This is a genomic window from Paenibacillus sp. F4, assembly GCF_002894905.1.
In the GTDB taxonomy this organism is placed as follows: domain Bacteria; phylum Bacillota; class Bacilli; order Paenibacillales; family Paenibacillaceae; genus Paenibacillus; species Paenibacillus polymyxa_B.
Window position 1 is genome coordinate 403,701 of record NZ_POVS01000006.1, and the last position, 115,343, is coordinate 519,043.

Sequence of the window (115,343 nt, forward strand, 5' to 3'; positions counted from 1 at the left end):
GAAGAAAGCTATAGAGAAGCGCTCGTATATTTATGCGATATTTTAAAGAAGGGCTTTACCAAGGAATATCGGATGAAGTTCAAAAGCAAGGTGAAAAACTACCTGCCTGTACCCAAGTTGGCTAAATCTACGTTACATCGTTTCTTCGCCAATGCACTTGAGTATCCGTCGCTGCATCCGTTGCTGGCTGAATATGCTGAGGTCGTGATGGAAGAATTCAAATGGTATAACGATGTAGAGCCCGGTGAAAAGTCGGCGATGCCGGGAACCTATGCGGTAATGGGATTAGGACTGAAAGGAACGAACTATTTCCCATTAGTGAATCGTTATATGAAGCTGGTGGACAGTGAGCATCAGTCTGTACAGGATGGTTACGCGGCTGCTTTTGCCGAAGCACATGGGCTAACACCTGACACGATCCCCGTTTGGACGAGGATTCTACTGGCAAGCAACGAGTCTGCTAAACCACTGAATTCATCCGGAATCGAAACTGTAGAGCAGGCACAGGTACTGGTGGAGGAGCTTGAGAAGCTGGAGGACTATGAACAAGAGGTGCTTGTTTATCGTATATGGGGTGGCGCGAAGAAACTAAAAAACAGCCTGAAGCAGGCTGTCCCTAAGGTAAAAGAGTTGCTGGAGACGCTTATTCCATAAAAGCATCATATTCATGGTAATATCGCAGTCCCTGCGCAATGCGTTCAATATCCGGCTCGCTTCCGCTGTGGCGTAACACTTCAATGACATCCTGTACAGTCGCCACCTCCAGCCAAGATTGCACGTGATGGTCTGGCAGAGATGCAGGTATACTTTCATCACGATGATTGGTGACGGTGAGACCGGCATCCTCCAGCTCCCACAATTCTTCCTCGGGAATGATGTAGTAGGTAGAATTGAGCGGATTACTTTGGACATGTTTCAGATTGGCAAATACCCATTCATTGATTTCTGTTTGGTCAACGGCATGGACCAGTGCTTCAAGGCTGTCAAAAGTTTGTATGCTCATGTATGGGGGCTCCTCTCTTAGCCGCTGGCTTATGCTGTAGCTTTTGTAATATCTTTAAGATGGCCTGGCGATTCTTCGCATCCTTAATGTACTTGGGAATGGAATGGGAAGCCGTACGCATCATACCGGATGTAGGCTTTTCCCGCAACTCGGCAGAGATATAGGAGAGCAGGTAATTCAGGTGTATCCGGTTAAGAGCCCAGACAGGTTTACCCCGATAGTAATCAATGAAGTACAGCTGAAGCTGGAAAATAGGGTCTTTTCCGTTTTGGATCACGTCCGTATGCCATTCGCGTGATTGAACACGATGCACCGGAACCTGATTACGTGTCTCACAGTGCGGACAGTTTATATTCGTATTTTTATGGAGTTTCGTTCGGTCATCATGGATTTCGATATTAAAATACCGCTCGCAATGGTTGCATACGCCGCGTGCATAGAATGTATAAGATTCTGGTTGCTGATACGTGTAGTAACAATGAGAGCATCGAACGACGTAATAACAGTCTTTTTTGGATCTGGAAATAAAAGCTTGGCCCTGACAACGGGGGCAGTGAACAGCTACCTGTTCTCCTCTCCGGATCACAGCGCTAAAGTCATATTTATATCCATGTTCATCTTTGAAGCGCTTTTGCTCCATATTCGTTCCTCCTTTTCGGAAAGAGCGTAAAAACGTACATTTTATGATTCATATGTTATAATATTCCTCAACAACAGAATGGCTTAGATGGGCGGTCGGCTAGTCTCCTGTAAAGGAGGTGAGGCCTGTGGAGGTTAAAGACACCTTAATGTTGATGATTCAATTCGCAACGTTGGTGATCCTAATTCTTTCCTTCCATAAAAAGAAATAGACCGCCCTCGACAAAGGCAAGCGGTCTAATTCAATGATCATCCTTTGACACGGCTACCGCCCTTAAAAGCGGCTGTTGCCAAAGAGTGAGGATGTTGACGCATCTTCACTCTTTTTTTAGAATATACATCTTATTCCCATTTTAACACTTGAAAATGGCCTTTTCAATGCGCCGAAGGGTGAAAAGGTGAATAGGACGTACAAAAGGAGAGGGTGAACATGAGCATTTTTACAGGGCTGCAACGTCCGCAGTTTCAGGCTTATTATGATGAGGCTTTTCTAATAGAGCATCGTTTTGAAAATGGCATGGGTTTTCCGCCTTCTTATATAGATTATGTCAAAACTCTTGGTTACGGGCGACTATGCGGCTTATGGAACATTCATATTCCTCTTGGCGATCACCCGAATTCATGGTTTCATCGTTATCATAACTGGCGGGCCTGGTTTGATGATTTACTAGAATCAGAAGAGGTTCTACAAGAAGCGGCGCTGGAGCCAGATGGTTTTCCGGAGCTTTTGGACCATGCGGTTCCCTTCGCTTCTAGTGAAGGGAATGATCTGCTGATTTGGGATATTCAATCGCCTGATGAACGGGGAGAATTCCCAATCTATGCTTTGAACTTGCGCACATGGGGCAATTTTCGGTATGCAGCCCCGGATTTGTATAGCTTCGTCGAAGCGTTGGTGGATGAAGAGCGTGTGAAGTCGATATTGGACACAGATCGTACACCATTCCCTTATACATTCGAGCCCTTTTAGCAGCAAAAATAACCACCTTGGCATTCAAACTTCAAGGTGGTTATTTGCGCTGCTATTCTTCTGCTAGTGGTCTTCATATTGGGCTAAATATTGCTGTACCAACTCATATCCAGCCACGCCCATTACAGTATATTGATTATATTCTTCCAGTTCCAGATTACGTATATATTCATCACCACAGTACAGATGGCCCCCACAATTAAAATATTTTAGCTGCTGTTGTTCCTCGGATAGAGGGCGCTGATCGATAATAGGCCATACTCCCTTCGTCAGATTTTGGGTGGCGGTGAATATAACTTCAAATCGGCAGTCATGCAGGGGGATAACAAAAATATCGCCTTCCCGATGCTTGATTCTTTTGAACACCATCGTCAGGCCAGCTCTTCCTGAATGATCTCTGTTTTTAGACCTTTAGCGCTGGTAATCGTAATGCTGATCGCATCATAGCCGTTCCGCTTCGCATCTTCAAAATCGCATCGTTCGCCGTTGATCAGCTCTAACTGTCCATTCTCATCCACATCGTCTGCAAACTCGTCATCCCAATCCACATTATAAAAAGCGGTCAAGCTTACCTCGAAAGTATCTTCACCATCTTCGTCCAGATAGGGCAGCAGGGGAGTGCGATTGTTCTGCTGTTCCTTGGTATAAACTTCGCATAGTAGAGCATCGTAACCATGGCGGGTTCCGTCAAAAATTACGATCTGTTCACCTGTGACTGCATCTTCTGCAATAATGAGCTGGGGTGCAAATTCAGTTCCAGTGATCAGCTCGTCCATAAGTTCTCCATAATAAAAAATGTGGAATTTCGTATGTCCTGCCTGTGAACGAAGCGTACCTGTCCACTCCTGCTCGACCCATGCCTCCGGGTTTTCGGGTACAACCCAACCTTCCCAATAAGCCGGTCCCCATTTAGGATTATGTATTTCTGTCATCAGTAGGCCTTCCTTTCTGCTCGTTGAGTTGTTCAATTACCTGATTAAAAAACGTTGTAAAGTCTGTTGCCACCAGATACAAATGTCCACATTCGTCCTGCTCTGCGATATCATAGTTCAGTTTGTCATCATAAGCATGAAGATGTGTGCGGTCCCAGTAGTACACATACGGGGTGTATTCATTACATATCAGAACGTAGAAATTGTCGCCCGCATCTGCACCAATCAACAAAGCATTCTCGACATGATTGATTTCATCCAGAAATTCATTATTAATCGCTAGTGGGGCATCGTTTGTGAGATCATGTCATGGATAAGGTGACGATTTTGTTGTCCTCATCCACATCTACCTTCACATTCACTCCCAGCTTGTCCTTAAACAGCTTACTGATATTGATATAGTCATCCTTTACCGCACGGCTTGATCTACCGGTTGTGCGAGTCATCCCAGCGGTGATGATGGAACGGACGTATGTTTTATCGAGCTTGGCTTCGGGATTATAGGTATAAATGATCTGTTCCTGCTGATTGTAATAATGGGTTAATTCCGTGTAGTCGTTAGCATTCTCATACTGCTTTTCCTCACGCACATACTCAGGATGGTCCATGGTGTAGTGGACTCCCCCGTCCAGAAAAGGATTTTCCTTGGAGGGTCGGAGTTCATAGTGTCCGTAGGCTAGTTGAAACAGATACTCTATGCCTGAGCCCTCCGCCTGATAGTAGAGCTGACGATTGTCCCCTTTTTTATCTATAGCGGTATAGCTGCTGATTAAAGGCCAGGCATCATACTTTTTATCCTTTACCTCAACGGCAAGCTTGTAATGTACAAGCACCTTTTCATTTTGAAATAATCCAAAGCTGCTCATAATAAAATAGGCAGGCACACATATAATCCCGATAATCAATATGAATATAAATATTCTTACACGCATAAGTAGAATGATTCTCCTTTGGTTGTCGATGATGTGGACAGCTCCCGTTTGGCAGATGCACCGAATTCCTCATGCTCTACTAATTGCTTCAGAGCATGTTGTGCGAAAGGCATGCTTTTATGTGTGCGAAGCAGTGCAAAAGCGGCCCCCTTGACTAAGATATATGTATCACTGTGGATTAACTCTCATGTCTGTAGTTCGATAAAGCTTCTTCTGGTCCGCCACCCTCCAGCAGCACCATAACCGCATAGGAGATCGTATCCATCCAATCGTCGAGGGTGTTGATCTGCTCTACGGTCAGCAGGTTGTTTCGCTGCAGCATACTATCAGGATACAATGCCCATGCCCGTGTATATTGGCAAATCCCCCACAGAGCGGCAATCAGCTCCCGTTCTACGGATGGTTTCTCCAACTCATCTGCCAGAACTTCAATGATGGTCATCAGCTCATGGAAATTATCCTCAATCAGTTCTCCCTGGAAGGGGCGGAGCATCCCTAGAAATCCGTTTTGCATTTTGGGATGATCCAGATCATCGTGAATAAAAGAATGACAACGTAACAGCTCGCGAGCATCCTGTTTATTCATTCAGTTCCTTAATCTCTGCGCGGATACCTCTGCACAGAAAGCTACCTGACAGTCCCGACAAGGCATCGATATCAACGACCATGTCTGCTTCTTCATAGCGGAAATCAAGCTGCAAGATGATGTTTTCTGTTTCTACAGGAGTTAATACATGCTCTTTGGTTTCCAGAAATGTAAAAGTCACTGCATAGCGTGGGACGTCTTTTGCTGGAGCTTCAGGGATTACAGGTGCCTCAGCCGAAGGCTCCAGATCCGGTGATTTAGGGACAAGCACGCTAGCGTAGGATAGCTCAATCGTCAGTGTAATCTGGTCTTTCGTCATATTAGCAGCCGTAATTCGGTCATAATGAAAGGGAGGAAAATAGCCGAGCTTTTCAACAATGCTGTCTGCACCTTGAATAGAAACAGTTGGAGAGAAAGCCAGTTCCAGTCCGATGGACCCTGCCAGTTGGTCTTCATATTCTGGATTGATACGTACAAGGGCTTGTTCCGGCTCTACTTTCAAAATCGTGCCTATAAAATACTGTTTGCCATGGATCAGAACAATATCATGCGGAACGAACGGCAACGCTCCCCCGGCTTGATAATGAATGAGATATTCGTTCTCTTTTTTTTCAACCTTTTGAACTTGAATTTGCATAAATTGCAGCCTCCTGGGGTTAATGGTATGGCGGATTGGTTTAAGTGTGTGGTAAAGGGAACGGAGTCCACGATTGAAAAATATACTTCATATCCGGGGTATCCTGTTCAAGCATAAATGGAAGAATATCCATAATAGCGCGTGCTTTACTGCCAGCATAAAAGTTACGCGGGCTGTGTAGCAGCTTGTGTGCCTTTAACCACTGGCTCAGCTTCATCATAACGTCTTCGACGATTGCTTGGTCGATATTTTCATAAACGTCCTGACGGATTGAAACGAGCATGCCGCAATGATTAGAAGATTGGCACATGGGGTCATTGGACAAAAGAATGTACACTTCCGGCGTTGTCCCTTTGTTATAGGATGATTTGATACTGGGAGCCTCGATAGCTAGCATCAGCGGAATCAATTCATCATCGGTTACAATGCGGAGCAGCTCTTGCTTGTCCCAGCGAATTTTACCGTGTTTGGCTTTTTTCGCACCAGCTTGATAGACAGACACACGGGTATTGCGAATTCCTGATATATTCAGGAGCGTTTCAAAACAATCGAACAGGTTAGTAAAGCACTCTTCGGCAAACAAAGTGTGCTTCTCCGACAAGGAACCGGTCATTATGAAATTATAATGCAGGTTGTTAACCACAAGCATCCATCCTTTATTCATGAATTACCAATTCTTATACCATAATATATGACATGAAGATTGAATTCACCTTTTACATTGACTGTGGTACTGTTCATTAAAATCGTTTGGAAACCAGTTCAACTTCGCGTATACTAGGAAAGTCATACATGGAACGGGCCTGAGCCGCATGGCGGCCGTATGTTGGTTACATGAACAGATTCAACGATAACGGATAAGCTCCCTTCCTGAAAAGGGTAGAATGAGAACCGATACAAAAATGGGAATTCTGAACTATGGAACGATAGATGTCATATGGCACATGAACCTATTTTACGTGACACATATTGAATACAGATAAGGGAAGTGAATACCACTTGAAGAATTTTGCAGCATTAGGCGTAGAGCAGCATTGGGTAGAAGCCTTGAAAGAACAGGGAATTTCATCCCCAACTCCTGTACAGCAGGAGTCGATTCCACTGTTGATGGAAGGTCAGGATGTTATCGCCGAGGCACATACGGGGACAGGGAAGACGCTTGCGTTTTTACTGCCGATTCTACAAAAGCTGAATTTGGACAAGCGATACCCACAGGCGCTCGTGATTGCACCTACGCGTGAACTGGCGCTCCAGATTACGGAGGAAGCAAAATGCTTGGCTGCTACGGAGCCGAACCTGTCACTACTGGCTGTATATGGAGGACAGGATGTGGAGCGTCAGCTCCGTAAACTAAAAGGCGGCGCGCAACTGATTATTGGAACACCTGGGCGACTGCTGGATCACCTGAGACGTGGCACGCTGGATCTGGGTGGCATTAAAATGCTGGTCCTGGATGAAGCCGATCAAATGTTACACATGGGCTTTTTGAACGATGTGGAGACGATTCTTCAGGAGGTTCCTTACCGGAGACAGACGATGCTGTTCTCGGCTACGATGCCAGCCGGTATTCGCAAGCTGGCTCGTGTATATATGAACGAACCCGTAGATGTCAAAGTGAAATCCGCTTCTTCCGTTCCGGTGAGCCAAATCCGTCAGGTCGTTGTGCAAACAACAGACCGTGGTAAGCAACAGGCATTGGTGGATATGCTGAATACGGATCGTCCGTACTTGGCTGTTATTTTCTGCCGTACGAAGCGCCGGGCTGCCAAACTGAACGAAGAACTGCAAGAGATGGGCTTTGAGAGCGGTGAGCTTCACGGAGATTTGTCCCAGAACAAGCGGGAGCAAGTGATGAAGGCGTTCCGGGAAGCGAAACTCCAATTGCTCGTAGCGACTGATGTAGCTGCGCGCGGCCTGGATGTAGAAGGCGTCACGCATGTCTTTAACTATGACATGCCGCAGGATGCCGAAAGCTACATCCACCGCATCGGGCGTACCGGCCGTGCCGGAGGCAAAGGCGTGGCGGTGACGCTCGCTACGCCAAGGGATGTTCCAGAGCTTCGGAACATCCAAAGAGTTGCTGGTGTCACATTCACCAGCAGTGAGGGCGGCGGACAGCGTAGACCTGCTTCCGATACGGCTGATCGGCAGGGTCGAGAACGCCGCTCGGGCAGAAACGACCGCCGTTCCTACGGCGGCAACGACTCCGGCGGTGGACGCCGAGGCGGCGGCCGCGAACAGGCGGGCCGTCGTGACAGTGCAGGTGCAGGCGGCGAACGTCGCTCTAGCCGTGGCAGTAGCGAGCGCGGCGGATATGACCGCAGCAGCGGCGGTTCCGCACGCGGAGGTCAAGGCCGCTCGGCAGGACAAAGCAGCGAGCGTGGCGGATATGACCGCAGTAGCGGTAGTTCCGCACGCGGAGGTCAAGGCCGCTCGGCAGGACAAAGCAGCGAGCGCAGTGGATATGACCGGAGCAGCGGCGGTTCCGCACGCGGAGGTCAAGGCCGCTCGGCAGGACAAAGCAGCGAGCGTGGCGGATATGACCGCAGTAGCAGCGGTTCCGCGCGCGGAGGCCAAGGTCGCTCCGCGGGACAAAGTAGCGAGCGCGGCGGATATGACCGCAGTAGCAGCGGTTCCGCGCGCGGAGGCCAAGGTGGCCGCGGTGGACAAGCCAAAGGCGGCCCGCGTGGTGGTCAAGGACAAGGAGGCCGTCGCGGTCGGTCCAGATAGATAAAACAGGAGTATTCTCATAGAATACTCTACTATGGTTATCATAATAGCCCCGGGGAGGCTCATCTTCCGGGGCTATTGTAATCTCCATCCATACCGCTGAAGGAGCAGCACCATAAGATGCCATGAGCAGCGGAGCTACCTTGAAATAAACGATTAGCGTTTAGGTAACATTTTTCAAAAGATAAATTTGGAGGGGTTATACATCATGCAGGAACAGGATATGGGCAAGCGCGCCATGGTCTCAGCATGGATCAGCCTGATTAGCAACATCCTATTAACCGGCATTAAGATTATTACAGGACTTATGTTCAACAGCAAGGTGCTGGTGGCCGATGGTGTGCATAATGCCGGAGACGTGATTGCCTCTGCAACGGCACTGGGAGCGATGCGCATATCCAGCCAGCCGCCGGATGAGGATCATCCTTATGGTCACGGCAAAGCAGAAGTGATCGGTGCAAGCGTGGTGGCGGTCATATTGTTCGGAGCGGGCATATTTATCGGCTATCATTCGATTGCAGCACTGTTCGAACCGATGCCACAGGAGCATATACTGGCATTGGTGGCCGCCATTATTTCCTTGCTCTGGAAACAGTGGTTGTATATCTACACGATTCGTATCGGGAGAGCGGCCAATAGTCAGGGTCTTATTGCAACGGCAAAAGATCATCTCGCTGATGTGTACGCCTCTGGAGCTGCTGTACTGGGTATCGGCTTAGGGCTGATTGGGGAGCACTGGAGCATTTCAATCTTATCCTACGGCGACCCTATTGCGGGATTCGTAGTGGCATTGCTAGTTCTGAAATTGGCGTGGGAAATGGGCCGTGAATCCATAGATGTGCTTATGGAAAAAGCGATTGCAACGGAGGAAATTGAAAGCTACGCCGCAGCCGCACTGAGTGTAGCCGAGGTTCAACGTATTGACCGTATCCGTGCCCGTGAGCACGGCCATTATATCATCGTGGATATCCGCGCTTCAGTGGATGCCTCTTTGACGATTCAGCAGGGACACGATATTATCCGACTGATTAAGGGGGCTGTTATGAAGCGGGAACCGCGGGTTTATGAGGTGCTTGTCCATTTGAATCCATGGTATGCGGACGACCACTAGAACAGACGACGTGAATTGACAGATAACTTGCAGGGAGGGTATGCTTTTAAAAGCCGAACGATGATGAATAAAAGCGAGGTTACCCGAAAATATGCGAAAGCTTTTAAAATGGTTAGGCATTTCTGTGACTGCGGCGGTTCTTTTAGTGGGCGGATATTATACGTATTCTATATATCATTTTACGAATCAAATTTCGGTTGCTTCCGGACAGGATTCGAAATACAAACCGCAGGCACAAACTCAAACCAATGTACAACCTGTAGAGGTATCGCTCCCACCGGAATGGGATGGGACAGAAAGAGTGAATATTCTGCTGCTAGGCGGCGACTCCCGTGGAGAGGATTCAGGGCGTTCTGACTCCGTTATGGTTGCTTCTATTGATCCGGTTACGAAAAAGGCTACACTTATGTCGATTCTTCGTGATACGTACGTCAATATCCCAGGTCATGGGCAAAGTAGATTGAATGCTGCTTTTTCCTACGGTGGACCGGATTTGACCAGACAGACCGTGAGCGACCTGTTGGGGATACCGATTCAATATTATGTATATACTGATTTTAATGGCTTTATTGCGCTGGTTGATTCTGTAGGTGGTATTGACCTGGATGTCGAAAAAGATATGCACTATACCTCCAAGGCAGATAAACACCAGTTTGATATTGATTTGAAAAAGGGAATGCAGCACATGGACGGTAAAACAGCCTTGCAATATGTACGCTTCCGTCATGATGCGACTTCCGATTTTACGCGTACGGAGCGGCAGCGCAAATTCATTACCGAGCTTGGCGGTAAAATTCAGTCAACCTCATCTCTAATTAAACTCCCGAGTATTTTAAATAGCATTTCTCCTTATATTGAAACGAATCTCAGTACTACGGAAATGCTGCAATTGGCTTCATTGGGCTTTAATATCGATGCAACAACAGTAGCGAAGCAGCAAATCCCGCCGAATGAATTGGTGCGCGGGGAAACCATTAAGGGTGCGCAGGTGTTGGGTGTGGACGAAAGAAAGCTCAAGCGCTTTATACAGAATCTTTTTGAACAGGAGAACAAACCTGTGACCACGACGGTGAATGCTGCAACCACGATAAATGATACTCCATAACCATCAAAGCAAGCGAAGTTCGTACGATGACGTACAACTTTGTTTGCTTTGATGGTTATTTGGGTATAACCTTGTATATTTTGTTCCAAAAATATATCGTAACTATGAAGAATGTATACTCAATTGTGTAAAGAGAAGGGGAATGTGGTGTGGAAATAACTCCGGCATGGAAAGACCGATTCAAGAAGTTTTTTCTGAACAACAAGTTTGTGTTATTCCTGCTGGTACTGCTGCTGATCGGCTTGAATATCTTGGTGCTTACCAAAATTTCATACATATTTACACCTGTCATGGTGCTGCTGAAAACGATAATTCTCCCTGTCATTTTATCCGGCGTGTTGTACTATCTGCTCAATCCATTGGTTGATGTACTGGAGCGCAATAAGGTGAAACGAATATACTCCATTATTGTACTGTTTTTGCTCATTATAGGGGTTATTGCGATTGTGGCTACATCGGTGGTACCTGTAATCCGCGATCAAATACAGGGGCTTATCCAGAATTTCCCTGCCTATAGCGAGCAAGTACAACGACAATTCGAGAAACTGATCGGCAGCGATTTTGTAAACCAGTTCCAGAACACCATTCAAATTAATCCATCTGAGCTGGCCTCCAAAGCTTCTGAAAAGTTATCTAGCTTTATTAATAATGCATGGACGGGTGTGGGCAGCTTTTTGGGCGTGGTTACAGAAACGGTACTTGCGATTGCCACGGTTCCATTTATTCTGTTCTACTTGCTAAAAGATGGACACAAGCTACCACAGTTTATCCTGAAAATGCTCCCGCCTATGTTTCGTAAAGAAACAGATCGCATTATGACCGAGATGAACCATCAGGTCAGTTCCTATATTCGTGGGCAGATTATTGTCAGCTTCTGTATTGGGGCGCTGTTGTATATTGGTTACCTAATCATTGGATTAGACTACTCTCTGACGCTTGCAGTCATTGCATCCTTTACGAGCGTTGTCCCCTACTTAGGTCCCGTCATTGCCATTACACCTGCGTTAATTGTAGCCTTGGTCACCTCACCGATCATGCTGCTCAAGATGGTTATCGTATGGACAGTCGTACAGCTCATTGAGGGTAAATTTATTTCTCCACAAATTATGGGCAAATCTCTTCGAGTACATCCGATCACGATTATCTTTGTTATTCTGACGGCAGGCAATTTGTTTGGTGTGGTGGGAATCGTACTGGCGGTTCCAGGTTACGCTGTCTTGAAAGTAATCGTTACACATCTGTACAGTTTCTTTAAAAAGCGTTCGCATCTCTATGAGGCGGATAAAGTGAACACAAGTCTTTACGAAAAATAAACTTTTCCACTATAAAATCGATATGGACCCCTCTTGGGTAACTGTGGCTTTGCGTGCTATAATTAATGTCTATCCTTATTCCAAAATAGAAAGGTCAGACTTTTATGATAAAACTCAGCATTCTTGACCAATCTCCGGTATCGGAAGGTATGACGCATGCGCAGGCATTACAAAAGACCGCTGAGCTTGCTATAGAGGCGGAACGCTTGGGTTATCATCGTTTTTGGGTATCAGAGCATCATTCTGCCGCAAATCTTGCAGGCTCCAGCCCGGAGGTACTGATTTCACATCTGGCCGCCCGGACCTCAACCATTCGAGTGGGGTCGGGTGGTGTGATGCTGCCTCATTACAGCGCTTATAAAGTAGCGGAAAACTTCCGTGTGCTGGAGGGGTTGTATCCGGGACGCATTGATGTGGGTCTGGGACGAGCGCCTGGAGGAATGCCCATTGCTACCAGAGCGCTGCAAGAAGGCAAAATGCGAGGTGGCGTAGATCTATACCCTGAGCAGTTGGATGACCTGTTAGCTTATTTACATGACAGCACAGGTAATGATCACCGTTTCGGTTCGCTACAGGCGATGCCGCTCATAGAAACTGTACCGGAAATGTGGTTGCTCGGCTCCAGCGGTGATAGCGCAGGTCTGGCAGCCGAGCGTGGCGTGGGCTTTGCGTTTGCGCAGTTCATTAATGGTGAAGGCGGCACAGGTGCTATGAAGGAATACCAGGAAAGCTTCCAGCCTTCCCAGCATAGTGTCCGACCGCGTTCGCTTGTTGCCGTATTTGCGATCTGTGCGGATACCGAAGAGGAGGCGAATCGGTTGGCTTCCAGTATGGACTTGTCTCTTGTTCTATTAGAGCAGGGAATGCGCTCCGTTGGAACACCTTCCGTCGAAAAGGCACTGGCGTATCCGTATACGCCGTTCGACCGGATGCGTATTCGTGAGAATCGCAAACGTATGGTGGTCGGTTCGCCCGAACAGGTGAAGCGTCAGATTGAGCAATTAAGTAAGGACTATAATGCACAGGAGATCATGGTTGCGAGCATTATTCATGACTTTGATGCCAAAATAAAATCCATACGTCTCATGGCTGAAGCATTTGGACTGTCTTCTGTACAGTCATAATGCGATTCGCCGGATTTAAAAGATCACAGCTTCGAGGAGCTGTGATCTTTTTTTGAATTTTTTGAGGGAATATTGGATGATATGCACTGTATGATATAGGAAATAAACCAGTTAACACTTGATAATGATTATCAATATCTTTATTATATAAAGATAGAATGAAGTTTTGATGAAAGTCGTGCGTTAAGCCCGTGACTATATATATTGGATAAGGGAAAGGGATGATTCCAAATGTTTCGTCTGAAAACGGCAAATCTGGATATTGCTTATGAAGATCGATTGATTGTAGAAGATCTGAACGTAGAAATACCGCAAGGGAAAATCACAGCCTTGGTGGGCGCAAATGGTTCTGGCAAGTCCACCATTCTGAAGACGATGGCTCGCATCATGAATCCTAAGGGCGGCAGTGTTCTGCTTGACGGTAAATCCATTCATAAGCAATCCACCCGGGAAGTAGCTAAGCAGTTGGCTATTTTGCCACAAAATCCGACTGCACCGGAAGGATTAACCGTGACGGAACTGGTATCTTACGGACGTTTTCCCTATCAAAAAGGTTTTGGTTCCATGAAAGCGGAAGATCGCAAAATGGTGGAGTGGGCCATTCAAGTAACGGGAATGAGCGAGTTCCACGATCGTCCGATTGATCAGCTTTCTGGCGGCCAGCGTCAGCGTGCCTGGATTGCTATGGCGCTTGCGCAGGATACGGATATTTTGTTTCTGGATGAGCCGACGACATTTTTAGATATGGCGCATCAACTGGAAGTGCTGCATTTGCTAGAGTATCTGAATACTTCGGAGGAGCGCACCATTGTTATGGTCGTGCATGATTTGAACCATGCCGCCCGGTATGCTCAGCATATGATTGCGATCAAAAAAGGGAAGGCCGAGGCGGTAGGAACTCCAACTGAGGTTATGTCCCCTGATGTGCTGCGTGAGGTGTTCGGGATCGAAGCGGATATTGTAACAGATCCTCGTACGGGTGTACCGCTCTGTCTTCCGTATGCTTTGGCTGGACAGCCTGCGGTAAGCCAAGCAGTAAAAGAAATGAATATGGAAGATAAGCAACCTGTGGGTTCTGTTGCTGAGCGACGTGATGCTAGAGCACAAGTAGCGGCAAGAGGTTAAAGAGGACATACCATGAGACCACTGGATCACGATCAACTTGAGCAACTAGCGAAAATAGTGAGAGTCACGCCGGAGGATGCAGTATATTCCGGGCCAGTGGCCGAATGGCTTGAACCAGAGAAAATCCGCTCTGTGATGGAGTATTACGGCGATCTTCTGCGTGCTGAAGACGATTTAACCGCAGCCGTTTATTTTGTGAACCAGTTGCGTGGTCTCGTGTTTGCACAGCATTTTATGGTGTCACTGTGTGAACGCCGTTTGGATCTGTCCGTTTCTAATCTCAGATTTCATATTTGTTATGAAGGTCAATATCCCTCTATTAGCCTCCAGGTCATCGACCTCACAGAGCTGGACAATACGCGGAACAATGGGGATGACCCTTCTTCCGAACAAGCTCAGCAAGTGTTACGTGACTTTTACAGTTTGCAGATGCGGCCCATATTGGAGGCAATAGCTGCAGTGGGAAGCGCATCTATTGGGCAAATGTGGGGACAGTTTCCGTTGACATTGCTGTATTTTAAGGATAGAGTACAGCCATCGTTGACTGATCCTCAGGATGTGGAGCGCTTTGAACAAGATTATATGTATGTGACACGTGAGCTGAAGGGAGAGGTATTCGGGCGTAAAAGAAATCCGTTTACGGTTCGTCTCATTGAATTGGACAATCCTTACCGTCCCGGTGAAAATACCTACATGAAACCGTCCTGTTGCCAATATTACAAGACAGGTGGAGGCCAGCGGTATTGTTATGCTTGCCCAAAAATGTCCGCTTCCGAACGCGAAGAACGCAGACTCGAAGTGATGGCATCACGGTAAAGTATCTGCGGATGTTGGCATGTCCGTCACGTTTTGGTTAAAATAGGTTATGTAACCTAAACCAAGCGACACGAAGGAGGATGCTGTATGTCTGTCTATTCACATAATGCCGTAACACCAGCGAATCAGGAGGTTTCTCTGGATACTTACACCGGTAAGGTGCTGGTTATTGCGAATACCGCCAGTAAATGTGGACTTACTCCGCAATATGGGGATTTGCAAAAGCTTTATGACGAATATAAGGATCGGGGATTAGTTGTATTAGGCTTTCCTTGCAACCAATTTGGCGGTCAGGAGCCGGGCAGCAGCGAGGAAGCGGCTGAATTTTGCCAACTGAATTACGGGGTTAGTTTCCCGGTATTCGCCAAAGTGGACGTCAACGGACCAGATACAGCGCCTCTGTTTGAATATTTGAAAAAGCAACAGCCTGGAGAACAGGAAGATGGAACAATTCAGTGGAATTTCACGAAATTCATTGTGAATCGTGAAGGTGTACCTGTGGGTCGTTTTGAACCGAAGGAGTCACCAGAAGCGATGAAAGCAGCCATTGAGCAATTGCTATAGTAGCTTTGCCTTAACTCCAAAGTATATGTTTAAAAAGGTCTGATTTCCTGCGTGTCTCCGGGAAACGGACCTTTTTTTGTTCTCTACATGTGCATTTGTTTAAGGGGGGGCGCATCATGTGAAAGTCGATTCCAAGGGCATAATCAGGGGGCTTACAGGGAAAACTGAATGGAGCAAAAAAATATTTCAGCAAACCGTTGATTTTGTATATCCTTTTTTTTTTTTAATGTGGACAAATTGTGAATATCACGAAAAGCTATTGTAATGTGAAAAATATCACACTATAATAAGCGCATGAAGTGAAATAAATCACAAACGCAAACGAGCTGTTTACGTGAAACTATTCACAATTATTATACATTTTATGCCCACACACCAAGGAGGAATTTAACATGAAAGTAGCAGTTATCGGATGTACACACGCAGGCACGGCAGCTATCGTCAACACAGCTAAATGTTATCCAGATGCAGAAATTACCGTTTACGAGCGTAATGATAATATTTCATTTTTATCTTGTGGTATTGCGCTGTATGTAGGTGGTGTCGTCAAAGATCCACACGGCCTGTTTTATTCGTCTCCAGATCAACTGTCTGACTTGGGTGTAGTGACCAAGATGCTTCATGAGGTAACGAGTGTGGATACGGCAGGCAAGACGCTGCATGCACGTAATCTCCAAACAGGTGAAGAATTTACAGACACATTTGATAAATTAATTGTGACCACAGGATCATGGCCCATTATTCCAAAGCTGGAGGGCATTGAACTTGATCATATTTTGCTCTGTAAAAACTATAATCATTCCAATGATATCATTGAGAAAGCCCAGCACGTACAGAACATTACAGTCGTCGGGGCTGGATACATTGGTGTTGAACTGGTAGAAGCTTTCCAAATGAACGGTAAAAACGTAACGCTGATCGACAGTGCTGATCGTATATTGAATAAGTATTTGGACCATGAGTATACAGACCGGATTGAAAGTTCCCTGAAGGAACATGGCATTAAGCTGGTACTTGGCGAGACGGTGAGTCGTTTTGAGGGTACGAACGGTAAGGTGAGTAAAGTCGTGACCTCTAAAGGAGAATATGAGACAGAGCTTGTTATTCTCTGCATTGGTTTCCGACCTCAAACGGATCTGCTCAAAGGTCAGGTAGATATGTTGCCTAACGGTGCGATCATTGTGGATAACTATATGCAAAGTAGCTGCCCGGACGTGTTTGCAGCAGGTGATAGTTGTGCAATCCGCTATAATCCGACAGGTAAAACGGCTTATATCCCTTTGGCAACCAACGCAGTTCGTATGGGTACGCTGGTAGCACGTAATCTGGTACAACCAACGATTGCCTACATGGGAACCCAAGGAACTTCGGGTATCAAAATTTACGAAGACAATATCGCAGGAACAGGCTTGACGGAAGCGGCGGCAACGGACGAAGGCATGACTGTAGAAGCTGTAACCATTGAGGACAGCTACCGGCCTGAATTTATGCCAACCTCCGAAAAGGTATTACTGAAAGTGGTATATGAGCAGGAGACACGAAGAATTTTGGGGGCTCAAATTATGTCGAAGGTGGATTTGACGCAATCCATTAACACGCTATCCGTAGCCATTCAAAATCATATGACCATTGACCAGTTGGCCTTTGTCGATTTCTTCTTCCAGCCGCATTATAACAAGCCTTGGAATTTCCTGAACGCGGCAGGTTTACAAGCATTGCCTACAATATCCGAACGAAACCCAGTTACTGTATAATTCGGTTTGTCTGTGACATTGTTCATAAGTTTGTCAACAATCTGAGGCGTACGGACGAATCCTTATAGTACAATATAGAGTAGCATAAGGATCAGGGGGGAAGTAGCTTATGGGTTTGTTTTATATCCTTTTTCTTGTAGTCGTGGCGCTGGTAGGCCTCGGTGGAGTTATTTGGTTCTTGAGAGCAATTGAAAAGGAAGAATACAATTAAATGTAAAGCGCGTAGTAGCGCAGTAGATGTAATAATACAGAAAGACAGTCCTTTTTCCAAGGGCTGTTTTTTTTATAGTTAAGAAAGTGATTTTTTTCACAAACATAATCACTGATTTTAAATAAAATATGAAAGAAGAATATTTTAGTGAAAAGATATTAAAGGAGCGGGGACATATGGCGAGCTATAAACCGGGGCAAATTGCCGAAAAGACGGTGGAAACAGGAGTGGCCAAGGCGAACAACCCGTGGACTGTGGCGGTGGTACTGGGATTTTTGGCAGGTGCATTTATTGCACTCGGGTTTTTGCTGGATATACGTGTTATTGCAAGTGCGCCTAAAGAATGGGGAAGCATTGCCACCTTTATTGGAGCAGCGGTGTTCCCTGTAGGTCTGGTATTAGTTTTGATCGCCGGCGGAGAATTGCTGACCGGCAATATGATGGCGGTCCCTTTGGCGAGATGGGCAGGACGGATTAAGACAGGAGCCATGCTTCGTAATTTGGCGATTATTACGCTCAGTAATTTTGCAGGTGCGTTATTCGTTGCATTTTTCTTTGGGCATGTGCTGGGTTTGACAGAAACGGGCCCTTACCTGGACAAAGTGGTGGATATGGCAGGACATAAGCTACATGAAAGCTTTTTGCAGTCTTTTATATCGGGTATAGGATGTAACTGGCTCGTAGCACTGGCTGTATGGCTGGCATATAGCACAGACTCTATCGGTGGCAAAATCATGGGGATTTGGTTCCCGACAATGGCCTTTGTCGCTATTGGATTTCAGCACGTTGTTGCCAATATGTTTCTCATTCCGGCGGCTATTTTTGCAGGCCACTTTTCATGGGCTGATTATGTTATGAACTTCATTCCGGTCTGGCTGGGGAATTTGGTAGGAGGTAGCCTGTTTGTGGCTGGAGCCTACTGGTTGGCCTATTTGAAAAAGCCTCAAACCAACGCACTTCCAGTGAATGAATCTCCAACTACTTCTTCGGTTGTATCAAAACCGTTAAGTGATCATGCTTAATGACGTTACTTTGAGCAGAAATGAACAAAGCAAATCCGCCATGACAGGCCCGGGGGAACGAAATCTGTCATGGCGGATTCTTTTGGGAGTGGTCCATGATTTGGCATGGAGGATGAGTGTGCTCTCGTCCCATAATGCCTTGATCTCTTTTACCCTCGGTAAGATATGATGAAACAGGATGTCGAAAAAAATTATGATTCTAAAAAAAATCCGTTTTGCTCTATGCAGCAGACGGATTTTTTTAATATTTTGGAGAGCGGCTGTGTGGGAAAATCCTTCTCTTGCCATAGGCCAAAGCTGTGGATATGATAAGATCAGTGTAATTTTTGGAAACGGTAACGGAAAGGAGCATCAACACTATGGATCATCGTAATAGCGCGCCTCCTGAGGCCACGCTTCAACAAGACTTACAAATGGGGCAGCGGATGACGGAGCAGCAGGACGGTATTTTTCCAGCTGTATGCCCGTTAGATTGCCCGGATACGTGTGGGCTCCTGCTTCACAAGGAAAATGGAAAGATAGTCAAGGTGACTGGGAACCCGGACCATCCTATTACCAAAGGGGCTATTTGTAACAAAGTTCGCAATATGACGGAGCGGGTATATGATCCTGATCGGGTGCTCTATCCGTTGAAACGTATAGGCCCCAAAGGAGAAGGAAAATTTGAACGTATTAGCTGGGAGGAGGCAGTCGATACCATTACAGGTCGGTTCAAGGAGCTGATACGTATGGACGGACCGGAATCTATTCTCCCCTACAGCTTTTATGGCAATATGGGCGTATTGAGTGTGGATGGAATGGACCGCCGATTTTTTAATGCGCTGGGTTCAAGCCAACTGGATCAGACGATATGTAGCGTGGCAGGGAATGAAGGCTGGGCGTCCGTTATGGGTTTTAAGGGCGGCACCAGCCCGGAGGACACGGAGGATGCAGACCTCATTATTGTGTGGGGTGGAAATGTCATTAGCACCAACATGCATCAGGTCGTTTTGGCTGAGAAAGCACGTAAAAAAGGTGCTAAGGTGGTCGTTATTGACGTTCATCGCAACCGGACGGCGCAATGGGCGGATTGGTTCATTCCGTTATATCCGGGGACGGATACGGCGCTCGCGCTGGGTGTTATGAATGTGCTGTTCGCTCAGGGACTGACGGACGACGAATTTTTACATCGCTACACGGTAGGCCATGAGGAACTGCGCGAGCATGTTAAGACATATACACCAGAGCGAGTTTCACGGATTACCGGCGTACCGGAAGCGGATATCATCCGTTTGGCGGAAATGTACGGAACTGCGCGAGCAGCGTATATCAATATCGGCAATGGGCTTCAGCATCATGATAATGGCGGTATGAACGTACGTGCGGTTACATGCTTGCCTGCGCTCACTGGACAATGGCTGAAGCACGGCGGGGGAGCGTCACGCTCCAATGGCGCTTACGCCAAAATTAACGGTGCCCATCTGGCGCGTCCTGATCTGCGACAGAACCCGGATGCCCGGGTGATCAACATGAACCGGATCGGAGAAGCGCTGCTACAGAAGGAACAGCCGATTAAGGCTTTATTCGTATACTGCAGTAACCCGGTAGTTGTAGCTCCCGATTCGGAACGGGTGACTAAAGGATTTGAACGAGAGGATTTGTTCACAGTCGTTCATGACCTGTTTCTTACGGATACGGCCCGTTATGCCGATATTGTGCTGCCTGCAGCGTCTTCCTTTGAAGGTACAGACCTATATAAATCCTACTGGCATCACTATGTCCAGATGCAGGAACCCGTCATTGCTCCACTCGGGGAAAGCAAAAGCAATTATGAGCTGTTTAGCCTGCTCGGACGGGCTATGGGCTTTGACGAAGCTGCCTTTACGGAAAGTGAAGAGGACATGATTGTGGGCGCGCTTGATAATTCAACGAACCCTTATCTCAACGGTGTAACTTTGGAAGCCTTAAAGAAGTCACCTTTTGTAAAGCTCGATATGACGCCAAAGGCTACTTATTTGGATCGTTTAACCACGCCTTCAGGCAAGATTGAGTTGTATTCGGAAAAAATGAAACAAGCAGGTCTGCCCGCGATGCCTTCTTATGTGCCGCTGATTGAAGGGTACGACGGAGAGCATCGACCGCAAGCGGACGAGCGGTATCCATTAATGTTTATTTCACCGCCAAACCATAATTTTCTGAATTCTACTTTCGCTAACTTGCCCAAGCATCAGCGACTGGAGCGGGAGCCCTTGCTACAAATTCACCCGGAGGATGCTCAGACAAGGGACATCGCGGATGGGGACCCGGTTACCGTATGGAATGATCGGGGGATGTATGAGCTGAAAGCCAAAGTCACCGATCTGATGCTGCCCGGTACTGTGATTAGCCAGGGATTATGGTGGGAAGGCAAAGGACGCAGACAGCGTGTCAATGTGTTAACCTCTGATCGGCTGTCGGATATGGGACAGGGGGCTACTTTCTTCTCAACGGTGGTGAATGTGAAGCGCCAATGAGATTATGCCTTCTATGGCGTCAGATGCAAAAGGAGAAACAAAAGATATGAAATGGTTGGAGTCTTATCCGAAAGAAGTGAAAGTGTTTCTCGTTGCTAGCCTGATTAATTCCGCTGGAAGTTCCCTGATGTGGCCGTTAGTTAGCATGTATGTGTTTGACGAGCTAAACCGTAGTATGGGAGATGCAGGGATTGCGATTTTAGTGCAGTCTCTGGGCGGAATTTTTGGTCAAGTGCTGGGTGGCGCCCTCTATCACCGTATTGGAGCCAAGAAACTGATTGTTGGCTCACTCGCGATGAACGCGCTGGGACTTCTTACGCTTCCATTTACCAGTGGCCATTGGGTAGCGTTTGTCATCATGATGGGCTTTATCGGCTTTTTTAATGTCGTATCTGTGCCTGCGATTCAGGCCTTTGTAGGTTTTCGTTTTGCTGACCGTCGTGGTGAGCTGTTTAATATTATTTATGTCGCTAACAATATTGGTGTTGCCGTGGGTACGGGATTGAGTGGCGTTCTGGCTGACCTTTCCTATCAGCTCAGCTTTGTGATGAATGGGGTGACTTCTGCGGTATTTGCCGGATTCTTCTGGTCTTATCTAAGTAGGGTGGATCGGGAAGAGGGAGAAGTACAGCTCAGCAAGTCCGTGAAGAAAAGAGAGGAAATACCAGCTCGATTGCTGTTTCGTGATACCAGATTATATCTCTTTGTGGGGTTAGGCTCGCTTTTTTTATGGTTTGGCAATTCAATCTGGAATACAGGAGTATCTCCCCATATTATTGAGCAGGGCTTGCCTAAAACAATGTATGGGTTACTGTGGACGCTGAATGGTATTCTTATTTTTGCTGCACAGCCGATTATTTTCTGGATAAAACGTCTGTATGCCCGGCATGCTTCAGCCCAAATGACATGGGCCGGCGGATTTTACTTATCTGCTTATATCGTCATGCTGGGTACACAGAACTATACGGGGATGATATTCGCTATGGTCCTGGCGACCCTGGGAGAAATGCTGATTGCACCTGCGGTTCCTGCGTTCCTATCTGATCATGGAGGTCGGGGTGCACCCTTTTACATTGGGCTTGTGGGGGGCATTGGCGCAGCCGGACGGGTAATGGGGCCTTATATTATGGGGAAGTTGTATGATGGCGGTGGGTTACCGCCTACACTTTGGCTGGCAGCGGGCGTAGCGGTGTTGTCGATCCTGTTTTTCGTCCTGCATAGCTGGTTGAACCGTTACCGACATGATTTGGATACTTTTAATAATAATTCCAAGTCTGATGTTCCCAGTTCTTAAGTCCTAATAAAAGTTCAGTAATGAGCTGTGATTATGGTACAATAAGTGACGAATGATTGCAGTTATTGCTTCAGGAAAGCCTTCACAGGAAGGATTGAAAGGAATTGTTTACAAGTCAACCCTTGACGATACGTCATTCGGAGATGAAGGATGCTCCTGATCTGATTGCGCTGGATGAATTGGTATGGAATGAACGCACGGCTCCCGCTTCGCTGTCCTGGAAGTCTCGCGGAGAGTTTTTGCGCAATACGCCTCCAGGCTCTCAACTGGTCGCCATCGAACAGGAAGTGCTCTGCGGGTATATTGGATTTCGTCCTCCAACGCTGTTGGCTAGTAATTGTCATGTACTCGAAATAAATATAGCTGTACATCCAGCCTATCATCGCAAAGGTATTGGGACGGCGCTCATGAACTCCATGAAGGACATTGCAGCTGCCGAGGGCATACGCAAATTAAGTTTGCGGGTACTCTCGTGTAACATGGAAGCCCTTATGTTTTATGAAAAATGCGGTTTCGCGATTGAAGGACGTTTGCATGAGGAGTTTTACATAGCAGGCCAATTCGTGGATGATGTGTTAATGGCCTATTTCTTAAAATAGGCGGGAGGCTACAGACAGCAATATTCGGTTTTATGTCCGGCCTAAACCAACAACGCCGCAGACCTGATCAGGTCTGCGGCGTTGTTGTACAATACAATATTACCGAAGTTGCTTCCATTCATTTTGGAGCATACCATACACTGCGTGGTTCATGTAGCCGTCGGGCAGCAATTCCGCTTCGCGTACAATGCCTTCGAGCACAAAGCCCAAACGTTCCGGAATACCGCGGCTGCGGCGGTTCGTCGTTGCGCAACGGATTTCGACCCGATGCAAGTCCAGCTCCATCAAAGCATATTCAACGAATACGCGGCAGGCGCTGGTCATAAGACCTTGTCCTTCGTACCCGTGTCCAAGCCAGTATCCGATGCTAACGGAGCGGTGAGTCCAATTGATCTCATGGTAGCTGATGATGCCAGCAAGCTCGTTGTCTATCCAAATTCCGGCGGTCAGACTACCGTTCTCTGCGGCTTGTTTCAAGGCGCCCTGCACGAACTGCTCTGTGTGGCTGATTTCCGTGGTGGAGTCTACCCATGGAAGCCATTGACGCAGGCGGTCACGGGACATTTCGATCAGCTCAAACAGAGGCTGCACATGCTCCTTGGTGAGCGGCCGAAGGACTGTGCGTTCGTCCAACGCATATGTAAACATGATTGATCCCCTCTTTCACTCGGAAAATCGCTAAACCAGCCAGTCTAGCATTTAATCCCATGCTACCTTATTCTGCGAGAGTCGTCAAAAGGGAGAGGAAGCTTCAAATTCTATAGGTCCCACCCGGAACCGTTCATGCTCGTATACATATTTCAGATCCAAATCCCCTACAAATTCGGTTGGGGATACACTGCCAGATACAGTGGCTTGCAGAGGAAGCTGTTCAGCATCATACATTACGACAGAACTAAAATCGAGATGCTTTGTAAATTGGGCTGGATCATCGTAAAATACTGACGCTTTAGGGTCTATCGTGTGCGCAACACCGTCAATCGTGACAGCAATATGAACCTGGCGGTTGTGGTCACGTAGCTCCACTGAGCTATGTACGCGCTGGGACACAGCATCTACTGCCGATTCGACCGCATATTCTTCCATCGTGCGTGCGTTAACAATATGCAATTCCTGCAATTCGACACCCGTTCCCGAGGCACGCGTGAGGATCACGACGGCTTCACGGACACCATCCCCGTTCACATCCCTGTAAAATAATTGTGGTGCGGTGGAGATATCCGCCGAGCCTGACCATCGGAATGTGCGGCGTTGCTGGCCGATTTCCAGTACAGCTGATTGGAATAATCCCTGTGACGGATTAACGGCATATAAGCGGACGGATGAGTCTTCTGGAGCGCTGGCTAGCGGACGAGATTGTACGGTTTCGTTCACTGGGTCCGATGAAGGATGGCCGGAAGTCATGACGGAAGAGGACAAAAGCATAGACAGCAGGATCACAATGAGCAGCTTAAACACGGGTGGGTCTCCTTTTCCGGGCAAAATAAAAGATATATACACTATAACGAATTTATTTGCCGAAAATGTTAACTCTTTTTCATAACTTGTCACTTTTTTTGCTGAAGAGAGCATAAGGATTTTCATTTTATTGAGTTATGCGGTGTGAAAGGGTATATTTAAGGGAACAGGTTTTACACAGATTATACGGAAGAAAGGTTGATTAGCGTGGAGAAGCCGATCACTCCCCCCAATTTTATTAAAAATGTTATTGAAGAGGATCTACGTACGGGTAAGGTAAAGGAGGTTGTTACACGATTTCCGCCTGAACCTAACGGATATTTGCATATTGGACATGCCAAAGCTATCTGGATCAATTTCTCGTTGGGAGATGAATTCGGAGGACGCACCAATCTGCGTTTCGACGACACCAATCCGGCGAAGGAAGACACGGAATACGTGAACTCCATTCAGGAGGACGTGAAGTGGCTTGGTTATGAATGGGAGGAAAAACATTTTGCCTCCAATTATTTCGAAGAAATGTACAAGCGTGCCATCCTGCTGATTCAAAAGGGTAAAGCCTACGTGGATGATCAAAGCGCGGACCAAATCCGTGAAACTCGTGGCACACTGACCGAACCGGGGCAAAATAGCCCTTATCGGGATCGCAGTGTGGAAGACAATCTGAAACTGTTTGAAGAGATGCGTACAGGCAAATACCAAAATGGTGAAAAGGTGCTGCGTGCCAAAATTGATATGGCTTCAGGAAATATTAATTTACGTGATCCGGTTATTTACCGCATTTCACACACAGCACATCATAATACAGGCGACACATGGTGTATCTATCCAATGTACTCCTATGCTCATCCGCTGGAAGATGCGATTGAGGGAGTAACGCACTCACTCTGTTCGCTGGAATTCGAAGATCAGCGCCCGCTGTATGATTGGGTTGTAGCTGAATGTGAGATGGAAAAGGTACCGCACCAATACGAATTTGGACGGCTGAACCTGGCTCAAACCGTAACCAGCAAGCGTAAGCTCAAGCTTCTGGTCGATGAAAAGCACGTAGATGGTTGGGATGATCCGCGTATGCCGACGATTTCCGGTTTACGTCGTCGCGGCTACACGCCGGAGGCCATCCGCAACTTCGTATATGAGACAGGCATTTCCAAAGCCTACGGAGTCATCGATTTGCAGGTACTGGAGCATTTTGTACGTGAGGATTTGAAGCTTAAGGCACCTCGCACCATGGCAGTCATAGATCCGTTGAAGGTGGTTATCACAAACTATCCTGAAGGACAAGTTGAAATGCTGGAGGCGGAAAACAATACTGAAAATCCGGAACTCGGTACACGTCAAATTCCGTTTTCCCGTGAGATTTATATCGAGCGTGAGGACTTCATGGAAAATCCGCCGAGCAAATACTTCCGTTTGTTCCCTGGTAATGAAGTACGTCTCAAACATGCTTACTTCATTAAATGTAACGATGTGATTAAGGATGCAGACGGAAATGTAACGGAAATCCACTGTACCTATGATGTAGAAACTAAGAGCGGATCAGGCTTTACTGGACGTAAAGTGAAAGGCACGATCCACTGGGTAGAGGCTACTCAGGCTGTACCTGCCGAATTCCGTTTGTATGAGCCTTTGATTAACGCAGAGGACACGGAAGAGATTGAAGAGGATGCATCGGAAAAAACATTTCTTGACCAATTGAACCCGAACTCTTTGGAAATTGCTCATGGCTATGTCGAGCCGAACATGAAAGAAGCTCAATCGCAGGACAAGTTCCAATTTTTCCGTCATGGTTATTTCAGTGTCGATCCGAAGCTTTCCAAACCGGGTCAGCCTGTATTTAACCGTGTTGTATCGTTGAAAAGCTCTTTCCAATTGCCTAAGCAATAGGCTGTTGGGAACTGTGGGAGAGATGGGAGCTTCGTGCGACCAAGTTGAAAAGGAGTCTGCCGTCGGCAGACTCCTTTATTTCACGCATGCACACTCTTTATACATGATCATTGACTTGACGATACTCTATTGTCTTTGCCAACAAGCCAGAAGGGAAGAGGGAACAGCTCATTCCTCTAGTGTTGTTAAGGGGCTTCTTCTATTCGTTTGTGCCCGCTGGCAGTCCTGGCTGATAACCGTTCTTGTACAGCATATACCACATGATAGCGAATCCTACAGAGCCAAGTAGGGCGAAAAAGACCCCTGCATGGTACATCATTTCTCCGCCAAAGTTCTGGAATAGCCAACCTCCCGCAAAACCTGCTACGATACCGGATATGCCACTCCAGGTCAAGGTATATACGGCCTGTCCGGATGATCGGTATGCTGCAGGGGTAAATAGGACGGTCAACTGGGTGCCTACATAGAAGTATCCACCGAAGGTGACGCAATGAAGCGCCTGAATGAACACGATCTGAATCGGGTCTGTGGCCAGAGCCATCAGTTCCCACCGTAAGGCAAACAGCAAACTGACGAGTGCCAAACAACCGACCATCACGGTCATTCTTTTCTTCAAGAAGCGATCAAACAGCAAAAATACAATAATTTCGAATACCGATGACATAAAAACAGCAAAACCAAGCATCTGTTTGGACCCACCCAGTTCGGTGATATACAGGGACATAAAGGCGCTGTTGATCGAATTCGGGATGGATACAAGGATGCCCAATAAAATAAAGGATATAAAGTATCCGTTCATTAAAACACTGCCAAAGCCACGCAAATGAATGGTTGCTGTCTCCACAGTGCTTTTCAGTGGTGGAATTGACAAGGTGCAGATCAATGCAGCTAGAAGAAGTACCGTAAAGATGGTGGATATGCTGGATATCCCCGTTTGGTCAATAACTATGCCGGCAACTGCTGCTGTCACAGCCCAGCCGAAGGAGCCCCATATACGGAATGAACCAAATTTCCGGTCTGTGCCCTCAATATAGCTGAGAATTAGGCTGTTGCTTTGGGCAAATAAAGGGCTTTGAAAAAAATAAAAACCAATCATCGACACATAAATCATGATATACGTATGGACATGAAATAAAGCTTGTAGCAATAACAAGGTACCTATAATCATAAATAGCAGAATACGTCGGAGGTTACGGCTCCGGTCGCTTGTATAGCCCCAAAAAGGGTTCGCGAATACGGATACAAAAGGTCCGATAGCCATCAGACTCCCGATCTCCAGCTTGTCCATGCCGATATCTTGCAGATACAACGGGAAGAAGCTGGAGAAAATGACCATAGCCCCATATAGAAAAAAATTATACAGTTTTAAGGAATATAGAGGAGTCTCTTGAATTTCTCTCTTTTGCAAGACAAGCCATTCCTTTCTTAGCCCGATAGAGAACTGCGCATCGATGCCGATCTGTGGGAGGTTCTTTATTCCAATGTATCATGTGTTGAAAGGGTTAACAAACCAATAAATTAACAATTATGTAATAATTAAATTTTGTTCAAGAATTCATATGCATATTTGCAATTGTTTTCAGAAAAAAAAGGAGGATTTATTTGTGAAAGTGACTGGTATTATCGTCGCAGGAGGACGTTCCAGCCGAATGGGACAGGATAAGGCTCTGCTTGAGATTGATGGAGCTACTATGCTTGAACGGACGTATACTACATTGCAGCAGGCGGCCCAGCGGGTTGTAGTAGTCACTCGTGACAACCAAGGATATGGTCTGAGTGGTATGGAAACAGTGCCTGATGTTTTTCCGGGTATGGGGCCCTTGAGCGGTATCCATGCAGGATTATCTGCTTCTACTACGGAGTGGGGGATGGTTGTCGCTTGTGATATGCCCTTTGTACAGCCAGAGGTGCTGCATGACCTGCTCGCTGTAACTAAGAAATGGACGGAGTTGCAAGGGACGACGGAACCAGCATTGCAAGCAGTGATCTCTTCTATGGATGGACGTATACACCCGTTGCTGGCTGTGTACCATCGGAGCGTGCTGCCGTCTGCCGAGGAATGTTTGCGCAGTAGACGGCTTCGTCTCACCGATTGGTTGGACAAGCTGAACGTTCGTTATGCGACGGTAGAAGATCTGCCGGGAGTGAGTGAAGACATGTGGCATAAGGCCGCGTTTAACATGAACAATCCGCAGGACTACCAGCTTGCTAAAGAGCAGTTGAAGCATAGCGTACAACAGCACACGCAGAACGTGAAGAATTTAAAGGAAATACGAGAGGATTAGAAACGTACAAGCTTCCTGCGCGAGGACTATTTAGGAGAGCAAATACTAGAGAAATATGATGGACTAAATTTGGGGGAATATAATTATGCTGGAAGCTATTATCCATGCCGTTTTATTGGCATTGGGATTGATTTTGCCTTTGGGGGTACAAAATGTATTTGTGTTTAATCAAGGGGCGTCCCAGTCGCGGTTTCGCAATGCACTGCCTGCTGTCATTACAGCGGGTGTCTGTGATACAATCCTGATCACGCTTGCGGTTGGGGGCGTATCTCTTATTTTGCAGCAATTTCTATGGCTCACAAACGTACTCTATGCAGCGGGCTGTTTGTTTCTGCTGTATATGGCCTGGACTCTATGGAGGTCGAAGGCAGCTTCCTCAGGAGAAAGTCAGGCGATGCGCCCGAAACGACAGATGATTTTTGCCGCTTCGGTATCGCTATTGAATCCACATGCCATACTCGACACTATTGGGGTAATTGGAACCAGCTCCCTTCAATATGACGGCGGGGAACGCTGGGCCTTTGGTCTGGCTGCCGTGTCCGTATCTTGGATATGGTTTATCGGCCTGGCAACGGCGGGGCGTCTCGTGGGACGTATGGATTCAGAAGGGAAGTTTGGGACTGTGCTCAACAAAATATCGGCACTGATTATTTTAGGCCTGGCTATGTATATGGCGATAAATTTTATTACCAGTATGTGATCCAAGCCTGGTTAGAGGAAAAACTTCAAAACAGCGAATACCCCGCTCAAAGCAAAGGGAACTCCGATCAAAAACAGCATAAAGGCCAGACAGCCAGCACCATTTACACCGCCTGCAATTCGGGCGTCCCGAGGGTTGGATGGATTGTATAATACCTTAATCTTGCTGCCAACCCGGTTGAGGCTTAGGTTGGTGCTATAAGGATTCCAGAATTCTACGGCTTCACCTGAAGCTGTATAGAAGCGCACCTTTAATCGGCGGGTGTAGCTAGTATCTACCTGATCATCTCGGTCAAAGGGAACGACATCAATATCTACTTCGATATGCGCATCAACGATTTGCCCCTTGGTACGGACCCAGTGGCGTTTACGATAACGATGACGACGGATCGTTCTGAATCCCAAATAGATGAGTAGCAGTCCAATCAAGCTGAACAATGGCATCAGCAGATCGGAGCTAAAATGAAACCAATACACATTGAAATCAATTGAGATGATAATCTACTCCTTTAAATAAGCGATAATCAATATATCGGACGTTTTTTAGGAACAGCTTAATTCTTCCATAGAGACAACGGCAGAGCTGTATGGAATATAAAAAGATCCTACTTCACCGGGAAGTGGATCTTTTTAATAGCTGCGAGGATTACTTTTTGCTCGATAGGGACATATCAAAATCAACATCCTTGATAAATTCGATAACCTCACCATTAGGGCTGTGGACTAATGCATTTGTTACAACCAGAGGAGGTTCGCCAAGTGTAAGCTGATTGGGTTCCACAAAGGTTCTTGCTCCGTGGGCAAGGGCTTTTTGATATATTTCATCTACATTGTCTACGTAAAATGCCAAGTGTAATAAAGCCCCGTGAGCAATCTCTTGCTCGGATGAAGCCTTTTTTCCTTGGGCAGGAATGACAGCATCATTATCAAAAATTTCGAGACAAGTTCTCTGATCGGGTGAGATCAGCATGGAAGCCTCTTGAATTCGAAAAGACGGAAGACTCCAGTGATGTCCTCTTTTAAACCCCAATACCTTGGTATAAAATGCAATGGTTGCTTGATAGTCACGAGCTTGTATGGCAACATGCGCTAGTCCCTTTACGCTCATTTCAGATCCTCCTTATATGTAAGTAAACCTTATTATATGAATAATGATGTGGTGCTTATATATTTAAAGTAAGGTTTTTATACTATATTAATTATTGAAAAAAGTTAATTTGGGTGAAAAACGTTATTTTTTAAATTCAGGTTAGGAGGGGCTCGATATGCAGCATCACATTGACGATATAGATTACAAAATCATGAAATTGCTACAGCATGACGCTCGGATAACTATTTCCCAAATCAGTAAAGAAATCTCGATGTCACAGCCGTCTGTTAAAGAAAGGATAACCAAGCTTGAAGAACGAGGGATTATTTCTGGATATAGTACCGTATTTAATTTACGGGAAATGAATCGAGGGACGACTACATTTATTCTAATAAAGACAGAACATTGTCAAGAGCTGGTTGAATTTTGTAGAGAGGCGAAGGAAGTCACCGATTTATTTCGCATTAGTGGAGAATTTAATTATCTCATTAAGGTACAAACCGCGTCGGTAGAGGAAATTGCAGAGCTTCAGGATTCCCTAGTCAAGCTGGGACCTTCGAAGTCGCATATTTGTATGAAAAATATACTGGAGAACAGGCTTCTGCTGTAAGCCAATCGGAGAACCGAACATTTGGAATATAGAGCATTCGGAATAACTGTATTTGTGAAATAAAGATAAGCGAATGCTTGGATGAAATAAAAAAAGTGACGCTGAATTACAACAGCGTCACCGTAATGCCCTGCTCCAGACGCTTCACGTCCTGGAGCTCGATCTTCCCGGCCATGGCGTGCAGAGCTGCCGCTGTGCCGCAGGCCGCTCCCTGCCGTAGCATGGCAGGGAGATCCAGCCCCGTAGCTGCGCCGGTGACCAGCCCGGCGACCATGGCGTCACCGCTGCCGAGTGCGCTGACAATGTCCGCGTCTGGCAGGCTCACGCGGTAGCGCGCATCGTGCGTTACCGCCAGCGCCCCGCGCGCGCCGAGCGAGATGACGGCCAGCTGCGCTCCGGCTTCCAGCAGCTTTGCTGCCGCCGCTTCAGCGGCATCCGGGCGCGCTGCGTCGATTCCCGCGAAGCGAGCAGCCTCGTCCTCGTTAGGCTTCACGAGGTCGGGCTTTCCGCGCAGCCCCAAGCGCAGCGCCTCACCGCTCGCGTCCAGCGCTACCCGCGCACCGCGCGCCTTCGCCAGCGTGCACAGCTCGGCGTACAGATCGGGCGGGCAGCCGGGTGGCAGGCTGCCGGAGAATACGACCCAAGCCGAATCCTCGGCAAGGGTCTCGATTTTGCGCCGCAGTGCGGCTAATTCAAGCGGCCCAACGGTCGGTCCGCTCTCAATCAGCTCGGTCTGCGTGCGCGCGGACGGGTCGAGCACGGTAATGGCGAGACGGGTCTCCCCATGTGCCGTTTCAATGAAATCGGCGCTTACGCCTTCTGCGCTCAACCCGTCAATGAGCAGCCGTCCCGTGTGTCCGGCAGCAAACCCGGTCGCTCGTACAGGCTCGCCTAGCGTGCGGATGACGCGGGCGGCATTCACGCCCTTGCCGCCCGGTACCGTCAGGCCGCCTTCAATGCGGTGGACGGCATTCAAACCGAAGCCTGCAACCGTGTAGATTTTATCCACAGCCGCGTTAAGCGTTACGGTGGTAATCACAAGGCGTCACTCCTTTAAGATCAGCAATTCGCAATATTTGATGCCATTCGCTCATGCTAAGATATTAGCTTTAATCCCAATGCTGCGGCAAGAATCATGGCGATGAATAAAACGCGCAGTACGCTTTTTTGTTCACCGTACAAGAACATGCCTGTAATTGTGCTGCCAACCGTTCCGATGCCTGTCCATACCGCATAGGAGGTGCCCATAGGCAAACTTTTCATGGCATAGCTGAGTAGAGAGAAGCTAAGAACAAAGGATAAGACCATAAGCACTAAGGACTTCCAGCCTTTGCCCACCGTAACTCCCTTCATACCGATGACTCCTAACACTTCCGAGCACCCCGCGATAACCAATGCAATCCAAGCCATTATGCGCCACTCCCTTCCTGAAAATCACGGTCGGTAACTAACTTCAAGCCGACCACACCTGCCAGCAAAAGGGTAATTAACAGCGTTTTGGACCATTGAAACGGTTCCCCAAATAGCAGCATTTCGCCTACGACTGTTCCCCCTGTCCCTAGTCCGGTGAATACAGCATACACTGTGCCTACAGGCAGTCGGTTCGCAGCCTTCATGATTAAATAAAAGCTGGCCACCACGGCCAGCACCGTTACAATCCAGGCGAGTATAGAGTCCGCATGCTTCAAACCCGATACCCATACAACCTCAATCAGACCTCCAACAAAAACGTAAATCCAACTGCGATTCATGATGAATGTTCTCCTTAAAAATAAATTTTATAAGTTCGACGGCTTCACGCTTCATGAGGTGAGGTTAACGTAATCCCACGCCAAAAAATAGGCCATGCAGCGTTCAGTCTTCGGTGGTAGTTGATGCTTCCACTGTACAGTAGCTCCACCATGATTCCGTCCACCAGTGTTATGAAGGCTAAAGCCACATCCACTGGCTCCATATGCCCAAAGGGTTCCCGATCCCGTGTATTCCGGAGGTGGCGAGTTAATTTTCGCTCCATATTTTCCAGAAAAGGATTAACAATATCCAGAACCTCGTTATACAAAGATACAGGCGGAAAGAAGGAAAAACGAAGCATAAACTTGGCTGTATTGTTGTTCTTATATTCCTGTCCCATCCAAAACAGGAAGTCATGCAGTGTATGCTCCAACGACTGATCTCTGCGTTCCGAAAAGTATTCAAAAATACGTAAATTCTGCTCTTGAAAAGCGTACCTCGCCACCTGTAGAAACAGATCCTCCTTGCCTTGATAATGCGCATATATAGACGGTTTGCGAATCCCGACCTCAAAGGCAATACTGCTCAAGGATGCTCCCTCATACCCATTGGTGGCAAATTGGGAAAGAGCGGCCTTTCGAATCTCTTTTATCCCCATTATTTTCACCTACCTAACGTTCGTTAGTTTATTCTTGCATGAAAAAAAGTAAGTGTCAACCCAGCAGCATTGCGTTTTGTATAAAGCTTTTCTTTGGATTTTTTTTATCAACATTTTAATAAAAAAGTGGGAAGAAATAAGGGGCTCATGTACAATATAATGAAGAATACCTGTCAAATGCAGTCCACTGGAAGTGAGGTTAGTTATGAGGCGAAGCTTACTGGCCGTATTGATTGCGGCTATGGTGTTTATTATTTATTATTTTGGCTTGTTTAATTACATCGGCAAAAATGAAGGAACTGTCATCAGTATTTTTTCCACCCTGACAGTGATCTCCATCAGTCTGATTATTTTTACGGAGAATCGTAATCCCTCCACCACGATGTCCTGGATTTTGCTGCTGGCATTGCTGCCAGTCGTTGGACTTCCTCTTTATTTTCTGTTTGGGCAAAATGTATTCAAGCGTCGCAAGTATGATAAAAAGGCATTGCGTGACCAACAGGCTTACGACCGCATAGAAAAGGATGCTTTGCAAGTCAAACGAGATCTGACCTGCTTTACAGATGAGCAGCAGCAGCTGATGCGTTTGGCACGCAGACTGGCCCGCTCCCCGATTTATTTTGCGACAGAAACTCAAATTCTGAACAATGGAGATGAAACCTTCTCTACTTTGCTGGAAGAACTGCGCAAGGCGCAGCATCATATCCATATGGAATATTACATTTTCCGGTCGGATGATATTGGTACCAGCATTCAGAAAATTCTGATCGAAAAGGCTAAAGAGGGTGTTAAGGTTCGGTTTATGTACGATGCGGTGGGCAGTATTCAGTTGTCGAAGTCATTTTTAAAGGAAATGAGAGATGCAGGAGTAGAGGTCGTTGCATACGGCGGCGCTCGAATCTTGTTTTTCTCCAGCCGGGTAAACTATCGTAATCACCGTAAAATTGTAGTCATCGACGGTAATATCGGATTAATTGGTGGTCTAAATGTGGGAGATGAGTATCTCAGCCGCAACAAAGCCTACGGCTTTTGGCGTGATACGCATATGATTGTGAAGGGCGAAGCTGTGCGTACGTTGCAGCTTATATTTTTACAGGATTGGCTTCACATGACGGGTGAGTCGGTGCTCGATAGCGAATATCTGTCTCCCAATATTGAACCAATTACGGACGGAGGCGTGCAGATTATTGCCAGCGGCCCGGATAATGAGCGAAGAGTGCTCAAAAATCTGTTTTTCTCCATGATCACGTCCGCCCGAAAATCAGTCTGGATTGCCACTCCTTATTTTATCCCGGATGAAGATATCCTGACTGCCTTACGGATGGCTGCCCTGTCCGGGTTGGACGTGCGTATTCTGTTTCCCGCAAAACCGGATAAATGGCTACCGTTTCTCGCGTCTCATTCGTACTTCCAGTCGTTATTGGAGGTTGGAGTCAAGGTATATGAATATGAAAAAGGGTTCCTCCACTCCAAGCTCCTCATCATTGACGGGGAAGTTGCGACCATCGGGACAGCCAATATGGATATGCGTAGCTTTCATTTGAATTTTGAAGTTAACGCTCTGTTAATTCAAACGCACAGTGTGCAGCAGATGGTAACAGACTACGAACGAGATTTGCACTCTGCCAGTCTGATCGTACGCGAAGAATTCATGAAAAAACGTCTGTTCAAACGTTTGATGGAATCGCTCGCGCGGCTGCTTTCACCGCTGCTGTAAGCATAAACGAATTCGCTGCAGCAGTATCCCGTAGTTAAAATGTAGTAAAGCCTAAAATATCCTGTAGACGGTATATAATATCTTTCCAAAATGTTGAATGATCCTCGTAAGCTGCTAGATCCAAACTGTATTCAGCCCCCTGATTATTCCATAGCTTATCAAAATAGGCCGCAACCTGTCGGGTCAGCTTGCTGTCCGCCGGAGCGGCCACCCACAATTCATTTTCCAGATTCAAATCATCCAGATTACGGGGGGTCAGATTGGTAGAGCCACCCCAAATGATATGCTCTCCTTGCGCCTTGGCGATATAAATCAGTTTGGTATGGAACTGCTCATGAGTAGTATGATACCAGCGAATTTGAATGTTCCCGCCCGATTTATCGGACAACTCCTGGGCAACCGGACGATTGGGGATGCCGATTTTTTCCTGACCAAACGCGTTTTCATTGGGGTCCAGCAGCAATTGGATGTTTACACCGCGCGCAGAGGCATCCAGCAGGCTATTCAATACTTTGCGGTCAGCCAAATAAAACATGCCCATATGAATGCTGTCACCTTTCTTCGTCTGCCCGATGCCATCCAGAACCGAGGTGTACACCTTGCCCTCAGTTAGATATTTGATCCGATAGCTGTCCTTACTCGATGGAACTTTGGGTTCGGCCTGTGGTGTATAGGCAGGAAGCTGCCCACCGCCCGAAAAGTCCAACACCGCCTGCTCCGTTTGTAAAATGTCTCCGATGATAGGCCCCTTCACCTCCAGCGCTACATTGGAGTGATAAGCGCTCGCGTCGTGCACGTTGCCTGTAGAAATGAGCGCTGTCTGTTCGTTGGCAACCAATTTTCGGTGATTGGCCTTGACGTTTAACAGCTTAAGATAGGAGCGGGCCGTAACATCAGGTCCGTTACTGGCCATCAGGTTGGGAATCCAGCCTGTGCCCTGCTGCCCGAACCATTGGAAAAAGGTACGCCACACCGCCGAATAGATGGGTGTGGAGTCCCGCAACGGGTCTACATCGGTCTGCACGACTTGAATCCCTGCTCGCTTCATATTCTCCAACAAAGGATTGGGGGCAGAATTGTAGTTGGTATTGACTTCATCTGTAATGAAAAAGATAGGCATATCCGGATGAGCTTTCTTTTTGGCAATAAGATGATCGGCCATTTGTGCGCTGACTTGGGGGAAGCGTTGACCTTTATGCTTATAGTCATTGAACAGAAACAGGTCGATGACAATAAATTGTTGGGCTTCATCAATGATCCCGAGCATACGATTCAAAATTTGTCCTTCATGCTGTGCAGTGCTTCCATCCCCGGTGGGATAGGTCAAATCCGTCCAGAAGTTTACCTCATGGGTTGAATATTCCTGACTTTCATAGGAGACGAATGGCGGCAATGGTTTATGGGTCTGATACAGCATGACGGTAATCAGCCAGAGAATAAGTACCAGAATAGCGATTTTAAAAGCCCGACTCTTTTTCTCGGTTCTTCTTTGATATTCCGGCACAGAATGCAGCGGATCACGTGTAATCATATGACGATCAACTCCTCAATTGAATGCTGCATTCCATTTTATCGTGCCGGAACATGCAGTTTTATGATGGGATACTGTCAAGTTATTAACGCAAGTGTGCAGGATTGACGCGGATACTGAATGGAATGAAATGGAGGATGTTTTACTATTCATTGAGGACATATGTCCTTTATAGACAGTCTGCCCTATACTTTAATATATAGAAAAGTCATTTACATGGGGAGAATAACGATTTATGAGAGGAATCTTGTTTGCTTTTCTGGGAGGAGCGTGTATTACGCTACAGGGGGTAGCGAATACACGGATTAGTCAGGATATCGGTACATGGCAGGCGGCCACTGTTACTCAGCTAATAGGCTTTATTTTGGCAGCATTCGTCTGGATGTTTACAAGGGATGGAAATGTAGCTGAAATGAAACAGGTAAAGCCAATGTATCTTTGGGGCGGTGCCTTTGCAGCTATTATTATATTTAGTGAAGTCACGGCAATCCAACATATTGGGGTTACGTTCACGATCTCGGCGTTGTTGATTGCGCAGTTGTGTTTAACCTTCCTGGTAGATATCAAGGGATGGTTCGGTATAGTGAAGCAAAAGATGAAGCTGCCACAATTTATAGGTATTGGTATGATGATTGCGGGTGTAATTATTCTGAAACTTTAAAATAGAAATTTAACTTGTAAAGAAAGCTTAGAATGTAGAAATTGAAGGTGAGCTTAGGAATGAGAGAAATTCAGGATCAAGAGCAGCTAAAGTATTTTTTGCAGCTGCATGAGTTGGAATCCATACTCTACGAGCCACTACATCCTTATTTGTCGTTGCATCGTTTGGAGCAAGGGGAAAAGCTCTGTTCACAGGGGGACCCCATCGAGCATCTATATTTACTGGTGCAGGGCAAGGTCAAGATTTATACCAGTTCTACAGAAGGGAAAACCCTGATCCTTTGCTTCAAAACACCGATCGAGGTCATAGGAGATGTTGAATATATTCGGAGTAGTCACGTTATCAACACAGTAGAGGCAGTGTCTCCGATCTATGTGATCGGTATTCACCACCAATGGATGAACAAATACGGCAGAGACTATGCTCCTTTACTGCAATTTCTATTGGATATTGTCACGCGAAAGTTTTGCCTGGACTCCGACTTTTCCAGTTTCAATCTCATGTATCCGGTGGAAGTCAGGCTGGCGAGCTACCTGCTATCGGTTTCTTTTGACGAATCGAATACGGCTTTTCATGAGGAATTACGTGCATCCAGTCTGGTAGATGTGGCGAATTTGATCGGAACCAGCTATAGACATCTCAACCGTGTCATTCGCAAAATGATTGAAGATGGATGGGTTGAACGGACAAAAGGCTACATTGTCATTCGGGACAGAAAAGGTTTGAGTGAACTGGCAGGACATAATATTTATGAATCATTGTAATATGGGCATTTATAAAAGCAGAAGAATATCAAGGATCATCAAGGGAGAGTTAACATATGTTATTAGGAATTGTATTGGCGATTATCGCAGGTGCCTTGGTCAGTCTGCAAACGATATTCAATAATAAGGTGAATGAACGGACAGGATCGTGGGCTACAACAACATTGGTGCTGGGAACAGGGTTCGTGGCTTCCTTACTCGGAAGTCTTATTTTTGAAGGGAAAAATACATTTACTTTACAGCATATGCAGCCGTGGTACTGGTTCAGTGGCATGATTGGTGTCGGTGTTGTGTTCTGTCTGGTGCAAGGAATGAAGCGACTTGGCCCGACCTATGCGATCTCCATTGTACTGACGGCGCAACTAGGTACGGCCCTGTTGTGGGATTCGTTAGGATGGCTGGGATTAGAAAAGATTCCGTTTACCTTTAACAAGTTGATCGGAGTATTGGTCATTATCGGTGGTATTCTGGTATTCAAATTTGGACATGGGCGTACGAAGGAGCAAGCGGAAAGCATTTCATCTGTACCTGATTCGATGAAGGGATGAAGGAGATTGTAATGACCTTTATCTTGCTGGGATAGGGATCGTCCTTTCGAGTAGGCATTTTGCAGAAAAGCGGCAGCTCCATTAGGAGCAGCTTTTCTGTAGAGTTTCCGAAATAACTGGTTTATTGCGAATTTTGAACATGCCTATGGGTAAGGAAAAATGTTCACGATCGTGTATATATTTTTCCATCCATGATACAATGAAAGTATCTTAAAATAGCCACTTTAAGGGCTACGATATTGATATAAGCGACGATAAATAGATCGGTTACCGTGTTCGGGAACGGTCTTATTTGTGCTTCTTGAACTTGATGCAATAAACAGAGTTACTTTGGATGAGGTGGGACATAGATGAGTAGTACAGAGAATAGAAAAGGAGCATCTGACGGTTTTAACAGATCCGGCTCTTTGTTGCCTGCCGCGCGGACAGGCGAACGGAAGATTGAGCACGTCCGCCTTTGTTTGCAAGAAGATGTGGCCGGACAAGGCATCACCAGCGGGCTGGAGCGATATGCCTTTAAGCACTGCGCTTTGCCGGAGTTGCATTTTGACGAGGTTCGTCTGGATACTACTTTTTTAGGGCAGGCTGTACGAACACCGCTGCTTATTAGCTCGATGACAGGCGGCAGCGCCGAGACAGGAGCGATTAATGAGCGATTAGCAGAGACAGCGGAGAGACGCGGCTGGGCATTGGGCGTCGGTTCGGTACGGGCTGCTGTGGAAAGGGGAGAATTGGCTTCAACCTTTGCGGTTCGCCGTCTGGCACCCAGTATCCCGATCCTTGCCAATCTGGGTGCGGTGCAGCTGAACTACGGATTTGGCGTGGACGATTGTCGCCGTGCAGTGGAAATTGCCGGAGCAGATATGTTGGTGCTGCATTTGAACGGATTGCAGGAGATTTTTCAACCCGAAGGGAATTTGGATTTTAGCGGCCTGCTTAAGCGCATTGAGGAGTTGTGTCGTCAGCTTTCAGTGCCTGTAGGAGTGAAGGAAGTAGGTTGGGGCATAGATGGTGAGACGGCATCGAGACTGTATGATACGGGTGTTGCCTTTATTGATGTCGCTGGCGCAGGTGGGACAAGCTGGAGCCAAGTGGAGAAATTTCGTAATCCTGATCCTGTGCGTCGCGCGGCGGCGGAGGCGTTTGCGGATTGGGGCAATTCGACCTCTGATTGTATCGTGGAAGTTAGAGCTGCTCAGCCACATGGTGCTCTGATCGGTAGCGGTGGACTGAGAGACGGTGTCGATGCAGCTAAGGCGCTCGCTCTGGGGGCTGACATGGCAGGCTTTGGGCGTTCTTTGCTCGGTTCTGCGGTTGCCTCTAGTGAAGCGCTGGAGGCACGTTTGGAGCAGGTCGAACTGGAACTCCGCACGGTCATGTTTGGTATTGGGGTAGATGGAATAGAAGGGCTCAAAGATACGACTCGACTAAGAAAGAAGGTAAACGGATGAGTGGACTTATTACAATGGTTCCGATGAATGCAGAGCAATATGATCGATTTGAACAACGCTCGCTTGCCGACTATGCGGATGAGAAAATCCAAGCAGGTACATGGACGGTAGAAGAAGCACCAGAACGTGCGGCAGAAAGTTTTGCTCGATACCTGCCACAGAGACTAGACACACCTCATGCTCACCTGTATATGTTGATGTTTTCCGATGCCGGGGGGCAGAGTCAGGAGGAAGTTGGCTACATCTGGTTCAATATTACGGACGGCGTGCAAGGAAAAGAAGCTTTTCTACTGGATATTCTTGTATACGATTCATACCAGGGGAGGGGTCTAGGTACGATGGCGATGGAGGCTTTGGAACAGGAGGCTCGCAGGCTGGGAGCTGTCCGCATCGGTTTGCATGTATTTGGGCATAATGAGCGAGCTTTGCATGTATATCGCAAGTCGGGCTATCGGATTACGGATATCCAGATGAGCAAAGAAATCTAAATAGGGATATAGCAATATCCTGAATTTCATAACCGTATGCTTGCCGCGTGTATAGGTTCTCATATATAATGTGGGTTGGTAAACTAACGGATGGCATAACGCATATTTTATATAAACGGGAGTTGTTCTGATTATGGCTTTAAAAGCGGGGATTGTGGGCTTGCCGAACGTGGGCAAATCAACACTTTTTAACGCAATAACGCAGGCGGGTGCGGAATCCGCAAACTATCCATTTTGTACGATTGACCCCAATGTAGGCGTCGTTGAAGTACCAGACGAGCGGCTGGATAAGCTGACCGAACTGGTTGTGCCGAATAAAACGGTACCAACGGCATTTGAATTTGTTGATATTGCAGGACTTGTGCGCGGTGCGAGCAAGGGCGAGGGTCTGGGTAACAAATTTCTGGCTCATATTCGTGAAGTGGATGCGATTGTACATGTGGTACGTTGCTTTGAAGATGAGAACATTACCCATGTGGACGGCAAAATTGACCCGATCAGCGACATTCAGACCATTAATTTGGAACTGATTCTGGCGGATATCGAAAGTGTAGACAAGCGTATTGAACGTTCCCGCAAAAACATGAAGGGTGGCAACAAGCAGTACACCCAAGAGGTAGAAGTGTTGGAGCGGATCAAGGAATCGCTGTATGCTGATAAACCGGCGCGTAGCTTAGAATTGTCGGATGAAGAACGGTTGATTGTACGCGATCTTCATTTGCTTACGATGAAGCCTGTACTCTACGCAGCTAATGTTAGCGAAGATGGCGTAACGGAAGCGGACAGCAATCCATATGTGCAAAAGGTACGCGATTTTGCCGTGGCGGAAAATGCAGAAGTGGTGCCGATCAGCGCCAAGGTAGAATCTGAAATCGCTGAACTGGAAGGCGAAGACAAAGCGATGTTCCTCGAGGAGCTGGGATTAGCTGAATCTGGATTGAACCGTCTGATTAAAGCAGCTTATCGCTTGCTGGGCCTGTATACGTATTTCACAGCAGGTGTGCAGGAAGTACGCGCTTGGACGATTCACAAAGGAACGAAAGCACCGGGTGCTGCGGGCGTAATTCATACGGATTTTGAACGCGGATTTATTCGTGCCGAGGTTGTATCCTACAACGATTTGGTCGCTGCTGGTTCGATGAACGGGGCTAAGGAACGTGGTCAGCTTCGTCTGGAAGGTAAGGAATATGTAGTGCAGGACGGAGACGTTATGCATTTCCGTTTTAATGTTTAATATATAATTTCCAGAATACAATACCTGATTCGGATATATAAAAGACGATGACTTAATGTATGTGTGTTCTGAAAGGTGCTAGATTACGTGGTCGCTGCCTATATTAGGGCGGCGACTTTTTTATTGTATTGCTGTTGTGTGGATTTTTGCAAAATCCTAAATTAGTCAGTATTTCTTGTAGCTAATTCATGAATTAGTTGGTATAATAAAGAGCTGTAGCCAGTGAAATTGAAGCTGGTTTCATATTAATTTAACTGAAGAGGTGAATCGCTTGTTGGACCGATTGCAATCATTGGCGGACCGCTACGATAAACTGAGCGAACTGCTCTGCGATCCGGATGTAGCGAACGATAGCAAAAAACTTAGAGATTATTCCAAAGAACAGTCTGATTTACAGCCTGCTTATGAAGCATATACCGAATATAAAAATGTTGTTGAAGAGCTGGAAGCTGCAAAAACCATGCAGGGTGAAAAGCTGGACGACGAGATGCGTGAAATGGTCAAAATGGAGATTGAAGAACTGAGTGTTCGTAAGCGGGAGCTGGATGAAAAAATCCGTATTTTGCTGTTGCCGAAGGACCCGAATGATGATAAGAACGTTATTATTGAGATTCGTGGTGCAGCAGGTGGCGACGAAGCGGCACTGTTCGCAGCTGACTTGTATCGGATGTATACTCGTTATGCCGATACCCAAGGCTGGCGTGTAGAGCTGATGGATGCGAACATGAATGATCTCGGGGGCTTTAAAGAGGTTATTTTCATGATTAACGGCCGTGGTGCATACAGCAAAATGAAATTCGAAAGCGGCGCACACCGCGTACAGCGGATTCCGACGACGGAATCAGGTGGACGTATTCATACGTCGACATCTACAGTATCCGTTATGCCTGAAGCAGAAGAAGTGGATATTGAAATCTCCGACAAGGATATTCGCGTGGATACGTTCTGTTCCAGCGGTGCGGGCGGGCAGTCCGTTAATACGACCAAGTCGGCGGTGCGTGTAACGCATATGCCAACAGGTATTATGGCAACCTGTCAGGACGGAAAATCCCAGAACTCCAATAAGGAGAAGGCACTGCAAGTTTTGCGTGCCCGTATTTCGGATATGCTGCGTCAGGAAGAGGAAGCCAAATATGCAGGCGAGCGTAAGAGCAAAGTAGGTACCGGAGACCGCAGTGAGCGTATACGTACCTACAATTTCCCGCAAAGCCGTGTAACGGATCATCGTATTGGCCTAACTATGCATAAGCTGGACCAGGTGATGAACGGAGAGATCGAAGAAATCGTATCGGCGCTCACGATTGCAGAGCAGGCTGATTTGATGGAACAAGAGGTTTAAGTTTTGGGGAACGAACGCGATTGTGTGTATCGGATGTCGCCGGAACGGAACATGAGTGTCAGAGAAGCCTTAGTTGAGGCTTCTTCTTTTTTAGGAAGCTGTGGCGTTCTGGAGCCGCAGCACAATGCCCGTTTGCTGCTGGAGCATGTGCTGGGGTTGGAAGGTACGGCGTTTTACGCCGCACTGGGTGATCCGTTCCCTTCCTCCGCCAAGGAGGCGTGGGAACGGATCATAGCCCGCAAAGCTGCGGGTGAACCGGCGCAGTATATTATCGGACGGCAGGAATTTTATGGCCGCCCGTTCGCGGTTTCGCCGTCGGTGCTGATTCCGCGCCCCGAGACAGAACTGCTCGTCGAGGCGATACTCCAGCACGGCGATCGGCTGTGGCCAAGCGGCGCTCTGCAGGCGCTCGACATCGGCGCGGGCAGCGGTGCGATTGCCGTGACGCTGGCGGCTGAGCGACCGAGCTGGCGCGTGGCGGCGGGGGATATTTCCGCCGCTGCGTTAAAAGTAGCGGCTCATAACGCTGCTGCGAACGGCGCAGCCGTAGAATTCCGCGAGGGCGATCTACTGGCGCCGTTCGCGGGAACGGCGGTGGACATTCTCGTGTCCAACCCGCCGTACATCCCGGCTGCTGACATCGCTGGCTTACAGCCAGAGGTACGCGATCATGAGCCGCGGATGGCGTTGGATGGTGGTCCTGACGGGCTCGGCCCGTATCGGGCAATGCTGGAGCAGCTCGGACTCCTTCAGGCTCCGCCCCGGCTAATCGGGTTTGAATTGGGGATGGGACAGGCCAGAGACGTGGCTGGCCTGTTGGAACAGGCAGGTCATTGGAAGAACATTATAATCGTTCCTGACCTTGCTGGGATCGAACGACATGTCCTAGGCGTCTCGGAGTAGTGCTGCATTTTCTTTTTGCGAGTCTTTCCTTTAGAATAAGAGGGGTATGACCGAGAAACGGCTCAGGGGGAAATCATGCTTCAGAAATTGAAAAAAATTGACGGTCCGGTTATCTTTATTCTGGTTTTGCTCATGGCGATTAGTATCATAACGGTATACAGCGCAGGTAGGGGCCCTACGAACTTGGCAGAGCACGGCAATGACTATCAAAAGATGATCGGGTATTATATATTGGGTTTTGTGGCGATCTTGGGTTTAGCGATAGTCGATTTTCGGATATTCATTAAAAAAGCCCTGTACGTATATGGGGGCGGAATATTCCTGTTGGGTCTCGGATTTTTTGGCGGGACGGTTAACAACTCTCAGGGCTTTTTGAAAATTGGTGGCTTGAATCTTCAGCCTGCTGAAGTATTCAAGCTGGTCCTTATCATTTTTCTGACTTATATGCTGATCAAAAAGCGCAAGAGCAAGCTGTATTTTATTCAGGATGTTCTTCCAGTCGCTCTGGTGAGCTTTGTCCCGTTTGCCATGGTTATGGCACAAAATGACTTGGGTAATGCGCTCGGTTACATTGTCATCGTCATTGGTATGCTATGGATTGGTAATGTGAAGGCATCCCATGCGTTAATCGGATTCATCGTATTTGCAGTCGCTGTTGGCGGCGGGATCAAGGCTTATATTTCGTTTCACGATGAGATTGATTCCTTTATGAAGGGGATTGGCCGTAGTCACTGGGTTGAGCGTTTGGACCCTTGGTTGGTACCGGAAGAGGCAACCGCGAAGGCGTCTTATCATACCAAAAATGCCAAGCTGGCGATAGCCTCTGGCGGGATGATGGGCAAGGGCTTTTTGCAAGGAACCTCGGTACAGTCCGGGCGTGTTCCTTATACGTACGCGGATTCTATTTTTGTGGTCGTAGCGGAGGAATTTGGCTTTGTAGGCTCTTCAGTGCTGCTATTGTTATATTTTATTTTGATTCACCGAATGATCCTGATTTCGCTGGAATGCCGGGATCGCGCCGGACCGTATATTATTGTCGGGATTGTGTCCATGTTGCTGTACCAGATTTTTGAGAATATTGGTGCGTTTCTGGGCATTATGCCGCTTACGGGGATTACGCTCCCGTTCATAAGTTATGGTGGTACCTCGTTGCTTATTAACATGGCTAGTATCGGCTTGGTTATGAGTATTAAGGTGCACGGCCAAGAACTGGAGGACGATCTGCCGCAGCCTTCCAGAGTAAGCTTGACGAAGGCGAAAAAAGCCTAGTGCAGGTGGATTTGGCTTGAAACTGATTGGTATTTGTGTGAGTTAAAACGGTGCAACGAGAGAGTCCAGATTGTGAAATCTGGGCTTTTTCATATTCCTCGGTGAGGGTCAGAAGCTTGGTGTAGCATGATTTGAGGGTGTATTGAAGAAAATCTGTAAAGTGTTCCTGAATCTTTTACAAGATTCATAGGTTTAGACTCTCCCAAACCGGACAGACTGATAGACATGATAGAGTTTGGGTTTGGGGGGACGAAGATGAGAAGTTGGATCAAGCAAGCTGCAATGATACTATTTTGTATTTCGATATTAATGATGTCTTGGGAAGGTCAAAAGACGGATGCTGCTATGACCACTGGAACGAGAGGAACCTTAGCATCAGGAGTAGCTACAACAGAGCTGAATGTGATTCCGCATGACTCCATTCGACTGCGTATTTTGGCCAACTCGGATCGTCCGGAGGATCAGCTGGTTAAACGCGAAATACGGGACGCTATTGTGCAGCAGATGAATGCATGGGTAGGTGAGCTGGAAAACCCGCAAAGCTTAGATCAAGCTAGATCATTGATTGATGCTCATTTACCTGAAATTGACCGTTTGGTAGGTACAGAACTGGCTCGTCGCGGCATTGCATATGATCATCAGGTGGAACTGGCGAGCGTACCTTTCCCAACGAAAATGTACGGTGGTCTGGTCTACCCGGCAGGGAATTATGAAGCGCTTCGAGTTACGCTGGGGCAAGGAAAAGGTCAAAATTGGTGGTGCGTGCTGTTTCCTCCGCTGTGCTTTATTGATGCAGGCAGTGGGGAAGCAGCGGCACAAACTGTATCAGCAAAAACGGATCACGGAGAAAGTCGGACGAATGTCGCTGACAAGGAGCCGGAAGTACGTTTTTTTCTGTGGGATGCACTTGCGGGACTGTGTAGCTGGGTGAGTGGCTTGTTTGCCTAAACGTTGAGGAGTATAAGTTTCCCCATATGCTATAATGGAGCTTACGATAGATATACACATGGCAGAGCCAAATAAACTGATCTTTCAAAGTAGCCTTATGGGATCAAGCAAAATCACTGGCCTGTATATGACAATAAGATATGGGATGATCTGATATGAGCGATAAATCGAATCAATTGCAAGACTTGCGCGGAGATTTTGTGCAAAAGGAAAAACCTGAGCAAAAGCTGGACGAACAGGAAAATTGCGAGCTGAAGCAGGCATTGAAGTCTTCCCATACCCAATGGTGGGATGTAAGATGTTTGGTTCCTGTGAGCAACATTGACGGGGATGTTTCTGACGAAGTTTGGGCTGAACAGACTCGGCTCGCGGCGGAAAAGGGCATACAGGAGGCCGGCGTACTCCTCCAAGCTGGAGAGACGGTAGCTTTTCCTACGGAGACTGTGTACGGCCTGGGGGCCGATGCTCGTAGTACAAAAGCGGTGGAGGCGGTATTCGCTGCCAAAGGACGTCCCTCCGATAACCCGCTCATTGTACATATTTCTGATGCTGATCAATTAGAGGGGTTGGTAGCAGTAATAAACGATACGGCCCGAGCGCTGATGAATATGTTCTGGCCGGGACCGCTGACTCTCGTATTGCCAGTAGTGCCGCAGGCACTGTCATCACGTGTGACAGCCGGGTTGGATACAGTCGGTGTGCGCATGCCGGATCATCCGATAGCGCTTCGTTTGATCGCTGAAGCGGGTTGTCCACTGGCTGCGCCAAGCGCCAACCGGTCGGGAAGACCCAGTCCCACCCTTGCACAGCATGTGCGAGAGGATCTGGAGGGCCGCATCGGCGGCATTTTGGACGGAGGTCCCACGGGGGTGGGGCTGGAGTCCACGGTGGTGCAGGCGGGTGACGACGGAACCGTCACCATCCTGCGCCCCGGCGGCGTGACGGCTGAGCAGCTCGCTGCGGTTGCTCGCGCCGTCGTGCTGGACCCGGCGTTGACTGTTACGCCCGGGGAAGACGCAGACAGCCCCGCGCCGCGCTCGCCGGGCATGAAGTACACGCACTACGCGCCGCGAGGCCGCTTGAGCGTGGTACAAGGCCCGTCGTCCGTTGAGGTGACGGGCTGGATTCGCGCCGCGCTGGCGGAGGCTTCCGCGCGCGGGGAGCGCACGGCAGTGCTCGCGTTCGACGAGCATGCCGCCGGCTACGCCGGAGAACGCGTCTACACGCTAGGCAAGCTGGACGCGCTCCATGAGGCAGCGCAGCGCCTGTACGGCGTGCTGCGCCGCTGCGACGAGGACGGCGTCACCTACATTTTGGCGGAATCCTGTCCGCCGAAAGGATTGGGAGACGCCGTCATGAACCGCCTGCTTAAAGCGGCAGGTCACCGAATCGTCCGCTTGTAGCTTCTGTCGAATCAGAGCCTCTTATATTAAATTTTCCTCCCTCCTCGTCTCGGTATTGGGTACTTTCAGTGTATGCTTGTACTGATTTGCCCCTTGTCCGCATAACGTGTACAAGAACAGACGGATAATGGAGGGATGGAGTATGCTGGCAGCCTCTGCCCATGCCGGGCAGGTTGTAACGATTCTAATCATGGCGGTAGCGCTAGGAATGGATGCGTTATCGCTGGGTGTAGGGATCGGCATGAAGGGGATACGCCTGCGAGACGTGCTGCGCATCAGTACTGTTATTGGTTTTTTTCACATTCTGATGCCATTGCTGGGAATGTTCACAGGCCATTATATGAGTTCTTTATTAGGTCATGTGACGGCCTACTTCGCAGGGGGTCTACTCATCCTTTTGGGCGGGCATATGGTGTATAATTCCTTTAAAGGGGACGGCGTACAGGTTTTGGATCATCGTTCGCCTTTAGGCCTTTTGCTGTTTGCACTTGGGGTGAGCGTTGACTCATTTTCTGTAGGAGTGTCACTGGGTATGTTCCAGAGTGATCTGGTGCTGTCCGTTCTGGCGTTTGGTTTTTGCGGGGGAGCAATGGCGATGTTGGGCCTGCTATTGGGTCGCAAGGTCAGCCGCAATCTGGGGGATTATGGAGAAGCGGTGGGTGGTGCCATTTTGTTGGCATTCGGCTTTATGTTTATGTTTTGATTTTAGCGTAGACAGTGTAAAATAAATGCAGGATTATACTAAAGAATTAGGATTATAGTAATCCTCTGTTTTTATATATTTTTAACATACGGGGGGTGAAAACGTTGAAGAATATCTTATTCGTATGCACAGGGAATACCTGTCGCAGTCCAATGGCTGAAGGGATGCTACGTAAGTTGGCTGCTGAGCATGGGCTAGAACTGGAAGTGCGTTCTGCGGGAGTAGCCGCGATGGAAGGCACGCCGATATCCCGACATGCAGAGGAGGTTCTACGTGATCACGGTATATCCGATCAGATCACTTCAACCCCTTTGAGCGACGGGCTTGCCGGGTGGGCGCATCTGATCTTAACCTTGACGCAAGGACATAAACAGCACGTAATTCAGCGCTTTCCCCAAACGGCGGGAAAAGTATTTACGCTTAAGGAATATGTGGAGAACCGGGATGCGGTGTTGAATGATGTACAGGAGTTGGATGGTTTATATGCTTCACAGCAGTTGATGGCTTCACTCGGACAAGAGCTATCGGCACAAGAGCGTGAACGAATGATTGAATTACACCAACGGATTCCGGGCTTTGATATTTCAGATCCGTTTGGCGGTTCGCGAGAGGACTACGATGTCACAGCTGCGGAAATCCGTACGGCGCTGCATAAGCTGCTGGACAAGCTAAAGGCTTCTTCCGAATAAAATTGGTATTACTCATCTGTTTTGTACGGAATCTGTTGATTTTCGGCGGTTAATCCGTTAAGATAAGGTGGAAAAATGAGAATCCGATGTAACTGGCGACAAAAGTGGGATTAACCACGATGGAGCATCGGATATACGGCCGGTCGCCTGGGCAAAAGAGCAATTCCACATAGGTGTGGACTGCTCTTTTTTTCATATACAAGTTATGCCAGATTTTTAGCTGAGAGTTGATTCCTTTAAAGGTTCTTCCATTTTTTCTGCTCGAAATCTGAAACATCGGCTATAATATAGTCAGATTGTGATCAGGAGAGAGTGTGTTGAACTTGGGGCATGAGACCGTGCCTAGTCTCTGAGAGGCTGTTCAACCAAAGGAGGTTCCAATGGTGGGACAATTGGATCATGAGATTTCGCTGGAAGCACAGACCACTTCTGTCGTGCGGGAAATCGCAGAAGCAGCCAGTCTCAAGGCTGGCCGCCTGCTAGTTATTGGCGCTAGCACAAGTGAAGTGGCTGGAAGTCGGATTGGTACGGCGGGAGCGCTCGATGTGGCTCAGCAACTGTTGTCTGGAGTAGAGTCCGTTCGCAGGGAGTATGGCTTTGATGTGGCGTTTCAATGCTGTGAGCATTTGAACCGAGCGCTGGTCGTTGAACGTGCTGTGCTGGAGCGACTGGGACTGATGGAGGTTGCAGCTGTTCCTGTTCGTACAGCAGGAGGCTCTATGGGCACCGTCGCCTATCGTTCTATGAGTGACGCGTGTTTGGCGGCGAACGTGCAGGCTCATGCCGGGATAGATATCGGCGAAACGCTGATTGGCATGCATCTGCGACCCATTGCTGTTCCATTTCGCCCAAGTTTTCGCTGGATTGGCGAAGCACGTGTGACAGCGGCGTTCACCCGTCCTCCACTTATTGGTGGACAACGGGCAGTGTATAGTCTGGAGCAAGAAGTCGGTGGAAACTGCGATTAGCATTTGGCATGGCGGCATGTTTGTACTAATCTTTTTTGCATTGATGATGAGGTACCCAACAGAGGAGCAGGCGTTTGCTTGTATACCCAACAATTGACTATGGAGAGGGAGTAATCAATCATGATGGAACACCTGCGTAAAAGTGACCCAGCAGTGATGGAAGCAATGGGACTTGAACTGAAACGACAACGCCACAATATCGAGCTAATCGCATCCGAGAACATTGTCAGTGAAGCAGTAATGGAAGCGATGGGCTCCGTGCTGACGAATAAATATGCTGAAGGTTATCCAAATAAACGCTACTATGGTGGCTGTGAGCATGTAGATATCGTTGAAGACATCGCACGTGACCGCGCAAAAGAACTGTTCGGCGCCGAGCATGCTAACGTGCAGCCTCACTCTGGAGCACAAGCCAACATGGCGGTGTATCTGGCAGCTCTCAAACCTGGAGATACTGTACTGGGTATGAATCTGGCGCATGGTGGCCATTTAACACACGGAAGTCCGGTTAACGCTTCCGGCTTGTTGTATAACTTTGCTGCTTACGGTGTACGCGAAGACAACTTCCGCATCGACTACGATGAAGTGCGCAAGGCAGCCTTTAAGCACCGCCCTCGTCTGATTGTAGCTGGCGCGAGTGCATATCCGCGTACTATAGATTTTGAAGCTTTTGCTTCCATTGCCAATGATGTAGGTGCTCTGTTCATGGTGGATATGGCACATATCGCAGGTCTCGTGGCAGCGGGAATTCACCCGAGTCCAGTTCCGCATGCCCAATTTGTAACAACAACGACACACAAAACGCTGCGTGGTCCGCGTGGGGGTCTGATTCTGACTCGCAAAGCATGGGCGCAAGCGATTGATAAAGCTATTTTCCCTGGTACTCAAGGGGGGCCACTGATGCATGTGATCGCGTCCAAAGCGGTTGCTTTGGGTGAAGCGCTCCAGCCATCGTTCAAAACCTATGCGCAAAACGTAGTTCGCAACGCACAGGTGCTGGCTGAAACACTGCTGGCTGAGGGGATTAACATTGTATCCGGTGGTACGGATAACCATCTGATGCTGTTGGATACGCGCAATTTGAATATCACAGGTAAAGAAGCGGAGCATGTATTGGATTCCGTGGGCATCACGGTCAATAAAAACGCAATTCCTTTTGACCCGACCAGCCCATTCGTAACAAGCGGAATTCGTATTGGTACACCTGCTGCAACATCTCGTGGTATGGATGAAGAGGCTATGGTCAAAATCGGTAAAATCATTGCCGAAACCCTCAAAAACCCGAAAGATGATACTGTATTGTCCAAAGCAAGCCAAGCGGTTGGCGAGTTGACAGACAAGTTCCCGATTTATCCAGGAACTCAATACTAATTCATCGACATTCATAATCTTTATGTTATAGGCTGTTTTCCTTCCGTAAGCCGGAGGAGAACAGTCTTTTTTTGCTTCCGAACGACTCGAAACTTACATTTTTGGGTAATAAGCGATTACAGTAAGGGTTTATGCGCGCGCTATTCTTCATGATCTACGACAAAGGAGTGATTGCATTGAGTCAAAGAAAATCCGCGCAATTATTGCAGCAAATCGTATTTGTAGGACCGATGGCGTTGTTTTTCGTCTTGATTATGGTCATTCCGTTCCTGCTGGGGTTGTATTATTCCATGACGAACTGGGATGGAGTATCTGAAAATATTCGATGGCTCGGGCTAGGGAATTACGTTCATATTTTTAGGGATGATCCAGATTTCCGTAATGCATTCTGGTTTACGGTCCGGTTTACCGTATGTGGTGTCATTCTGACAAACCTGATTGGCTTTTTCCTAGCCTATGCACTTACCAAACCGTTGCGTACCCGTAATGCACTGCGAACTGTATTTTTTATGCCCAATATGATTGGCGGCTTGCTGCTCGGCTTTATCTGGCAATTTATATTTGTACGCGGCTTTTCTGCAGTAGGTGAGGCAACAGGGCTTTCTTTTTTTAAACTGCCGTGGCTGGGTGATGGGCCAACTGCTTTTTGGGGAACTGTCATTGTGTTTGTGTGGCAATATGCAGGTTATCTTATGGTTATTTACATATCCTCGTTAAATAATGTCCCGCATGCCCTTATTGAATCGGCCCAAATCGACGGTGCAAGCCGAAGACAGATTTTGCGTCATATCGTAGTGCCACTTATTATGCCAGCGGTGACCGTCTGCTTGTTCTTGGCGATATCCTGGTCCTTTAAAGTATTTGAGTTGAATTTGGCTCTCACGAAGGGGGGACCTTTCAAGTCGACAGAGTCTGTAGCGTTGGACATATATAATGAAGCGTTTACAAATAATCGACTTGGATTGGGGACTGCCAAAGCTATGATTTTCTTTGTGGTCGTTGCAATCATTACCAGCATTCAGGTGCGTCTCACGAAGAAAAAGGAGGTCGAAATGTAATGGGAAAAACGTCAAACTATCGTTTGGGCACATGGGCTGCTGAAATATTGCTAATTGTGATCGGGTTAATCTTTCTGGTTCCGTTTTATTTTTTGCTCGTAAACTCCGTTAAATCCTTTGGCGACATTTTGGCCCATTCCGCTTCGTGGCCGACAACCTTCCGTTTTGAAAACTATGCTAACGCCTGGAATAAAATAAACTTTCCCACAGCACTGGGGAATTCACTGATTGTCACGATCGTCAGTAATGCGCTTTTGCTGCTAATCAGCTCGATGGCTGCTTACCAGATGGTTCGGCATGACACTCGTTTTAATCGGTTCCTATTCGGTTTGCTTGTGGCTGCGATGGTAGTTCCCTTTCAATCGATTATGTTGCCGCTTATGGAAGTGTCTAACGTATTGAGCTTGAACAACAGTATACCGGGACTGATCTTATGTTATCTGGGTTTTGGAGCGCCTTTATCCGTTTTTCTATTTCATGGCTTTATTAAAACGGTACCTATTGAGATCGAGCAGGCGGCAAGGGTGGACGGTTCATCCCGGTACGGGGTGTTCTTTCGCATCGTTTGTCCACTGCTGCTGCCTATGTTCGTAACCGTGCTTATCTTGAATACCTTATGGATCTGGAATGACTATCTGTTGCCTTCACTCATTTTGAATGATCCTGAGCTTCGCACCATTCCGATTGCAACCTATATGTTGTTTGGTCAGTACACCAAGCAATGGGACTTGGCGCTGCCAGCACTGGTGTTGGGGATCACGCCAATTGTTGTGTTTTTTCTGGTGATGCAAAAATACATCGTTTCTGGCATTGCAGCCGGTGCGGTCAAAGGCTGATGGGAGGGATAGTCGATGAAAAAAACAGCGTTACTTGTCATCTCCTTGATGGTGCTGCTCGCATGTACACTTGCAGGTTGTGGAAATACGAAGGCTCAACAGAGTGAGACGAAAACGATACACATTTATCAATTCAAAGTAGAGATATCGGAACCGTTAAACAAGCTGAAGGCTGAATATGAAAAGACCCACCCTGGCATCAAGCTGGATATCCAATCTGTCGGTGGTGGTACGGACTATGGTGCTTCGTTGAAGGCTAAATTCGCATCAGGCGATCAGCCGGACATTTTTACAAATGAGGGCTACCAGGATCGCGATACGTGGTTGGAGTACTTGGAGGATTTGTCGGATCAGCCATGGGTGAAAGATCTGGACGATTTCGCTCGTAAGCCGATGACGGTTAACGGTAAAATTTATGGACAGCCTATGAACCTAGAAGGATTTGGATTTGTTTATAACAAGGATTTGTTTAAAAAAGCGGGCATAACCAAACTGCCTCAGACGATAGATGAACTGGAGGAAGCAGCCAAGCGACTGAAAGCGGCAGGGATTATACCTTTTGCTAACGGGTATGCGGAATGGTGGGTTCTGGGGAACCATTTTATCAATATCCCGTTTGCCAGACAGCCGAACCCGGAAAGTTATGTTGAGGATTTAAACAAAGGAACGGCTCGCATCCCCGGTAACCCCGTGTTCGATCAGTGGGTGAAGTTGCTTGACCTGACTATAAAGTATGGGAACCGCAATCCGCTCACGACGGACTACAATACACAAGTGACACTGTTTTCGACAGGTAAGGCTGCTATGATGCACCAGGGGAACTGGACGCAACCGCAAATGGATGGAATTAATCCTAACTTGAATTTGGGTATTCTGCCTGCGCCTATAGACAATGATCCCTCCACAGGAGGTAGACTCGCGGTGGGAGTGGCCTCGAACTGGGTGGTCAATAAAAATTCGCCTGTGAAGCGGGAGGCAAAAGAATTCCTCAATTGGTTGGTCACATCAGAAACAGGCAAGCATTATATCACCAAGGAATTTAAGTTTGTTCCTGCCTTCAAAAGTATCACGTCCAGTGACGAGACGACCGGTGCTCTAGGTGCAGAAATATCTCGGCATGTGAGGGAAGGCAAGATATGGAGTTGGAACTTTCAACGCTTCCCGAAAGGGCTAAATCAGGATTTAAGCAGTAGTATGCAAGCCTATATTGCAGGAGTTATAACGAAGGACGAAATGCTTCAGCAATTTCAGGGAGCATGGGACAATTTGAAGTATAGATAAAAGAATACCGCTGCATGAGGAAGCAAAGGCTATAGCATGGACAGGAAGTTTAAAGCCAGCAGGCTTTGACGGTCAAGTGCCGTCAGGGCCTTTTTGATGTGGTTTTATGTGACGAAAGTCACACGTAAAGCGGTCCTATTAAGTATTTTACATGTCATATCTTTCCCTTGACAAAAGGTTACGGTGGCAGGTGTTAAATCAATCAAGGGAATGTTATAATAAACAGGATTTACAGGCACGCATTGCATCTGTGCTTATTTGGTTTGTGCAAATAGGTTACATAGATCCTTTCGACTCAGGATAGTTCGATATGCTGGCGCGAAAGAACGTGACGATAATACCGGAGGGAATATATTATGGCGAAACTGGTGGTTTGCGATCACCCTTTGATCCAACACAAACTTACATTTATCCGCGATGTGCGGACCAACACCAAGGATTTCCGCGAGCTGGTGGATGAAGTAGCAACATTGATGGCTTATGAAATTACACGGGATATCCCGCTGGAAAGCATTACGGTGCAGACACCGGTTGCTGAGACAGAAGGTAAAGTGATTTCAGGACGTATGCTGGGTCTTATTCCGATTCTGCGTGCAGGCTTGGGTATGCTGGATGGCGTAGTAAAGCTGCTGCCTGCAGCAAAGGTAGGCCATGTGGGACTGTTCCGCGATCCTGAGACGCTGCAACCCGTAGAATACTATACGAAGCTGCCTACAGATGTAACTGAGCGCGAATTGATCGTGATTGATCCGATGCTTGCAACGGGTGGCTCGGCAATTGCGGCAATTGATGTGTTGAAAAAGAGAGGCTGTACTCAAATTAAAATGATGAATCTGATTGCTGCTCCTGAAGGAGTCAAAGCTGTGCAGGATGCGCATCCTGATGTAGACATCTATGTCGCTGCACTGGACGAGCGTCTGGATGATCATGGGTACATCATTCCGGGTCTTGGCGACGCGGGAGACCGCTTGTACGGAACCAAGTAGACTGCCCTTGGCGGTTCGGAAAAATCTATGGACGTTATGACAGGTCGTTTTTCTGAATAATGGAAGATCTGTGAAGCGGACATTTATTATGAAAAGGGGTTCAACAGAAAATGTCTAAAATCAAAGTGATGACAATTTTTGGTGTGCGTCCGGAAGCGATTAAGATGGCTCCTCTTATTTTGGAGCTTCAGCGTCACCCGGAGCATATCGAGTCCGTGGTATGCGTTACGGCTCAACATCGCCAGATGCTTGATCAGGTTCTGGAAGTTTTCAATATTCACCCTGACTATGATCTGGATGTAATGAAGGATCGCCAGACACTAAATGAAATCTCGATGCGGGTACTTCAAGGTCTTGAACCTGTATTGCGTGAGGCCAAGCCCGATATCGTGTTGGTTCACGGCGATACGCTGACCACTTTCCTCGCCAGCTATGCAGCCTTTATGCAGCAGATTGAAGTAGGGCATGTGGAAGCGGGTTTGCGGACGTGGAACAAGCTTTCTCCATATCCTGAAGAAATGAACCGTCAGCTCACAGGCGTGCTGTCTGATCTGCATTTCTCGCCTACTTCTTTATCGGCTGGAAATTTGCGGAAGGAAAACAAGCCTGAATCGCGAATATATGTTACAGGCAATACAGTAACTGATGTATTTCAGTATACGGTTCGCCAGGATTACGAGCACCCTGTACTGGATTGGGCTCAGGGCAAACGCCTGATTCTTATGACAGCACATCGCCGGGAATCTCAAGGGGAACCGCATCGTCAGATTTTTAATGCGGTTAAGCGAATTGCGGATGAGTTTGAGGATATCGCTATTGTTTATCCGGTTCATCCAAGTCCGGCAGTGAAGGAACCTGCATTTGAGATTTTAGGCAACCATCCGCGTATTAAGCTGATTGATCCGCTGGATGTCGTGGATCTGCACAATTTTTATCCACATACACATCTGATCCTTACGGATTCCGGTGGGCTTCAGGAAGAAGCACCTTCGTTCGGAGTACCTGTTCTGGTGCTGCGTGATACGACTGAAAGACCGGAAGGAATTGAAGCGGGCACCTTGGAACTGGTGGGTACGAGTGAAGAGAACGTGTACAATCGGACTAAGGCACTTTTGACAGATTCCGCGTTGTACGAATCTATGAGTCAGGCAGCGAATCCTTACGGCGATGGACAAGCGTCAGTAAGAATTGTCAATGCGATTTTGCACCATTATGGTGTTCAAACTGAACGTCCTGAGGAATTTCACACAATGTTCACAAAAGGTGTTCGTCCGATATAATTATTCTTTACAAGGCAAGCATACAGTTAAACTGTACGGTTACCAAGGGATACAGCAATTTAAGATGCTTTGTCGTTTGATTTTATACTTTAGGGCACTAAAATATCTCAATTGACAAAGCATCTTATATTTAAGTAAAATGGACTGGAATTGCAGGGGTGACATGGAAAAGTGGTCAAACCTTCCAAGCAAAACAACAACCGAAATAACACCGGAAATGCCTTTAAGGCTATAGGACTGGTGAGCGCGATCGGCATTGATTTGGCGATATGCACACTGGGTGGTTTCTATGTCGGAAAATGGATTGATGCCAAACTTGGTGGCTCCGGAATTTGGATTGGCGTAAGCGTTCTCGCAGGCTTGGTTGTAGGCGCATTAAGTATTGCCCTTGTGATCGGAAAGGTACTGAGGGATAACCATGAATGAGATGACCCGTATGCAAAAAATGTTATGGATCGTAGCGCTTGGTATTATGGCTCTGTGTTTCCTGGTCTCCGCCTTCATGCCCCAACATCGTGACATTGCTCACGGAATCATTCTGGGAACGGGAGTAAGCTGTCTTAATGTGCTGTATATGGCCTACAAAATTCGACAGGTTGCGAGTGCAGCCGCCGGTGAAGGCAAGAAGAAAAAGGTGGGCATTGGCTTTGGCGTTCGAGTAGGGACCTCTATTTTGGCAGTAGTGCTGGCGCTAGAATTTCCGGCCTATTTCCATGAGATCGCTGTAATGGCAAGCCTGGTGACTGGACAATTTCTTCTTTTAATTATAGGCATCATATTCGCGCTACAGGAAAAATGATGGCTCAACTGAGAAAGGGGTGAGAAAACATGTTGCATGAATCACCGATTATCGAATTGGGCGGGTTTAACATTGACTTGTCCGTCATTATTATGCTTATTGTGACTTGTGCGATTGTATTTGGACTGGCATTTGCTGCAACGCGCAATTTGTCTGTGGACAATCCAAGCAAGCTGCAAAATTTTATGGAATGGGTCGTAGAATTCGTTCAAGGACTGATTACCAGCACGATGGATTTGAAAAAAGGGAAGCCATTCCTCTCCTTGGGGATGACGCTGATCATGTTCATTTTCGTAGGGAATATGCTGGGCTTACCGTTCGGGATTGTGACCGAATTCGATAATGCGCAAAGTGCCCAAGTATTTGGACATGAAATCATTCCAGTCAAAGAAGCATTAGAACAAGCACAGGCGTCTCACCCGGGCGAAGTTGCCCATGTAGGCATCAGCTGGTGGAAATCACCTACCGCAGATGCAGGGGTATCCATTGGATTGGCTTTGATGATCTTTGTCCTGGTTCATTTCCTGGGGATCTTCCGTAATACCAAAGCTTACTTCAAGCATTACGTTCAGCCATTTCCATTCTTTTTGCCAATTAACTTGATTGAGCAGTTCTCAAAACTGTTGACACATGGTATGCGTCTATTCGGTAATATTTTTGCCGGCGAAGTTTTGATCAGTGTTCTGCTGAAATTGACAGCACTTGGTGTAGGAGGCTGGATTGCTTCCGTATTGGGACTCGTTGTCTGGCAAGGGTTTAGTATTTTTGTCGGCAGTATTCAGGCGTTCGTCTTCACCATTTTGACGTTCGTATATATTTCACAGGCAATTGACACGCATGAAGAAGAGCATTAGGTAAATTTAGTTTCGGGTTTTTAGTTAAGTTCAGGAGTACGCTTCGCTCTTAACTGCAAATACATGTACAACACAAATACACATCTCTAAGGAGGATTTTTAAATGGGAGCTTGGGCATTAATAGCAGCAGCTATCGCAGTAGGTTTGGGTGCGCTCGGCGCAGGTATTGGTAACGGTCTGATCGTAAGTAAAACAGTTGAAGGTATCGCTCGTCAGCCTGAGGCTAAATCAACTTTGCAAACGGTAATGTTTATCGGTGTAGGTCTGGTTGAAGCCTTGCCTATTATCGGGGTCGTTCTGGCGTTTATTTTCTACGCTAAGGCATAATAATTTGAAACTTGCAAGGTTTGGCGGGGAAGGCCACAGCCATCCGCGCCTTCTTTGTTGCTTGGCTTAAGAGAATACTAGGACCGACGTTCACCGGAAAGGAGTGACTTCAATTGAGTTTAAATTGGACAAGTATCGTTTTCACAATCATTGCATTTTTGATCTTGTACTGGTTACTGACGCGTTATGCATTCGGCCCTCTCTTTTCCGTTATGGAGAAGCGCCGTCAGCTTGTATTACAGCAAATGAATGAAGCGGCACAGACGCGTGAACAGGCTGCTGCTTATGTTGAGGAGCAAAAGCAGGCTCTCCAGCAGGCACGTAAGGAAGCGTACGACATTATTGAGCAGTCAAAACAAACAGGTAACAAACAAGCGGAGCAAATTATTGTTCAGGCTAAAGACGAAGCTGTCCGCCTGAAAGACGAAGCTGTTCGTGAAATCACAAGCGAGCGTAATAAGGCGGTTGCCGAACTGCGCAGCGAAGTGGGTAAAGCTTCGGTACAAATTGCTTCCAAGCTGATTCAAAAGGAAATCAAGGAAGACCAAGTCCAGGGAGAGCTTGTCGACCAATACCTTAAAGAGGTAGGAGGCAAAGCATGAGCCGGGATACGGTAGTTGCCAAACGGTATGCGAAAGCTTTGTTTGAAGTGGCAGAGCAAGAACAGACCATTATGGAAACCGAGCAGGAGCTACGTGCTTTTGTAGAGGCTGTATCGGGGGATGCTGAAATCCGTAAATTCATTAATTCTCCTAACATTACGGAAGCGGTCAAGCTTCAAGTTCTAGCTAACAGTTTTGAAGGCAAGTTGTCTGCCTCGCTAATTAACACGATCAAGCTGTTGATTCAGCGTAGTAGAGCAGATTTGTTCGAATCTCTCCTTGCCGGATACCTCGATATTCAGGAATACAAGCTGGGACTTGCTCATGCAAAGGTGTATTCGACTTATGCTTTAAGTGATCAGGAAAAAACAGCGGTAGCCGAGCAATTCGGAGCCCGTGAACATAAAACAATCCGTGTGGAAAATATAGTGGACCCGAGTCTGCTGGGCGGATTGAAAGTGGTTATCGGCGATACACTGTACGACGGCAGTCTGGCCGGCAAGCTGGATCGTCTCGAGAAATCCTTTAACAGACGAGTATAGAAGATAGGGGTGAACACACTTGAGTATCAAACCTGAGGAAATCAGTTCATTGATTAAAAGTCAGATTGAACAATATAAAAATGATATCGAGGTCGTTGAAGTCGGCACCGTTGTTGAAGTCGGCGACGGTATTGCCCGCGTCTACGGACTGGAAAAAGTTATGGCCGGTGAATTGGTTGAATTCGACACTGGCGTATTGGGCTTGGCGCTCAACGTGGAAGAAAGCAATGTCGGTGTTGTTATTTTGGGTCAATTCTCTGACATTCGTGAAGGCGGTCAAGTAAAACGTACAGGTCAGATCATGCAGGTCCCTGTAGGGGAAGCACTGATCGGACGTGTAGTTAACCCACTGGGACAACCAGTAGACGGTAAAGGACCGATTGCTACAACAGAATTCCGTCCGGTTGAAAGTCAGGCTCCAGGTGTTATGGCCCGTAAATCGGTACATGAGCCTATGCAGACGGGGATTAAAGCTATTGATGCGATGGTTCCGATTGGTCGTGGTCAACGTGAGTTGATCATCGGTGACCGTCAAACAGGTAAAACTTCTATTGCAATTGATGCAATTTTGAACCAAAAAGGTAACGGCATGAAATGTATTTATGTCGCTATTGGTCAAAAACAATCCACGGTAGCTCAAGTTGTTGAAACATTGCGTCGTCACGGTGCGCTGGAATACACGATTGTCGTTACGGCATCTGCTTCCGAACCATCACCATTGCTGTACATTGCTCCTTACTCTGGTTGTGCCATGGGTGAGTATTTCATGTACAAAGGCGAGCATGTCCTTGTTGTTTATGATGACTTGACTAAACAAGCGTCTGCTTACCGGGAACTGTCCCTGTTGCTGCGTCGTCCACCGGGTCGTGAAGCTTATCCGGGTGACGTTTTCTATCTTCACTCTCGCTTGCTGGAACGTGCAGCGAAGCTGAATGATGAGTTGGGCGGCGGATCACTTACCGCATTGCCGTTCATCGAGACACAGGCTTCCGACGTTTCTGCATATATCCCAACTAACGTTATTTCCATCACGGATGGACAGATCTTCCTGGAAGCTGACTTGTTCTATGCAGGGCAACGTCCAGCGATCAACGTAGGTATTTCCGTATCTCGTGTAGGTGGTTCTGCTCAGATTAAAGCAATGAAAAAGGTAGCAGGTTCTCTGCGTCTGGATCTTGCTCAATATCGTGAGCTTCAAGCGTTCTCCCAATTCGGGTCAGACTTGGATAAATCCACTAAAGCCCGTCTGGATCGCGGCGCACGCATGATGGAAATTCTGAAACAGGGCGTTAACCAACCGCTTGCTGTAGAGCAACAAGTAGTAAGCTTGTATACTGCTGTAAAAGGCTTCCTTGATGATATCCCTGTAGCGGATGTAAAACGTTTTGAAAAAGACTTCCTGTCTTTCATGGTGTCTGACCATCAGGATGTGCTTCAATCTATCCGCGACACGAAAGACTTGGTTGCTGATAACGAAGCGGCTTTGAAGGCGGCTATCGAGAAATTCAAAAAATCATTCGCCACGTCGGTTTAATACATTGGAATTTGCCTGTTTATGATGAAAGATGTCCTAAGGAAGCGTGCCCTCCGGGTTTTGGCTTCCTTGGCATGTTTTACCCTCAATAACAGGCCCTTTAACATATGTCCGGCTGGATTTGAATCTTACGAAGTGCTTAGACTTGGTCCAAGCTAAGGGATTGCTTACGAAGTTAGCTTTGGCTTTGCTAGAGCTTAAAGGTGGTGAAATCATGGCAAAAGGTATGCGCGAGATTAAACGTCAGATTAAAAGTGTGCAGAGTACGAAGCAGATCACGAAAGCGATGGAAATGGTCGCTGCATCCAAGCTGAGAAAAGCTCAGGAGAAAGCGGAGTCGGCTCGTCCTTACTCGGAAAAGCTTAAGGAAGTTGTGAGTAGCATTGCTTCTGGAGCGAATAACATCAAGCATCCAATGCTGGAAACGCGTCCGGTTAAAAAGACTGCTTATCTCATCATTACATCTGATCGTGGTCTGGCTGGTGGTTATAACGCCAATATTTTACGACAGGTTACGCAGACAATTTCTGAACGTCACCGTTCACAGGATGAATTTGTGATTTTCATCATTGGGCGAAAAGGACGGGATTATTTCAGACGTCGTGAATTCCCTATCGCTGAATCGGTAACAGACCTGTCAGATACACCTGCTTTTGCAGATATCAAAACGATTGCAAGCAAGGCTGTACAAGGCTTTGAACTTAAAGAATTTGATGAGCTTTATCTATGCTATAACCGCTTTGTCAACGCATTGACTCAAATTCCAACAGTTGATCGTCTGTTACCAATGGCAACACCGGATTCAACAACAGCTTCATCCTCAATTAACTATGAGTATGAGCCTTCACCAGAAGGAGTGCTGGAAGTATTGCTGCCGCGTTACGCGGAAACGCTCATTTACGGCGCTTTGCTGGATGGTAAAGCTAGTGAACTGGGAGCGAAGATGACGGCGATGGGATCTGCTACGAAGAATGCTTCCAAGTTAATTGGTGAGCTTTCCTTGACCTATAACCGTGCTCGTCAAGCGGCTATTACCCAGGAAATTACGGAAATCGTTGCAGGGGCAAGCGCTCAGTCTTAATCCGGCTTGTTGCGACTGTTTTATAGCATGTCTACACTATTATGATAAATTGCGGGCGCAAAACAAATCAGAGTGGTTCGGATTTGCGGCTGTGCAAGCTTGTAGGAGGGAAACCAAAAGATGAACAAAGGACGCGTAGTGAGCATCATGGGTCCGGTTGTCGACGTTGAGTTCGAACGTGGACAGCTCCCGGAAATCCTGAATGCCATTCATATTGGGACTGTGCTGGAGAGCGGAGTCAAAATTGACCTGACGCTCGAAGCTTCAAAACATCTAGGTGACAACCGTGTGCGTTGTATTGCCATGTCTTCCACAGATGGTCTGGTTCGTGGAGCTGAAGCCATAGATCTGGGAGCACCTATTTCAGTACCTGTCGGTGAAGCTACTCTTGGACGCGTATTTAACGTACTTGGAACGCCAATTGATAATGGTGCTGATATGAGTGAAACGGCTAGAAATCCGATTCACCGTCAAGCTCCTTCTTTCGATGAACTGACAACTCAAGCAGAGATGCTCGAAACAGGTATTAAAGTTATCGACTTGCTGGCTCCTTATGCCAAAGGTGGTAAAGTCGGATTGTTTGGTGGTGCTGGTGTAGGTAAAACCGTAACCATTCAAGAATTGATTAACAATATCGCTCAGGAGCATGGTGGTATTTCTGTATTTGCGGGTGTAGGTGAACGCACACGTGAAGGAAATGACTTGTATCATGAAATGAGAGATTCCGGCGTTATCAACAAAACAGCGATGGTGTTCGGACAAATGAACGAGCCTCCGGGTGCACGTTTGCGCGTAGCCCTCACAGGTCTGACGATGGCGGAATACTTCCGTGACCAAGAAGGCCGTGACGTGTTGCTCTTTATTGATAACATTTTCCGCTTTACTCAAGCAGGTTCTGAGGTTTCGGCCCTGTTGGGACGTATGCCTTCAGCAGTAGGTTACCAGCCTACGCTGGCTACTGAGATGGGTCAATTGCAAGAACGGATTACTTCTACTAAAAAAGGTTCTGTTACTTCCATTCAGGCGATCTATGTGCCTGCGGATGACTACACTGACCCGGCTCCTGCTACGACGTTTGCCCATTTGGATGCTACAACGAATCTGGAACGTAAAATTTCCGAAATGGGTATTTACCCGGCGGTTGATCCACTCGCATCAAGCTCCCGTATTTTGGCTCCAGACGTTGTGGGTGAGGAGCATTACAATGTAGCGCAGGGGGTAAAACAAATTTTGGCCCGCTACAATGAGCTTCAGGATATCATTGCCATCCTGGGTATGGACGAGCTGAGTGAAGAAGATAAAATGTTGGTAGCACGTGCACGTAAAATCCAGCGTTTTCTTTCTCAACCTTTCCACGTTGCCGAAGCATTTAACGGCTTCCCAGGTAAATATGTGCCGGTTAAAGAAACTGTACGAAGCTTCAAAGAAATTCTGGAAGGCAAGTATGACCATCTTCCAGAAGCGGCTTTCCTTTTTGTAGGAGCCATCGAAGAAGCAGTTGAAAAAGCTAAAACGTTGTAAACAACAGGCAAAGAATAGCCGAGCCTTACGAAGTGAGCTGTCTGCGAACAGCTTCCAGGAGGGATTCAAGTGAGCACGTATTTACTAGAGATTGTGACGCCGGAGCGCCTGGTCTATACAGAACAGGTAAACAGCATCAGTGTTCGCGGCTCGGAAGGCGATCTTGGGATTTTACCCGGACACCTTCCCTTGGTCACTCCCTTGAAGATTGCACCGATACGCATTAAAATCGGTGGTCAAACCGAAGTGATCGCGGTCAATGGGGGCTTTCTTGAAGTCCGCAAGGATAAAGTGGTCATTTTGGCTGAGAGTGCGGAACGTTCCGAAGAAATTGATGTGGAGCGTGCCCGTGCGGCAAGGGAGCGGGCAGAACTGCGGCTCCAGAGCAAACAGGAACAGATAGATCACCATCGGGCAGAAGTAGCTCTGCAACGGGCGCTTAACCGTTTAAATGCTACAAGCATCAGAACCAATAAGAATTAATATTGGATTTTAAGTGGAATTTTAAAAGGGTTCGGCATAGTATACGGATGGAACGATAAGGAGACCACTTCATAACTTCTGCCAAAGAATGTCCGGTAGAAGGTGAGGGAGAGCCTTGCTTCCTTCGATCACTGTGAGCGGGCCCTTTTTTAGCTGTTATTACCAAATGTATAGTCCTATTTCTTGCCCGGCTGCTAGGTATTTAGTACCTTTTAAATTCACGAAACAGAAGTGATTAATCACATTTTGTCGAAATAAATGTCCTAAAAACAGAAATAGCACTGGCATATTAGGCGTTCGCCGAGTATTATAAAGAAGTCTGTGACGCAGATGGGAGGAATTATGGTTGAACGGGAAACAGCAATTGGCTGAACAGCTAAGTCAATCGGCGAGTATGACCGCGCTGATCTCCATGATCGTGTCGCTTATCTGTATAGCGTTAGCTTGGTGGGCTTTACAGAGCTTAAAGCTGGATTTGTTAATTCGGCAACCCAAAGGACCGCAGGGCAGATTGCTGCACTTGTTCCTTGCTATAATTTTGGGACAGTTGGTTTCTGGGTTCCTGTTGAGTTACATCTCTTGGAGCCAGATGCTCTAGAATTTGTTTTAACATGAAGTAGGCGGGTTATATGACCTTATGACTGTGTCTCTGCGGGAATTGTCGAATAACATCGCGTCATATTGTTAACAATGGTAAACAAAAGAACCATACATGTATAGCTGGCTGAATCAGTTAGAGTACAATGGTCGTCAAGTACAAAAAACGCTTGTATACTTGTTTTAATCAGTGGTATGATGGCAGTTAGGGTATTAGTAAAATCTTGTTTTTTTATGTAATGAAAAAGCAAGGCATGAAAATAGCGGAATATGTTCTTTTTTTCCAGAATGGAAAAGGGAAATGACGCGCGGAGGGAACCATAGATGAGCAAATTTATCGTCCGCGGTGGCAACAGATTGACCGGGAGTGTCAAAGTCAGCGGAGCCAAAAACTCAGTTCTGCCGATCATCGCCGCTTCTCTGCTAGGAGAAGAAGGAGAAAGTGTTATTATTGATGCACCTCCTCTAGACGATGTGATGACCATTAACAAAGTGTTGGAGTCCTTAGGAGCAGGCGTTACATACCAAGATGAGGTCATTCGTGTTGACGCGCGGAAGATAATTTCCTGTGAAGCCCCTTACGAGTGGGTTAGGAAAATGCGCGCGTCATTCTTGGTTATGGGGCCGCTGCTTACACGTTTGGGACGTACAAGAATCTCGCTTCCAGGCGGATGCGCAATCGGAACGCGACCAATTGATCAGCATTTAAAGGGTTTTGAGGCATTGGGCGCGGAGATTAGCCTAGGCCAAGGTTTTATTGAAGCTAAAAGTAACGGGCGTCTGCGTGGAGCTAAAGTTTATTTGGATGTAGCCAGCGTAGGAGCAACCGAGAATATTATGATGGCTGCTACTCTTGCTGAGGGTGTAACTACCATCGAGAATGCTGCTAAGGAACCTGAGATTGTTGATCTCGCGAATTTCCTGAATGGAATGGGTGCCAAAGTACGCGGTGCGGGCACGGGCGTTATTCGTATTGAAGGCGTTGAGAAGCTGCATGGTGTAAAACATACTGTCATTCCCGACCGGGTAGAAGCAGGTACTTATATGGTTGCTGCTGCGATCACAGGCGGGAACGTATATGTAGAAGGCGCAATATCCGATCATTTGGGACCGGTTATTTCCAAGATGGAAGAAATGGGTGTAACCATTCAACCTGATGAGAACGGAATTCGTGTCATTGCAGATAAGCCGTTAAAGGCCGTTGATGTTAAAACATTGCCTTATCCTGGTTTTCCTACCGATATGCAGTCTCAGATGATGGCACTTCAACTTGCCGCTGAAGGAACGAGCATTATTACGGAAACCGTGTTTGAAAATCGTTTCATGCATGTGGATGAATTTCATCTCATGAATGCGGAAATTAAGGTCGAAGGTCGTTCCGCCATTGTAACTGGTAATGCTAAGCTGACAGGTGCGAAAGTAACCTCTACAGATTTGCGTGCAGGTGCTGCGTTAATTCTGACCGGACTCATTGCGGAAGGTACAACGGAGGTATCCGGCGTACATCACATCGATCGTGGTTATGTTCATTTGGCTGAGAAGCTGACTGGATTGGGAGCGGACATTTACAGAGTGACCGTGGAAGAGTCCAAACTGGATCATTCACCCAGTACAGAGCGCGTGATGCCAGAAGAGACGTCAGGGAATCTGTTTAAGAAGATCCAGCCTTCCCTCGCCTAAGCTTTAACGTATGTAGCTTCAAGTTGCATAAGTATATTCTTGAACAACGAAGAACCAAGTCCGAAAGGGCTTGGTTTTTTGTTGTTTACAGTCAGTCTTTTTTCATTCTTTCAGTTCTCTTAAAATGGTTCTATCAAAGTGGACGACTTCATATGATTGAAAATATCTGCTGGAGTATATCTGTACTTCCAGCCGGACACTTAGCCCTTTGATGGAGGTTTCAGCCTATGAAAGATTCACAGGTTCGCATCCGTATACCCATTCATCATCCTAAGGAACATCGCCAGGCTTCACTTGCGGAGGAAGGCTCTGGCTCTATAGCTACTTCGTTACAGAAAAATAAGCTTAGGCAACAGCAGCCGGACACAAGAGGTACATTGCCGACTGGCGTCAAGCCCAATCGGCGTACAACAGCGGTCCCTTCCGCTGTGCACTCCGTTGATACGGCTCTGCCTATCGCTGGAGCAACGGTCCATGACACACGCGCTGCAAGCCCGCTGCAGGTGCCGCTGCCGCATCTGCGTCCTTCCGCCGGGCGTGCCCCGCGCTGGGGCAGCCCCCGCACGTGGCTGCCATTCGCCGCCATGGCAGGGGTTCTGGTGCTTGCCATGGCTGTGCCCGCGCTAATGGCGTGGCCTCGCCAGACGGCGCAGCCGGTGCCGCCTAGCAGTCGCACGGCAGCACCGGCTGCACCTAGCGTAACCGCAAAGGGCGAGACACCCGTAACGCGCTTGCCAGGCGTCCCGCCCATACCGGCGGTGCCCGCTGCTCCAGCGCGCACCGTGCCGGTGGCGGCAGAGCCGGACGTGCGCGTGTACGTCACGTCTACCGGTCGCACGGAGACGTTACCGCTGGAGCAATACATTGTCGGCGTAGTAGCCGCCGAAATGCCGCCTAGCTTCGAGGGCGAGGCACTAAAAGCACAGGCTATTGCTGCGCGTACCTTCATTGCCCGGCGTTTGCTAGCTGATGACACTAGCGGTGCCCCGGCGGGAGCAGATGTGACGGATACCGTTAAACATCAGGCTTATATCTCCAAAGCTAAACTTACTAGAGAGTGGGGTCATTCTGGTAAATCTGCAGAGCTGGCTAAAATTCAGCAGGCTGTACGAGACACCAAGGATACGATCATGGTATATGAGGGGAAGCCCATTACCGCTTCTTTTTTTTCTACTAGCAACGGCTATACCGAAAATTCAGAGGATGTATGGGCGAAGGCAGTACCCTATTTACGAAGCGTGTCAAGTCCATGGGACAAGCAGTTGGCCCCACGTTATACAGATACCGTCACACTGAGTCGTCAGAGTGTGTTCGATAGATTGGGGTTGAGTCGTACTTCGATAGCTGCTTCTACTGGAGGAGGGAGTATGCCAGAGATTCGTATACTCTCCAAGACAGAAGGACATCGCATTAAGAAGATTGAGGTTGGTGGCTCAATCTTTACAGGGCCGGAAATCCGTAACAAACTGGGGTTGCGTTCGGCTGAGTTTACGTGGAAGGCTGAAGGGGACCGAATTGCTATAACAACCTATGGTTATGGTCATGGTGTTGGTATGAGTCAGTGGGGAGCCAATGGAATGGCCAAGGAAGGTCATACTGCCACTCAAATTCTCCTTCACTATTATACTGGCATTTCTTTTGCGCAAGCCTCTCGTATTCTAAGTTAGTAAATATTTCGAAACTTTGAAGTATAAAAGAGTTGCACCCGGTAACACTGGTTACTGAGGTGATGAGCAAATGAATGAACAAAATAAAAACCAGAACCAAAACCATGAAGAAACACCCAAAACCTTTCAGGGTGGAAGAGCTTCACGGCCGTCTTCGTGGAAAAAGCTGTTGTCCAAAAGGTGGGCATACCCGGCAGCCTACATTGCCGCAGCAGCCATTATACTAACCTTAGTGTGGGTCTATCAGGATGCCAGCCAGAAGTCTTTCAAACCTGACCCAGCTAGTCCATCGGTACAAAGCACAAGTGCAGTGAATACCGATGTTAACGGACAACAGCCAGAAAGCGTGGAAGTAGTTGCCCAGTCGGAAAATATCGCATGGCCAGTGGCAGATGCTGGCGCAGTACAGGTCGTAAAGCCGTTCTTTGATGAGAACGCGACCGCTGATGAGCAGGCGGCAGCTATGGTAGAGTACGATAAAACATTTACCGCTAACACTGGAATTGATCTTTCCCGGGCCGACGATCAGGCGTTTGAAGTGAGAGCCGCCCTTAGTGGCAAAGTATCTCGTGTGGAACAACATCCGCTGGTAGGTAATGTCGTAGAAATCACGCATGATAATAATCTCAAAACTGTGTACCAAAGCTTGAGTGATCTGAAAGTAAAAGAAGGCGATCAAGTGAAACAAAATGATGTGATTGGTTCAGCGGGTCGTAACGAGCTTGAAAAGGATTTGAAAACACATCTGCATTTTGAAGTGTATCAGGATGACAAGCCGGTGAATCCAGCAGGTCTGCTTCCTAAGAAATAAATTTGGTCATGGCTTTGCATGCAAAGCGGGGAATCCATATTCCCTGCTTTTTTCTTGTGTAGTTTTTGTGCATAAGGTAAACATAAGCTGCTTTTGCCAAATAAATAGGCCTTCCGAAGCATGTCTTCCCGCCAAACCGCGAATATATAGGCACGCTCCTCATATAATGTACCAAACTATCCACAGTAGGGAGGCGGGAGCGTGCACGATTACATCAAGGAACGGACCATCAAAATCGGTCGCTGTATCGTGGAAACAAGGAATACGGTCCGTACGATTGCCAAGGAATTTGGTGTCTCCAAGAGCACGGTGCATAAAGATCTGACCGAACGGCTGCCTGAAATCAACCCGGATCTTGCCGATCAGGTGAAGCACATTCTCGAATACCATAAATCCATCCGCCATCTGCGGGGAGGAGAAGCAACGAAAATTAAGTACAAAAAAACGAGTGGCAAACGAAGGGAGATTCTTGTTTCCGGCAAGTCCTAAAAATATATAGTGAATTGGCTGGCAAAGCCATTGAATCAACCCCCTGAAGTATGATATGTTAAAAGATGGTACAAGACGAAAAATGACATGTAACCGTAGGTTTATACATATATTTGCCGCTTCTTGTCGAATCTTAGCTTTTTAAAATATCACTTTGGGGGCCTTTTTAATATGTTCAGTAATGATATCGGTATCGACCTCGGTACGGCCAACGTGCTTATCCACGTCAAAGGGAAGGGGGTTGTTCTTGACGAACCTTCCGTTGTCGCGATAGAAAGCGATACAAAAAGAGTTCTGGCTGTCGGAGAGGAAGCGCGCCGTATGGTGGGACGTACTCCTGGTAATATCATAGCCATCCGTCCATTACGTGATGGTGTCATCGCCGATTTTGAAGTAACAGAAGCGATGTTAAAATATTTTATCAATCGGGTAGGGGGAAAAAGCTGGTACAGCCACCCTCGTATTCTAATTTGTGCGCCGACGAACATTACCTCAGTGGAGCAAAAAGCGATTCGTGAAGCGGCGGAGCGTAGCGGGGCCAAGGAAGTATTTTTGGAGGAAGAACCAAAAGCGGCTGCCATCGGGGCAGGAATGGATATTTTTGAGCCTAGCGGCAACATGGTAGTGGATATTGGTGGCGGAACGACTGACGTTGCAGTCCTCTCTATGGGGGATGTCGTAACAGCTTCTTCCATTAAAATGGCAGGGGACAAATTTGATACAGCCATCATGAAATATGTAAAAACGAAGTACAAGCTTCTGATCGGGGAACGTACGGCTGAGGATATCAAGATTGCTATCGGAACCGTGCATCCGAGCGGACGTCGTGCAGAAATGGACATCCGTGGACGGGATATGGTATCCGGATTGCCTAAAACGTTAAGTATTTCTGCGGATGAAGTGCAGGATGCGCTTAGAGATCCTGTGTCGGCGATTGTTGCTGCGGCCAAGTTTGTATTGGAGCAGACCCCACCGGAACTGTCAGCTGATATTATTGACCGTGGTGTTATTTTGACTGGTGGCGGTGCCTTGCTTAGCGGATTGGACGAGCTGCTTGCTGAAGAACTGCGTGTTCCGGTACTGGTTGCTGAAGATCCGATGCATTGTGTTGTTAAAGGTACAGGAATTATGCTGGATAATTTGGATCATGTGGTTAAGAAAAAGTTCTAATCTGCCGATAGTGACTATAAGAGACTCGTGTGCGGTCAGTCAGGTTGCCTAGCATTTTGGTTTTCATGCCTCCGCGCGAGCATATGATTTTAGCAGAGTATAGGATTGGGGTGCACGATACATGTTGAGAGGTTTATATACTGCGGCCGCCGGATTGATGACACAACAACGACGCCATGACACCGTGACGCAAAATATTGCTAATATGAATACGACGGGATACAAACAGGAGAACAGTGTTCAGCGTTCTTTCCCCGAAATGCTTATTTCCATGACGGGTGGTAACCCTGATAACCCGGACCGTACGGTCGGCAAGCTCAATACTGGCGTTTTTGCTGAGGAAAGCCTCTCCCCTTACATTCAGGGAGCATTAAAGGATAGTGGACAAGCGACGGATTTTGCGATACAGTCCAATATTAATGTGAACGACCCAGCTACTGGTCAACCTATGGCTTTTGATCAGGCAGGGAAATTCGTCAATGCTAACGGTGAAGTCACCTACCGTCCAGAAGCGTTTTTTTCGGTGCGGGACAGTAATGGTAACGTTCGTTATACACGTGATGGACATTTTCAAGTAAATGGAGCGGGAGCATTGCTTTCATCGACTGGCTCAGCGGTGCTGGATACGAATGGAAAGCCAATTCAATTGACGGGGGCTGTCTCAGCGCTTAAAGTAAATGAGCGAGGCGAATTGGTAGATAGCCAGTCGAACCAGACATTAGGGACGACGCTCGGTATTAGTGTCATTGATCGTCCGTACCAGCTCGTTCGTGAGGGCAATGGGAATTTCCGCCTGAATGATACTGATGGTGCTACAGCTAGAATGATGACCGCTAATGATGCTGTGTCCGTTCGTCAAGGTTATCTGGAGGTATCTAATGTAGATGCTTCACAGTCGATGGTGGATATGATGGCTGCGTTAAGAGCGTATGAGGCGAATCAGAAGGTAATTCAATTTTACGATAAAAGCTTGGACAAGGCCGTTAATGAAGTAGGCCGTGTATAACAGGGGGTAAGTGATGAACAACTCCATGATTGGCGCAATGGTATCTATGGCCAGTGTGCAGCAGCGTTTGGATTTAATTGCCGATAATATTGCTAATATCAATACAGTTGGTTATAAGAGTAAACAGGGTTCCTTTGAAGATGTATTGGCCAATGTGCAGCAACAGCCTTCAACGTATCTCCAAAATGGACGAGCCATGCCGCTCGGCTATAATTTGGGCTACGGAGTTAAAGCGGCCGCAATCATGAAAAATATGGAGCAAGGTTCGCTCAAGGAGACGGGACTTCCTACCGATCTGGCGATTCAAGGTAATGCCATGTTTGAAGTCCAGGGAAATGGGCAAAAAGCTTGGACCCGTGACGGTAGCTTTCATTTTGTTCCTGATCCGAATGATAGTGCGACGATGATGTTGACCACTGCTGAAGGTTACTCCGTGCTGGATAACAATGATGTTCCTGTGACTGCTCCAGCGGGTTCCAAGGTGGCTATTAACTCGGATGGCGAATTGCTGATTCGTGCTAATGGAATTGGGGCTCCGACAGTTGGTCAGAGAATCAAGCTAATGGATGTACAGCGTCCAGAAGGACTGGAACAGCGGGATGATAACCTGTTCGTGTTGTTGAATGGTGTAACAGAGGCAAATGTATTCGGAGCTGCAGGTGTGGCAGGTGCTGTTCCAGCGGACGTATCTGTGCGTTCCGGTTATCTTGAGGAATCTAATGTGGATTTAGCGGGCGAAATGACGGATATGATGCAAGTTCAGCGGATGTATCAAATGGCGGCACGGGCACTAACTTCTAGCGATACGATGATGAACCTGGCCAACAATCTGAGGGCATAAGGATTTGGTGATGAAAGAAGAACGATCTGATTCCCGTCCGGTGCCTGAAAAGACAAAGTCCCGCTGGCGTACTGCTCGTTATTTCGTAGTTCCGTTGCTGCTCCTGTTATCGCTGTTAGGCGGCTTAATTGCAGGATATGTAATTGTAGGTAAGCAAGGGTTGTCAGGCGTATTCGAGTGGAAAACCTGGCAGCATGTCATTGATCTTATATTTGCGCCTTAGTTTACTTTAAATGAGTGGGGGCGGGAAAAGGTCGCTCCGCGAATGATTTGATCTTACGATCGCTGTTGCAGCGGGATTTTCTTATTTTATAAATTATTCAGATGTAAAAATCCCGTTGCAAAGGCGAACGCTCACGCTTCTCCAGATTCAAATCCTTCGCTCCGCTGGCTACCCGCCATCAGGGCCACTTTTATTAAAATAAACCACCCGCAATTTGTGTGGGGAGTATAGAATAACAAAACCCCGTGCCAGTGGCGCGGGGTTTTGTTATATTTTCACCGCTGAACCCTTCAGTGTAGCGCGGATGGATTGCAGCCGATAAAGGTCATCGCAGGGGGCTTCGACTTTGTTCCGTCTTTCACGGCAAGCGAGTATTATTGAAGCGAGGCTTTCCTTTTGAGCCAAAGTAACTCGGCGGAGGGGATGGAATCGTTCTGAAGAAGCGATAGCGTTCGCCTTTAACCTCGGATTTTACCCTTGAATTCTTCTTGTATAAAGAAAAAATCCGAGGTTAACAGCGATCGGAAGAATGATCCATCCCCGCAGCCCTTCCCTTTAGCTCAAATGAATTCCCGCTTCACTCCATAATAGGAGCACCCAATATGGTACTTCCGCGTAATTTTCTTTTTGCATCTGATAACTGTATAATGATGGGGAAGTTTATAACACTGCGGGGTAAAACCAAGCACGGGCAAAAGGGCTTCTTCACGCCTCAGGTTGCATAACCGGCGGAAAAAGCCCCTTATCTCAACCTCCACTTCTGCAGTAGGTGAAGGATATTTAACATTGTTGCCGTCAAGAGCTGTTTTTATGCATTGCAGGCGGGGTAATATTATGCTTGCAGTAACTTATGACTGATACAGAGTCAAACCTGCAAGCGGGAGGAGTTATTAAGGTAAATGGACAAATTGCAATTGGATGTTAATCAAATTCAGGAGATTATCCCACATCGAGCGCCATTTTTATTGGTGGATCGTATTATTGAGCTGGAGGAAGGGAAAAGAGCAGTAGGCATTAAAAATGTAACGATGAATGAGCCTCATTTCATTGGACATTTTCCGGGGTATCCTGTTATGCCTGGTGTGTTGATCACCGAAGCACTTGCTCAAGTTGGGGCTGTCGCATTACTGCATCTAGAGAGCAATCGCGGCAAAATCGGGTTCTTGGCAGGGTTGGATGGTTTCCGTTTCCGTGGGCAGGTGGTTCCTGGGGATACGCTGACGCTTGAAGTGGAAATCACTCGTTCCAAAGGCGCATTTGGCAAAGGGAAAGCTACGGCTAAAGTAGGCGATACGGTAGTAGCTGAGGGAGAAATTATGTTTGCTTTATCTGACCCTCCCAATAAATAAAGCTCTGCTGACATAAGCACGACGTCTGAACTGAGTGCATGTGTACATAGAAATCCTGTTTTGACAACCCAAAAATGGAGAGGGGAAATTCCGTATGACGCAGTTGAGTAAAAAAGCATTAGAAGGCATTGAGAGCTGGCTGCAAGACCCTTATATTGATGAAGAGACCAAACAGGAGTTGCGCGCATTGGAAGGCAACGAGCAGGAACTGGAGGATCGCTTTTACAAAGAGCTGGAATTTGGTACAGGCGGTCTGCGTGGAGTGATCGGGGCAGGAAGTAACCGGATGAACCGTTACGTCATTGGACGTGCGACTCAAGGGCTGGCTCGCTATATTTTAGAACAGCATGCTGGTAAAGAAGGCAAACCTTCGGTTGTTATTGCACATGATTCGCGTCACTTTTCGCCAGAGTTTGCTCTGGATGCAGCTTTGGTGCTGGCAGGCAATGGTATCGTGGCTAAGTTGTTCCCTTCCTTGCGTCCAACGCCACAGCTTTCGTTTAGTGTACGTCATTTGGGAGCCAGTGGAGGGATTGTTGTGACAGCGAGTCACAATCCTCCTGAGTATAATGGATACAAGGTATACAACGATGAAGGGGGTCAGCTTGTTCCAGATCAGGCTGAACAGGTAATTGGTTATATCCGCGAGGTCCCTTCTTTTGCCGACATTCGCAGTCTGACACGTGAGGAAGCAGAGGCACAGGGATTGTTGGTTTGGCTTGGAGAAGATGAAGATGAAGCGTTTGTAGATACGGTAGCCAGTGTGAGTGTGAACCGTGAGCTGATTGCAGCCGGACCAGGCAAAAACTTCAAAGTTGTGTTTACACCTCTCCATGGCACTGGAAATGTACCGGTTCGTCGTGTACTGGAGAAAATCGGTTTTGAACAGGTGCATATTGTGCCTGAGCAGGAGCTGCCAGATGCTGAATTTTCGACTGTCAAGTCGCCAAACCCAGAAGAACGTGATGCGTTTAAGCTGGCAATTGCGCTGGGTGAGAAAATTGGTGCAGATCTGTTGATCGGAACAGACCCTGATGCTGACCGTATGGGTGCAGTTGTGAAAAACCGTGAAGGCGAATATGTGGTATTGTCCGGTAATCAGTCTGGCGCGATCATGGTTTACTACTTGTTGAATCAGCTGAAAGAAACAGGCAAGCTTCCGAATAATGGGGCGGTTATCAAAACCATCGTAACCAGCGAAATGGGTGCGGTCATTGCCGAACATTTTGGAGCAACTGTGTTTAACACGCTAACTGGATTCAAGTATATTGGCGAGAAAATGAACCAGTTTGACCAAACGGGCGAGTACACCTACCTGTTTGGCTATGAAGAGAGCTATGGTTATTTGGCAGGGAATTATGCTCGCGATAAGGATGCTGTCTTGGCGGCTATGCTGATCGCTGAAGCTGCTGCTTATTACAGCACACAAGGTAAGACGCTTTATGATGTTTTACAAGAGCTGTACGAGCAGTTTGGCTACTTCCTTGAGAAGCTGGAGTCTCGTACCCTTAAAGGTAAGGATGGAGTGGCACAAATTCAGGGCAAAATGACCGATTGGCGTAGCAACGCATCTCAAGAGATTGCAGGCGTGAAGGTAGATAAGGTACTGGACTACTCACAAGGTCTGGACGGACTTCCACAGGAAAATGTACTCAAATTTTTACTGGAGGACGGTTCGTGGTTTTGCCTGCGCCCTTCGGGCACAGAGCCGAAAATCAAAGTATACTTTGCGGTACGCGGTTCCTCGCTGTCAGACGCGGAGCAAAGAATCAACCATCTGGTCGATGCTGTTATGGCTCGCGTAGACGCTTGAGAAAAATCCCTTTATAATAGAATAGGTTAAGGTAATTGGATAAGATATAGTAATCGGTGACCTCTCACGGCAAAGGGCAGTACGCCGTGGAGGTCATTTCTGTATTGCAGAATAACCTGGAAGAGGCTTTGGGAAAATAGGCTTATTCCGGCAACGGAGGATTTTGCAAAATTCAATGAGTGACCTACCAAAAGGCTGAGTACGACAAGGTGGGCAGCATTGAATTTTGCAAAATCCCGAATATTAAGGAGGTTCTTTGGTGTATCAGAAATGGCAGTATTGGAATACGGCTTCTCGAAAATGGTTATGGATTTTGGTGGCTGTCGGCTTGCTGGCTTCCATTCCAGTCATCGCCGATCGTGTGAAGACAGAATCCTCGAGTAAAAAAGTAGAGATTGTATTCGATTATCGGGATTTGACGGAGGCAGCCTCGTATCAGGCTCACCCGCAGGACTATCTGAATGAGCAACTTGACCGCTTACAGCAAGCGGGTGTGAACAGCATGGCGATGTATGAAAGTACGTTGGATGATTTCCGTAAAGCGGGTCGCGTCGTAACCTATACGACTCAGAACGTTGCCGATATGGAAAAACGGCTTTCACCTGCAAATGAGAATTTTACGTATATTGTTTTCGCTGACAAAGAAAATGCCGAGGCATTAAAGCCGTTAATTTTACGTACGTTTACAAGCCTGGACATCAATGTAAAACCTTGGACTTATCAGGGACAGGAAGGGTTAGTTGTGGAAACATCTCCAGAGGATGCGTATCTCAAGCCCATGCAGCCTGACCCGATTGCGATGAAGCAGCTTCGGAGCAAAGGATTTTTTATTGTTCCACGGATGAGCGACAGTCTTCCTTACAACCAGGAGTTGACGGAAGAGATGCTTGCTTCCTTTCAGCAAAATGGTGTAAAACGCATTTTGTTTGAAGGTGATTCAGTCAAAGGCTTCACCGATAACGAGAAAGAGCATAGCTTAGCGGCATTTGCTAAATTGCTGAACAAATACGATATTGGCCTAGCTGCTATCGAAAACTTAAAAAAACCGCAAGCAGGCTTCAATAAGCTCGCTTACGATATCCACTATAACGTTGTGCGTTTATACTCATTGAGCGATAAAGATTCAACGCTCGATGTGGAAACGTTGGCCGATCGTTTTGCATTGGCCACCAAGGACCGTAATATTCGCATGTTGTATCTGAATACCGCGCCTAGCCGTAGTATTGCTGAAGCCAAGGTGAAGGATTCGGTAGATAACCTAATCCACAGCTTGGACAAGCCGGGTAACGCTGTACAACGGATGGAGAAAAAGGGGTTTGAACTCGGACAGGCTGAACCGTTCCAAGTCGTCGATTCGTCCATTCAGCGCTATCTGAAAATGATTGTCGTACTAGGTGCACTGGCGTTCTTCTCCATTATGGTGTCCTATTTCGTCCCGGCATTGACTTTGCTGGCATTTGCACTTGGCTTGGTAGGTTCAGCAGGACTTTATGTTTTGAACTCTAGCTTGATGGAGCAAGGCCTGGCCCTACTCGCAGCGATTAGCGGACCTACGGTTGCAATGATCATCGCTGTGCGTACGATTAGAATTAAACGTGAACAGGGTGCTGAACTTTCTGTAGGTCAGCGTTTGATTCAAACGTTTATACTGTACGTGCAGACGGCGATTTTGTCGCTGGCTGCGGTGCCTTTCGTTATTGCGCTGTTGAACAGTATTGCCTACAGCCTTGTGCTGAATCAATTTAGAGGTGTAAGCTTGCTTCATATTCTGCCAATCTTCTTGGCAGCGATATATATTTTCTTTTATCGTGGCGTTTCTATACGGGAGGAAATTTCCAAGCTGCTACGTACGCCGATTACTGTATTGTGGGTGATCGCACTGGCTGTTATCGCAGCCGCAGGTTATTACTATCTGACTCGTACCGGAAATGCGGGTACAGTGTCGAACACGGAGCTGGTTTTCCGGAACTTCCTTGAAAATGCATTTGGCGTACGTCCGCGCAATAAGGAATTTTTGATGGCTCACCCACTGTTTATTGCAGGGGCATTCCTGGCTTTGAAATATCGCAAAGCAATCTATTTGCTGATTATAGCTGCTATTGGTCAAGCCTCTATGGTGGATACCTTTGCTCACATTCACTCTCCAGCGGCATTGTCGCTTAGTCGCGGGCTGTTAGGATTGGGCTTGGGCCTGGTGCTGGGAATCATCGCAATTGTCGTATGGCAAGTGCTGGAAGGGTGTTGGAAGAAATGGTCACCACAGCTCAAACGATAATCATCTCGGGTTATTACGGCTTTCACAATAGTGGAGATGAGGCGGTGCTCAAGTCGATTTTGACAGCTTTAGAGGAGGAGAGTCGTCAGGCGGGAGTTACAATCAAGCCTGTTGTTCTGTCTTCTGACCCCGCTTGGACACAGAAAATGTACGGAGTAGAAGCTGTACCGCGGATGAGTCTGGGGGAAGTTCGTAGAGCGATTAAAAACAGCGATGGGCTAATAAGTGGCGGCGGGAGTTTGCTCCAGGATGCAACAAGCCCTAAAAGTATTCCGTATTATCTGGCGATTCTGAAACTGGCCCAATGGGCTGGAAAGCCGACGTTTGTATATGCTCAAGGCATTGGTCCGGTACAACGGAAGATATTTTATCCTATGATCCGTTCTGTGTTTCAGCGCTGTGAATATGTTTCTGTAAGAGATGAGCAGTCTGCCGCACTACTGGGTACTATGAAACTAAAGAACCCGATTGTCGAAGTTGTTCCTGATCCGGTAATGGGGCTTCCATTGCCCTCGGGTTCCGAGCTGCATAAAGCAGCAACTGAAACGGATAAGGATAAACTTCCGATCGTTGGTGTATCTGTACGTTACTGGGATAAAGAGCGTCTCGATTTAACGGCTATTGCGGACGGCTTGAAAAAATTAGCTGCTGAGCGCCGTGTACACTTACGCTTTTTACCTTTCCATCTGCCTGATGACGAGCAGGCTTCAAGGATGGTAATGGATTTGTTGGGGGATATTAGGGGGACGGGAAGCCTTGTAAGCATGTGCGATCAAGTCACCGATCCTCAACAGATGCTGTTGGAAGTCAGTCGTTGCAGTTTGATGATCGGGATGCGATTACACAGCTTGATCTATGCAGCATCCCACCAGGTGCCTCCGTTGGGGATATCCTACGATCCCAAAATTGATCATTTCCTCAGCCGTGTCGGTAGCCAGCCTGTAGGCACTACAGAGGCACTGGATGGACAAAAGCTGGCTAATGAGTCTATGCGGTTGCTGGATCAGCGAAGTCAATGGATCGAGAGCCAGGGAGCGGCTATTGCTTTGTTAAAAAGTGAGGCTCGCTTACCGGCACAGCATATCGTTAATTACTTGTGTCGCAAAGGATGATGGATACAGTGACAGTTGATAAGGTTACGAATGTGCCTACCGTCCCGATTTTCGGTGTTCCGGTATCAAGGCTTAATATGAAAGATACATTAAATGTATTAATTCAAGCAGTGGAGTCTCGCCAGCCCCATCAAGTGATCACTGCCAATCCGATTATGGTAATGGCTGCATTGGAAGATCCAGTGTACATGAATGTGATGAAAAAGGCAGAGTTGATTGTTCCAGATGGGACTGGCGTGGTCTGGGCTGCAAACTATGTAGGACATCCTGTACCTGAGCGGGTAGCGGGCTTTGACTTGTTACATGAATTACTTGCAGCTGGAGAAAACTATCATTGGAAGGTTTATTTACTGGGATCAACATCTGAGGTGATTCAAGCGACCGCAAAGCGGGTACATGAGCTTTATCCCCGGATTACGGTTTGTGGCAAGCGTGATGGTTTTTTTGGACCTAAAGAGGATGAAGCGGTGATTGCAGCCATTCGTGAAGCAAATCCTGATTTGTTGTTTGTAGCACGTGGAGCGGACACACAGGAACCCTGGATTGGTAAATATAAGGAACAGCTGGGTGTGCCGGTGATGATGGGGGTTGGCGGTAGCTTCGATGTTATATCAGGCAGAACCAAACGCGCGCCTAAATTGTTTCAAAAGCTACGGGCTGAATGGTTATATAGACTCCTCAAAGAGCCAAGCCGTTACAAAAGAATGCTTGCGCTGCCGAAATTCGCCGCGAAAGTGATGCGCGAAAAAGAAAACGTCACAAAAGTGTGATAAATAGCTTGAATCTGCCTTCAAAACCCGCTAATTTGCCAGAATATGAAGCTTGGTATTTATTTTTGATCAGAGTATAATTCAATGCGGTTACATCTGAAAAGGGATTGCTTTAAAATTGGGGGTCGAATGATCAAATGTTATTGATCTATATTATTGGGTTCATCATGGCACTGGGACTTGCGCTGTTACTGACACCGCTCGTCAAGAAATTCGCTGTGAAGGTTGGAGCCGTCGATGTACCGAATGCCCGAAAAGTACATACCCGAATTATGCCGCGTCTTGGCGGACTGGGGATTTTCTTGGCATTTCTGTTGTCCTTATTGGCGGTGTTACCTTTTGTGCCTGACGGAATGCTGTCCTCTCGGGATATTAACTTTATCGCAGCCTTTCTGATTGGCGGCACGCTGATTACACTGATTGGTGCTCTCGATGATCGTTTTGATCTTAATGCAAAATTGAAATTTTTGGCTCAAATTGCCGTTGCGTGTATGGTCGTGTTTGCTTTTGATATTCGTGTAGATTTTGTAAATGTACCTTTTCAAGATGCATACTCATCTTTGGAAAGCTGGATTTCCATTCCGCTTACGATTTTCTGGATCGTAGGTGTAACGAATGCCATCAATTTGATTGACGGTCTGGATGGACTGGCTGCAGGTGTCTCAGGAATTGCGATTGGGACTATCTTTGTGATGTCGGTATTGATGGGCAATTACATGGTAGCTATGCTTTGTCTTGTACTGCTGGGCAGTATTATCGGATTCTTATTTTTTAACTTTCATCCTGCGAAAATATTTATGGGTGATACAGGGTCATTATTTTTAGGTTTCTGTCTGGCCATGCTATCCATGCTTGGTTTCAAGCAAATTGCTATCGTATCTTTTATTACGCCATTGATTATTATCGGTGTACCTTTGTCAGATACATTCTTTGCTATCATTCGTCGCAAGTTGCAGAAAAAACCGATTTTCTCTCCGGATAAAGGTCATTTGCATCACTGCTTACGCGAACTAGGTTTCAGTCACAGACAGACGGTGTTGATTATCTACGGTATTGCGGCATTTTTCGGTGTATTGGCCGTGATTCAATCGTCTGCTGCGCTTAATGAAGCGAACTGGGTCACCTTTGTCGTGATTTGTATTATGATGTTCTTCCTACAGATCGGTGCAGAGGTTATTGGTCTTGTTGGCAAAACCAAACGCCCAGTTATAAACACACTGATTCGGTTGCTGGCTAAGCCAGATTCCCAAACGCGTTCGAAATTATAATTTTAATTTAAAAAGTAAGCCTTCAAGCTTGGCGGTATACCGCGGGTTTGAAGGCTTTTTTGATGTTTGCTGTAAAAAAACTCCCTCCTTTTTTGAGAATTTACTAATTTTTTGTATGTTTACTACCGATAAAAAAAGTATTGAATGATTACGTACCCCAAGGTGCGACAGAATCAAAGGAGGACAATGATTTGAAACGATTGCTATCCATGTTGCTGACGGTTGGTCTCATCATTGGCTTGGTGCCGGCGGCCCTGGTAGGTACGGCTCATGCTGCGACGGGAACTTATTTTATTTTTCCAAGTGAAAAATATGATGTGGATTCGGCTAGAATGGTAAACACTGACCGAGTTACAGTTAACGGTACGATTAACGGAGTGAACGGAAGTACTATATCTTATAGTGTATTCCAACTCTCTAAAAATGGAACAAACCTTAACGTGGTTAATAAGAACGAGAGTCAAAAAGGCGGAATTACAGTCAGTGGCTCTACGCTTAAAGTTACAGACATTAAACTGTTTCCTGGTTTGAACCGGATTACATTTCAAAGTAGCCAAAATTCGGCTGATATGAAGGACTCCATTTACATTGAGTATCAGGATGGGCCTAAGCTTTATGATCTATCTGCTACGTTGAATGGTGAAACCGAGCAGTTGCTTGAGAATCAGACAGCGGTGCTGACAGACGCACGCAATAGCGGTACGGATGATGTGAAAGTAGTCATTCAAGGTACGGCTCCTAATGCTGACAGTGTAACGCTCACGTCTGCAAAAAGCAGTAATACGTATAATGTCAGCTCTTACACTGGCTATAAACTAACGGGTAGTGTTGTACTGAGTCCGGGTAAAAATATAGTGACCATTAAAGTGAATAACGGAACTCAGGCTCTTACAGTTACACGTGAAATTACGATTTATACGGGTAAACCGGAATTTTCTGATTTGACCCTGAATAAGGATGGGAATGTTTCTGCTGATTTGGCCACTTCGCCTGACTTTACCGTATCGTCTACAAGTGGTGTGGTTTTAAAAGGTAATGTTTTGGTGCCAGGCGGTGCAACTGATCCAGGAGTGGCCACAATCAATGCACGTTTTACCGATGTGAGTAACAATGGTAGTGCTGTGGGTAGTGCGACTGGGGTTGATGCCACAATTGATACTGCAAATGTAGTTACATCAAATGGTTATAAAGTATATCCATTTCAGGTGACTGTACCTTCGGAAGCTGTACTTGATCATTTGACCAGAGCATCCCTGGGCATAACTTATACGGATAGCAGTACACCACCGGCTCCATCTGCTGTCCAATTTACATTGCGCAGCAGCACTCAGCCGTATATTGATGATGTTAACTATCTTCCTGATTTTAATACTCAATTGTTGAACAGAACTAATGGAAGCGGGTCTGATCAGGCAGCTGCCCTAGATGAAGCTATGAAATTAACAGGTAGCTCTATGAAGAACAAGACTACAGATGCTGCATCTGTACCTGTAGGTATGGAGTTTATCGTTGTTAATGGCGCACCTTCTTCAATTAGTGAGCTTTCTGGAGTATCGGTTCACATTGTAGGATCGCCTCAAGATGTGATTCGTACAATCAATGGTAAGTCAACGCAAGTGAAGAAAATTGTTGCTTATGTAGACACTTTGCCTAAAGAAGGACAAAATGTACTGAATTTTTATCTGAATGGTGACTCGACCAAGTTAATTAAAGCAACGGTGAATCTGTTGCAGGGTCCGTTTATGAAATACGACACGATTTATGATGGGCAACAAATTCCGTTGAATACATCCAGCTCAAACTTGAATACCTATAAATTGACTCAGCTGGGCAACTTTAAAGGTAAATTGCTTGATGTGAGCAACGCAGCAGATATTCATTACACTGGAAGTAACCGAAATGTATTCCTGTATATTAATAATGTATTGGTTGATTTGGATGGTTCAGGAGCGGACTTCAAGCTTGCTGGTTCCTCGGAGACAGCCGCAGCCAATGCCTTGGCGAACGGGAATAATGAAATCAAGTTTGTATACAAGCCAGGTATTGAGTATAGCAATACGGTAAAAGTAAACTTTACACAGACGAATATTCCAGTAATTCCTGTTCCCAACACACAAGGAATCATCCCTTTTACACCAGTTAGCGGCTTGAGCAATACGCCGAAATATAGCGAAATTGCTCCGAAATCAAAAGATGCTAATTTCACCAAAGTGGATGATACTAACTACAATACATCTCTGAAAAATATCAATGTATTTGGTACTTTCAGTATTGCTGATTTGGGTAAAGCAGATCAGGTAAATGGTTCGTTAAGTGATATTGCTAATAAAGATCAATATATTTTGGAGATTAAGGGATCGGATGACAGTGAAGTCAACTGGACGTTGAGTAACGAGTTTTTCTCAGCAGAAGACGCTAAGACAACATACAATTCTGGTTCTACTACAGATAAATTTACAAATAAAGATTTAAAAGACCTGCTTGTGTACTACCATCCAGACAAAAAGTATTTCAGCTTTGTGTTGAAAAACCAAACTATTTCGCAAGATGGAACACCAGTAGCTTATAACATTACCTTGTACAATAGCGGTAAGAGCGGACCATTTGCTACTTTCCGACTGCAAGTATCCGGTCAATCCACATCTTTTGATATTTTGCGTCCGCTCCCTGAAAAGAGAATCGTGAATCAAAACTTTGTGCAAGTTGTTGTAAATGCAGGTAATGCAGATAGTGTTACGGTAGGTAAAGAAACAGCAGTTCAAGAGGGTTTCGACTCTGATTATGATGGCACCATTGATTATCCATCAACTTACAAAGCCATCGTTACAGGTCTAAAAGCCAACAAAGATAATAAAATTGATGTAGTGGTTACTGTAGGCAAAGAAAAACTGAAACAGACCATTACTGTTAAATATGTGCCTACTAATATCCCTGGCGAGCAGTACATGGAAGCGATGAAAACATCGCACAAAGTGTTTGATGGTAATCTTACACTTGCTTTTGCAAAGGGAACGAGTCTGATTCGTCGGGACTACGATCAACCGCAACAGTTCAAAAACCAGGTATTCTCTGGTCACAATTTGTACTTTGCAATAGCAAATAGCGAAGATGGTGTGGTTGACCGTCATGAATTTGAAACTGAAAAAGCATTGTCCGATATGCAGAGCTTGATTGCAGATGGAAGTAGATACTTCAACAGAGATTTTCCGGCCCGCTTTAATATGTCGAGTCCGGTATTCTGGATTGATCCAGGTACAGCAGATGACATTAAAACGGATGATTACGATCCGGTAACTTATGGTGCTGATCCTTATCAATTGGCTAACAAGTCGCAAAATGACAGTAGCAAGATCAAAAACTTCTACTGGCGCGACCCATCTAACGAGTTAGTACCATCCAAGCGTGCTACATTGACGCTGACGTATGATAGCAGTATTGCTCAGGATGCAGGGAAACAAATGACAGTGTTCTATTTCGATTCTGATCTTAAAGATTGGCAGAACATTGGTGGTGTGGTGGATCCGAAAAAACATACCATTAAGGTACCGTTTGATCGTTTTGGCTACTATGTAGTTGCTAAGGTTGGAGAAACGTATAGTGATGTCATTAAGCACAAATACGCTAGAGATTACATCGAAGCTATCTTGGCCAAAGGTGTCATGAACCCAATGGATCCAATTAATAGCTTTGGACCTGACAGCTACATTAAAAGAGGCGAATTCACGTCTATGATTGTCAAAGGTCTGCAAATTCCGCTTAATTTCAGTGGAGCGAAGCATTTCGACGACGTGTCTATTCCAAATACGATATCAGCAGATGCTCTATACGATTATCGTTATATTGAAACAGCTGCGCGTGCCGGTATTGTCAAAGGTTCACAACCAAGAATCTTTATGCCGGAAGATGTAATCACGCGTCAAGATGCAGCAGTCATTATTGCCAAGGCATTGAATTTGAAGCTGGAAACAGATCATGACAAGATCATGAAGAACCTGTCTAAGACCTTTAAAGATGCGGACAAGATTGATTACTATGCGCAAGCATCTATATTGGCTATCGCCAAGAAAGGCTTTATCACAGGGTCACCTGTGGATGCAAGTGATCTGAAAAAAGGATATATGTTTAATCCTACTTCCTTGACCTTGCGCGGAGATGCAGCGATTATTGTAGCTAAAGTTATGGCTGATAAAAAACTGCTTCCTAAAATCTAATCAACAAAACACCTGAATTTATTAAACATCCCTCCATGCGAAATGGTAATTCCCTTTCATATACATGAGAGGGATGTTTTTTATAAATCAGCTATTTGACTGGGATTAAGGGCCTATGCCATAATATCAATGAGATGAAAACTTTGGCTAAGCATTACAACGTTTTTTATTTTCGATTCACATTAAACGTATGTCATTAACTGTTTTTTTTTAAGCGTTTATCTCAAAATGTGTTTATTATTTTTTTATATGTTTTTTTTGCACATTTATCTGAAACTTTACGCCTATTTCATCGTAGTAGTGGATGTGTGTGCTTAAATATTACATAGAGAAGTGAGTGGGGAGTGATGAGATGTCTCAGTTTTCAATACGCCGTCCTGTAACAGTATTTATGTTAATTATTGCTTTGCTAATCGGGGGCGGTATTTTTGCGTTAAGGCTTCCTGTCGAGCAGATGCCGGATATGAAGTTGCCTATCGCTGTGGTAGCGACCAGTATTCCGAACTCGACACCGACGGAAGTTGAGGAATTGGTGACCAAACCTATTGAAAAGAGTCTGGCTTCTATTGAGAATGTAGATACGATCCAGTCCGAATCTTCAGAAGGATCATCTATGGTCATCATTCAATTTAATTGGGGAGTAGATATAAATCAGGCAACCCTCGACATGCGAGACAAAATTGATGGGGTCAGAGGGTCTCTTCCAAAGGCGGCAAATTCACCGCGCGTACTTAAATTAGATCTTAATGCAACGCCGGTTATTACCCTCTCTTTTACAGGGGACCAAGAGATTAACAAGCTGAAGCCTATTGCTAAAGATATTATCCAGCCACGGCTTGAAAGAATTGCGGGTGTAGCTTCAGTCAGCATGTCAGGTGGGCAAGAACGACTTGTGAAGATTACTGTAGATCAGGCCAAGCTTCAAAGCTATGGCATTACGCTGGATCAAATCAACCAGGCGCTATCGTCTAATAACGTAGCTGGTTCTGCTGGTTCGGTCTACCGAGGTACTACAGAAATTCAACTTCGGGTTCAAGGTGAGTATAAAGCTGTTTCAGAAATGGGTGAAACGCCAATTCCAGTAGGGAAAGGAAGCGTTAAGCTAAAGGACATTGCGACAGTTGAAGATTCCTTGGATGAAGTTACGACCATTTCTACCTATAATGGAAAGCCAAGTGTCAATATTTCTGTTACTAAAGCTACAGGGGGAAATACCCTTTCCATCGCCAATTCTGTGAAGGAAAGTTTAGATTCCATACGGAAGGAATTACCTCCGGGGACTCAACTGGAGATGGTAACAGACGCTTCCAAACCTATTAGCGACTCCGTACACTCACTAGTAGAGCATGCTATATTGGGACTTATTATCGCAGCCATTGTGTTGCTGTTATTTTTGAATAGTATACGTTCTACCATTATTGCTACTATTGTTATTCCAATTTCTTTCGTAGCAACATTTATGATGATGTATTTCACCGGACAAACCATTAATATTATTTCACTTAGCGGTTTGCTTCTGGGGCTAGGATCCTTTGTCGACTTTGCCGTTGTTATTATTGAGAATATTTTTAGACAGCGGCATGAAGGGAAAAGTATGCTACAAGGGGCTATTGATGGCTCCAAGCAGGTGGGTAATGCCGTTATGGCATCTGCACTTGCGCAGATCGTAGTATTTTTACCAGTTGTTTTTGTTGATGGAATAGCGGGAGTTCTATTTAAACCGTTGGCGTTAACAGTTATTTTCTCTCACATTGCAGCCTTGGTCGTATCCCTTCTGATTGTGCCGATGCTCGGTTCACGTTGGCTACCTACCGTACCGGATGAATCCATATACTCTTCAGGTACTTATAAGGGCGTTAACCCTATTGTGTGGTTTAATATTGGCTTCGAGAAATTTAAGGGTGGGTATCGCCGTATACTGAAGTGGGGAATCAACCATAGAAAATCTGTGTTAATTATTACTTTATTAATGTTCGTGGCAGCTGGGGCTCTAGTTCCTTTCGTTAAGGCTGAATTTATCCCAGCATCCGATACTGGGGAATTCACAGTTAATGTGAAACTTCCTAATGGAACGGTCTTGGAAGAAACGGAAAAGGTTGTTCAAGATATAGAAAAAGAAATATTGAAAGTTCCTGATTTGGATAAAATGACAGTGACAGTTGGGTCTGGTGGTAATTCTGCCTTTTCAGGTGCGACTCCAACCAACTCGGCAGATTTAAGTGTTACGCTCAAGGATGGGCATCAGCCAACAGATGTTGTAGTTGAGGGCCTTCGTAAGAAATTTGATAGTATTCCGGATGCAGAGATCACACTAACGTCCACAACAGGCCTTTCAAGCGGTGCGGCTGTTAACATTAATCTAAAAGGTGACGATATTGACGTCCTGAGAGAACTCTCGGACAATCTCGTTGCGGATGTGAAAAAAATACCGGGTACGGTCAATGTGAAAAGTAGCTTGAGTGCGGTTCGCGAAGAATATGAGATTACCGTTAATCGGGAGCTTGCGAGTCGATATGGCTTATCAGCAACTCAAATCTTATCTGCAGTGAATACGTCTTTTAATGGATCAGTCGCCACAAGCTATCGTACAGGTGAAGATCAGATTGATGTGAAGATATCATTGCCAGAGCAAAATCGCCATGATTTGTCAAATCTACAAGCCCTGCGGATTACCACTCCACAAGGTATTGATGTACCTTTGTCTTCCGTAGTAAGTATTGATAAACGGACTGTACCCGATACTGTTACTCGTGAAGACCAAACGCGTCAAGTGCAGATTACAGCTGATATTGGCGGAACAGGGGATATTCTTACTATTAATCAAAAAATAGATGCTCTTTTGAAGACTACTCACTTCCCAGAGGGCTACAGTGCAGATACGGGTGGCGGCCAAAATGAACAAATGATGGAGTCTTTCATGAACTTAGCGATAGCAATTTTGCTATCTGTCGTGCTCATTTATATGGTTATGGCAGGACAGTTCGAATCGTTGCTCACACCGTTTGTTATTATGTTTTCCGTTCCACCTACGGTAATTGGTGTGCTTATCGGTTTAGCTGTAACCGGGGCGAGTCTCAGCGTTTCAGCTTTGACGGGTTACATCATGCTCGTCGGGTTGGTCGTCAACAATGCCATTGTTATGATTGACTTTATAATTCAGCTCCGAAAAGACGGTCAAGATCGGGATGAAGCTATTATTCATGGAGCGTCTGAGCGGTTGCGTCCGATTTTGATGACCACGCTGGCTACTGTACTAGCTTTGCTCCCAATGGCATTCGCTACAGGAGAGGGTAACGAAACCCAAGCACCGATGGCAGTTGTTGTTGTATTCGGGTTATCCTTCGCAGCTGTTATTACATTGATTCTTATTCCGGTAGTCTACGTCATCATGGATAATATGATACAAAAACGTAAGAATCGGAAATTAAAAAGACAAGCGAAGAGAGAATTGAAAAAAGAAGCGAAACTACAAAAAAGTGTTCATATATAAGGTGAGGTGGAGAAACATAATGAATAAAAAAAGTGCTCTGATTGCTACAACTTTGCTTTTATCAGTTGCATTAGCGGGTTGCGGTGGGGGGGAGGCCCCTGCCGCACCGACTACGGCCCAACAGGCCACTCCGGTCCAAGTGGCAAAAGTCACCAAGGGCAGCATTAACGATTCAACAGGTATTATTGGAAGCTTTGCTCCCAAAGAGACGGCTCAGGTGTCTCCGAAAATTAGTGGCAAAATTCAAAGCATTAACCTTACAGTGGGGCAAAAAGTAAATAAGGGCGACACATTGTTTACTATAGACCAAAAGGACTTGCGGGACTCCATTAAGCAATCTCAGGAGTCGTACCAGGTTGCCCTGGCCAATTTAAAGCAGGCAGAGTCAGGTGCAGCGCAATCGGTGCAGCAGGCAGAATCCAGCGTGGATCAAGCCAAAAGTGCGCTTGTCCAGCAAGACAACACGATCACTCAAGCTCAGACCAGTCTGGTAGATGCTCAGAGTTCCGTGCGTGATGCTCAAAATACGCTTAATCGCAACCAACAGCTGTTTAGTGCGGGTGCTCTTTCTCAATCCGAGTTAGAGCAGTCTCAAATAGCGCATAGAAGGGCCTTAACTGCGGTGGAGAATGCACAGATCACACTTCATAATGCGCAAACATCCAAGGAAAGTGCACAAACAACATATAATAATGCTCTTAAATCATTGCGTCTTGCACAACAGAAAACGGGCATTGACGTAGCTCGTGCTTCTGTTAATCAAGCTAAGTCCAGTTTAGACACAGCACGTAGCCAATTGGTGGATTCTGTAGTCAAAGCTCCGATTTCTGGCACAATATCAGTAGTAACAGGAACCCAGGGGCAAATGGTTAGTGCACAATCCGCAGTTGCTACAATTGCGAATACCAATCCTATTATTGCTAAAGTCAACGTTTCTGAATCTGAGCTTCTTAAGTTGCAGGTGGGTTCATCTGTGACTGTAGGTGTGGACTCCTTAGATAAGCGAATTGAGGCCAGAGTATCAGCCGTCAATCCGGTAATGGATAATGATCTCAAGGCATATCCTGTCGAGATTTCGGTTCCTAATGGTTCTGGTGAATTAAAATCAGGGATGGTTGTAACTGTATACATGAAATCAGAAGCTCCCAAAAACATTTTGGTATCGCAGGATGCCATTACCGAGCAGGCAGGGAAAAAGTATGCTTATGTAGTGGAGGGAACAGTGGCTAAGCGGGTAGAGGTGCAGACAGGCCAGGAAAGTGCCAAACAGGTTGAGGTAACCAAGGGGCTTGCTGAAGGACAAAATGTTGTCGTTAAGGGTGTTAGTCTGCTTACGGATGGCGCGAAGATTAATGTAGTGAAGTAATTTGTCTCGGTTATATATATCGTAAATCACTGTTACTCCGTCATTCCTACTACTTAAAGTGTATTAGAGTATTAGATCTCAAGGGAATCTATAGACTTTATGTACTTTATATATTCTATGGATAATTCTTAACGAATATACTCCATTAAAGACCGAGTTAGATGTACGAAAATAAACCTTGTACATTTAAGGTTGATAAGGTAAAAGTTGTAGGATGACGGAAGAACAGGTTTAATAGTATAATTATGACTGTGGGAAGCGGAATACATAATCAAAAAAAATAAAAATTTTTTTTGAAACGGACGCAACTTTTTGAACCCATGCTACGTCTAATTGGGTGAGTATGAAACAAAGGGGTACAAAAGCGTAAAGACAAAATTCGCTAAAAAAAATCTTTACTGCATTGTTATCACATTGTATAATACTGGAGTACGTCATAAATGGACGCTTTCTTTCAACTAGATTCCAAGCTTCTGTGATATTGTCACAGATATCATTTTATAAGGGTTCTCATAAAGCTCGGAAAGGAGGTGTAACGACTGATGAGTGACAAGATCCGACAAAAAGACAAAAATAATATTTCTGGTTATATTCAAGGAGGAGAAAAAAAGGTTATGACAAAGTTTAACAAAAAAATGATCAACGTGCTGGCAACAGCAACATTGGTTGCTGGTGTTGCAGCTCCAATCGCAGCACTGACTGCACCAACTGCAATCCATGCAGCTTCGAGCTTCAATGTAATTAGTACTCCTAGTATCAACTCAAACCAGCAAGATAATGCTGTTTTGGGTAGATCTAAAATAAGTATTAGCCAAGCTTCTATTGCTGACGGTGCTTCTTTCACTATTACTTTGCCTAAAGGCTTTGAATTTGGTAAATCTGGAGATCTTCAGGTTGGCCGTGCTACTTCCGCTACTGACGCTACTTATGGTTTGGGTATATATCTTGATCCACAAGATAACTCACTCGATAAGAATGTCGCAGCTACTGGCTATAATGAAGCTACTGCACTGAAAGTTGAAAAATTGACTAACAACTCTGCAAAAGTAACGCTGGGCTTTGATAACTCCAAAGATAGCGCTGATGTATATCTGAACTTTGCTAACATCAATGTAAGTGGACCTAGCAATGGACCTGTAAAAGCTACAATTGATGCTTCTTCCCTGAGTGGTATTACTAGCGGTGAAGTTACAATTGCAAACGTAGTATCTTCCGGTCAAGTATCTTTGTCTGCTTTGGATACCGTTTCTAACACAGACAATTTCACTGCAACGTTGAAAGTGAAAGAACAAACAGCTGGTGCTTTGGCTAACAATAATAACATCAAACTGAAATTGCCTAGCGGTTTTAAATGGAACGCTCCAAAAAGTGCTAGCATTCTCTTTGGTGATATCGCATCTGGTGATGTAGTTTCTAATGTTGATGGTGACACTCTGACTGTGTCTTTGAAAAAGGAAAGTAGTAAAGAAACAACATTTAACCTGCCTTTGAGCTTCTACGTTGACGATGAAACTAACGCTAAAGAAGGTGATGTTACTGTTAGTATCTCCGGTAACACAACTACTGACGTTAGCTCCCTTGTAGTTGGTAACTATGGTCAAATCGGTGGCGGTGTTTCCGTAGCTTCTCCAACAACAATTCTTGCTGGTCATGACGAGCAAAAAATTGGTGATATCGTAATTAAAGAAAAAGTTGCTGGTTCTTTTGTTAACAACCGCACTGTAACATTGCGTTTGCCTGAAGGTGCTCGTTGGCAGTCTACTTTCGAAAGTAACTCTCCAGGTAGCAACTTTTCCGGATCTTTCGAAAACACTAACGGTTTGGGTGGAGCAGAGGTATCTTACACAGATTCCGACAAACGTACTTTGAGATTGACTTTCAAAAACGTTAATAGCTCTAAAGATCCAGGTACTTTGAAACTCAAAAACGTTGAAGTTGCTACGCAACCAGGTTTCTCCGGCGATCTGAACGTTGATGTTGCTGGTAGCCAAGGTCTGAGCGGTACTGTTAAGGTTGCAACTGTGAAACAAGCAGTTACTCTGGCTGCTGCTTCCAAACCAACCCTGACAATCGGTCTGGGCGATCAACAAGTTGGCGATATCACAATCACTGAAGCTGCTAAAGAAGCTTTCGTTAAGAAAGACGGTAGCCGTGAAGTAATCTTGGAATTGCCAACAGGCGTACGTTTTGCTTCTACTCCAGAAGTAAAAGTTACAGCTGGTGACGTTAAAGTGAAGAGCGTATCTACTGATACTTACGGCGAAAGCAACAAAGGCCGTCTGAGCTTCTACATCGACAGCGAAAGTGCTACTCCAAGTACAATCACAATCTCGGCTCCTAAGCTGACTGTTGACCGTACTGTAGCTCAAGGCGACATCGTTGCTAAGCTGAAAGGTAGCGCAGTTTCTTACACTGCATACAAAGGCGCAACTGACAACACTCAAAACTGGAAAGACAACAACACTGCAGCTGCTGAAGTAGCAATCGCAACTGTTGGAACTCCAGCTCCAGGTGCTACTAAAACTAAAGCTGTCTTCACACTGGGAAGCACTTCCTACACTGTGAACGGCGAAAGTAAAACTTCTGATGTAGCTGCTTATGCTGAAAACGGACGCACTTACTTGCCAGTACGTTATGCAGCTGAAGCTTTGGGTGTATCGCCACAAAACATCCTGTTTGACAAAGCAACTTCCACAGTTACCCTGATTAAAGGTGACCGCGTTGCTCAAATCAAACTGAACACAAACCTGTTGACTATTAACGGTTCTGTGGTTCGTATGGACGTTAAAGCTGTAACTAACAAAAACCGTACTGTACTGCCTATCTTCTGGGTGAGCAGAGCGCTGGATGCATCCATCAACTATGATGCAACTGCTAAAACAGTAACTGTTGAAAACAACAACTAATTTAAGAGCAACTCTTTTGAGTTAACTGAATTAGATTAGAAGAGGGTTCCTTTTGGAGCCCTTTTCTTTTATTAGTCTTATTGACAAAGGAGAGAAATTATGAAACGTTTTGGAGTGGCAGTACTGTCCACATTGGTTCTTTCTTCTGCGTTCGCCAGTCTTGCAGGAGCTCAACCAGGTGATATAAAGGTTATTATTAACGGTGTAACTCAGCAATATACCCAGTCCCCAGTTGTTAGTCAAAATACAACCTTGGTGCCTCTGCGCGGTGTTTTTGAAAGCTTGGGTGCGAAAGTCGATTGGGACAGCAAAGCTAAAAAAGTGACAGCATCTAAAAATGACGATACGTTAACTTTAAATGTTGGTTCTAAACTTGCTTATAAAAATAGTAATCCTGTACAGCTCGATGCAGCAACTCAAATTCAAAAGGGTCAAGTACTCGTTCCATTACGTTTTGTGAGCCAATCATTAGGCGCCAAAGTAAATTGGGATCAGACTACACGAACAGTAACCATTTCCAATCAAGCTAATGGCAGCACTACAGGCGATCAAACCAATAGTTTGTCCAGTAAGCCTCTCGTAGCTCCTGTGACCCAAGTTACTTATGATACCTACTATAATGATTCTTTGACCTATAATGATGCCGTTAAACTGGCTGTAGCTGATAGTACTTCAGTTAAAACAGCTACAACGAATATCGATCAAGCTGGGAAAATCATGAAAGAAGCAGGCAAGAATATTGACTTTGTCCCAGCAGAAGCAGGTGATGAAGGTCAAGATAAGGCTTTCAAAGGTTATGCTCAAACGAACCTTAATTATGAGGCTGCTAAAAAGAACTTGGATATGACCAAAGAAGGCATTGAGTACAATGTGAAGGATCTTTACAATAAGCTTCTTCAAAAGCAGAATGCCGTTAAACTGGCTGCATTGAATATTGAAGATGCTGAGCGCAAGCTGAAAGTTGCACAAATTAAAAGAGATAACCAAATGTCGAGTGATTATGAGGTTACGCAGGCAACTAATCAGTTGACTCAAAATCAAGCTGCTTTAGAGAAGGCAAAAAAAGATCTAGATAGTGCATATGTATCTTTGAACCAAGTGATTGGTTACAAACCAGAGCAACGTTATGAATTAAAGGATAAACCTGTATATTCTGAGTTTAAAGATAATGTGGAAACTAAAGTAAGCCAAGTACTTACCAGCAGCACGGCTATTTGGCTGAGTGAGCAAAAAGTGGATTTGGCTGAATTGAGCTTGAAGCTCTACAATTTTAGTACGCCAGGTAACACACCTTACGAAGCCGAACAGCTTAATGTCGAGAAAGCTCAGTATGCTACAGAAGGTACAAAGAGACAACTCGAAGAAGCAGTAAGAACAATCTATAACAACATCAAAGCATTAGAAAGTCAGTATTCACAGATTCAAGCTGGTTTGGTGAGTGCTAGAAGTGCGGCTGATATGGCTAAGAAGCAATTTGATGTTGGGTTGGCTACAGAGCTTCAGGTTTATGAAGCTAATTTGAAAGTCACTACTGCTGAGCAACAGGCCGAAGATATAGTTACAAATATTGATACTTTGAAGTTGGCTTTTGATAAGCCTTGGGCTATGCAGGGTTCTTCTGGAGCTAGCGCACAATAATTAAAACTTAACTATACTTGCTATAACCTGCTGTAGGAGGACTTCATGAAATCACGCTATAAAGTATCGTTGGCTGCTGTTTTACTTGGAGGAGGAATTGTTGCTGGTTCCTTAATGAACAATTCAGTTAATGGTGCCTCCAGTTCTGGACAACCTGGTACAGCTGATGATCCAGTCGTAACCAAAAGCTATGTTGACCAAAAAATTGCTCAGGCAATTAAAGGTGGAGCACCAGCAAGTAATACGAGTAGTAAAACGACTAGTTCGACTACTCCAACAACAAACGCTACTTCTAACACAACAGCGTCAGGAGCTTCTGGTGCAGGAAAAACTTACACACCAGAGCAGACAGAGGCTTTAAAGGTAGTTGATGTAAAGCCTGGTCAAAAACTGATTGCCAAAGCAGGGTCAGAGTTTATTTTACGTAATGGTTATGCTGTTGTGTATAGTATGGATGCCAGTGGTGCTATTGATATTACTTCTGGAACGGAAATTGTCCATAATCAGGCTGTCGAAAAAAATCATTTATTATCCTTTCCTAGAGAAGGAAGAGGTATTCAAGTAAAAGAAGGTCAGAAGTTTGGTCTGGTCGTTATGGTACGAGGCGGTTATACTGTTCAGTAAACTGTTTTTGTATATAAGCTGCTTTCGGTGGCTCTTTTTCTTAAATACTGCTTGGGATAGCAAATTGTTCTTGGCTAAATTGAACCTAATCGCTGCACACTAACCCCATGAAAGACAATATGTTTAGTGGAGGGTGTATACGATGGCGTCAAGAGGTCAAAGACGATTAATTCCCGAAAGCCGTGCCAGGTTAGATGATTTGAAGTATGAGATCGCTGCTGAGTTTGGGCTACCAGTTTATAATCCTCAATATACTCATATACATCCCAATGCTGACAGTGAATTTGCTGCAGAATTGGGGGAGTTTGCGGGGGGCCAAAATGTAGCATGGCGTGATTTGACTTCAAGACAGAACGGTTCAGTTGGTGGTGAAATTACTAAGCGACTGATACAATCTGCTGAACGTAGCTTATCTGAATTTGGTACATTGTAAATAGCAATAATTTTCTAAGTTTTTGATTATATAGTAGTGTATAAACTAGGGTTATTTACATGTGCATCGAAAATGATTTGCATGTAAACTTACCTCAATTTCGAATGTTGTAATTGGGTTGCATGAATTGACACCTTGTTTTAAATAGGATATCATGGCATTTGAGGCTTGTACGCAACCTTTTCCTACCGGAAAAGGTTCATTTTTTATTAATAAGGTAACAAGATATCTCCCGCCATTTGTTGGCTTGAAGGTATCTGAATAATGCCATTGCCATGTCAGGATTTTTTAATAAATCCTCATGTATTTTAATTGTGGGAGGTTGAAATTCATGTCTGTAAAAGGCCGCCATTTGTTCACGTCCGAGTCTGTAACAGAAGGCCATCCGGATAAAATCTGTGATCAGATATCCGATGCTGTATTGGACGCCTTTCTGGCTAATGACCCTAATGCACGGGTAGCATGTGAAGTATCGGTAGCTACTGGTCTCGTTCTCGTCATTGGTGAAATCAGCTCTAAATCGGAATACGTGGATATTCCATCCATTGTACGTAATACGATTAAGGAAATTGGCTATACACGTGCGAAATACGGTTTCGACTATAATACTTGCGCTGTATTGACTTCTTTGAATGAACAGTCGCCGGACATTGCTCAAGGGGTTAATGCTGCCTTGGAAAGCCGTGATCCTGCTGAAGTAGATAAAGAAACGGAAAACATTGGGGCTGGGGATCAAGGATTGATGTTTGGTTTTGCTACGAACGAGACACCTGAGTTGATGCCTTTGCCTATCGCTATGTCTCACCGTATTGCACGACGTTTGTCTGAAGTACGTAAGGATGGAACACTGAATTATCTTCGTCCAGATGGTAAAACTCAAGTAACGGTAGAGTATGAAAATGGTAAACCTGTTCGTATTGATGCTATTGTGGTTTCTACGCAGCATGCGGAAGATACTACTTTGGAACAAATTCAAGCAGATATCAAAGAAAAGGTTATTTTGCCAGTTGTTCCTGCCGAATTACTAGATGAGCAAACCAAGTATTACATTAATCCAACAGGACGCTTTGTTATCGGTGGCCCTCAAGGAGATGCAGGTCTGACAGGCCGTAAAATTATTGTGGATACGTATGGTGGTTATGCGCGTCACGGCGGGGGAGCATTCTCCGGTAAAGATCCGACCAAAGTGGACCGTTCCGCTGCTTACGCTGCTCGTTATGTAGCGAAAAACCTCGTAGCAGCTGGATTGGCAGACAAAGTGGAAATTCAGCTTGCTTATGCCATTGGTGTAGCTACGCCTGTCTCGATTAACGTCGATACATACGGTACGGGTAAAGTAAGCGATGAGAAGCTAGTTGAATTGATCCGTAATAACTTTGATCTGCGCCCAACAGGCATCATTCGCATGTTGGATCTGCGTCGTCCAATTTATAAGCAAACTGCTGCCTACGGTCACTTTGGCCGTACAGATTTGGATGTACCATGGGAGAGCGTAGATAAAGCTGAAATTCTAAAAGAACAAGCGGGGCTGTAATTCCTCGTATGTTATCAAAATAAAAGCAATAACCCAAAAAGACTGTTTCATGTTTTGCATGAACAGTCTTTTTTGATGTGTCTCGATGTTAAGTAAGAATTTGCACCGAAGTACCGAATACGGAGTGACTACTCGGATATCGGTGCATGGTCCAATAAATTTTTAAGTAAACGACAAACCTTTTGCAGTTCCTTGTACTGCTCCAAATACGCAAAAAGGGCTTTCAGGACGCCTTTTTGAGGGTTCGATTTCAGAGCCTCTTCCTTTAAATGAGCGTAGATTTGCTGACACTCCTGTTTCTCCTCTGAACTCCACGAAGAGAGCAGTATACTGTCTTCCAGGGAGTGGAGAAGGCTGTTAATTTGACGGCCTTGGTCAAAGGGATTACTTAGAGCACTTTCAGGTAACCAGCCTTGCTTGCTCCAGAACAAATGTGGAGCTGAATCAGCATTGTTCAGGCTGGTTGCCAAGGAACTGGATAAGAAGATGATAAACTGTGTTAGATGTTCAATCGTTTCATCATTCATCCGATCGGCAAAGAAGCGAATATATTCAAACACAATGCTTTTAAGTACAAAGGTCATATCCCATGCATGATCTTCAATGCTCGGTCCAAAAATATCAATCAGGCAGTCGCGAACCCATTTGTACAATTTATATTCATGATTCTCGAATGCGTAATTGAGTTGTTCATTCTGAAAAATAAGCATGGAAGGCTCAGGAAGATCCATCATGAGATACACTTTGTTTTCAACGAGATTTTTCAAGTAAAGTACAATAAAACCATGTAGTTTATCGTGCTTAGAAAGATCAGGTTTACTGTAGAGAGCCCGGATGTCTTGTTCAATGTTATTTTCCAGAATGATACACATTTCTAGAGGGAGTTCTTCTTTTCCTTGAAAATATTTATAGAAGGATGCCTTCGCCATCCCACTTTCTTTGGCGATTTCTTCAACAGATGTTGAATAATAGCCTTTTCTGGAGAACAGCCGAATGGCCGCCTGTAAAATATCATTTTTTTTACTTTCCATACATACTTCCCCCTAGGGACCGACCAACTCGACAGCATGCGAATTCACTTCATACATCACAAAGGTTGGTCACGTGTGATAACTGTGTGCTGCTGTTTTTTGAGTTGACGGCGCATCTTGTACTTGGCCATGATCATATACAAGGACGGCACGACAAACAAGGTTAACAAGGTCGAGAATAACAAACCGAAAATGACGGTAAACGCCAGTGGCTTAAAGAGCAGGCTTCCCAATAGTGCTAATGGAATCATACCTACAATAGCTGCCAAAGATGTCAATAAAATCGGTCTGAAGCGAGCAGCGGCCGCCTGTATTACGGCTTCCTTTAATTCCATTCCTTCATGTCGTGCATCCTCGATAAATTCAATTAACACAATCCCATTCCGCACAACAATGCCCGCGAGTGCAATAATTCCCATGATGCTCATAAAACCGATAGGCATACCGGTCAAGAAAATACCAATAATCCCGCCGGCTGCTGCCAGGTACACGGTCGTCATAATAATAATAGGAATAGAGAGAGAATAAAATTGCATAGTAATCAAGAGTAAAATGAGCAAGACTACAACGATCGCCAGCTGTCCTAAGTCCTTGAATATGGTCGATTGGTCAGAGGTTTCCCCACCAACCTCCCATTTGTAGCCTTCTGGGAACTTCATTTGCGCCAGCTTACTTTCAACATCAACCATCGCTTCGCTTGCAGTTCGTCCGTTCAAGTCGGCTTCTACCGTAATCGTCCGCTCCATATTGTAATGCTTGATTTGCTGAATAGCAAATGACGGCTTAATCTGGACGAGCTGGTTTAATGGTATTTGCTTACCAGCTGCATTAACTACACTTAATTGTTGGAAAAGCTTACTTGGCTCCTCGTCACTGTGATTCAAATACATTTTAATATCTACCAGACTGTTTCCAGTATCAAATTGGCTGACTTGGGCTCCTTCTTTTAATAGAAGCAGGGTGCGAGTCAAATCTGTGTAGCTTACCAGGTACTGATCCATCGCTTGTTTGTTGACCTCAAGCTCCAATGCATATCGTTCAATTCCTATATCATCCACGATGCCTGTTGTGCCCTCTACTGTCGCGATCTGCTCCTTTGCTTTTTGGGCAAGGGTTTGCAGCTCATTCAGATCCTGACCTGAGATACGAATAGAAACGGGCTTACCCACTGGAATCCCGAGACGAGGAACATACATCGTAACTGTAACTCCAGGGTAGGATTTTTTAACATGTTGTTCCCAAGCATCCACTGTCGTATTGAGATCGAATACGTTTTCTTTGCCGACGACAGCAATCTGCCCCACCGTTTCGTTATAACTAATATCTCCACCCATACTATTAATGTCACTAAACAGTTGTGGAGCCGTTCCTCCAGCGCTGTAGACGACCTTGGAAGTTTCAGGTTGCTTTTTCACCCAGCCTGCAAGGTCTTTAACGACCTGGTCGGTTTCCGCAATTGAAGTGCCTACAGGCATTTTTATATTTAGTGCAACATGAGGATCTTCCGACTCAGGAAAAAGTTCAACTGAGGTAAAGGGAACTAATCCATAGGCGGCTGTTCCAAGCATGAGTCCGACCATGGCTGTCAACAAGGGACGCTGAATGACCTTAGGCATCAGTTTTTGTGAATAGAGCTTGTTTAAAGAATGAATCTGCTGGCCGAGCAAGCCTGCTGGTTTAGACTTACCCTGAGGGTGACGAGCCTGTCTGCGCTTCTCATACCATTCTCGAAAAATAGGGATGATGGTGAGCGACATAATCATAGAGGCAAGCATGGTCAGGGAGACAATAGCAGGAATGGGTTTAATAAAGGCACCTACATTTCCAGGAAGAAACAACAATGGCGCGAAAGCTGAGATGGTGGCCAGAGTTGCAACCAAAATAGAAAGCATGACCTCTTTGGTACCTTTTACAGCTGCGACTGAGGGTGATTCTCCTAATTCCGTAAGTCTACGCTCAATATTATCATTTACAACTACGGCATCATCCACGAGTATGCCGAGTACGATGATCAGACCGACAACGGAAATCTGATTTAGAGTAATGCCGAACATAGGCAAAAAGATAATGGCAATCGAAACCGAAATAGGAATGGCCAGTGCGACAAATGCAGAGGTGAGCAAATTCAGCCCCAACATACAAACGAGAATAACGGCCGCAATCGCAAGAATCGTTTCACGCTTTAAGTCGTCAAAGATATGGGTTACCTGATCCTTTTGTGCAAAAAGAGTTTGAAAGTGAACACCTGCGGGAAGTGTTTTCTCCAGTTCTTTGAGCTTGGTATTGACCTTTTCGCTCATAGAAGGGATGTCTGTGCCTGTTTCTGCTCCAATACTTAGCGTAATGGCCGGTTTACCCTCTACATAGGCAAAGTATTCTGTATTAGGATGTGCCAGCTCCGTTGTGCCGACATCTCTCAAATATACAGGATTACCTTCTTTGGTGCGTGTCAGAAGGACCTGATTCAATTCATCAGCTTTTTCGGTCTCGCGAACAATAAGTTGATAGGTACGTCCGTTGTATTCAATATTACCGGTAGGAACCCGATCAATTTGAGACTGGATCGCTTGAGCTACTTGTCCCCATGACAGCTGGTATTGCTGAAGCTTCTGGTTGTCAATATGGACACGTACTTCTTGATCGGGAAGACCATTGAATTTGACGCTAGATACGCCAGAAATGGTGTTGAGCTGATCTTTCCAAGTTGTTGTTAAATCATTTAGTTTATACAGTGGTGCGGAAGAGTCAGCTGTTAGGGCATAGGAGCCGATAAAAGAGCTGGTTAGCTTGTCATTTACAACAGGCACTTCAGCGCCTTGAGGAAGATCAGCTTGTGCATCCTGCACTTTTTTACGCATATTATCCCAAACCGTTTGAGGATCAACTCCGTTTTTGGATTCGATTAAAATAGAAGAGAATCCGTTACCAGAAGTCGAACTAATCGTTTTAACACCTTCAACTTCCTTAATGCGTTTCTCCAGCTCTTTAGTTACGGTTTGTTCTACTTTTTGTGGTGAAGCACCAGGGTAGACTGTTGTTACCATAGCATTCTGTATGGTGACATCCGGCATTTCCTGCTGTGGTAACTGGAAAAAGCCGAAGATTCCGACCAAAATCAGCATGACAAAAAACAGCAATGTAATTTTTCGTTTTTTTACGATGTACTCAATCATGGGCGTCCGCCTTCCTCCGCCTGAATCGCATTTCCATCAAACAGGTTTTCTGCCCCTTTAACGATAATACGTTCGCCTTCACGAAGTCCCGATACGATTTGCAACTGATTATCTACAACCTGATTACCAAGCTCCACAGGGGTTTTAACAGCTTTTCCTTGAATGTCTTTGAAAATAAAAGGCTTGCTTCCCGTGTTAATGACTGCTTCGGCAGGAACGAGAATCCCATTCTTGTCGCTCACCTGTTGAGCAGCTTTAATGACCTGACCGGGTAACCAGTCTCGCTGTGGATTGTTTATAACAATCTCTACGTTAACCCTTCCCGTGTCGGTGCTGGTCGAAGGATAGACGTTAGACACCGTACCTTGACGAGTCTCTTCATAGAGCGCCACTTCTACTTGTTGACCCTTTTTCCAATCCTTAATTTCACTGTCTGGTACAGGAAGCAGTACTTTGAGGCGGTCGATGGAGCCTATGCGATAGACGGCTTGCCCTGACGCGACCAAATCACCTGTATTCACGATTTTGTCTAAGATTACACCGTTCACGGGAGAGGTTAAACGGGTGCGTGATAATGCCAGCTCTGCCTGACCCTTGGCGACAAGGGCTTTTTCGTAGTTGGCATGGGCTTGTTTTTGGGAAGCCGCAGCCTGTTCACTGGCTGCAAGAGCTTTAGTTTTACCTGCAAGCGCATCCTGAAAGGAAGCCTGGACCGATTGATGATCTTCGGCTGTTGCCCCTTCCAGCAAAAGGGACAGGGAGTCCTTCGCTTGCTCCAGATTTTTAAGAGCAGAGGTAGCATTCAGGCGGGCATTCTCGTTATCCGACGCGGTGGCTGCGCCCGCCTCAAACAGCTTCTGTGTACGCTCGCTATCCGTCTTGGCCTTGTTATAGGCGCTTTGCGCCTTATCTACAGTGGCTTGCGCTTGCTGTTTTTCCTGAGCACGTGCGCCTTTATTGACCTTGTTAACATTCGCGCGAGCTCCTGTAATGCCGGCATCGGCGGATTGAATCGCGGAGGTAGCAGCCTGTAAATTAGCCTGTGCGTTATCAATACCAGCCTGTGCCTCCAAGATGGAGGCTGTCGCCTGTGCCACCTGAAGCTTGTAGTCAGCGTCATCCAGACTAGCAATAACAGCGCCCTTCTGTACAGCAGTACCGACAGTGAGATATGCACTGGCTACAGTGCCTCCATTTTGGAAAGCCAGTGTGTTCTCCTCATAAGCCTGAAGAGTGCCTGACAAGTTATAGGCCGTATGAAGTGGCGTGGATTTGACAATTGCGGTGCGCACAACGGTTGGCTGTGCAGATGAACCTAGAGCGGTATCTTTTTTTTCTGTAGAACATCCGGTCATTGCGATGCTCAGGGATAAAGTGAATATGATGATGGCCCGTTGTTTATTCATGATTATCAATCCTTCCGATAGGGTCATAATTGGGGTTGTGAACTAATCAGTATTATTTGAACTGATAAGTTCAAATGTATTATAGTGCGGCGATATTGCATTCGTCAATTCATCGTTTTAGATTTTATGAATTAGTTGACGGGATTTTCGTAACTTTTGCCTATATAATAAGTCTATTAACATAAGAGGATTTTTTTGTTTATTGATAGAGTACACGCGCGGAACAAAACCGTTTGAATACATTGAAGATGGGAGCTATTATCCAAATGTTTTTAAGTAATAAGAAACAGAGTGAAGTGAAAGTTAATGGCAGAGGAATCGCTAAAAGATGGGCCGTGTTAACACTGGCAGGGGTATTATGGGTCGGTCCGGTTGCTGGAACTGGGGCTCTAATCCCCTTGAATGGTTGGATGTCTGCTCCAATCGCAAGTGCAGCCTCTGGTTCAACTGTAAAATTGGGCGAAGAGATCATTACTTCGGGTGCAACATTATTGAAATATCGTTTTAAAGGTTCTAAAGGAACAGCGCTGGCTGATATCATTCGAGTGGACTTGCAAAATCCGTACGTTAAGCTGGATGTCATGACGGGGAAGAATGGACAGTTTACGACCCGTCAGAGTACAGGTGGCATGGCAAAAGAGACCGGGGCGGTTGCTGGTGTAAACGGGGATTATTTTAATACCTCCAGCGAGGGAGCGCCGATCGGTGGACAAGTATCCAAGGGTGTGTTGATGTCTACTCCGTCTGATTTAACGGGTATGTATGCCTTTGCTGTAACCAAGGATGGTTCTCCCATGGTGGAGCAGTTTACTTTTGAAGGTACAGTAAAAGCTGGAGATGGGTCGTCCTTCTCTTTGGCTGGGATGAACAAGGCTTCGTATTCGCCTGAGACGAGTGGGGGCGGCTATAGCCACTCTAATGCTATGTATATTTATACATCTGCTTGGAAAGCAATTGAGCGGCCCAAAAACAGCTCGACAACGCCTACCGAGATATTGGTACAAAATGGTGTGGTTACACAGGTCTCTGACAATGCTACGTTGAATATGACCGTTCCGCAGGATGGCTATATTTTACGTACTCATGGTAAAGCTGCTGATTATGCCAAAGCGCATCTGACCGTGGGACAAACCGTAGAAACAAGCTATCATCTTCGTGTTAAATCGACAGGGAGTGAAGTAGATCCTTCTAACCTTCAGATGATGATTGGTGGACATACCATATTAGTAAATGACGGTCAGAAAACCTCTTTTTCCCGGAGCACAACAAGCATAGGCGGGACGCGTGCGCGTACAGCTCTGGGATATTCTCGTGACAAGCGTTACGCTTATGTCATTGCTGTTGAGAAGAATGGGAACAGCGTTGGTGTGTCCCTGAGCGAGCTGCAAACGCTGATGAAAGATATTGGCGTCTGGAAGGGTATGAACCTTGACGGGGGCGGCTCTACCACCATGGTGACTCGTGATTTGGGAGATACGACAGCGGGGCTTACGTTCAATACAGAATATGGCACAGAGCAACGTAGTATTGTAAATGGAGTGGGGGTATATACCAATGCTCCTAAAGGAACGCTCAAAGGCTTCACCATCAAGGGCAATAAAACGTTGCTGATTGGTCAGACCGGAAGCTATTCCTTCAAAGGTTATGACAACTACTACAATCCATTCGATACCTCGAAAGTACAAGTGACGTGGAAATCCAGCAATCCGGCTGTTGTGTCAGTGAGCGGCGGCGTTGTAAAGGGAGCCAAACCGGGAACTGCTACTTTAACGGCATCTAGTGGCTCAGCCAGCGCTACAACCAAGGTCACGGTGCTTGGAGCAGATGAAATTTCATCACTTACCGCAGGCACTGGAACTGGCTCGCTTACCGCTGGAGCTAAAATCGCTGTACCGGTAACGGCAAAGACAAAAGATGGACAGAATGTCAGCATTACCTCAGATGCGCTCAAATGGGAGTTCATCGGCTTTAAGGGAAGTGTCAAGGACAATCAGCTTACAGTAAATACAGTGGATGCAGGCGTGAAAACGGGCTATGCCATCGGTCGCTATGATGGTTTCAGCGCTGTCGTCTTCTTGTCTGCTGGCGGAGCAAGTACAAACAACTGGGAGAACTTCGAAAATGTTTCGTATCCGGTTGATTTTACTTCGAATGTGGAAGGTGTTACCGGCACAGCTGCTGTTGTACAAGGAGATGGCGACCATGCCAATTCCAAAGTGCTGGAGCTGAACTACGATATGACGAACGGCAGTGGTAAAATGTATGCTTACGCTCAATTGAACGGCACATCCGGGAAAACGCTTGAACAGGCGGCTACTTCTGTCTCGATTGATGTCAGAGGGGATAAGAGTCTGAACTGGTTGCGTGCGGAGTTAGAGGATGCTCAAGGCAAAACAGCATATATTGATCTTGCTAAAGTGATCGACTGGAACGGCTGGAAAACCATTAACGCAGATATGAGCGGTTTGAATGTTTCGTATCCGGCGAAGCTGAAGCGTCTTTATGTGGTCAATGTGGCAGAGGGTCAGGACGAGCGTGCTAAAACAGGCAATGTTGCTTTTGATAATATTTCTTTTAATACACCGGGAACGGTCGGTACAGAAGGACTTAAAAAAGGAACAGCTCAAATGACGATTGGACAAAGATCAATGACGGTGAACGGAACGCCGACCACGATTGATGCCGCTCCGATGACTCGCGATGGTTCAACGTATGTTCCGATCAAGTATGTGCTGGACGCATTTGGCGGACAAGCCAAATGGAATGCGGGCGATCAGCGGATCACCATTATGCGCGGCGGTGTGCTGATGGATTTGATCGTAGGGAAAAAAGAAGTTGTTCTGAACGGGAAACGTCAAAGCACTGATGTTGCACCCATTGTGCTAGGAGGCAGGACTTTAGTCCCATTAAGACTCGTGTCTGAGCAGTTAGGAATGACTGTAAAATGGGAACAAGAAACGAAGACCATCACCCTCCAGTCATGATATGGTATGATATATACTTGAAATGCTAGGATTGGAGTAGAACATTTGTGGACTTTCAAGCCGATATCATAGACCGAGTCATTAAAAATGCCATCCAGGTGATGGAGAACAGCAAATATCAGATGTTCGAAATATTGGACACGGCCCGGACCGAGCTGGTCACGTTAAATCAGGAGCTCCAGAGCGTCTTGAAGGAAACAGCAGAAACGATCGAAAAGGTGGACCAGCTGGAAATGAACTATCGGCGGTCCCGCATTCGGTTGACTGAGGTCAGCCGTGACTTCGTTCGCTATTCGGAAGAGGATATCAAGCAGGCTTACGAGAAGGCAACACAGCTTCAACTCGATGTGATGATTTTCCGCGAGAAGGAAATGTATCTCAAAGCCAGAAGAGATGATCTTCAAAAGCGGGCCAAAAGTGTCGAGGCTTCTGTCGAGCGCGCCGAAACCATCGGTTCGCAGATGGGGGTCGTGCTGGAATATTTGTCGGGCGAATTGGGACAAGTGACGCGGATCATCGAATCGGCCAAAAATCGGCAGTTTATTGGTCTGAAAATTATTTTGGCTCAGGAAGAGGAGCGCAAACGCATATCCCGTGAAATTCACGATGGACCTGCGCAACTCCTTGCGCATCTAGTGCTTAGGACGGAAATTGTGGAAAGAATGATCGCCAAGCAGGAATTTAAGATGGTTCAGGACGAAATAGTAGACTTGAAGAAACAGGTTCGCTCCAGTCTTGAGGAAATGCGAAAGGTCATTTTCAATTTGCGTCCTATGGCTCTGGATGACCTGGGACTTATTCCGACGCTCCGGAAATATGTACAGGATTTTGAAGAAAAAACGAAGATTAGATCGCTTTTTGAAACAAGGGGCAAGGAACACCGTCTCTCTTCCGCGATGGAAGCAGCCATTTACCGTCTGATCCAGGAAGCTTTGACCAACGCTGCCAAGCATGCTTATCCTACCTATGTGCTTGTTGAGATTACCTATCAGGCGCAGCTTGTAAAAATCGTGGTGCAGGATAATGGTTTGGGCTTTAAGCCAGAGCTTTTTCAGCAAAAAAGCAAAGATCATGGGCATTTTGGTCTGATTGGTATGCGGGAAAGGGTTGAACTGCTCGAGGGGAGAATGGAGATCGAATCAGCTGAGAATCAAGGCACCAAGATAGTGATTCATATCCCAACCAACGTGGAAAAGGGAAAGGAGTAACAACATGGAAAATCAGGAAATTAGTAATGCACCCATTAAAGTTCTCTTAGCGGACGATCATCAGTTGTTCCGTGAAGGACTTAAACGTATTTTGAATATGGAGGACGACATTGAGGTCATCGGCGAGTGTGGCGACGGTATTCAAGTGTTGGAATTCTGTAACGTAGAGAAACCAGATATTGTTCTGATGGACATTAATATGCCAATTGAAAACGGTGTAGAGGCAACCGAAAAACTGCGTGAGATGTTCCCGGATGTCAAAGTTATCATTTTATCCATTCATGATGATGAAAGCTATGTATTCGAGACGTTGCGCAAGGGAGCCAATGGTTATCTGTTAAAAGATATGGAGGCCGAGTCCCTCATTAATGCAATTCGTTCGGTTCATGAAGGATATGCGTTTATCCATCCGAAGGTAACGGGTAAGCTCATTCAGCAGCTTCGCCGGATGACCTACCTGAATGAAACAGGGGCTATGGCTGAAGGTCATACGAAGGAAGCCGGCGTGAAGTTTGTCGCAGGTGAAAATAATCCATTGACCCGTCGTGAAGCTGAAGTGCTGCGTCTAATGGCTGAAGGTAAGAGCAACAAGATGATCGGTGAATATTTATTCATTAGTGAGAAAACGGTCAAAAACCATGTCAGCAGCATTCTGCAAAAAATGGAGGTTGATGACCGTACACAAGCAGTTATTAACTCAATTAAATATGGATGGGTTACGCTGTAAAGTGTAGTTTTTCCATGATTAGACGATGCAGCTGCTAATAGATATGAATGCTGTACCGCCTTTCTTTGGGAGCGATATGTCCGCTCATACGGAAACCCAGTACATAACCGTGACACCTCTTCCTGTTATACGGCATATATTGTCGCTATAGGAGGAGGTGGAACCCTCGTGACGGCTCACTTGGTTTGGATATTGCTTATATACGGTGTGGGAGCCGCAGTCGTTCATCTTATGTATATACGACAGGCGGTTCAGGCTTATCACAATGGTGAAGATTCACGCGCAATATCTCCGGGTCATCGCGCGACTCGCTATATTGTGATTACGTCCAATGACGGAGATCGTGTGGAATGGGTGATGCGTTCGCTGAACATACTTGCCTGGCTGCACCGGAGGCCGCTACATGTGACGGTACTGGATGATGAATCTATGGACGATACGCTACCGATTCTGACACGGCTAGTACGCTATAGTCATATGGATGTTTCAGTCATTTCAAGTCGTTTTTCACCGGGGAACCCGGTCTTACCGAAGTCAGGCGGTGAAAAGCAGGTTGTTATTGATCTTAGAACGGTCAAGTCGTTGGCGGACGCCCCATTTGTTCCTTAGCGACAGGGGATTGTGGACATCATGGTCAAAATCGGATATAAATGTTTATAAACAGTTGCATAGGCAAGACGACAGGGATTTCGTTGAGGTCTACTTGATGTGAAGCACACTTCAGGCTATTAGCCATAGGAGTGTGCTTTTTTGCTGTTCTCTGGGGTGACAAGAACCACAAAAATCATGAATGGGAGGAGAAGGGGAAGGTGAAAATTGCAGTATATGCAGTGAGGTATAAAGGGAATTGGAGTCTCCGATTATCTGTGGATATTCGAGTAGATATGACATGGTGGATGAATCAAGATGAGGGGCAGGAGAATGTTGTCGAAAGATGGGTGGTATTAGGAGATGAGCTTCCCTTGTCCTGGGGGACAAAGTTGTGCGAAACATTTAAGGAATTGGAAGATATGGAGCGATGGGGAAAAGGGCAGTGGTGGGCTTATATTCTCGCACAGCTAAAAAGTGAACTGGCTCTTGAGCCTTTTGATGGAGAACGAATTTTATCTGGAGGAGTAGAAAATATATGCATTTGGGATCATGTACAAGGGTGGACTTCCTGCACAAAAGGTGGGGATGAGGGACGGGAAACAGACGGAGTTTTACGTTCTATTCAAAAAAGGAGTCTCATCACGGGAATTGATGGATTGGATAGGGAGTGTTTAATACGACAAGCGAATGAACTGGCTAATTTGTTGTCAGGACGCCAGTTACTCGTTCTGGAAGTCGAAGCGCTGCTGGCAGAGGCAGCGCCAGGTTTGGAGCATGCTTGGCGATCCGCTGCACAACTTGCATATCTGCAAGGCCGACTCAGCTTTGCTGCTGGCCTCGCTCCAGCACCACGTACGCGCTGGTCTGCCGCGCGTACGCATGAACTTCGCTGCAACCGTTGTGGCAGCGGGATAGTGCACCGCACGAGCTGCGCATCGTGCGGACGTAAGGCGTGCGCTTACTGCGAGACATGTCTCGCACTGGGACGCAGCCGTGAATGCTCGCTGCTGCTGTGCGGTGCAGCGAAACCCGCCCTGCCGCGCACAGCAGGCATAGCCCCGGCGACGGAACTCGACCGCTGGGGGCTGAGCCCTGCACAGCGTGCCGCCGCCGAAGCGGCGCTGCGCTTTTTGGCCGCACCGCACGGCGAAGTGCGGGGACGTTTTCGCCCGGAAGGCCGTGGGCTCCGGGCGTTGTTCTGGCGCGATAGGGTTGCGTGCCGGGGATCAGATGCTGCCGCTTCGCATGGCAGCAACCTTGCCCACAGCAAGCAGTCTTCGCCGAAACCTGAAGAAGGTGCGAGGCAGAACGCTGATCGGCAGGTGCCTGATACCACGGTAGAACGTTTTCTGCTCTGGGCTGTAACAGGCGCAGGCAAGACGGAAATGATGTTTCCGCTATTGCAATATGTGTTGGACCACGGAGGAACGGTACTTGTGGCAACACCACGCCGTGATGTGGTACTGGAGTTAGCGCCTCGTTTGGCCATTGCTTTTCCCGATGTGAGCATGGTGACGCTCTACGGGGGAAGCGCAGAACGGTGGCAAAGGGGACAGTTGACCCTGGCTACGACACATCAGCTATTGCGTTATCGTCAAGCCTTTGATTTGGTTGTGATTGATGAGATAGACGCGTTCCCTTATCACAATGATCCTATGCTTGCCTTTGCTGCACGAGCAGTATGTAAGCCGAAGGGAAAGTTTATCTATTTGTCTGCTACACCACCGCAATTCTTGCAGAAAGAGGCTGCACACGGTCTACTGCCACACGCCAAGGTTCCCGTTCGTTTTCATCGTCATCCCTTACCTGTCCCATTTCGCCTGGGGGCTGCTTCAGTGCAACATTGGCTGCAAAAAGGTCGGCTTCCCCTATCCTTTATTCAACGCCTACGCGTATCTATACAACGTGGGGCACAGGTTTTCCTATTTGTGACACGAATCTCACATATTCAGGGACTTGTGAAGCTGCTGATTAAACAATTACCTGATGTACCTATTGCAGGCACCTCCTCACAGGATGAAGAAAGAACCGTTAAAGTGCGCTTATTTCGAGCTACTGAAATACGTGTTCTGGTTACAACGACTATTTTGGAGCGAGGGGTAACTGTTCCACGGAGTGATGTGTACGTATTAGACGCGGACAGCAGTCTTTTTGATGAAGCCTCTCTTGTCCAAATGGCGGGTCGTGCAGGAAGGTCCAAGGATGACCCATGTGGAGGTGTTATTTTTACATCGCCCCAATGGACTCGAGGCCAAAAGAGAGCGATTAGACAAATTAAACGAATGAATGCACTGGCTCGGAAAAAAGGATACCTGAAGGAGGTAAAGCACTAAATGTATTAAATAAAAAAAGTTTTTTTGGAAATGTGAAACCTGAAACAATGTCAGTACGTAAACTACCAAGAAAGGTGCATTCTGGTATGGGGATGATTCCAACAACCCGTCTATTTTTGAATTGGTTATTCCAACGTCAGTCCCAAACATGTATCGCTTGCGGCACTCTCACAGGGCGTTTTTCTGAATTCTCTGGGATATGTACTTCTTGTTCGCTTCAAATTCCTTGGGTTTACAACATTCGTTGTGTTCATTGCGGACGTCCGACGTTTTGCCCGGATTGCGTAAGGCTTGACCGATTAGTACGTTACTATGTGTGCAATCGGAGTGCAACCAGTTATACACCGATGATGAGAGAATGGATTGGACAGTTCAAATATCGCGGGAATGAAAAGTATGGTTCCCTGCTGGGTGAGATCATGAATCGAGCCTATCAGGCGATGAGGTATGAGTTTGTAAGTCTTAAACATTCTCGTTTCAAGCAATCTTTGTGGAGTGTGGATGTAGTGACCTGTGTCCCGGTAAGTGAGAAGAGGCTGACAGAGCGAGGCTTCAATCAGGCTCAGATCTTGGCAGAAGAGATTGCTAGGAGGAATAAGCTCCCCTTCCTATCTTTACTTGCTCGTCCACAAGATACAGGCAAACAAAGTTTTAAATCCAAAAAGGAACGCATGAACACCATGAATAATGCGTTTTCTGTCCACCCCAATATGGAAAATTTGCTGAAGTCGTTTATTTTAAAAGCTGAATCTCATCGTGCTACGGAGAACAAGCCTTCTGTTACCGTTTTGCTTGTAGATGATATTTATACAACGGGAAGCACATTGCAGGCGTGTGCACGTGTTTTGAGAGAAAAGGCATTAGAGCAAGGAATACATGTGACTATTTTTTGCCTGACCTTAGCAAGATCATAAGTCTAAATATCTAGTATTTTCCATAAAATTTTGCTTGAAACTATGAAAAAGAGGTTATAACTTTCTTGAAAGAAGGATTAAATGATAGAGCAAAAGTCTTTTAAGCCGTACAATCAGCAGGATTTGACAACGAGCTAGAGAGAGGTATATAATAAAAATATAGAGACAAACAAAAAGTAAGGAAGTGAGGGATGAAAACAGAATATTTCAATTTAGAGGTTGATTTTTTTGGAAAAGAGGAGTACAATTTCTATCTGTTGATAGCTAACATGATTGGTAATAAGTGATTAGCTAATGACTAAAGAGCGGACATTGGGAGTGTCTCGCTCAGTAGTAAAGCAGTTAATTAAAATTTAAAGTTAAAAAGAGGAGAGAAAAAATCATGAAAAACGTAATGAAAAAAGTAGCAATATCTAGCATGTTGGCAATTAGTTTAGGTGCAGTATCTTTGTTGAGTCCGCTTGCAACAGGTCAAGTATTGGCTAAGTCCCACTCCGATGACGAAAAGCAACAAATAGAAGACCAAATCATGAGAGAACAACAAGAAGCAGCACAAAGAGCATTTGAAGAAAAAGTTTTTGGAACTGCAACTACTGAAAATGCAGCAACTACAACACCAGCTCAACCAGCTACTGAGAACAACAATCAAGCAACAACCACAAAACCAGCAACGACTACAACTGAAACACCAGCTGCTGTAAATACAATCACAGTAGATGTTCAAGAGGGCGACACATTGGCTTCTATCGCTGAAAAATACGGTGTAACTGTTGAAGAACTGGTTAAAATCAACAACCTGGTTAAAGTAGGCCAAGAACTGCAAGTACCGCAAACAAACACAAATAAATAAATATCATTATAAATGTATAATGAAGTGTGTTTTTTAAACCAAGCGTTTGACTATAGTATACGGGAAGGCCTCTATTAAAACAATGCTTTTTTGAATAATTAATTGTGAAATAGCTTGTTTTTTTGGGCTGCAAATTTCCACGGATGCATCTAGCTTGATTTCGGATATGTTATAAGTTGAGATGATGTTAGTTCCATGAGATTTATGAATACCCACACTCCATGTGCGGAGCATTCGTATGGGCGCCGTTCCCCCGGATTTATAGGATTTCCTTGATGTCATTCGGGGCACAGGTGAACATGAATTCTTCTGAGGATTGTTTCGCCCGGTTTTTCCCTCATCTTGATAATTAATTTCTACATTTACTCATATTCATATATAGCTATTTTAATTGTATAATGAAGCGCTATTCCCGAAAATAACTGGAATGGCGCTTATTTTATTTTCTATCTAAAGTACGGTGTAATGTTTGACGATAAATAGATACATGCACTAGGCTGAGCTATTAGCCTTCATGGGCTTTCTTTATTTTTATGTCATTGCATATTGATGCATATAAATATAGAGAAACTTTTGCTGATGGATCATTCCCTCTTATACTTTTTATATGATAACTTATAAAATGTGCAATTGTGTAAAATCTGAAAATCTTTTTTTGAAATATTTGCTAGACGAGGCTCTTCATTATAAGTTAATGTAAGGATAAAAGTAATTAAAGATCGGAAATTGGAAAGGGGCGCTACAGAGGATGAATTTGGATAACTGTCCTCGCTGTGGAAAGCTGTTTATTAAGAACGTCAGGGGAATCTGTCAGAACTGTATTAAAGAAATTGAAATTGAATACGAACGCTGTGTCAAACATATACGTGAAAATAAGGGCATTCATATGCATGAGCTTTCAGAGGCTACTGAGGTATCTGTAAAGCAAATCACGACATTTATACGTGAGGGACGTATTTCCATTGCTAATGCGCCTAATATGACGTATCCTTGCGAGGTATGCGGGATACCGATTCGTGAAGGGCATATGTGCGATTCTTGTCGAACACGTCTGACTAAAGACCTGCATCAGGCTGTACGCGAAAGTAGTAATCAGGATCAAAGTAATAATATGGGCTCAGGTACCTACAGCGCGATTGATAAACTTCGTGGAAAGTAGTACAGGGGAATTAAAAACGCATTCAGCTATTCAAAAAGTTTCAAATACCGCCGATAATCTTTATAGAGCTTATCGGTTTTTTTATTTTTAGCAACATGCACAAAATAAAGAAGTCAGGCATAATACGAACCATGTTCGACGCTATGTCGTCTGATACATTCTGACCATATCAAATAACTAAGGAAGGTGGAAGTTATGAAAATTAACGAGACCAACCGCATCGGAGCTATTAATCCATATCAGCGAAATATTGAAACAGGACGTCAAGAGGAGCTTAAGAAGTCCCGCCGCAAGGATGAGGTTTCGATTTCTCCGGAAGCAATGGAAATGCTGAACCGCAGCAGTGATGCAGACCGTGTTAAGAAAATTCAGGAGCTTAAGCAGCAAGTAGCTTCTGGAACCTATCGTGTGGATGCCGATAAAATTGCAGAGAAACTGTTACCTTACTTCAAGCAGTCTTCTGAAAGCTAGGTGAAGGAATATGCCTTTAGAGCGATTGATTGATGTGCTGGAGCAACTTAGAGAGGCTCACGAGCAGTTGATTACATTAGGGAATCAAAAAAAAGAAGCACTGATATCAAATAAGGTAGATCAGCTCATTCTAGTCATGAACCAGGAATCGAAGATGTCCAGACACATTGAACAGCTGGATGAGCGACGCCTGCAGGCAGCATATGAATTTTTGCAGGAACGTGGTATTAAGTCTAAGTTGAATCTCAATATTACGGAGTTGTCTCGTCTTGTGTTTGATGTAGAAGACAAGCAGCGCCTCCTTCAAATTCAAAAAAAACTAGCGGATACACTTGTAGAATTGAAAAAATTAAATGAGTTGAATCAACAGCTTATACAACAGGCGCTTTCCTATATTGATTTTTCTATTGAGAGTATGTCATATTATGCGGAATCTGAAGCGGTCTATCAGCGTCCAGCTGACAAAAGCACCTCTACTGTACGAGCGGGACTATTTGATACACGCGCCTAATTGAAGGAGGAAAACATGGTCTCAACATTTCATGGTATAGAAACAGCGAAAAGAAGCTTAAACACACAAACGGCAGCACTTAATACAACCGGACACAATATCTCAAATGCCAACACAGCTGGTTACTCCAGACAAGTGGTTAGTATGAAGGCCTCGGATTCTA

General features: G+C 46.1%; 106 protein-coding genes, 1 pseudogene and 1 riboswitch (2 of these 108 cut by a window edge). Of the genes and pseudogenes, 85 read left to right on the plus strand and 22 right to left on the minus strand.

All coding sequences use genetic code 11. The features are described from left to right. Positions 1 to 654 carry the 3' end of a DUF6138 family protein gene (locus C1T21_RS04355; RefSeq protein WP_103047361.1) on the plus strand. It extends 984 nt beyond the left edge of the window, so 654 of the gene's 1,638 nt are visible here — the last part of the coding sequence; its start codon lies off the left edge, out of view; its stop codon occupies positions 652 to 654. Here the strand turns inward: C1T21_RS04355 and C1T21_RS27235 are convergent. Next, a complete protein-coding gene (locus C1T21_RS27235) occupies positions 644 to 1,003 on the minus strand; it encodes a DUF7716 domain-containing protein (RefSeq protein ID WP_180984555.1) in 360 nt (119 codons plus the stop codon). The genes C1T21_RS04355 and C1T21_RS27235 overlap by 11 nt on opposite strands. Next, a complete protein-coding gene (locus C1T21_RS04360) occupies positions 984 to 1,643 on the minus strand; it encodes a hypothetical protein (protein ID WP_103047362.1) in 660 nt (219 codons plus the stop codon). Before C1T21_RS04360 ends, C1T21_RS27235 begins: the two co-directional genes overlap by 20 nt. 127 nt (positions 1,644 to 1,770) lie before the next feature. Between C1T21_RS04360 and C1T21_RS28400 the strand changes: the two genes are divergently transcribed. Next, positions 1,771 to 1,854, plus strand: coding sequence for a putative holin-like toxin (locus C1T21_RS28400; RefSeq protein ID WP_223822146.1), 84 nt, complete (start codon positions 1,771 to 1,773; stop codon positions 1,852 to 1,854). A 218-nt stretch (positions 1,855 to 2,072) separates the two neighbouring features. Beyond that, entirely contained in the window at positions 2,073 to 2,612 is a 540-nt protein-coding gene (locus tag C1T21_RS04365) for an SMI1/KNR4 family protein (protein WP_103047363.1), read from the plus strand. Positions 2,613 to 2,675: 63 nt separating this feature from the next. On the opposite strand, the gene C1T21_RS04370 is transcribed toward C1T21_RS04365, so the two are convergent. The 7 genes from C1T21_RS04370 to C1T21_RS04405 all read right to left on the minus strand — a co-directional run bounded on the left by C1T21_RS04370 (position 2,676) and on the right by C1T21_RS04405 (position 6,363). Continuing rightward, complete coding sequence (locus C1T21_RS04370) at positions 2,676 to 2,981, minus strand: Imm26 family immunity protein (RefSeq protein ID WP_103047364.1); 306 nt, start codon at positions 2,979 to 2,981, stop codon at positions 2,676 to 2,678. 2 nt (positions 2,982 to 2,983) lie between these two features. After that, the gene (locus C1T21_RS04375) at positions 2,984 to 3,544 is read right to left on the minus strand and encodes a hypothetical protein (RefSeq protein ID WP_103047365.1); all 561 of its coding nucleotides are present in this window, start codon (positions 3,542 to 3,544) and stop codon (positions 2,984 to 2,986) included. Further along, positions 3,528 to 3,773, minus strand: a complete 246-nt coding sequence (locus C1T21_RS04380; RefSeq protein WP_103047366.1) for a hypothetical protein — start codon at positions 3,771 to 3,773, stop codon at positions 3,528 to 3,530. The genes C1T21_RS04375 and C1T21_RS04380 overlap by 17 nt, the downstream gene beginning before the upstream one ends. A gap of 73 nt (positions 3,774 to 3,846) precedes the next feature. After that, complete coding sequence (locus tag C1T21_RS04385; protein WP_103047367.1) at positions 3,847 to 4,476, minus strand: hypothetical protein; 630 nt, start codon at positions 4,474 to 4,476, stop codon at positions 3,847 to 3,849. A 178-nt stretch (positions 4,477 to 4,654) separates the two neighbouring features. Next, on the minus strand, positions 4,655 to 5,062 hold the full coding sequence (locus C1T21_RS04395) for a hypothetical protein (protein ID WP_103047368.1): 408 nt from the start codon (positions 5,060 to 5,062) through the stop codon (positions 4,655 to 4,657). Further along, positions 5,055 to 5,699: an immunity 50 family protein gene (locus C1T21_RS04400; RefSeq protein ID WP_103047369.1), complete on the minus strand. Its 645-nt coding sequence runs from the start codon at positions 5,697 to 5,699 to the stop codon at positions 5,055 to 5,057. Before C1T21_RS04400 ends, C1T21_RS04395 begins: the two co-directional genes overlap by 8 nt. Positions 5,700 to 5,739: 40 nt before the next feature. Continuing rightward, entirely contained in the window at positions 5,740 to 6,363 is a 624-nt protein-coding gene (locus C1T21_RS04405; protein ID WP_103047370.1) for a hypothetical protein, read from the minus strand. A gap of 335 nt (positions 6,364 to 6,698) precedes the next feature. Here C1T21_RS04405 and C1T21_RS04410 point away from each other — a divergent pair, with 335 nt between their 5' ends. From C1T21_RS04410 to C1T21_RS04475, 13 genes are all read left to right on the plus strand, one after another. Further along, positions 6,699 to 8,429, plus strand: coding sequence for a DEAD/DEAH box helicase (locus tag C1T21_RS04410; RefSeq protein WP_103047371.1), 1,731 nt, complete (start codon positions 6,699 to 6,701; stop codon positions 8,427 to 8,429). A gap of 208 nt (positions 8,430 to 8,637) precedes the next feature. Beyond that, positions 8,638 to 9,540, plus strand: coding sequence for a cation diffusion facilitator family transporter (locus C1T21_RS04415; RefSeq protein ID WP_013312377.1), 903 nt, complete (start codon positions 8,638 to 8,640; stop codon positions 9,538 to 9,540). Between the two features lie 91 nt (positions 9,541 to 9,631). Next, positions 9,632 to 10,645: an LCP family protein gene (locus C1T21_RS04420; RefSeq protein ID WP_103047372.1), complete on the plus strand. Its 1,014-nt coding sequence runs from the start codon at positions 9,632 to 9,634 to the stop codon at positions 10,643 to 10,645. Positions 10,646 to 10,794: 149 nt separating this feature from the next. Continuing rightward, positions 10,795 to 11,958: an AI-2E family transporter gene (locus C1T21_RS04425; protein ID WP_103047373.1), complete on the plus strand. Its 1,164-nt coding sequence runs from the start codon at positions 10,795 to 10,797 to the stop codon at positions 11,956 to 11,958. A gap of 104 nt (positions 11,959 to 12,062) precedes the next feature. Further along, a complete protein-coding gene (locus C1T21_RS04430) occupies positions 12,063 to 13,082 on the plus strand; it encodes an LLM class flavin-dependent oxidoreductase (protein ID WP_103047374.1) in 1,020 nt (339 codons plus the stop codon). Between the two features lie 231 nt (positions 13,083 to 13,313). After that, on the plus strand, positions 13,314 to 14,207 hold the full coding sequence (locus tag C1T21_RS04435; protein ID WP_025722201.1) for an ABC transporter ATP-binding protein: 894 nt from the start codon (positions 13,314 to 13,316) through the stop codon (positions 14,205 to 14,207). Positions 14,208 to 14,219: 12 nt separating this feature from the next. Continuing rightward, entirely contained in the window at positions 14,220 to 15,023 is an 804-nt protein-coding gene (locus C1T21_RS04440; RefSeq protein ID WP_103047375.1) for a (2Fe-2S)-binding protein, read from the plus strand. 87 nt (positions 15,024 to 15,110) lie between these two features. Next, positions 15,111 to 15,587 (plus strand): glutathione peroxidase, encoded by a 477-nt coding sequence (locus tag C1T21_RS04445; protein ID WP_039271605.1) that lies wholly within the window; start codon positions 15,111 to 15,113, stop codon positions 15,585 to 15,587. Positions 15,588 to 15,979: 392 nt separating this feature from the next. After that, positions 15,980 to 17,341 (plus strand): FAD-dependent oxidoreductase, encoded by a 1,362-nt coding sequence (locus tag C1T21_RS04450; protein ID WP_069290565.1) that lies wholly within the window; start codon positions 15,980 to 15,982, stop codon positions 17,339 to 17,341. A 387-nt stretch (positions 17,342 to 17,728) separates the two neighbouring features. Then, positions 17,729 to 18,574, plus strand: a complete 846-nt coding sequence (locus C1T21_RS04455; protein ID WP_103047376.1) for a formate/nitrite transporter family protein — start codon at positions 17,729 to 17,731, stop codon at positions 18,572 to 18,574. A 359-nt stretch (positions 18,575 to 18,933) separates the two neighbouring features. Beyond that, positions 18,934 to 21,066, plus strand: a complete 2,133-nt coding sequence (locus C1T21_RS04465; protein ID WP_103047377.1) for a molybdopterin-containing oxidoreductase family protein — start codon at positions 18,934 to 18,936, stop codon at positions 21,064 to 21,066. Between the two features lie 46 nt (positions 21,067 to 21,112). Beyond that, positions 21,113 to 22,360 carry an MFS transporter gene (locus C1T21_RS04470; RefSeq protein ID WP_103047378.1) on the plus strand — a complete coding sequence of 416 codons (1,248 nt, stop codon included), beginning with the start codon at positions 21,113 to 21,115 and terminating at the stop codon, positions 22,358 to 22,360. Positions 22,361 to 22,464: 104 nt separating this feature from the next. Beyond that, positions 22,465 to 22,959, plus strand: coding sequence for a GNAT family N-acetyltransferase (locus tag C1T21_RS04475; RefSeq protein ID WP_103047379.1), 495 nt, complete (start codon positions 22,465 to 22,467; stop codon positions 22,957 to 22,959). 99 nt (positions 22,960 to 23,058) lie between these two features. Here the strand turns inward: C1T21_RS04475 and C1T21_RS04480 are convergent, their stop codons facing one another. Both C1T21_RS04480 and C1T21_RS04485 read right to left on the minus strand, forming a co-directional pair. Next, entirely contained in the window at positions 23,059 to 23,607 is a 549-nt protein-coding gene (locus C1T21_RS04480; protein WP_028540721.1) for a GNAT family N-acetyltransferase, read from the minus strand. Between the two features lie 84 nt (positions 23,608 to 23,691). Beyond that, positions 23,692 to 24,417, minus strand: a complete 726-nt coding sequence (locus C1T21_RS04485; protein ID WP_103047380.1) for a copper amine oxidase — start codon at positions 24,415 to 24,417, stop codon at positions 23,692 to 23,694. A gap of 207 nt (positions 24,418 to 24,624) precedes the next feature. Here C1T21_RS04485 and C1T21_RS04490 point away from each other — a divergent pair, with 207 nt between their 5' ends. Further along, the gene (locus tag C1T21_RS04490; protein WP_103047495.1) at positions 24,625 to 26,304 is read left to right on the plus strand and encodes a glutamine--tRNA ligase/YqeY domain fusion protein; all 1,680 of its coding nucleotides are present in this window, start codon (positions 24,625 to 24,627) and stop codon (positions 26,302 to 26,304) included. Positions 26,305 to 26,489: 185 nt separating this feature from the next. On the opposite strand, the pseudogene C1T21_RS04495 reads toward C1T21_RS04490, so the two are convergent. Further along, positions 26,490 to 27,712 (minus strand): annotated as a pseudogene (locus C1T21_RS04495) (MFS transporter). A gap of 196 nt (positions 27,713 to 27,908) precedes the next feature. Between C1T21_RS04495 and mobA the strand changes: the two are divergent. Beyond that, positions 27,909 to 28,589, plus strand: coding sequence for a molybdenum cofactor guanylyltransferase (gene mobA / locus C1T21_RS04500; RefSeq protein WP_103047382.1), 681 nt, complete (start codon positions 27,909 to 27,911; stop codon positions 28,587 to 28,589). 85 nt (positions 28,590 to 28,674) lie between these two features. Further along, the gene (locus C1T21_RS04505; protein ID WP_103047383.1) at positions 28,675 to 29,289 is read left to right on the plus strand and encodes a LysE/ArgO family amino acid transporter; all 615 of its coding nucleotides are present in this window, start codon (positions 28,675 to 28,677) and stop codon (positions 29,287 to 29,289) included. An 11-nt stretch (positions 29,290 to 29,300) separates the two neighbouring features. Here the strand turns inward: C1T21_RS04505 and C1T21_RS04510 are convergent, their stop codons facing one another. Then, complete coding sequence (locus C1T21_RS04510) at positions 29,301 to 29,765, minus strand: DUF3592 domain-containing protein (protein ID WP_103047384.1); 465 nt, start codon at positions 29,763 to 29,765, stop codon at positions 29,301 to 29,303. 169 nt (positions 29,766 to 29,934) lie between these two features. Continuing rightward, positions 29,935 to 30,396 (minus strand): VOC family protein, encoded by a 462-nt coding sequence (locus C1T21_RS04515; RefSeq protein ID WP_068938936.1) that lies wholly within the window; start codon positions 30,394 to 30,396, stop codon positions 29,935 to 29,937. Positions 30,397 to 30,553: 157 nt separating this feature from the next. On the opposite strand from C1T21_RS04515, the gene C1T21_RS04520 reads away from it, so the two are divergent. Further along, entirely contained in the window at positions 30,554 to 30,988 is a 435-nt protein-coding gene (locus C1T21_RS04520) for an Lrp/AsnC family transcriptional regulator (protein ID WP_103047385.1), read from the plus strand. A gap of 106 nt (positions 30,989 to 31,094) precedes the next feature. On the opposite strand, the gene C1T21_RS04525 is transcribed toward C1T21_RS04520, so the two are convergent. Genes C1T21_RS04525 through C1T21_RS04540 form a run of 4 tightly spaced genes read right to left on the minus strand, consistent with a single transcriptional unit; the run spans position 31,095 to position 33,377 of the window. Then, positions 31,095 to 32,027 (minus strand): 1-phosphofructokinase family hexose kinase, encoded by a 933-nt coding sequence (locus C1T21_RS04525; RefSeq protein WP_103047386.1) that lies wholly within the window; start codon positions 32,025 to 32,027, stop codon positions 31,095 to 31,097. A 56-nt stretch (positions 32,028 to 32,083) separates the two neighbouring features. Continuing rightward, entirely contained in the window at positions 32,084 to 32,398 is a 315-nt protein-coding gene (locus tag C1T21_RS04530; RefSeq protein ID WP_013312355.1) for a DMT family transporter, read from the minus strand. Then, positions 32,398 to 32,739, minus strand: coding sequence for a DMT family transporter (locus tag C1T21_RS04535; protein WP_103047387.1), 342 nt, complete (start codon positions 32,737 to 32,739; stop codon positions 32,398 to 32,400). The genes C1T21_RS04530 and C1T21_RS04535 overlap by 1 nt, the downstream gene beginning before the upstream one ends. Positions 32,740 to 32,783: 44 nt before the next feature. Beyond that, positions 32,784 to 33,377: a TetR/AcrR family transcriptional regulator gene (locus C1T21_RS04540; protein ID WP_103047388.1), complete on the minus strand. Its 594-nt coding sequence runs from the start codon at positions 33,375 to 33,377 to the stop codon at positions 32,784 to 32,786. A 205-nt stretch (positions 33,378 to 33,582) separates the two neighbouring features. On the opposite strand from C1T21_RS04540, the gene cls reads away from it, so the two are divergent. After that, on the plus strand, positions 33,583 to 35,094 hold the full coding sequence (gene cls / locus C1T21_RS04545; RefSeq protein WP_103047389.1) for a cardiolipin synthase: 1,512 nt from the start codon (positions 33,583 to 33,585) through the stop codon (positions 35,092 to 35,094). Positions 35,095 to 35,128: 34 nt separating this feature from the next. Here cls and C1T21_RS04550 read toward each other — a convergent pair whose 3' ends face one another. Next, positions 35,129 to 36,625, minus strand: coding sequence for a phospholipase D family protein (locus tag C1T21_RS04550; protein ID WP_103047390.1), 1,497 nt, complete (start codon positions 36,623 to 36,625; stop codon positions 35,129 to 35,131). A gap of 235 nt (positions 36,626 to 36,860) precedes the next feature. Here C1T21_RS04550 and C1T21_RS04555 point away from each other — a divergent pair, with 235 nt between their 5' ends. From C1T21_RS04555 to metK, 53 genes are all read left to right on the plus strand, one after another. Then, a complete protein-coding gene (locus C1T21_RS04555; RefSeq protein ID WP_103047391.1) occupies positions 36,861 to 37,286 on the plus strand; it encodes a DMT family transporter in 426 nt (141 codons plus the stop codon). 59 nt (positions 37,287 to 37,345) lie between these two features. Beyond that, a complete protein-coding gene (locus C1T21_RS04560; RefSeq protein ID WP_103047392.1) occupies positions 37,346 to 38,050 on the plus strand; it encodes a Crp/Fnr family transcriptional regulator in 705 nt (234 codons plus the stop codon). A gap of 56 nt (positions 38,051 to 38,106) precedes the next feature. Continuing rightward, positions 38,107 to 38,598 carry a DMT family transporter gene (locus C1T21_RS04565; RefSeq protein ID WP_039271577.1) on the plus strand — a complete coding sequence of 164 codons (492 nt, stop codon included), beginning with the start codon at positions 38,107 to 38,109 and terminating at the stop codon, positions 38,596 to 38,598. Between the two features lie 350 nt (positions 38,599 to 38,948). After that, a complete protein-coding gene (fni, locus tag C1T21_RS04570; RefSeq protein ID WP_103047393.1) occupies positions 38,949 to 40,049 on the plus strand; it encodes a type 2 isopentenyl-diphosphate Delta-isomerase in 1,101 nt (366 codons plus the stop codon). Next, entirely contained in the window at positions 40,046 to 40,537 is a 492-nt protein-coding gene (locus C1T21_RS04575) for a GNAT family N-acetyltransferase (RefSeq protein ID WP_103047394.1), read from the plus strand. Before fni ends, C1T21_RS04575 begins: the two co-directional genes overlap by 4 nt. A gap of 133 nt (positions 40,538 to 40,670) precedes the next feature. Then, on the plus strand, positions 40,671 to 41,771 hold the full coding sequence (gene ychF, locus C1T21_RS04580; protein ID WP_039271572.1) for a redox-regulated ATPase YchF: 1,101 nt from the start codon (positions 40,671 to 40,673) through the stop codon (positions 41,769 to 41,771). Between the two features lie 271 nt (positions 41,772 to 42,042). Then, on the plus strand, positions 42,043 to 43,110 hold the full coding sequence (gene prfA, locus C1T21_RS04585) for a peptide chain release factor 1 (RefSeq protein ID WP_013312344.1): 1,068 nt from the start codon (positions 42,043 to 42,045) through the stop codon (positions 43,108 to 43,110). A gap of 3 nt (positions 43,111 to 43,113) precedes the next feature. Continuing rightward, positions 43,114 to 44,013, plus strand: a complete 900-nt coding sequence (gene prmC / locus C1T21_RS04590; RefSeq protein WP_103047395.1) for a peptide chain release factor N(5)-glutamine methyltransferase — start codon at positions 43,114 to 43,116, stop codon at positions 44,011 to 44,013. 75 nt (positions 44,014 to 44,088) lie between these two features. Next, positions 44,089 to 45,282: an FtsW/RodA/SpoVE family cell cycle protein gene (locus C1T21_RS04595; protein WP_103047396.1), complete on the plus strand. Its 1,194-nt coding sequence runs from the start codon at positions 44,089 to 44,091 to the stop codon at positions 45,280 to 45,282. Between the two features lie 255 nt (positions 45,283 to 45,537). Then, positions 45,538 to 46,230, plus strand: a complete 693-nt coding sequence (gene spoIIR, locus C1T21_RS04600) for a stage II sporulation protein R (RefSeq protein WP_103047397.1) — start codon at positions 45,538 to 45,540, stop codon at positions 46,228 to 46,230. A 155-nt stretch (positions 46,231 to 46,385) separates the two neighbouring features. Then, positions 46,386 to 47,633 carry an L-threonylcarbamoyladenylate synthase gene (locus C1T21_RS04605; RefSeq protein WP_103047398.1) on the plus strand — a complete coding sequence of 416 codons (1,248 nt, stop codon included), beginning with the start codon at positions 46,386 to 46,388 and terminating at the stop codon, positions 47,631 to 47,633. Between the two features lie 142 nt (positions 47,634 to 47,775). Continuing rightward, positions 47,776 to 48,336: a manganese efflux pump MntP gene (locus tag C1T21_RS04610; protein WP_023990719.1), complete on the plus strand. Its 561-nt coding sequence runs from the start codon at positions 47,776 to 47,778 to the stop codon at positions 48,334 to 48,336. A 104-nt stretch (positions 48,337 to 48,440) separates the two neighbouring features. Next, entirely contained in the window at positions 48,441 to 49,025 is a 585-nt protein-coding gene (locus tag C1T21_RS04615) for a low molecular weight protein arginine phosphatase (RefSeq protein WP_103047399.1), read from the plus strand. A 78-nt stretch (positions 49,026 to 49,103) separates the two neighbouring features. Continuing rightward, positions 49,104 to 49,185: riboswitch (ZMP/ZTP riboswitch) on the plus strand. Positions 49,186 to 49,405: 220 nt separating this feature from the next. Continuing rightward, the gene (locus tag C1T21_RS04620) at positions 49,406 to 49,993 is read left to right on the plus strand and encodes a TIGR01440 family protein (protein WP_103047400.1); all 588 of its coding nucleotides are present in this window, start codon (positions 49,406 to 49,408) and stop codon (positions 49,991 to 49,993) included. Between the two features lie 120 nt (positions 49,994 to 50,113). Further along, positions 50,114 to 51,364, plus strand: coding sequence for a serine hydroxymethyltransferase (locus C1T21_RS04625; protein WP_013312336.1), 1,251 nt, complete (start codon positions 50,114 to 50,116; stop codon positions 51,362 to 51,364). A 149-nt stretch (positions 51,365 to 51,513) separates the two neighbouring features. After that, positions 51,514 to 52,422: a carbohydrate ABC transporter permease gene (locus C1T21_RS04630; RefSeq protein ID WP_372238714.1), complete on the plus strand. Its 909-nt coding sequence runs from the start codon at positions 51,514 to 51,516 to the stop codon at positions 52,420 to 52,422. After that, positions 52,422 to 53,258: a carbohydrate ABC transporter permease gene (locus C1T21_RS04635; RefSeq protein WP_103047401.1), complete on the plus strand. Its 837-nt coding sequence runs from the start codon at positions 52,422 to 52,424 to the stop codon at positions 53,256 to 53,258. Before C1T21_RS04630 ends, C1T21_RS04635 begins: the two co-directional genes overlap by 1 nt. 15 nt (positions 53,259 to 53,273) lie before the next feature. Beyond that, the gene (locus C1T21_RS04640) at positions 53,274 to 54,539 is read left to right on the plus strand and encodes an ABC transporter substrate-binding protein (protein ID WP_103047402.1); all 1,266 of its coding nucleotides are present in this window, start codon (positions 53,274 to 53,276) and stop codon (positions 54,537 to 54,539) included. A 356-nt stretch (positions 54,540 to 54,895) separates the two neighbouring features. After that, on the plus strand, positions 54,896 to 55,525 hold the full coding sequence (upp, locus tag C1T21_RS04645; RefSeq protein ID WP_013312332.1) for a uracil phosphoribosyltransferase: 630 nt from the start codon (positions 54,896 to 54,898) through the stop codon (positions 55,523 to 55,525). Between the two features lie 110 nt (positions 55,526 to 55,635). Further along, positions 55,636 to 56,805 (plus strand): non-hydrolyzing UDP-N-acetylglucosamine 2-epimerase, encoded by a 1,170-nt coding sequence (wecB, locus tag C1T21_RS04650; RefSeq protein WP_061832041.1) that lies wholly within the window; start codon positions 55,636 to 55,638, stop codon positions 56,803 to 56,805. A 171-nt stretch (positions 56,806 to 56,976) separates the two neighbouring features. Then, positions 56,977 to 57,231 carry an AtpZ/AtpI family protein gene (locus C1T21_RS04655; protein ID WP_103047403.1) on the plus strand — a complete coding sequence of 85 codons (255 nt, stop codon included), beginning with the start codon at positions 56,977 to 56,979 and terminating at the stop codon, positions 57,229 to 57,231. After that, complete coding sequence (locus tag C1T21_RS04660) at positions 57,224 to 57,604, plus strand: ATP synthase subunit I (protein ID WP_103047404.1); 381 nt, start codon at positions 57,224 to 57,226, stop codon at positions 57,602 to 57,604. The genes C1T21_RS04655 and C1T21_RS04660 overlap by 8 nt, the downstream gene beginning before the upstream one ends. 29 nt (positions 57,605 to 57,633) lie before the next feature. Then, a complete protein-coding gene (atpB, locus tag C1T21_RS04665; protein WP_103047405.1) occupies positions 57,634 to 58,458 on the plus strand; it encodes a F0F1 ATP synthase subunit A in 825 nt (274 codons plus the stop codon). A 103-nt stretch (positions 58,459 to 58,561) separates the two neighbouring features. After that, positions 58,562 to 58,786, plus strand: coding sequence for a F0F1 ATP synthase subunit C (gene atpE, locus C1T21_RS04670; RefSeq protein ID WP_025683777.1), 225 nt, complete (start codon positions 58,562 to 58,564; stop codon positions 58,784 to 58,786). A 113-nt stretch (positions 58,787 to 58,899) separates the two neighbouring features. Continuing rightward, a complete protein-coding gene (atpF, locus tag C1T21_RS04675; RefSeq protein WP_023990709.1) occupies positions 58,900 to 59,388 on the plus strand; it encodes a F0F1 ATP synthase subunit B in 489 nt (162 codons plus the stop codon). Further along, complete coding sequence (locus tag C1T21_RS04680; protein WP_103047406.1) at positions 59,385 to 59,930, plus strand: F0F1 ATP synthase subunit delta; 546 nt, start codon at positions 59,385 to 59,387, stop codon at positions 59,928 to 59,930. The genes atpF and C1T21_RS04680 overlap by 4 nt, the downstream gene beginning before the upstream one ends. Positions 59,931 to 59,949: 19 nt before the next feature. Beyond that, positions 59,950 to 61,464, plus strand: coding sequence for a F0F1 ATP synthase subunit alpha (atpA, locus tag C1T21_RS04685; protein ID WP_013312325.1), 1,515 nt, complete (start codon positions 59,950 to 59,952; stop codon positions 61,462 to 61,464). A gap of 214 nt (positions 61,465 to 61,678) precedes the next feature. Next, the gene (gene atpG, locus C1T21_RS04690) at positions 61,679 to 62,545 is read left to right on the plus strand and encodes an ATP synthase F1 subunit gamma (protein ID WP_103047407.1); all 867 of its coding nucleotides are present in this window, start codon (positions 61,679 to 61,681) and stop codon (positions 62,543 to 62,545) included. Between the two features lie 120 nt (positions 62,546 to 62,665). Further along, positions 62,666 to 64,066, plus strand: coding sequence for a F0F1 ATP synthase subunit beta (atpD, locus tag C1T21_RS04695; RefSeq protein WP_013312323.1), 1,401 nt, complete (start codon positions 62,666 to 62,668; stop codon positions 64,064 to 64,066). Between the two features lie 69 nt (positions 64,067 to 64,135). Continuing rightward, the gene (locus tag C1T21_RS04700; RefSeq protein ID WP_013312322.1) at positions 64,136 to 64,549 is read left to right on the plus strand and encodes a F0F1 ATP synthase subunit epsilon; all 414 of its coding nucleotides are present in this window, start codon (positions 64,136 to 64,138) and stop codon (positions 64,547 to 64,549) included. A gap of 346 nt (positions 64,550 to 64,895) precedes the next feature. Beyond that, positions 64,896 to 65,147: a DUF1146 family protein gene (locus tag C1T21_RS04710; protein WP_013373430.1), complete on the plus strand. Its 252-nt coding sequence runs from the start codon at positions 64,896 to 64,898 to the stop codon at positions 65,145 to 65,147. 323 nt (positions 65,148 to 65,470) lie between these two features. After that, positions 65,471 to 66,826 (plus strand): UDP-N-acetylglucosamine 1-carboxyvinyltransferase, encoded by a 1,356-nt coding sequence (gene murA / locus C1T21_RS04715; RefSeq protein WP_013312320.1) that lies wholly within the window; start codon positions 65,471 to 65,473, stop codon positions 66,824 to 66,826. Positions 66,827 to 67,053: 227 nt separating this feature from the next. Continuing rightward, a complete protein-coding gene (gene spoIID, locus C1T21_RS04720; protein ID WP_103047408.1) occupies positions 67,054 to 68,493 on the plus strand; it encodes a stage II sporulation protein D in 1,440 nt (479 codons plus the stop codon). Between the two features lie 70 nt (positions 68,494 to 68,563). Then, complete coding sequence (gene spoIIQ, locus C1T21_RS04725) at positions 68,564 to 69,304, plus strand: stage II sporulation protein SpoIIQ (protein ID WP_103047409.1); 741 nt, start codon at positions 68,564 to 68,566, stop codon at positions 69,302 to 69,304. 201 nt (positions 69,305 to 69,505) lie between these two features. Beyond that, positions 69,506 to 69,793 (plus strand): sporulation transcriptional regulator SpoIIID, encoded by a 288-nt coding sequence (gene spoIIID / locus C1T21_RS04730; protein ID WP_007432737.1) that lies wholly within the window; start codon positions 69,506 to 69,508, stop codon positions 69,791 to 69,793. Positions 69,794 to 69,964: 171 nt separating this feature from the next. Next, positions 69,965 to 70,963, plus strand: coding sequence for a rod shape-determining protein (gene mreB, locus C1T21_RS04735; RefSeq protein WP_023990703.1), 999 nt, complete (start codon positions 69,965 to 69,967; stop codon positions 70,961 to 70,963). 121 nt (positions 70,964 to 71,084) lie between these two features. Further along, on the plus strand, positions 71,085 to 71,969 hold the full coding sequence (locus C1T21_RS04740; RefSeq protein WP_103047410.1) for a flagellar hook-basal body protein: 885 nt from the start codon (positions 71,085 to 71,087) through the stop codon (positions 71,967 to 71,969). A 13-nt stretch (positions 71,970 to 71,982) separates the two neighbouring features. Beyond that, entirely contained in the window at positions 71,983 to 72,810 is an 828-nt protein-coding gene (locus C1T21_RS04745; protein WP_103047411.1) for a flagellar hook-basal body protein, read from the plus strand. A 10-nt stretch (positions 72,811 to 72,820) separates the two neighbouring features. After that, positions 72,821 to 73,033, plus strand: a complete 213-nt coding sequence (locus C1T21_RS04750) for a DNA-directed RNA polymerase subunit beta (RefSeq protein WP_103047412.1) — start codon at positions 72,821 to 72,823, stop codon at positions 73,031 to 73,033. Between the two features lie 899 nt (positions 73,034 to 73,932). After that, the gene (gene fabZ / locus C1T21_RS04755; protein ID WP_103047413.1) at positions 73,933 to 74,382 is read left to right on the plus strand and encodes a 3-hydroxyacyl-ACP dehydratase FabZ; all 450 of its coding nucleotides are present in this window, start codon (positions 73,933 to 73,935) and stop codon (positions 74,380 to 74,382) included. 94 nt (positions 74,383 to 74,476) lie between these two features. Further along, positions 74,477 to 76,195, plus strand: a complete 1,719-nt coding sequence (locus C1T21_RS04760) for a phospho-sugar mutase (RefSeq protein ID WP_103047414.1) — start codon at positions 74,477 to 74,479, stop codon at positions 76,193 to 76,195. Positions 76,196 to 76,454: 259 nt separating this feature from the next. Continuing rightward, a complete protein-coding gene (locus tag C1T21_RS04765) occupies positions 76,455 to 78,470 on the plus strand; it encodes a DUF5693 family protein (protein ID WP_103047415.1) in 2,016 nt (671 codons plus the stop codon). Next, positions 78,446 to 79,582 carry a polysaccharide pyruvyl transferase CsaB gene (gene csaB / locus C1T21_RS04770; RefSeq protein WP_103047416.1) on the plus strand — a complete coding sequence of 379 codons (1,137 nt, stop codon included), beginning with the start codon at positions 78,446 to 78,448 and terminating at the stop codon, positions 79,580 to 79,582. The genes C1T21_RS04765 and csaB overlap by 25 nt, the downstream gene beginning before the upstream one ends. 8 nt (positions 79,583 to 79,590) lie before the next feature. Next, positions 79,591 to 80,352: a WecB/TagA/CpsF family glycosyltransferase gene (locus C1T21_RS04775; protein WP_103047496.1), complete on the plus strand. Its 762-nt coding sequence runs from the start codon at positions 79,591 to 79,593 to the stop codon at positions 80,350 to 80,352. 137 nt (positions 80,353 to 80,489) lie between these two features. Then, the gene (locus C1T21_RS04780; protein ID WP_013312307.1) at positions 80,490 to 81,620 is read left to right on the plus strand and encodes a glycosyltransferase family 4 protein; all 1,131 of its coding nucleotides are present in this window, start codon (positions 80,490 to 80,492) and stop codon (positions 81,618 to 81,620) included. Positions 81,621 to 81,811: 191 nt separating this feature from the next. Further along, positions 81,812 to 85,831 (plus strand): S-layer homology domain-containing protein, encoded by a 4,020-nt coding sequence (locus C1T21_RS04785; protein ID WP_103047417.1) that lies wholly within the window; start codon positions 81,812 to 81,814, stop codon positions 85,829 to 85,831. A 352-nt stretch (positions 85,832 to 86,183) separates the two neighbouring features. Then, positions 86,184 to 89,321 (plus strand): efflux RND transporter permease subunit, encoded by a 3,138-nt coding sequence (locus C1T21_RS04790; protein WP_103047418.1) that lies wholly within the window; start codon positions 86,184 to 86,186, stop codon positions 89,319 to 89,321. Positions 89,322 to 89,340: 19 nt separating this feature from the next. Further along, positions 89,341 to 90,687, plus strand: coding sequence for an efflux RND transporter periplasmic adaptor subunit (locus C1T21_RS04795; protein WP_103047419.1), 1,347 nt, complete (start codon positions 89,341 to 89,343; stop codon positions 90,685 to 90,687). 542 nt (positions 90,688 to 91,229) lie between these two features. Continuing rightward, positions 91,230 to 93,593, plus strand: a complete 2,364-nt coding sequence (locus C1T21_RS04800; RefSeq protein WP_103047420.1) for a copper amine oxidase N-terminal domain-containing protein — start codon at positions 91,230 to 91,232, stop codon at positions 93,591 to 93,593. Between the two features lie 99 nt (positions 93,594 to 93,692). Further along, a complete protein-coding gene (locus C1T21_RS04805; RefSeq protein ID WP_103047421.1) occupies positions 93,693 to 95,231 on the plus strand; it encodes a stalk domain-containing protein in 1,539 nt (512 codons plus the stop codon). Between the two features lie 45 nt (positions 95,232 to 95,276). After that, entirely contained in the window at positions 95,277 to 95,855 is a 579-nt protein-coding gene (locus C1T21_RS04810) for a hypothetical protein (protein WP_103047422.1), read from the plus strand. A gap of 142 nt (positions 95,856 to 95,997) precedes the next feature. Beyond that, positions 95,998 to 96,288 carry an alpha/beta-type small acid-soluble spore protein gene (locus C1T21_RS04815; RefSeq protein ID WP_061831635.1) on the plus strand — a complete coding sequence of 97 codons (291 nt, stop codon included), beginning with the start codon at positions 95,998 to 96,000 and terminating at the stop codon, positions 96,286 to 96,288. 331 nt (positions 96,289 to 96,619) lie between these two features. Beyond that, a complete protein-coding gene (gene metK, locus C1T21_RS04820; RefSeq protein ID WP_013312298.1) occupies positions 96,620 to 97,822 on the plus strand; it encodes a methionine adenosyltransferase in 1,203 nt (400 codons plus the stop codon). A gap of 128 nt (positions 97,823 to 97,950) precedes the next feature. On the opposite strand, the gene C1T21_RS04825 is transcribed toward metK, so the two are convergent. The 3 genes from C1T21_RS04825 to C1T21_RS04835 are packed head-to-tail and all read right to left on the minus strand — an operon-like array spanning position 97,951 to position 103,432. Beyond that, the gene (locus C1T21_RS04825; protein WP_103047423.1) at positions 97,951 to 98,853 is read right to left on the minus strand and encodes a TetR/AcrR family transcriptional regulator; all 903 of its coding nucleotides are present in this window, start codon (positions 98,851 to 98,853) and stop codon (positions 97,951 to 97,953) included. Between the two features lie 56 nt (positions 98,854 to 98,909). Continuing rightward, complete coding sequence (locus C1T21_RS04830) at positions 98,910 to 102,026, minus strand: efflux RND transporter permease subunit (RefSeq protein WP_103047424.1); 3,117 nt, start codon at positions 102,024 to 102,026, stop codon at positions 98,910 to 98,912. After that, on the minus strand, positions 102,023 to 103,432 hold the full coding sequence (locus C1T21_RS04835) for an efflux RND transporter periplasmic adaptor subunit (RefSeq protein ID WP_103047425.1): 1,410 nt from the start codon (positions 103,430 to 103,432) through the stop codon (positions 102,023 to 102,025). The genes C1T21_RS04830 and C1T21_RS04835 overlap by 4 nt, the downstream gene beginning before the upstream one ends. A gap of 266 nt (positions 103,433 to 103,698) precedes the next feature. Between C1T21_RS04835 and C1T21_RS04840 the strand changes: the two genes are divergently transcribed. From C1T21_RS04840 to flgK, 11 genes are all read left to right on the plus strand, one after another. After that, a complete protein-coding gene (locus C1T21_RS04840; RefSeq protein WP_103047426.1) occupies positions 103,699 to 106,416 on the plus strand; it encodes a stalk domain-containing protein in 2,718 nt (905 codons plus the stop codon). A 47-nt stretch (positions 106,417 to 106,463) separates the two neighbouring features. After that, the gene (locus tag C1T21_RS04845) at positions 106,464 to 107,624 is read left to right on the plus strand and encodes a sensor histidine kinase (RefSeq protein WP_013312293.1); all 1,161 of its coding nucleotides are present in this window, start codon (positions 106,464 to 106,466) and stop codon (positions 107,622 to 107,624) included. Positions 107,625 to 107,628: 4 nt separating this feature from the next. Further along, a complete protein-coding gene (locus tag C1T21_RS04850) occupies positions 107,629 to 108,351 on the plus strand; it encodes a response regulator (RefSeq protein ID WP_007432713.1) in 723 nt (240 codons plus the stop codon). A gap of 168 nt (positions 108,352 to 108,519) precedes the next feature. Beyond that, positions 108,520 to 108,960, plus strand: coding sequence for a hypothetical protein (locus C1T21_RS04855; protein WP_013312292.1), 441 nt, complete (start codon positions 108,520 to 108,522; stop codon positions 108,958 to 108,960). A gap of 200 nt (positions 108,961 to 109,160) precedes the next feature. After that, positions 109,161 to 111,275: a helicase-related protein gene (locus tag C1T21_RS04860; protein ID WP_103047427.1), complete on the plus strand. Its 2,115-nt coding sequence runs from the start codon at positions 109,161 to 109,163 to the stop codon at positions 111,273 to 111,275. A 32-nt stretch (positions 111,276 to 111,307) separates the two neighbouring features. After that, complete coding sequence (locus tag C1T21_RS27740; RefSeq protein ID WP_258012360.1) at positions 111,308 to 112,189, plus strand: ComFC family protein; 882 nt, start codon at positions 111,308 to 111,310, stop codon at positions 112,187 to 112,189. 382 nt (positions 112,190 to 112,571) lie between these two features. Then, on the plus strand, positions 112,572 to 113,039 hold the full coding sequence (locus C1T21_RS04870; RefSeq protein ID WP_103047429.1) for a LysM peptidoglycan-binding domain-containing protein: 468 nt from the start codon (positions 112,572 to 112,574) through the stop codon (positions 113,037 to 113,039). A gap of 748 nt (positions 113,040 to 113,787) precedes the next feature. Continuing rightward, the gene (locus C1T21_RS04880) at positions 113,788 to 114,198 is read left to right on the plus strand and encodes a TIGR03826 family flagellar region protein (RefSeq protein WP_044648603.1); all 411 of its coding nucleotides are present in this window, start codon (positions 113,788 to 113,790) and stop codon (positions 114,196 to 114,198) included. Positions 114,199 to 114,393: 195 nt separating this feature from the next. After that, positions 114,394 to 114,669: a flagellar biosynthesis anti-sigma factor FlgM gene (flgM, locus tag C1T21_RS04885; protein ID WP_039271505.1), complete on the plus strand. Its 276-nt coding sequence runs from the start codon at positions 114,394 to 114,396 to the stop codon at positions 114,667 to 114,669. A gap of 10 nt (positions 114,670 to 114,679) precedes the next feature. After that, positions 114,680 to 115,180: a flagellar protein FlgN gene (locus C1T21_RS04890; protein ID WP_061829914.1), complete on the plus strand. Its 501-nt coding sequence runs from the start codon at positions 114,680 to 114,682 to the stop codon at positions 115,178 to 115,180. Between the two features lie 15 nt (positions 115,181 to 115,195). Then, a protein-coding gene (flgK, locus tag C1T21_RS04895; RefSeq protein WP_103047431.1) for a flagellar hook-associated protein FlgK crosses the window boundary here: on the plus strand, positions 115,196 to 115,343 show its beginning. 1,433 nt of this gene lie beyond the right edge of the window; the window shows 148 of its 1,581 coding nt (coding positions 1-148); it begins with the start codon at positions 115,196 to 115,198; its stop codon lies off the right edge, out of view.

What these genes read in the sequence shown, in the direction of transcription:
- C1T21_RS04825 (WP_103047423.1), bottom strand. Translation starts at nt 98,853, where the DNA reads ATGGAAAGTAAAAAAAATGATATTTTACAGGCGGCCATTCGGCTGTTC.
- fabZ (WP_103047413.1), top strand. Translation starts at nt 73,933, where the DNA reads ATGGACAAATTGCAATTGGATGTTAATCAAATTCAGGAGATTATCCCA.
- C1T21_RS04375 (WP_103047365.1), bottom strand. Translation starts at nt 3,544, where the DNA reads ATGACAGAAATACATAATCCTAAATGGGGACCGGCTTATTGGGAAGGT.
- csaB (WP_103047416.1), top strand. Translation starts at nt 78,446, where the DNA reads ATGGTCACCACAGCTCAAACGATAATCATCTCGGGTTATTACGGCTTT.
- C1T21_RS04835 (WP_103047425.1), bottom strand. Translation starts at nt 103,432, where the DNA reads ATGAATAAACAACGGGCCATCATCATATTCACTTTATCCCTGAGCATC.
- spoIID (WP_103047408.1), top strand. Translation starts at nt 67,054, where the DNA reads ATGAAAGATTCACAGGTTCGCATCCGTATACCCATTCATCATCCTAAG.
- C1T21_RS04515 (WP_068938936.1), bottom strand. Translation starts at nt 30,396, where the DNA reads ATGAGCGTAAAGGGACTAGCGCATGTTGCCATACAAGCTCGTGACTAT.
- flgM (WP_039271505.1), top strand. Translation starts at nt 114,394, where the DNA reads ATGAAAATTAACGAGACCAACCGCATCGGAGCTATTAATCCATATCAG.
- C1T21_RS04395 (WP_103047368.1), bottom strand. Translation starts at nt 5,062, where the DNA reads ATGAATAAACAGGATGCTCGCGAGCTGTTACGTTGTCATTCTTTTATT.
- C1T21_RS04640 (WP_103047402.1), top strand. Translation starts at nt 53,274, where the DNA reads ATGAAAAAAACAGCGTTACTTGTCATCTCCTTGATGGTGCTGCTCGCA.
- C1T21_RS04575 (WP_103047394.1), top strand. Translation starts at nt 40,046, where the DNA reads ATGAGTGGACTTATTACAATGGTTCCGATGAATGCAGAGCAATATGAT.
- C1T21_RS04850 (WP_007432713.1), top strand. Translation starts at nt 107,629, where the DNA reads ATGGAAAATCAGGAAATTAGTAATGCACCCATTAAAGTTCTCTTAGCG.
- C1T21_RS04740 (WP_103047410.1), top strand. Translation starts at nt 71,085, where the DNA reads ATGTTGAGAGGTTTATATACTGCGGCCGCCGGATTGATGACACAACAA.
- C1T21_RS04360 (WP_103047362.1), bottom strand. Translation starts at nt 1,643, where the DNA reads ATGGAGCAAAAGCGCTTCAAAGATGAACATGGATATAAATATGACTTT.
- C1T21_RS04680 (WP_103047406.1), top strand. Translation starts at nt 59,385, where the DNA reads ATGAGCCGGGATACGGTAGTTGCCAAACGGTATGCGAAAGCTTTGTTT.
- C1T21_RS04790 (WP_103047418.1), top strand. Translation starts at nt 86,184, where the DNA reads ATGTCTCAGTTTTCAATACGCCGTCCTGTAACAGTATTTATGTTAATT.
- C1T21_RS04550 (WP_103047390.1), bottom strand. Translation starts at nt 36,625, where the DNA reads ATGATTACACGTGATCCGCTGCATTCTGTGCCGGAATATCAAAGAAGA.
- C1T21_RS04760 (WP_103047414.1), top strand. Translation starts at nt 74,477, where the DNA reads ATGACGCAGTTGAGTAAAAAAGCATTAGAAGGCATTGAGAGCTGGCTG.
- C1T21_RS04470 (WP_103047378.1), top strand. Translation starts at nt 21,113, where the DNA reads ATGAAATGGTTGGAGTCTTATCCGAAAGAAGTGAAAGTGTTTCTCGTT.
- spoIIR (WP_103047397.1), top strand. Translation starts at nt 45,538, where the DNA reads ATGAGAAGTTGGATCAAGCAAGCTGCAATGATACTATTTTGTATTTCG.
- C1T21_RS04805 (WP_103047421.1), top strand. Translation starts at nt 93,693, where the DNA reads ATGAAACGTTTTGGAGTGGCAGTACTGTCCACATTGGTTCTTTCTTCT.
- C1T21_RS04535 (WP_103047387.1), bottom strand. Translation starts at nt 32,739, where the DNA reads ATGAATCGCAGTTGGATTTACGTTTTTGTTGGAGGTCTGATTGAGGTT.
- C1T21_RS04400 (WP_103047369.1), bottom strand. Translation starts at nt 5,699, where the DNA reads ATGCAAATTCAAGTTCAAAAGGTTGAAAAAAAAGAGAACGAATATCTC.
- C1T21_RS04660 (WP_103047404.1), top strand. Translation starts at nt 57,224, where the DNA reads ATGAATGAGATGACCCGTATGCAAAAAATGTTATGGATCGTAGCGCTT.
- C1T21_RS04430 (WP_103047374.1), top strand. Translation starts at nt 12,063, where the DNA reads ATGATAAAACTCAGCATTCTTGACCAATCTCCGGTATCGGAAGGTATG.
- C1T21_RS04370 (WP_103047364.1), bottom strand. Translation starts at nt 2,981, where the DNA reads ATGGTGTTCAAAAGAATCAAGCATCGGGAAGGCGATATTTTTGTTATC.
- atpB (WP_103047405.1), top strand. Translation starts at nt 57,634, where the DNA reads ATGTTGCATGAATCACCGATTATCGAATTGGGCGGGTTTAACATTGAC.
- C1T21_RS27235 (WP_180984555.1), bottom strand. Translation starts at nt 1,003, where the DNA reads ATGAGCATACAAACTTTTGACAGCCTTGAAGCACTGGTCCATGCCGTT.
- C1T21_RS04610 (WP_023990719.1), top strand. Translation starts at nt 47,776, where the DNA reads ATGCTGGCAGCCTCTGCCCATGCCGGGCAGGTTGTAACGATTCTAATC.
- C1T21_RS04455 (WP_103047376.1), top strand. Translation starts at nt 17,729, where the DNA reads ATGGCGAGCTATAAACCGGGGCAAATTGCCGAAAAGACGGTGGAAACA.
- wecB (WP_061832041.1), top strand. Translation starts at nt 55,636, where the DNA reads ATGTCTAAAATCAAAGTGATGACAATTTTTGGTGTGCGTCCGGAAGCG.
- C1T21_RS04540 (WP_103047388.1), bottom strand. Translation starts at nt 33,377, where the DNA reads ATGGGGATAAAAGAGATTCGAAAGGCCGCTCTTTCCCAATTTGCCACC.
- C1T21_RS04480 (WP_028540721.1), bottom strand. Translation starts at nt 23,607, where the DNA reads ATGTTTACATATGCGTTGGACGAACGCACAGTCCTTCGGCCGCTCACC.
- upp (WP_013312332.1), top strand. Translation starts at nt 54,896, where the DNA reads ATGGCGAAACTGGTGGTTTGCGATCACCCTTTGATCCAACACAAACTT.
- C1T21_RS04605 (WP_103047398.1), top strand. Translation starts at nt 46,386, where the DNA reads ATGAGCGATAAATCGAATCAATTGCAAGACTTGCGCGGAGATTTTGTG.
- C1T21_RS04465 (WP_103047377.1), top strand. Translation starts at nt 18,934, where the DNA reads ATGGATCATCGTAATAGCGCGCCTCCTGAGGCCACGCTTCAACAAGAC.
- C1T21_RS04385 (WP_103047367.1), bottom strand. Translation starts at nt 4,476, where the DNA reads ATGCGTGTAAGAATATTTATATTCATATTGATTATCGGGATTATATGT.
- C1T21_RS04595 (WP_103047396.1), top strand. Translation starts at nt 44,089, where the DNA reads ATGCTTCAGAAATTGAAAAAAATTGACGGTCCGGTTATCTTTATTCTG.
- C1T21_RS04780 (WP_013312307.1), top strand. Translation starts at nt 80,490, where the DNA reads ATGTTATTGATCTATATTATTGGGTTCATCATGGCACTGGGACTTGCG.
- murA (WP_013312320.1), top strand. Translation starts at nt 65,471, where the DNA reads ATGAGCAAATTTATCGTCCGCGGTGGCAACAGATTGACCGGGAGTGTC.
- C1T21_RS04750 (WP_103047412.1), top strand. Translation starts at nt 72,821, where the DNA reads ATGAAAGAAGAACGATCTGATTCCCGTCCGGTGCCTGAAAAGACAAAG.
- C1T21_RS04870 (WP_103047429.1), top strand. Translation starts at nt 112,572, where the DNA reads ATGAAAAACGTAATGAAAAAAGTAGCAATATCTAGCATGTTGGCAATT.
- C1T21_RS04560 (WP_103047392.1), top strand. Translation starts at nt 37,346, where the DNA reads ATGAGAGAAATTCAGGATCAAGAGCAGCTAAAGTATTTTTTGCAGCTG.
- C1T21_RS04795 (WP_103047419.1), top strand. Translation starts at nt 89,341, where the DNA reads ATGAATAAAAAAAGTGCTCTGATTGCTACAACTTTGCTTTTATCAGTT.
- mreB (WP_023990703.1), top strand. Translation starts at nt 69,965, where the DNA reads ATGTTCAGTAATGATATCGGTATCGACCTCGGTACGGCCAACGTGCTT.
- C1T21_RS04565 (WP_039271577.1), top strand. Translation starts at nt 38,107, where the DNA reads ATGTTATTAGGAATTGTATTGGCGATTATCGCAGGTGCCTTGGTCAGT.
- atpG (WP_103047407.1), top strand. Translation starts at nt 61,679, where the DNA reads ATGGCAAAAGGTATGCGCGAGATTAAACGTCAGATTAAAAGTGTGCAG.
- C1T21_RS04405 (WP_103047370.1), bottom strand. Translation starts at nt 6,363, where the DNA reads ATGAATAAAGGATGGATGCTTGTGGTTAACAACCTGCATTATAATTTC.
- spoIIQ (WP_103047409.1), top strand. Translation starts at nt 68,564, where the DNA reads ATGAATGAACAAAATAAAAACCAGAACCAAAACCATGAAGAAACACCC.
- C1T21_RS04810 (WP_103047422.1), top strand. Translation starts at nt 95,277, where the DNA reads ATGAAATCACGCTATAAAGTATCGTTGGCTGCTGTTTTACTTGGAGGA.
- C1T21_RS04635 (WP_103047401.1), top strand. Translation starts at nt 52,422, where the DNA reads ATGGGAAAAACGTCAAACTATCGTTTGGGCACATGGGCTGCTGAAATA.
- C1T21_RS04890 (WP_061829914.1), top strand. Translation starts at nt 114,680, where the DNA reads ATGCCTTTAGAGCGATTGATTGATGTGCTGGAGCAACTTAGAGAGGCT.
- C1T21_RS04505 (WP_103047383.1), top strand. Translation starts at nt 28,675, where the DNA reads ATGCTGGAAGCTATTATCCATGCCGTTTTATTGGCATTGGGATTGATT.
- C1T21_RS04445 (WP_039271605.1), top strand. Translation starts at nt 15,111, where the DNA reads ATGTCTGTCTATTCACATAATGCCGTAACACCAGCGAATCAGGAGGTT.
- C1T21_RS04450 (WP_069290565.1), top strand. Translation starts at nt 15,980, where the DNA reads ATGAAAGTAGCAGTTATCGGATGTACACACGCAGGCACGGCAGCTATC.
- atpD (WP_013312323.1), top strand. Translation starts at nt 62,666, where the DNA reads ATGAACAAAGGACGCGTAGTGAGCATCATGGGTCCGGTTGTCGACGTT.
- atpE (WP_025683777.1), top strand. Translation starts at nt 58,562, where the DNA reads ATGGGAGCTTGGGCATTAATAGCAGCAGCTATCGCAGTAGGTTTGGGT.
- C1T21_RS04530 (WP_013312355.1), bottom strand. Translation starts at nt 32,398, where the DNA reads ATGGCTTGGATTGCATTGGTTATCGCGGGGTGCTCGGAAGTGTTAGGA.
- C1T21_RS04620 (WP_103047400.1), top strand. Translation starts at nt 49,406, where the DNA reads ATGGTGGGACAATTGGATCATGAGATTTCGCTGGAAGCACAGACCACT.
- metK (WP_013312298.1), top strand. Translation starts at nt 96,620, where the DNA reads ATGTCTGTAAAAGGCCGCCATTTGTTCACGTCCGAGTCTGTAACAGAA.
- C1T21_RS04840 (WP_103047426.1), top strand. Translation starts at nt 103,699, where the DNA reads ATGTTTTTAAGTAATAAGAAACAGAGTGAAGTGAAAGTTAATGGCAGA.
- C1T21_RS04815 (WP_061831635.1), top strand. Translation starts at nt 95,998, where the DNA reads ATGGCGTCAAGAGGTCAAAGACGATTAATTCCCGAAAGCCGTGCCAGG.
- C1T21_RS04420 (WP_103047372.1), top strand. Translation starts at nt 9,632, where the DNA reads ATGCGAAAGCTTTTAAAATGGTTAGGCATTTCTGTGACTGCGGCGGTT.
- C1T21_RS04365 (WP_103047363.1), top strand. Translation starts at nt 2,073, where the DNA reads ATGAGCATTTTTACAGGGCTGCAACGTCCGCAGTTTCAGGCTTATTAT.
- C1T21_RS04435 (WP_025722201.1), top strand. Translation starts at nt 13,314, where the DNA reads ATGTTTCGTCTGAAAACGGCAAATCTGGATATTGCTTATGAAGATCGA.
- C1T21_RS04625 (WP_013312336.1), top strand. Translation starts at nt 50,114, where the DNA reads ATGATGGAACACCTGCGTAAAAGTGACCCAGCAGTGATGGAAGCAATG.
- C1T21_RS04830 (WP_103047424.1), bottom strand. Translation starts at nt 102,026, where the DNA reads ATGATTGAGTACATCGTAAAAAAACGAAAAATTACATTGCTGTTTTTT.
- C1T21_RS04630 (WP_372238714.1), top strand. Translation starts at nt 51,514, where the DNA reads ATGATCTACGACAAAGGAGTGATTGCATTGAGTCAAAGAAAATCCGCG.
- ychF (WP_039271572.1), top strand. Translation starts at nt 40,671, where the DNA reads ATGGCTTTAAAAGCGGGGATTGTGGGCTTGCCGAACGTGGGCAAATCA.
- C1T21_RS04555 (WP_103047391.1), top strand. Translation starts at nt 36,861, where the DNA reads ATGAGAGGAATCTTGTTTGCTTTTCTGGGAGGAGCGTGTATTACGCTA.
- C1T21_RS04415 (WP_013312377.1), top strand. Translation starts at nt 8,638, where the DNA reads ATGCAGGAACAGGATATGGGCAAGCGCGCCATGGTCTCAGCATGGATC.
- C1T21_RS04880 (WP_044648603.1), top strand. Translation starts at nt 113,788, where the DNA reads ATGAATTTGGATAACTGTCCTCGCTGTGGAAAGCTGTTTATTAAGAAC.
- fni (WP_103047393.1), top strand. Translation starts at nt 38,949, where the DNA reads ATGAGTAGTACAGAGAATAGAAAAGGAGCATCTGACGGTTTTAACAGA.
- C1T21_RS04800 (WP_103047420.1), top strand. Translation starts at nt 91,230, where the DNA reads ATGAGTGACAAGATCCGACAAAAAGACAAAAATAATATTTCTGGTTAT.
- C1T21_RS04745 (WP_103047411.1), top strand. Translation starts at nt 71,983, where the DNA reads ATGAACAACTCCATGATTGGCGCAATGGTATCTATGGCCAGTGTGCAG.
- cls (WP_103047389.1), top strand. Translation starts at nt 33,583, where the DNA reads ATGAGGCGAAGCTTACTGGCCGTATTGATTGCGGCTATGGTGTTTATT.
- C1T21_RS04440 (WP_103047375.1), top strand. Translation starts at nt 14,220, where the DNA reads ATGAGACCACTGGATCACGATCAACTTGAGCAACTAGCGAAAATAGTG.
- C1T21_RS04520 (WP_103047385.1), top strand. Translation starts at nt 30,554, where the DNA reads ATGCAGCATCACATTGACGATATAGATTACAAAATCATGAAATTGCTA.